A 115,343-nucleotide genomic window follows, 5' to 3' on the forward strand; every position below is an offset into this window, starting at 1 on the left:
AGGCCGATGAGAGTGTCAGGGTCTATCAAAACCTCAACACCCTCATCGGAGAGCTTGCCCTGGCTAAATCTGGTCAGTTATCTCCAGGAATCCCCTGCCTTTAGGCATGGGGAGGATGTCAATTTAGAAAGCATTTATCGTTTTTAGCTGCTCTTTCCAATGTGCAATCCTTTGCCTGACAGAACTTGGGTTAGGGGCCCCGATTGTTTTTTTTCTATCCAAAGATTTTTGTGGATCAAAAAACTCTTTCCAAACTTTAGGAAGATCCGGATGGATCCGAGATAAAACTGACTCTGGCGCCTCTGATAATAAAATAGAATTTTTTTCGCAATAACCAATGAGTTCACCAATTTTATGATGAGCTTCCCTAAAGGGAATTTGCCTTTGCACAAGCCAATCAGTAATGTCTGTGGCAAATAGGAGGGGATCTTTTGCTCGTTCCAAACAATTAGCCCTCTTAATTTTTAGTTCCGGTATCAGGGCTATAAGAATTTCAAGACTGCTTTCAATTGTATCAGCAGAATCAAATAAAGGTTCTTTATCCTCCTGTAGATCTCTGTTGTAAGTCAGGGGCAGCGATTTCAATAGGATGCATAATCTATTGAGATTAGCGATCAGCCGTGTTGATTTCCCACGGATTAGTTCAAAAGTGTCCGGATTTTTTTTATTAGGCATCAGACTAGAACCAGAGGAAAAGGAATCTGGTAATTCTAAAAAGCCAAATTCACTACTGGACCAAAGAACCATATCTTCAGCAAACCGCGAAAGATGGATTCCTAAGGATGCTCCTCCATAAAGAAAATCTAGAACAAAGTCGCGATCACTGACCCCATCCATTGAATTTTCTGATATCTTACTAAAGCCCAACAACTTAGCTATATATTCTCTGTCCAAGGGCAGGCTACTTCCTGCCAAGGCACCACTGCCTAAAATTAAAACATCCGCGCTTTTATAACAGGCTAAAAACTTTTCTTTATCTCTTTCGAGCATTTCGACATACGCAAGAATCTGATGAGCAATTGAAACGGGTTGAGCCCGCTGAAGATGGGTGTAGCCAGGAATAACTAGGTCTGCATGCTTTTCAGCCCATTGGACCAGTATGGCTTGGAGTCGACAGAGAAGAGTGAAAATTTTTTGGGCTTCTTCTTTGACCCACATACGCATGGTTGTAGCTATTTGGTCATTTCTGCTCCTTGCCGTATGTAGTTTTAAACCAGCTTTTGTTTTTTGAGTAAGGGCGTATTCAATGTTCATATGAACATCTTCATGCTCCATCGACCATTGAAACTGTCCCTGCTCTATCTGATGGGATATTTCCGATAGTGCACTTTGAATTTCTTCGCTTTCTTTTGAGTCAATAATTCCTATTTTTTCAAGCATTCGCGCATGAGCAATACTGCCTTGGATATCTTGATGGTATAATCGCCAATCAAAACTTATTGATTGGCTAAAACGAGTAAATAAAGAGGAGGGTTTTTCATGAAAGCGTCCTCCCCAAAGGGCTTTGTCAGTATTCATAATTTAAATACTATTGTGTTTTATTTGCTATAGAAGCAGTTTCAATGGCTGCATAAAGCAAATCTATTTCTTTCTTAGTTAATCGACGGTATTGACCAACATTAAGACCTTTGGGAGTTAAAGGCCCTAAGGATATTCTTTGTAGTCTGGTGACCTTATAGCCAAGTATTGATAGCATGTGTCGGATTTGCCTCTTTATCCCTTGGGTTAAGACTATTTTTAACCTGTTTTTCTCTTTGATTTGAACCTCTTGCACTTTTGCGATTTTACCCTCCATATACATCCCCCTCAGCAATTCTTTTTTACTGTTTTCGTCGAAAGGAGAAGCAAGACTAACTAGATAAGTTTTAGGAAAGTGAAATTTCGGATGCAGTATTTTATTGGCCAGAAGACCATCATTGGTCAAAAGAATAAGTCCTTCACTGTCCTTATCGAGTCTGCCCACATAGAAATATTTCTGAAAGGATGGAGGGAGGAGATGGTAAATGGTTCTTTCTCCAATGAGCCCTGTCTTACTGCATATGAATCCTCTAGGCTTGTAGAAGATAAAATACTCCTTTTTCAGGGGAGACAGAATTTGACCATTGAACTCAACTTTATCCTGCGGATTTATTTTGAATGATAGCGATCTAATTGTTTTGTCATTTACCTTGACAAGACCAGAACGGATAAAGGCTTCACAACTTCTTCTTGATCCTAGGCCACAAGATGCAAGATACCGGTTGATTCTTATGGGTTCTAAAACGGGAGGATTTTCCTTCATTGGTGCGTCAAAACAAATTCGTCGTTTTTAAAAATAACGGCTAAATTTCTACTTAAATTACATTTTTTCTTGTCCTTTTTCTCAATCATTTTCCTTATCGATTCAATGTCTTCAAAACTGATATCTGCTACTCCTCTTTTTTTAAGCCATAGTCCAATCGCTAACCTTTGTTTTCCAATCGGTGCTTTCTCTAGATCGGAAAAGCGAAGCGATGGACCACTGGCTATTTCTTGAGTGAGCTGGATAAGCCACTTTTTCTCTTCTCTTAATATTTCACAAAATTTCCAAAGAGACTTTTTTACTGACTTAGAAAATCTGTTTTCTAAAAACGGTATTAATTCTTTGCGAATTTTGTTCCTTAAAAAGAGCGCATTGTCGTTGGTTTCATCTTCTCTCCAACAATATTGGTTTTTTTTGGCAAAAGCTATAATGTCTGCTTTCCAGAAATCTAGAAAAGGCCTATATATGGTTAATTTTCCAAAAGAACTTATTTTATCCATTCCCCATCCTTTAGAGCCCGTGCCGCGTAGTAGTTGCATCAAAAATGTTTCTACTTGATCATCTGCATGATGCGCTAATACTAGATTATAACAGTTCTTTTTTTGAGCTGTATCAATAAAAAATCTAAAACGCTCTTCTCTGGCTACCGCTTCTGTTTTCGGAAAACTCTTTTCAGATTTTTTTTTTATAAACTCTATGTTTAGTTCTTTCGATAATTCCTCAACGAGTTTTGAATCTAATGCTTCGTCTTTTCTCCAGCCATGTTCGAAGTGAAGTACAATGGGTTTTTTCCCAGCCTCAACCAAGCTGTGTAAGAGAACTATAGAATCGACGCCACCAGAAATTCCACAAAGAACGACCTCTGGAATAGATTTCAAGGATTCCGCAAATGGATTGTTTTGCTTATGCTTCCTTGTTAGCAGCTTTTGCATGGCTTAGCTTTTTTACTCCTTTTCTTTGCCAAGTTCTAAAAGTAGAGAAAAAGGATAAATGCCACTTTGATGTCCATCGCCCCAAAAACATTGTAAAGCATAACTGCCAACCATCCGTATTTCTTTCAGTTCCATACTTTTGGGTCCAAAAGCAAGCTTTGGAGCTTTTGCCTTAGTCAAAAGGGTGCTTTCCCCTTGACATAAAGCGCAAGGACAGTTTTTTCTTAGTTTTTCAAAAGCAATTAAAGATTCTGAGAGGTCATTCCACTGGATGGCTAAATAATTTCCCACGATTTCAATGCGCTGAGGAATAATCATCTATAGATAAAAAAGATGAAAGAAGAAAAGCTTCAAGCAACTGAAAGTTGGTTTTTATCCCATGCCAACAATACTTAGCTAGGTGTTATCGGTGGGGCTCCGGTGCCATGCCTTCGTCTTTTGACTTTAAGTTGAGCCATTGACTTCAGTAGCATGGCCTGCGTAGCTGCTAGTTCCTCTTCTCCAAGTAGCTTTTGTTTTATAGCAGCCTGGGCACGAGCTATAGCTTCTTCGACTTTTTTCTCCTCAATTTCTTCTTCCCTTAATGCCATATCGACCAGAATCGAGACATCTTTTGCCGTTATCTTTACAAAACCCTCGCCAATTGCCAAGTAAAATTTCTTACCACCATTTTTCGTATACGATAATTCCCCAGGTACAATTTGGGTAATCAATGGCTCATGATTTGCGTATATACCCATTTCCCCATCGATACCAGGTAATGTAACTTGTTCGACTTCCTCTGATAATGTCACCCCTTCAGGAGTAACTAGTTGCAAAGTAAAGCTCATGGGACATCAAGATCTAATTTGATCAATAGTTCCTTTCATATAGAAATTGCCTTCAGGGACATCATCATGCTTACCTTCTAGAATTTCTTTGAATCCTCGGATTGTTTCGCTAATAGGTACATACTGTCCTTTAATACCTGTAAAAACTTCAGCCACATGAAATGGTTGGCTTAGAAAACGTTGAATCTTTCTAGCCCTATAGACCGTTAGTTTATCTTCAGCAGAAAGCTCATCCATTCCTAAAATAGCAATAATATCCTGTAAATCTTTGTATCTTTGAAGAACCCGTTGGACCCCTCTAGCCACTTCGTAATGCTCTTGCCCAACTATCTCTGGTGCCAGTGCCTTTGAAGTGGAAGCTAAAGGATCTACCGCTGGGTAAATGCCTTGTTCGGCTATCGATCTTTCAAGAACAATTGTCGAATCCAAATGCGCAAAGGTATTTGCTGGAGCAGGATCTGTGAGGTCATCAGCGGGAACATAAACGGCTTGAAACGAAGTAATAGATCCTTGCCGCGTCGAGGTAATTCTTTCCTGCAGAGCGCCCATCTCTGATGCCAATGTGGGTTGATAACCTACTGCACTGGGAGTTCGGCCAAGAAGGGCTGACACTTCAGAGCCTGCTTGAGAAAAGCGAAATATGTTATCGATGAATAACAAAACGTCCTGTTTCATCTCATCTCTAAAATATTCAGCCATAGTGAGACCAGAAAGCCCTACCCTTAATCTTGCTCCTGGTGGCTCATTCATCTGTCCATACACTAAGGCTACTTTTGATTTCGATAGATCCTCCAGATAAATCACTTTGGCTTCAGCCATTTCATTATAAAGATCGTTACCCTCGCGGGTACGTTCTCCAACCCCAGAAAACACAGAAAATCCTCCATGGGCTTTTGCAATATTGTTGATGAGCTCCATTATAACCACCGTCTTGCCCACGCCAGCTCCTCCAAAAGCCCCAACCTTTCCTCCTCTGAGGAACGGACAGATCAAATCAATAACTTTAATACCAGTTTCAAGAATAGTGGCTTTGATGTCTTGGTCCAATAAGGATGGAGCTGGCCTATGGATAGGAAGTCGTTTTTCTGCTCGCACCTCTCCTTTTTCGTCAATAGGTTCCCCAAGGACATTAAAGATTCTTCCTAAAACTTGAGGGCCTACTGGCACCGATATAAAATTTCCTGTATCCTCCACCTCCATTCCTCTTTTTAAGCCATCAGTGCTTGACATCGCAATGGTTCTCACCCAACCATCCCCAAGGTGTTGTTGCACCTCTAATATCAAGGTGGTTGGTTGTCCTTCCTTTTGATAATTGATCTTTAATGCATTATAGATGGGTGGAACCTCTGTATCTGAAAATTCCACATCTACTACTGGACCGATAATTTGAACGACCTTTCCTTTTTTCATCGCTTCTTGTTCTTAATGATTCTATTATCCAATCGCATAGTGTGCTGTTGAAATTTCTAAAATTTCTTTTGTAATCGATTCCTGTCTAGCTTTGTTATATTCTAAGGATAAATCTTGTAATAAGCTTTTAGCATTTTCTGTTGCACTTTTCATAGCAACCATTCTGGCGCTATGCTCCGAAGCCAAATTATCAAGTATAGATTGATAGATTTCCAAATGGATATAAAAGGGCAAAATATTATCCAGAAGTTCTTCTGGAGAGGGCTCAAAGTTAAAAGGGACAAAGTTTTCTGGAGCGGTCTCTTGGGTATTGTCTTTTTTCGTTAACTCTACTTGACTGATTGGGGCAATACGTCGGTAGATAGGATGTTGTACTAAAGGATTAACAAAATGGGAATAGGCAATCGAGATGGCATCGATTTCTTTATTTAGATATTTTTCTATCAGGAAATTGCCAATTCTCTTAGCTTCCCGAAAGGAAAGATTATCTTTAAGCTCAAAATCCGCTAAAAGAAGGTTTTCTCCTTGATTGCCCTTCAGCAAAGCCAGATAATTTCTTACCTTTTTGCCCATACTTACATAACGATGGTTTGGATTGTGGCGCTTCTGAATTTCACGCAACAAATTTGTATTCAATGGACCACATAACCCTTTATCGGTTCCTATGACAAAAACAGCTTCTTTTTGTATAGGCCGTGCTTGAAGCAAAGGATGCCTTAGTTGACCAGCCTGAGGAATAAGGCTTTGAACAATTTCTTGAAAAAGGTTTTGATAAGGCCTTCCTTCTATGGCTCTTTGCTGCGCTTTCCGCATTTTGGATGCCGCCACCATTTGCATTGCCTTGGTGATTTGTGCGGTATTTTTAATCGACCTGATTCGTCTACGTATTTCCCTAGTTGTAGCCATATAAAACTAGTCAAGTTGCTTATTCCACTAGACTTTGAAAGAAATTGTCAAGGGCCCTCCGAAGGGATTGGATTATATCGTCGTCCAGAGCCTTTTTAGCCTTTATTGATTCCAAAATGTTTGGCTCTCTGCTCTCCAGATAATCCACAAGGCTTGTCTGTGTCTGCTTGATTTTATCTAAGGGAATCTTATCAAAATATCCATTTTGAACTGCCCATAAAACAGCTACCTGCAATTCGACCGCAACGGGTGAATATTGAGACTGTTTAAAGACTTCTACGATGCGACTTCCCCGATCTAACTTAGCTTTCGTTGCAGGATCTAAATCCGTTGCAAATTGAGCGAAAGCGGCAAGTTCCCTAAATTGAGCCAGTTCGAGTTTTATTTTCCCAGCAACCTGCTTGACCGCCTTTATTTGTGCCGAAGAGCCAACACGTGATACGGATAGTCCGACATTAATAGCAGGCCGAATCCCTTGATAAAACAGATCAGTCTCCAAATAAATTTGTCCGTCTGTAATGGAAATGACATTTGTGGGGATATAGGCAGAGACGTCCCCAGCCTGCGTTTCAATAATTGGCAAAGCTGTTAGACTTCCCCCTCCGTTTGCTTCATTCAGTCTAGCGGATCTTTCTAGTAACCTTGAATGTAGATAGAATATATCGCCCGGATAGGCTTCTCTTCCTGAGGGGCGTTTTAAAACTAGCGAAATTTGCCTATATGCGGCCGCATGCTTCGATAAATCATCATATACAATTAAGGCATCCATGCCATTTTCCATAAACCATTCCCCAATAGCTGTCCCTGCAAATGGCGCGAGGTATTGTAAGGTCACAGGATCTGAAGCGGCAGCAACGACAACAATAGAATAGGCAAGCGCACCATATTTTTCTAATGTATCAATAACTCTAGATATATTTGAATTTTTCTGCCCTATAGCAACATAGATGCTATACAATGGCCTATAGTTTTTCTCCTTTTCATAGGCTTTGTTCAGACGTGCTTGATTAATAATAGTGTCAATGGCGATGGTCGTCTTTCCAGTAGACCGATCTCCAATGATAAGCTCTCTTTGGCCCCTACCAATGGGAATCATTGCATCGATAGCAATAATTCCCGTTTGTACTGGTTGATTGACACTCCTGCGCTTGATAATCCCAGGAGCTATTCTTTCCATAGGATAGGTTGTGTTTGCCAAGATTGGCCCTCTGCCATCTAGTGGTTGGCCAAGGGGATTGATCACTCTTCCTAAAAGTTCTTTTCCGACTGGAACCCGAAGTAGCTGGCCAGTGGTTCGTACTTCATCTCCCTCGCGAATTGCTAGGTAGTTTCCAAGAACGACACCACCAACTTCTGTTTCTTCTAAATTCAAACAAAGTGCTTTTATTGGCTGTCTAAATTCATCCAACCGTTGGGGAAATTCTATAACTTCATTCATCCCGGCATCACTAAGACCCTCAATTTTTACGACCCCATCGCCAATTTCCCTAACGATCCCAACATTTGTTTTCCCTATTTCAAATTTAAGTTCTGATATTTTTTCCTCTATTTCTTGGAGTAAGGGAATATCCATATGTAAATCTCCTTTTTAAAAATAGCTTCCAGATATTATTCCACAACACCAAATTATTTATTCAATAGCGTCTCGATATTTTTCAATTTATATGCAATAGATCCATCCCATACATCACAGCCTACTTGAATTCTAATACCACCAATTAATTCTGGACAAATCTCGTATTTTTTTTCTAAAGCAGGTCCAAAAGTTTTCTCTAACTTTTCAAAAATAGATTTCCCTTGATCTGGAAGTTCGGAGGAACTTTGAACCACATAGGTTTTTTTTGCTACTTCATTAGCAAGTAATTGTTTTAGCCATTCGAGAATCTCAAGATAGTGCCGAGGCTTTTCCTGCGCTAGTTTGTTTAGGATCTCTTTAAGTTTTTCCTCATCAATAGAACCATTGTTTTGACAAAACCTAAAAAGGGCTTTTGCTTGTCGTTTTGCTTCTCTACTGATTTTCATTTCATTTTTTCATAACAAAGCAACGCTTTAGCCATTAATTGCGAGAAAAAATATTCTCTTCCCCTCTCTGAGGGATTTTGCTGAGAACCTCATTTTTTAATCGTTCTTGATCTTCCGCTGTAAGGGTTTTACCAATAACTTTTGAACTAATGTCGATGACGAGGTTTAAAATTTCCCTTCGAATCTCTTCCTTAGCCTTTTCCCTTTCTAGTCGAGCGGTCTCTTCGGCTTTTTTAAGGATTCTCTTTGCTTCTTCAATTGCCTCTAGAATTTTTTTCTCTCCCTGATACGCTGCAGCTTTTTGTGCTTCAGCAACAATCATGGCTGCTTGCTCATTTGCTTTACGCAAGATTTCCTTTCTTGCTTCTTCTGCTGCGGCTAATTCTTGTTTGATTTTTTCTGCATTTTGCAGACTTTCAGCTATTTTTTCTCTCCTTTGTTCCAGTATTTTTAGTACGGGTCGAAAGGCAAACCGATTTAGTACCCACAGCACGATGACAAAATTAATAATCTGAGCAATGAGCTTATTCCACTCAATCCCAAGCTGATGTAAAGTGTTTTCCATACAATAGCCGGTTTACTTTCCAACCACGAAAAAGACCAATATGGCTAATCCTTCAGATAAGGCCATTCCAAGCAAAGCCGTAGTAAATACGAGACCAAAAGATCCCGGATTTCTACCTATGGCTCCTGCTGCTCCTAATGCAGCAAGACCTACTCCCACAGCACCACCTAAAGCAGCCAACCCTATGGCTACATTTCCAGTTACCATTTGAGCTAAGAACAACATTTTTAATCTCCCTTATGTTTAATTCATTATGTTGAAGTTTTCTGTAATGATTTTTATATCCTATGACAATCACATGAAAACAATTATCTGCTTCATGGGTTTGTCATTGTAAAGTTTTTAAGAGGGCTTCAATCAATAATACCATACCCTACGAAGCTTATTATCCCTGCCTTCCCTATCCTTCCTTTGACTCTACTTCTCCAAAATGAGAGCAAAGAGTTCCTGTAAAAACAATAGAAAGCAAAGTAAAGATTAATGCCTGAATGATAGCTACCATGAATTCAAAAAAATAAAAAGGAACCGCTGGCAGCCCCCATAATATTCCAGTCATCATATGCAGAACTGTCTCTCCCCCATAGATATTTCCATAGAGCCGCATGGCTAAGGCTACAGGACGTATGAGAATGGAGATAATTTCCATAAACCCAACGGCAGTAAACAGAACGGCCAATGGAATTACAATCCAGCCCTTAAACCCACCCTTTACACCAAATATATGATGGAGCACTCCTTTAATCCCATGATGGTAACGAAATGCCCAATAGGTGCTCATAACAAAGAATATTAAAGCCATAGCTGTCGTCATATTCGCGTCCGAGGTCGGAGGCCTGAATATGGGAACGGAGGTATGTTTTATAGCAAATGGAAGCTGTCTAGAAGGGTCTTTTTCTCCAAAACCGATGCTGCCCACTCCAGGGATTAAATCAGTTATATTAGAAAACACTATGAAGATAAAATATGTCGCAACCAGTGGGAAGGCCCAATCGGCTACTTTTGGCTCAAGCAACCCTCTTGTGAGCTTTTCCAAACCCTCTACAGCAGCTTCTATGGCGTTTTGAAGACCGCTTGGAATGAGGGATAATCTCAAAGTACCTAGACGAATAAGTAAAAATATCACCCCCATAACTATCCAAGTTTGGATCATAGAACTAGTAACAGGCAAAAAACCTATCCAAAATAAGGTTTCTGCCGCAGGCTGCACGAGAGGCTCCACTTTGCCCTCAGACAGTGATTCAGTAGCCCAAAAAATCATTGGTTGTTTTTTATATAAGTGCAATTTAAAGTCAAGCAAAAATTTTAATAATATCCGCTATGGTTCATTTACATGCCACGATTAAGAATAGTAGCAATTTTGCTTGCAGCATCCCTTGCTTCTAGATGAATGAGTCCAACATTCCCACCGGTTTTTGTAATCACACCAAGAACCGCTTTGCCGCCAGCGGAATAAATAAACATTTGTCCTTCTGATCCCGATACCGTGTTTTCCTTGAATTCCCCACCTCCATACGTTTCACAAATTCGTTTTCCTAAACCTAAGGCTGTTGCTGCCATTGCAGAGAGTCGATTAGGATCGCCTGAGCTTAGAGAATGAGCTACAGGAAGTCCATCAGTGGTTGCAATTAATGCTGCGGTAATTTCTGGGACAGCACTCCGCAGTCCCCCTAATACGATATTTAACTCCTCTGATATCGACATTGTTTCAGTCTCCTTTTTTATATGGTTAAAATTAAAATAAAATTAAAACTTTCATAATTGTCTTCTTGGCATAGATCAAGAAAAATAGATGAATATTTTTTAATCCAACTTCATGATTTCTCAACAAGATAAAAAGGAATTTAACGATAGGCCCCTTACTTTATCCTTCTATTTCTTTTTCGATGATCTCAAACAATCTGACAAGAACATCGGTGGCACTATTTTCATCTAAAGCATTAATTCCTACACAGAGAAAAGGATCAATTTCAAGGTAGTCTGCAACCTCGGCAGGTGTCCAGACTTCAGCAAGATCTTGATGGGTTACTCCTAAAATATAGGGAATGGTTAATTCCGTTAGGAATTTGTCATGCATTTTTTTCAATAAAGGCAGTTGTTCAGGATCATGCCCTCCTACAAGCATAATGACCCCTAAGGCACCCTGCCTGAGGATATCCCATGTAAAATCGAAACGATCTTGCCCTGGAGATCCAAATAGATGTATCGCATATCTATCCAGATTGAGGGATCCATAATCCATGGCCACTGTGGTTTCTTTTTTCCCTTTTGCGTTTGTACAAGGAACATCGGTTGTTAAAACTTCGGACTGGCTTATGGAACGAATAAAAGTAGTTTTTCCAGCTCCAGATGGACCCGTTACAAAAATTTTTATATTCTGATTTTTGTGGTTATTCATACATCTTTCTAAAGAAGTTTTTAAAACCATAAATCAGTCTCCGGAGCAACCCTTTTTTAATATCTTGTTGATCAGATTGATAAATTTGGATAGCAGTAGTCGAAGATTCGGAAGGGAGAGGTGGCGGTTTGGAGCCTATCGCAGCAGAATCAGAACCAAGATGTATATTAGTATGGTGGGATTCAATGCTGTTTAAATCAGATTGATCGGAAATAGGTAAATAAAAAGTCCTTTTTTTGCTTGCTGTCTTGATCATGTTCAACAGTCGTAAAGTATAGATATGAAATAAGATGTCTTCGAGCTCGATGGGAAGATTTTTGGCTAATTCCTTTGCACTAGTGCCTTTGGCAAAAAAGGGTTCCGCTTCTATCCAAAAAGAAAAAAATTCACTGCCTATCCAACTTGGGTCATTGCCTGTGGAAAGAAAAACAGTTTCTGGATCTGGAAAAAAAATAGGCAGATTCTTTTGATACATTGTCCGAAGAGAATGCAAAGAGGCGATGATAAGCTGCACGGCTGGCAGGGAAAAAGAAACATCATCTTCTTGTAGTTCTACTTCCTTAAAAATAAAAAAACTCTCTTCTTTTTGGGATAATTCCAGAAGCATCGATTTGAGTGCAAAGGTATCCCCAATTGGATTATCTTGTTTTTTGGCACCTAAAAATAGCCGTCTTGCAAAGCGAAAGCTATAGAGATTATTTTCTGGGGATTTTATTTCTAAAACACCGCTTTTTTCCCCTATTATTCTAACAATTTGAGGAAGCGGAATCGATTTTATTTTCCCAAAGAGCATATTTTGTTGTAAACTTAGCTTGTATTTGAATAAATTTTAACAAAAAGAAACAAAGAAAAAATTTTATTCTTGTCTTTTTTGCCTTTATCTTTTTGGCTGTGGCTATTTCAAAGCATTTTCAAGGATAGTAATTTCTTAGAATTAATAAATTAAAAAAAAATATTAATAATTACCATATTTTCCTAGACTACTAAAAGTCATTTCTATTTTGCCTTCCACTCTATAAATGAATAAATTAATCCTTTTAATAATTAATTAATAAGAAAATGGAAAACAAAAATTTTCCAATTTATTCTCTTCCAGATTTTCTTCTAAAAGAAGTCATCAAACGTTCTTTAGAAGAAGATATTGAAAATGGGGATTTAACTTCCTCTCTCTTAATACCTAGAAATGAAAAAGCAAAGGCGCATATCATTGTCCGAGAAGAGGCAGTGTTAAGTGGTCTTGAAGTGGCTTGTCAGGTATTTTCTTATATCGATTCTTCTCTTCATTGCGTTTCTTTTTTTATCGATGGTCAAAAAGTAGAAAAAAACACTCCCATTATTGAAATTAGTGGGAATGCTCAAGCAATTTTGATGGGAGAAAGAGTGGCTCTAAATTTTTTGTCTCATCTTTGCGGCATTGCCACATTGACATATCGTTTTGTTGAGGTTCTTCGAGAATCAAAGACAAAAATTCTTGATACACGAAAAACTCTTCCTGGCCTTCGGTTCTTACAGAAATACGCTGTCTTGTGTGGGGGAGGAGCAAATCATAGATATTCTCTTAGTGAGCACGTTCTTATTAAAGATAACCATTTAAGTCTTATAAGAAGAAAGATGGGAGAAAGCTGGCTTGAATGGTTGCAAAAAAAGATCACTACCATCCGGCAACACAAGCCATTAGTCAGAATAGAAATTGAAACTAAAACTTTAGAGGAACTCTGCTGTATTTGTACTTTATCCCCAGATATAATAATGCTTGACAATATGGAGCTTAATCAGATTTCAGAAGCGATAAAAATTATAAATCATAAGGCTCTAGTTGAAGTATCTGGAAGAGTCAATTTAGAAAAGTTACAAGCAGTGGCTCGATTAGGAGTTGATTTTGTCTCCCTTGGGCTTCTTACACATAGTGCTCCAGCTGTAGATATTTCCATGGATATTCTTTGATCAAATTGCTGAAACTACAAGAGATTCTATCTGAAAGCAGTTGATTTTTGCCTTTTTAACAGTCATCTTAGAAAAACCATTAATTTTGTTTGAAAGTCACAAATACAAAATGCGTTTTTTACCGAAACGAAAAATACAATGAAAAAAGATAAGATGGTTTTATTGAAAGACTTTTCTTCCAATGATTTTTTCAAGACGTTGCCTTGGTTGACTCAAGCTTTAGTCACCTTCCTTTTTATTGTTTATTTTATTCAGATCACCTTTTTGTTCATTTTTGGCTCCACTTGGTTTAGATCTTCTTTTGCTTTGACAACAGAAGGCGTCGCCCATGGCAAGATTTGGGAATTTTTCACCTATGCCTTTCTCCATGATGAACTCGAACCACTCCATCTTCTAACCAATGCCATAGCCATTTATTTTCTTGGAAACCAACTTGAGAAAGTTCTTGGGCATTTCAGGCTGGCGCTTCTTTTTGTTGGTGGAGCCATTGCTGGAGGATTGGGGTGGTATTTTTTTGGAGGGCCCATGCATGAGCCAGGTTTGATAGGAGCCAGTGGCGTGGTATTTTCCTTTTTGCTCGCTTTTGCTTTTTGTCTTCAAGAAATATGGATAAGATTTTTGACTTTCCATTATGATATTCAATCAAATCGGTTTATTTTTAACCCTACCTTTTTTCTTTCCATTCAAGTCGTTGTGCTTATATTCGTCATTTTTGAAGCTATTTGCCTTGTCTTTGACATTCCAACTGGCTCTTCCCATACTGCCCATTTGGCTGGGGCTATATTTGGATATCTTTATGTTAGGCTTTGGCCAATAAAGCCACTGGCTAACACGAAAAGTTCTTCTTAAGTCATTTTGACGGATGCTTTCAGTGAGAGCAACTAATCAAAAAAAACGATGGTTCGTCAAAGTCCCTGCGACCACCACAAATTTTGGTCCTGGTTTTGATACCTTCGGAGCAGCTCTTAGTCTCTATAATGAATTTATTATTGAAGCCATCGACGATTCTTTTTCTTCCCCTGACCCATACCATCCAATGGTTTTTGAAACAGTTAAGGCTTTTGAAAAGAAAATTCAATCTGCTGCCATCCCCTTTAAATGGTCTCTAAAATCACACATTCCTCAAGCTCGTGGGCTTGGAAGTAGTGCATCCATCCGTTTAGGTATCTTGGCTGGTTTGAATGCGCTCTCAAGCAATCCTTTAAACAGAGAAGAACTTCTTGAGATCGCTTCGCAACTCGAAGGGCATCCAGATAATGTTACCCCGGCTCTCTTTGGAGGTTTTACCATATGTGGCCCAGCCAAAATTTTACGATGTCGGATTGAAAGTAAGCTTTTTTTCGTTGCAATTGTGCCTCAAATCGAAATACCCACGGAGTTATCAAGAAGCATCCTGCCTACTAAAATTAAATTAAAGGAAGCCATCCAGAATCTGCAACGTGCCACTTTAATGGCAATTTGCTTTTTTCAAAAGAAATATGAAGCTCTTTCGGGATTGTTTGTCGATTATTTTCATGAGCCATATCGGCTTCCAGCTATTCCTTTTTGGGAAAAGCTCAGAGATACTTCTTTAAAAGCTGGTGCTTTGGGATTTTATTTGAGTGGATCAGGCTCAACGTTGATGTCCCTTGCTTATAAAAATCCAACCAATGTTGTGCAAGCCTTAAAAGAAGAATTATTAAAGTTGGCTATTCCTGGTGAAATCTTAGTTTTAAAACCTGATAACTTTGGTTTGCGTATTGCTCATTTGGATAAGTCCATATAGAAAAATGAATAAAAAACTCTTGTAGGAGACACAAGCGTCATAAATATTCAAAAAAAATAGCAAATAAATAGATTTGATCTCTGCTGCAAGAAACTAACTGCCACGAACATTAAAACCAACATAGTATAATTCCAATTGATTTATACTTGAGATAACAACACGACTTGCTACTTATAGGAAAATCAAGCAAATGGTTGAAACCAGTGAAGGAAATCGTTTTGGTTTGTTTGCTAAGCCTCTTTATACTTTGCCAATTAATGGGGGCGGAAGAAGAGCTCAATTTCGCTCCACTATCTAAAGAAGAGCTTTTTCAGTCTCAACCTCCTCCCCTGAAACAAACCTCTACTACAAAGACCGGAGAAATGATTCAACATGGAAAGTATTTGGTGGAAGCAGTGGCACTTTGTGCGGAGTGCCATACACCAAGAGATAGCAATGGACAGCTCATTATGGATAAATGGCTTCAAGGTTCCCCTTTACAATGGGTGGAGCAATCGGGCCAAAAAGAATGGGCTTCGTATGCTGGATCCCTAGTTGGTTTGCCTGAGGGATGGAAAGAGTCAGATATGGTACAGTACCTGGAAACAGGTATACTACCTAGAGGCGGCTATTCCAGACTTCCTATGCCTCCCTATCGAATGAGTCACAAAGATGCCCTGGCCATTACTCTTTATTTGGAAAGTTTAAGTGAGCAAAATACTAAAAGAGATGCTTTTATAAATAAACCAGAGAATGAGCTTCAATCTATTGAAAAATAATAATAAGTTATAGAACAAGTGTGACTATAAAATAGTATGTAGATATACAAGAGAGCTAAGGGCATGAAAGAGCTTTTAAATGACTCTTAATAGAGTTATAGAGACTTTCCGTATTATATCCTCCTTCCAAAACAGAAATTATTTTGCCTTCACAATGTTTTTGTGCAGCATTTTTTAGAAGTAGGGTCATTGTTTCATACCCCTGTTCAGTAAGATAGATTTCCCCTAATGGATCGTCTTTATGTGCGTCGAAACCAGCAGAAATAAAAATGATTTCCGGTTTGTATCTATCAATAGCTGGGAGGACTTTTGCATGAAAAGCTTCTTCATATTCTTTGTCCGTAGCTCCCCTATGCATGCATATATTCATTGTATAGCCCTCTCCTGCCCCTTTCCCAATATCGCTTGCTTTTCCAGTTCCAGGATAATATGGAAATTGGTGCAAGCTAATAAAATAAACTTGGGGATCTTCATAGAAAATCTCTTGCGTCCCATTCCCATGATGCACATCCCAGTCTAAGATTAAAATTCTCTTTATCCCATAATTTTTTATTGCGTAGCGAGCGGCAATTCCAACGGTATTAAATATGCAAAAACCCATGGCTGAGTTGGGAAGGGCATGGTGTCCGGGAGGTCTTACGAAGCAAAAGGCATTTTTTATTTGCTTAGTAATCACTTTATCTACTGCTTCTAAAGCTGCACCCACAGCTAATAGAGCAACCTCAAAGGAAGGACCATGGGCAAAAGTGTCTCCCCAATCTAATAAAACCATAGGACCGAACTGAGTTTTTTTTACTTTTTCCACATACTCTTGGGTATGAACGGTTAACACCCACTCTAAAGAGGCCGGCGAAGGTTCTATCCATAGCAGGGAATCACCAAATGCATCTTTGAGTTTAGGAAGAACAGAACTGATACGATTAGAAGCGTCTGGATGTCCAGAGGGGGGAGCATGCAGGGCAAATTTTTCGCTGGTTATTATAGCTGTTTTTAGATCCATATTTAAGAATTATTCTATATTTCTCTGTTGAAGCAAGCATGAACAATGTTAACATCACTTTCTCAAAAGGATTTAACATGAACTTAATGGAAATTACCTTAGGTCATTCGCCGGATGCTGACGATGCATTTATGTTTTATGCCATTTCAAAGAAAAAAATCTCCACTCAGAACTATGTGTTTAAGGAGCTAATAGTCGACATTGAAACACTGAATAATTTGGCTTTTTCTGAAAAGATCGACCTAACAGCCTTGTCCATCTATGCGTATTGTAAGGTAGCAAAAAACTATCTGCTTATGTCTTGTGGGGCAAGTATGGGCGAAGGCTATGGACCAAGACTCATAGCAAAACAATACTTTGATAAGAAAGAAATGGTGGACAAAAAGATAGCAGTACCAGGTTTGAATACTAGTGCCTGTTTGGTTCTCTCCCTATATTTTGAGAAAAAACCAACGGAATTAAATCTCTTCGTTTGTCCATTTGATAAAATATTTGATGTGGTCAAGAGTGGATCTGCTGATGTGGGCTTGATTATCCATGAAGGGCAGCTTTCTTATGTATTGGAAGGCTTGGTGTTATGTGAAGATTTGGGAAAGTGGTGGAAAAAGGATACTGGACTACCATTACCACTGGGGGGGAATGCTATACGGCGCTCCTTGGGAATGGATAGGTGCAGAGAGCTGCAATCGATTGTAAAAGAAAGTATCCGGTGGGCATTGGGAAACCGTGAGGAAGCTATCAGCTATGCAAGAAAGTTTAATAGGGGCAGTCAGGATTCAATGGTCGAGGAATTTGTAGGGATGTATGTTAATGAGAGGACGTTGGATTATGGTCCAGAAGGGAGGGCAGCGGTTTCTGAGTTTATTCAAAGAGGAAAATCTCTTGGGGTTGTGGATCAGAATTTGAAAATTGAATTTGTAGAATGAAAAAGTCTTCGGTTTTTACATCAGCTTTTGCAATAAAGCTCTTATGTTGCATATTAAACCATGGATTGTATAGCTACAAAGAGTGATTTTGTCATTGCCGGCAAGCATTTTCAATCGCGTCTTCTTATTGGGACTGGAAAGTTTGGTTCTCATTTACAAATGGCTCAAGCTTTGGAAGCTAGTGGGAGTCAAATTGTGACTGTTGCTCTGAGAAGAGTGGAAATAGGTTCCCATAAAAAAGAAGAGGACATCTTGTCTTTCATTGATTCAGAAAAATATCTGATAGTCATTAATACGAGTGGAGCAATGGATGCTGAAGAAGCGATACGAATAGCAAAAATCGCTGAAAAAGCGGGTTTGCCCAAATGGATAAAACTTGAAATTCACCCTGACCCTCGGTATTTGTTGCCCGATCCGATTGAGACTTTGAAGGCTACAGAGCGGTTAGTTAAAGATGGTTTTGTTGTCTTGCCTTATATTAATGCAGATCCAGTGCTTGCAAAAAGACTAGAAGAAGTTGGCTCCGCTGCCGTTATGCCTCTTGGCTCTCCGATTGGTTCGATGAGAGGATTGGAAACTCGATCACAGCTTGAAATTATTATAGAACAGGCAAGTGTGCCGGTGATTATTGATGCTGGAATCGGAAAGCCTTCACATGCGGCATTGGCCATGGAAATGGGTGCTGATGGAGTGCTTATTAATACGGCTATTGCTATTGCTGAGGATCCTCTTCAGATGGCTTTGGCTTTTAAAAATGCTGTGGTAGCCGGAAGAATTGCTTATGAGTATGGATCTGGACAAGTCTCTAAATTTGCAATGGCTACTAGCCCAATAGAATCTTTCCTTTGGAAATGACTTCAGTTGAGGCAGCTCACTGCCTATAGCTTTTATGGCTATCTTCTCCAAATCATAATTAGGTGGGGAAGCTTTTTCCTTTCTTTTAAGCATAGGAATGCTCTATTTCGTGTCGCAAGGGATCTTCGAAGCGTGTATAGGGAGCATTAAATAAAACTTCTATTTTATCTGTTGGTCCATTCCTTTGTTTGGCAACATGAATAAGGTAGGGAATTTTGGTCACATCCGTTACTGAATCGGATTCAAGTCTATGGAGAAGAATAACTACATCCGCATCTTGTTCAATCGCCCCAGATTCTCTTAAATGATGAAGGGCTGGTTCACTTCTTCCCTCTTCCATTCTTCTATTTAACTGAGCTAGAACAATGATAGGAATATTAAGTTCTTTGGCGAGAGCTTTAATGCCCCTAGATATTTCTGAAATCTCAACCTGTCTATTCTCTTTGGCTTGCTGTGAATCCGAATGTAAAAGCTGCAGGTAATCAATGATAATGAGATCTACGCCAAACTGATTTTTCATTCTTCTTGCTTTGGCTCGCAGCTGATGAATGGTTAAATCACTAGAATCATCAATGTAGAATGGCCACTCTTTAGCATCATCAGCAAGCATTTTTAATTTCTCGAGGCTAGCTGGCTCTAGTTCGCCTCGTCGGATTTTCTGCAGACTTTCACTGCCTATGGCGGCTAATAGTCTGAGCATGATCTGTACGGCCGTCATTTCCAAGCTAAAAAATCCTACTGAATAGCCAGGTTTAATCCAGAGATCTTTGGTTTGATCGTATCTTTCTTTTAAAGCGCGACAAGCAAAAGTAAGCCCCAGGGCTGTTTTCCCTACTCCAGGTCTGGCTGCTAAAACAATCATATCTCCATTTTGCCATCCTGTTGTAATTTGATCCAAATGATGAAATCCAGTAGGGATGCCAAACAATCTACCTTTTCTTTTATGAAAGCAATCGATGAGTTCTATCGCTTTTTGGATCTCAACAGATGCCTTGACAGTAGAACGACTCACTGCAAGGTCAGTTATTTCAAAAATCTGTTTTTCTGCTTGGTCAAGGACTTGGGAAACAGAATGAGAATTTTCATAAATGTTTTGTACGATAGTTAAGGCTGCAGAATGGAGACGACGCAAAATACTTTTTTCTTTGAGTATTTTGATGTAAGATTCGAGGTTAAGATGGGTGGCAAATGAAGCGACTAAATCAGCAAGAAGAGCGGCCCCCCCGATTTTTTCATCCAGATGGTGATCTACTAGATACTGGTGAACGGTTGTTAGATCAATAGCTATATTTTTTGTGTGTAATTCACTTAATGCTTCAAACAGAATCCGATGAGCCGGAATATAGAAATCTTCGACTGTTAATCGTTCCCTGACCTGATCGAAAACCAATTCAGGATTAGTCAGCATTAATCCTAGTAAAGCTTTTTCAGCTTCAGTACTAAAAAGAGCAGGAATCGCTTCTTTGATGGTATCGACCCCTTTTCTTTTCATGTTTTTAGTCATATTCATTATTTCATAGTGAAGGAGGGGGATAAAAGACAAGCATATTTTATTAGAGATAAATGAATATCTCTTTTATGATGAAGAAGATACTGCAGTGTAAACTCTTTCTTGAACCTTCACAAAAGATCATTAGAGTATCCTGAGTCATCTGGTAGTAGCCTATTTTCTTTGAAGGGGATAATAAGTAGATTGCTTTGGGTGAATGATTCATCAATAGGGGATCATAGAAAAAAAGATGAAATACGCAAAAACATACGATGTTATTGTTGTTGGAGCAGGGCATGCTGGAGTCGAAGCCGCCTTGGCTGCTTCACGCATGGGCTGTCGTACCATGCTCTTGACAATGAATCTTGATACTATTGGCCAGATGTCTTGTAATCCGTCGATTGGAGGAATAGGAAAGGGACATCTGGTCAGGGAAATTGATGCCCTTGGTGGAGAAATGGCGATCAATACAGATCTTACGGGAATACAGTTTAGAATGCTCAATATGAGAAAAGGATATAGTGTCCAATCCCCTCGAGCCCAATGTGATAAAAAAGCCTATCAGTTTCGGCTAAAAGCGGTATGTGAAAGAACCCCTTTATTAGATTTATTTCAAGCTTCGGTTGCTGATCTTCTTGTCAATGATGATAAAGTCAAGGGGGTTATCACAGAACTAGGAATAATCATCCATAGCTCAACAGTTATTATTACCACTGGTACTTTTTTGAAGGGCTTATTACATGTCGGCAGAAGCAAGAAGATGGGGGGCAGAATGGGTGAGTCCTCCAGCGGTCTTTCTGAAATGCTAAAAAAATATGGATTTGAAGTCGGTCGATTAAAAACAGGAACACCGCCAAGAATTAATGGAAAGACCATCGATTTTTCTAAATGTATCATGCAGCCTGGAGACTTTCCTCCCCCTCATTTTTCTTTTGCGTTACCAGATATTGATATGGCCTCCGAAGGGCTTTTTACACTCAATCAATGGAAGGATGGAATGTTCCACGTGGAACAATTATCTTGTGCCATAACCTATACCAATGCAAAAACCCATGAAATCATCAAGGAAAACCTAGATAAATCCCCTTTGTATTGTGGCGAAATTCAAGGCATTGGACCAAGATACTGCCCATCCATAGAAGATAAAATTGTTCGTTTTGCCGATAAAGAACGGCATCAAATTTTTTTAGAACCGGAAGGCAAACATACAGAAGAATACTATGTGAATGGCTGTTCGACTAGTTTACCATATGAAGTGCAAGACCAATTCATCCATACCATTGCAGGTTTAGAAAAATGCCAGATCATTAGACCTGGATATGCCGTTGAATACGATTATTGTCCCGCTACTCAGATCTATCCAACATTGGAAACAAAGAACATTTCAGGACTCTTTCTTGCTGGTCAGATTAATGGAACAACAGGCTATGAAGAAGCAGCCGCTCAAGGATTACTTGCAGGGATCAATGCAGCAAGAAAGATCCAAAATCGGCCCCCATTAGTCTTGGGAAGGGATCAAGCCTACATAGGGGTATTAATTGATGATTTAACAACCAAGCCCATCAGAGAACCCTATAGGATCTTTACTTCAAGAGCTGAGCATCGGCTGTTGCTTCGCCAGGATAATGCCGATTTGCGTCTTACTGAAATAGGTTATGAAATTGGATTGGTATCTAAGACCAGAGCAATACGTTTAGAGGAAAAAAAGAGGCTTATTGATGAGACTTTTCAGAAAATAAGAAAATATCGATATAATGGGATGAGTTGTGAAGATTTGCTGAAGCGGCCGGAATTCTCATGGAAGGACCTTCCAGAGGAGTTTCAAAAAGTTCCCAAAGAAGTGGCTTTGCATATTGAATGTGAAATTAAATATGCGGGGTATATCGCTCGGGAAAAAGAATCGATTTTGAAGAGTCATAAACTAGAAGAAACCTTGATTCCTGCAAATATCGATTATGAAAAAATTCCAGGGTTAAAACAAGAGGCAAGGGAAAAACTTCTAAAGATAAGACCGTTGACTTTTGGGCAAGCTTCAAGAATTCCAGGAGTCAATCCAACGGATGTCTCCATTTTAATCGTATGGTCTAAGAAAAAAGCAGCCTTGAGTTGATTGTTTTTTTGAGCCTTAAACCCAGTGGATCTAATTGTTTTTAGGTTCTTAGTTTGTTTTGGGTAAATGCTAAGGATAAAAGAATGAATAATGAAAGGATGGCAAACAAGAACAATTCATTGCTCCATTCTCGGTTCAATGCCTATTTAGAAAAAATTAAAAGAAGGCTAAAAAGCATTACTCTAAAGGATACTTTTTCAGATTTACAAAATAAAAGTGGCCTGGTGATCGATGTGCGGAAAAAGGAAGATTGGTTCATGGGGCATATTCCGGGGGCTATTTGGATTGAGAGAGCTAAGCTAGAAAAAGAAGTGGAAGATATTGTACCACAATCAGAAAGCAAGATCATTTGTTATGGCGAAGATGGGGCGCAATCCATTCTGGCTGCCTATACTTTGCATGAAATGGGATACATAAATACTTACTGGATGGAAAAAGGATGGGAAGGGTGGAAAGAAAAGAAATATCCTATCAGTGCTGCTGAGGGGATAGAAATGAGAGATCCCTTGGAAAAATTAGGGGGTATTTGTTATTTGCCCAGGCTCTTTGATAAAATAAAAGGGCTATATTCTTCGAAGTTGCCTCCTACAGAATATCTCCAGGACGATTGGGACAAGGCCATTCTTGAACTACTCTGTATCGATGCCACGCTTTTGGAACAGGTATGCATTAGCTCGGAAAATGAGCAAAAGTTTTTGATGGAGTTAAAAAAAATTCTTGGTCCCTCATGGCCAAGCCAGCATATGATTGATCAATTTAACGAAAGATGTCAATTAAGAAAAACGTCGGGATTTCAGAAGCCACAATTCTGGTTTTGGAGAGCAGATAAAAAAATAAAAAAATAATTTCAAATTTTCCTCATCACCTCCATTCCTTTCATCTTACGGAATTAATAAAAAGCAAGGAAATGGGATTCGAAGCACAAAAGAAAGGAATGGATAGAAAAGAGCAGCAAAAGGTTCCCCTTTTTTTCCCTGCCATACTCTTTGCTACAGGATGCTATCTTGGTGCTCAAGGTACGTTCAATTTAGGACTTCTTTTAGGCAGCCTGATTTTTTCCCTCTCTTTATGGAGTAAAGCTAGTCGCTATCGACTCTTTAGCGAAGCGTTTTGTCTTTGTAGTCTTTTTCTTCTTGGACTACTCAATTGTAGAATCCATAGGGATTTGGCAGAAAAAGAAATGACCATGCTTCAGGAAAAGTTGGCAGCCTTCCAAAATCTCCATTGCTTAGGCTATGTGGCCAGTTTTCCTCAACAAAAAGAGAGAGCTATCTATTTTCTTTTGAATCTCAAGGCAATCAAATCTAGGGAAAAGTGGCTCCCAATGAAGGGGAAAGCCTTATGTAGAGTGGAAGATTGGCAGGGTACAATCCATCGTGGAGAGCTGATTACGGTAAGTGGAAAAATAATTTTGCCTCATAAAAAGAGTAATGCTGGAGAAGGCGACTTTTATAAGTATATGGTGGAAAAAGGAATAAGTTTTGAATTGTTAAGTAAGGATAGGTTTTTTTTTACAGTGATGATACCGATAAGAGCTATGGGTGTTGGATCGAGAAGATAAGAAAAAAGATAAAAAAGAATCTTTCTCTTGGCATTGAAGATCCTAAAGCCCATTCGTTGCTCTGTGGAATGGTTTATGGGGATGTTTCCGGACTTGACCAAGAGGATGCTCTGGCTTTCAAACGAGCCGGGACTTATCATTTGTTTGCCGTTAGCGGACAAAATGTAGGAATAATGCTGGGGTTTTGGATCCTTTTGCTACAATATACAGGAACCAATCGATGGAAATATTCACTCGGTTTTATTCCAGTTCTTTTTGTTTTCAGTATGGTATCTGGAAACAGTGCCAGCGTACTCCGTGCTTTTTCTGCTGCTGTTTATTGTACTATCGGTTGGTTTCTCAAAAGAAAGGTTAGTGGACTTAATTGCTGGGCTTTTACTCTTCTTCTTTTCTTGCTTATTGATCCTCTTTCAATAATGGATGCAAGTTTAGAACTCTCTTATTCAGTTGTTTTGGCATTATTGCTTCTTTCAAAGCCACTTTTTGAGTTATTTTATAGTTTTTTTAAACTGGATCCGTATTTGCCATCAGAACTGGCACCAATAGGCAAGCAATTCATTAATCGGATTGGAAAATCCTTTTGCCTTCTTTTATCAACTTCACTCTCCGCTTGGCTAGGAGCCTGGCCATGGGAGTTTTGCATCTTTCACTCCATCTGCTGGTTAGGGATTTTCTATAACATCATCGCGGTTCCTATTGCTGAAATGATCGTACTGCTAGGTTCTCTAGCGGCAGTCAGTGGTTTTGTTTCAGGTTTGTTAGCCTCTATTTTAAACAAAATTACGCATCTGTTCCTACTGCTATTACTAGCTATTGTGCATTCGTCTACCAAAATTCCAGGGGCTATAATTTCCGTACCAGATATGAAAATCTTATCCCATCCTTTTGACTCATGGCTTTATGTTGCGCAGGCACAATCCGGTTATTTTTTGGCTATAAAAAATAAGAAAAATTATTTCATAGTTAACTCCTTACAGCCATGGGAAGAAGAGCGTCTCATGCCAATTCTACAAAAAGCATTATTTTTTCCATACAATTCTCCCTCTTTAACATTTCGAAATGGTGAATGGTTCTATAAAGAGAAGTCGATAGGTAACCAATGGTGCAATGGGCTAGGAGATTCCGAAGGCTTGCGGTTGCTCTTTCGAGGGAGAAGTCGAGGGGAGATACAATGTTTAATAGGAATAAAAAATAAAAATATTTTTTTTCGATCTCTTTCTACTCACAACTTTTCATCCATCAACGACTTACAAATAGACTTATTGATTGAGCAATCGCTAGGATCTCACCAAAACCATCAATTACCATTTTCCTCTTTTATTAGAACCACTTATGGAAGGCGTCAGTTATCAGCCCCCCTTGTTCCTTTTTCTGTAGATTCTTCAAAAACATATTATGGAGAAGGAATATGGGTATTTGTAGGCAAAGAAAAACTGCAGATAATAGCTGAAAAATAAGCCTAATTAGTTGGCATTTTGTGTTGTAAAAGCCACACCCCTTCTTCTTTATTGTGGAGTATCCACCGACCAAGCACCTTGTAATGCCATTTTGAAAAAAACTCCTCCAGTCTTTCCACTGTAAACCGATAGCTATAAAATAGGCGTAATGGCTTGCCTTTGCTTATCGGCACTTCCTTGCCCCTACCTACAGGGATAGACCCATTTTCCTTCCAATATACCGTTGCTTCAATTCGAAAAAAATTGTTTTCCATTCCGATCGAAATGTTAAACAACTCCGTTTTATCCTCTATTCCCCAATCCCGAAGGATTTCTGTTAGCCATAAACGAGTTTCGGCATTGTCGTATTGATCAAGAACAGATTCAATGCCTTCAAGATAATCTTCTGTAGATTCGGTTTTGACTGGTGCCAAATGGGCGCTTAAAACTAAATAATCATTTGATGAAAGGACTGATTCGAGGCTTCTGAAAAGCAAGAAAGGATCGATATTGGGTAGGATCCCAAAAAGAGTAAAAATTCTTCGTTTCATATGATCTGTTTGTAAAGCTTCGAGTGTGTCTTTCCAAAGAATGTCGGATAAAATGGGGGTTATTTTCTCTTTGTTGATTGGACAATGGATACAGGCTTCAAGAAGAAGTTGTAAGCTTGTATCGATGCAAATCCAGTTCAGCTCGCTGGCGATTGTTAGCAGTTCATTGAGAAAAATATGATCTTTTTCTCCTGTTCCACATCCCAAACTAATAAGTTCATAGGGAAGAGATGCCTGTAGATAGGGAATAACGTTCTTCAGTGTATCTTTATAAAACTGATAACCTTGCGCATCTTTAAAAGGCGAATAACGTTCGAAGACTCTTTTCCATAGAAAAGATTGCCATGCAGTCGAATAATGAAAAATAGGGTCTATTTCACCATGTACAAGACAGTTATATTTTCTTTCTTCCCAAGCTGATAAGGAATGGGAAAGAAAAACTTGAATAGGAAAATATGAAATAGACTTCATCGAAATAAAATGAATAAATTGTTTTTTCTTTACAATGAGTAAAAGAAAAATTTCTTCATAACCACATAGCCATGATAGGAAAAGAGAAAGTCGTTTTGGTCACTGGGGGGGCTAAAGGATTAGGAGCCTATTTGTGCCGAAAGCTTAGCTCGGAAGATTGGAGTGTCGTCATCCACTACTACAAAAGTGAAGAACAAGCCTTTGCTTTGGAAAAGGAATTTGAAAAGGAAGGAAAAAAGGCGCTCACGGTTCAAGCAGACCTTTCTAAACAGAACGAAGCAAGGGGAATTATTGATAAAATTAGGGCAGTTTTTGGACGACTAGATGCGGTCATCAATAATTCTGGTGTCTATGATGCCGTTCCTCTAGAATTAACAGAAGAAAAGGATTGGTTTCGGGGAATTAATTCTACAGCTAGCGCGGTCTTATTTACCACTCTTGCCTCATTGCCTCTTTTAAGGCTTTCAGGCAGAGGAAGGATTGTCAATATAGGCGATTCGAGTTGTGACCGAATCGGAAGTAGGGAAATGGCACTTGGATATCATTTAGGCAAAATAGGAGTGTATCTTTTAACCAAATCCTTTGCTAGGGAAAATGCCCGTTATGGCATCACCGTTAATGTCGTTTCTCCAGGTTATCTTGAAAACAGCCAAGGACTTCCCCCACTTAGTAAAATTCCAGCTGGCCGATATGGTACCTTTGAAGATATATGGCGTGGAGTAAAATTTTTTTTGGATGAAAAACAGAGTTATATTACTGGCTCTCATCTCATTGTAAGCGGAGGATGGAATCTTCGATGAGGGATTGGATAGACTTTTAAAGATTAAAGAAAAAGAAACGATTAAGGTTTAAGATGTTCACAGGGATTATCGAATCGATGGGAATCGTTGAGCGGCTACCTGATTCAAAAAACAAAACCCTCAGCATAAAAGTAGGATGTCTTGCTGCTGAATTAAAGCCAGGAATGAGCCTTGCAGTCAATGGCTGCTGTCTAACAGTTACGCAGATAATGGAAGAGGAGGTGCAGTTTTTCATTCTTGAAGAAACTCTACGTGCTACCACCTTGGGAGAATTGAAAATGGGCGAAGAAGTAAATTTGGAACTTCCTCTAAGGATGAGCGATCGGTTCGGGGGCCATTTTGTTACAGGCCATGTGGATTGCAAGCAAACCATATGTGCGGTCGAAAAATTAGGAGAGGAAAAAGAGATATGGATACATTATCCTTCCTTTGCTAAATGCTATATGGTTCCTAAAGGCTCAATTGCCGTTGAAGGGATTAGTCTGACTATAGGGAAGATAACTAATGAAAGTTTTTGTGTTTGGATCACTCCCTTTACTTTAAACCATACAAATTTACGGACCAAAAGACCGGGAGACAAAGTCAACCTGGAGTTTGATCTTTTGGCAAAATATGCTCAAAAAATCATAAACGAACGGTTGGGCACTAATGACTGAATTGTTATGGAATGGTGGGGAGGGGGCCCGCTCTCAATGGAGAGGGGAGAGAAGGTTAGCTGGAAGAATTGCTATTTTTCATCTCATGAGAGCTGAACGCAGCGGACTGCCCATTTGTTGTTTCTGATGAGACAGCCTATTAAGTTTTGGAAAGCATTCTTTCCCTTTAAGCGAACTCTATCCTCGAGAAGTTTTAACAGGAATTCCACTGCTCATAATGGTAGAGCTGATATACAACGCCCTTGTTTCTCTCCACGGCCAATAAGTGGAAGTCGAATAGATTGCTGTATTCAAAGATCAATGGCTTGCGAGTACTTTCTATTTCAGTTCTTCGCAGTGGTACTTTACGATCCATAGGCAATAATTGGCAATTTGATAGGTGCCTATAGGTGTTCGTTTTAGCAAGCCAAGAACAACTTCCGGATATCATATTATTTTGATATAAAAAAAGGCAAAAGGCCTTTCTTAGCCAATGATATAATGTTGAGCTCTTAGCTGTTTAAAAAGTGAATTTTCTGGAAAAAGGCTAAGGGATGCTTTTCTTGAAAGTCTCAAATGAATGCTTTACAACTATCTCTCACATGGTATATAAGTTGGGGTTCTCGCTCTGAAGCCTTATTGCAACTAAAAATACAACATAAGGAATCTTTGTAATGAAAATTCTTGTTACTGGTGGGGCGGGTTTTATTGGATCCAATTTTTGTGATTATTGTTTTTCAAATGAGCCTTTAAGCATGATAGAAAAAATAATCGTTATCGATAAGCTTGGCTATTCTGGATCGATTGAAAATATAAAAGAACTTCAAAAAAGAGATAATTTTGTATTTATACAAGCTGATATTTGTGATCAAAAAATAGTCTCTAACATTTTATTCGAGGAGAAGATTAACGCGATTGTTCATTTTGCAGCTGAATCGCATGTGGATCGATCGATCGATAATCCAGAAATTTTTGTGCAATCCAATGTTCTTGGGACTTTTAAACTTTTGGAGAGTTCCTTCCATTATGTCTCTTCTCTTTCTAGAAAAGAGAGGGAGAAATTTCGGTTTGTGCACATTTCAACAGATGAAGTCTATGGCTCCATTCCATTGGAGGCTCCCCCTGTAAAAGAGGGCGGAGTATATGATCCTTCCAGTCCCTATTCAGCCTCAAAAGCAGCTTCAGATCATTTTGTCCTTGCCTATCATAAGACCTATGGATTTCCAGCGATAATTACCCATAGTTCCAATAACTACGGACCTCGACAACATCCAGAAAAAATGATTCCACATATGATTTGTAATGCGTTGGAGGAAAAGGAACTCCCTGTGTATGGAAAAGGGTTGAATGTTAGAGATTGGATCTATGTCGAAGATCATTGTGCAGGCATATGGAGAGTTCTAAATCGGGGAAGGCTTGGAGGGGTATATCATATTGCTAAAGGAAAGGGAATGACCAATTTCGAGCTTGTTCAAAAAATATGTTCCCAATTAGATGAACTCTTTCCAAGATCTTCTGGAAGAAAGTATGCTGAGCTCATTCGTTTTGTAATTGATCGACCAGGTCATGATTTAAGATATGCGATCGATGTCGCCAAGATGAAAAATGAATTGGGATGGGAGGCTCAGGTAGAATTGGAGGATGGGTTGCGGAAAACGATTTTATGGTATGTCCAACATAAAGAGTGGATTCAGTCAGTATTGGATAGAGGGTATCTATTAAAAAGACAAGGACTCTATCGATCGGTAGGGAATAATGCATAAAGTTGAATTTTCTTGAGTCAACCTAAAGGAATAAAGAATGGGGAAGTTATGGAAAGATGTGGTATTGTCCTTGCTGGAGGAACTGGAAGCAGGCTTTATCCAGTAACTGTATCTCTTAGCAAACAACTGCTTCCAATTCACGACAAACCGATGATCTACTATCCCATTTCCATATTGATGTTGGCAAACATCAGAGACATACTGTTGATTTCAACCCCTCGTGACATAGGGTTGTTTGAAAGGCTCTTAGGAGATGGTTCACAATTCGGACTCCATTTTAGCTATGCGGTACAACCTTATCCTAATGGACTTGCCGAAGCCTACCTTATCGGTGAGAAATTTCTCAATGGAAGGCCTTCTTGTTTGGTACTTGGTGACAATTTGTTATATGGACACAGCTTAAGTGCAACTTTAAACAAAGCAGCGCAAAAAAAACATGGGGCGACAATATTTGGCTATCATGTTTCGAACCCTTCTGCTTATGGTGTTGTGGAATTCGACCAATCTATGAAAGTTGTATCGATAGAAGAAAAACCTGCCAAACCAAAATCTTCCTTTGCAGTGCCTGGGATCTATTTTTATGACGGTAGGGCTTCTTTTTTTGCTAGCCAACTGAAGCCATCGGCTAGAGGCGAGTTGGAGATAACTGATCTCAATAAGAAATACTTAGAAGAGGGCAGTCTTGAGGTTGAGCTGCTGGGAAGAGGGATAGCTTGGTTGGATACAGGTACGCATGATCTGCTCTATGATGCTTCACTGTTTGTGAAAACCATAGAGCAAAGGCAAGGATTAAAAATTGGCTGTCTAGAAGAGATAGCCTACCACAAAGGATGGATTGGGCCTCAGGAACTTCATTCTCAGATAGAAAAGATGGGGAATTCCACGTATTCAGCTTACCTTCGTCATCTGCTAGAAGTTCCAAGATCAGCTGTTTAAATCTAGCCTTTTCATAGAAACCGCCAACTAAAACTAGCCAAACCATACCACAATTTTTGAACTGAAATCAAAAAGTAATAGGTTCGATTCTGGCTCCAAAAAGCTACGAGGTGACTTTTCTTGGCTGAAAGGACAAGAGGGAGGATAGCACTCCCGCTAGCTGCCTATGGGCGCGGCCCCCATTCTGCATGAAGCTATAAAATGATAGTAGGTGCTGAGCATTCTAAAAATGGCGCATATGAATTAAGAATCTGGAAAATTGAGGATCTTTTAACCATTTCCCTACCAATGTAATGCAACAATCTTAGGATTTGTTAGCTCAATTGTTTCTTTTGGGAAATTGCTCTTCAACGGCTATATTTTATCGGTACTGTTAAAGTGTTCTCAGAGGGAATGGATTCAATGGGGATAGAATGCTTTGGCATAATGAAAAAGAAGAAACTTTTGGATTTTTGGTTAAAAAGGAACCCCCTGAGGTTTTTCCCAAGGGTATGAGAAACCATGAGCCGGGCAGAACTTATCAATTCTTTGGTAGATCTATACAACGAAATTCTTCAAGCTGAAAAGGCTCATCAAAATCTTATTTACTCTGTCCATGAAGACAACAGATTAAGTGCAGCAAACCTTATTCATTATTTAGCGTTACGTCGCTTTGACCTTCGCCTGATCCAAGACGAACTCACTGATATAGGTATATCTTCTTTGGGACGTTCTGAATCTTGCGTCTTATGGAGTCTTGAAAATGTTCTCAATGCATTGGGGAAAAAAGTACATTCTCCGACCAAGCATATCAGTCGGAAAGAGGGCGCTGAATTGCTTCTACGAAACACGAGAAGACTTTTAGGAGAACCTCATCCAGGCTGTCAATCCAGTATTATGGTTACCCTGCCAACAGAAGCTGCTGAGAATCAGAAGCTTCTTGTGGATCTTCTAAATGCGGGCATGAATGTAATTCGAATCAACTGTGCCCATGATTCTCCCGATGTATGGATTCGGATGATTGAAAATAGCCGCAGACTCTCTCAAGAATTAGGATATTCCTGTAAAATAGTGATGGATTTACCTGGGCCGAAGTTGCGGATCGTAGCAATAGATCCATCTGTTAAAGCGTGTTTTTTTAGACCATTAAGAGATCCCTTTGGAAGAATAATAGAACCCGCTAAAGTTTGGATTGGTAAGGATGAATCCATGGCTGATCCAATCTTAGAAGCAGATTTGTTTTTGAAATTCGATAAAGAATGGATTGATGGGCTAAAAGCGGGAGATATTGTCAGGTTTTTTGATGCTAGAGGAAAAGCAAGAACTCTTAGAGTCGATCATGTAGTCGGAAGGGGATGGCTTTCTTATTCCACTCAAACAGGTTATCTGAAAGAAGGTATTGTTTTCGTTCATCTTCCTGATAGCCCAGAATTATCCCAAAGGGCTACGACTCTAAAAAGTCTTTCTCCGCAACAACCTTTTCTATTAGTCAAGAAAAATGATAGACTATGGATTCAGGGTGGCCAATCCCCTACAAAAGGAATAAAGCAAGAAGGTATAGTTGGTACGCTGTGGATTTCACAGCCACAAATTCTCCTTGATGTGAAGGTGGATGAACCAATCTGGTTCGATGATGGGAAAATTGGAGGAAGAATACTCCAATGCGATGGCGATGGAGCTGTCGTAGAGATCACACATGCTCCCTCTAAAGGCTTAAAACTTCGTGTTGATAGAGGCATAAACCTTCCTGTATCAGATCTCAAAATTTCTGCAATAACTGATCAAGATCTTAAGATTCTACCCTTTATTGGTCAGCATGCTGATGCTGTTGGAATTTCATTTTTAAGGATACCATCCGACATAGATGATCTTGAAAAGGCTTTGAACAACGAAAGAATACAGAATTTAGGTATAATCCTCAAAATCGAGACTAGAAAAGCTTTTGAAAACCTACCTTTAATTTTACTCAAAGCAATGAAAAATCGCAGTGTTGGAGTCATGATTGCTAGAGGAGATCTTGCCGTCGAATGTGGCTATGAAAGACTGGCTGAGGTTCAAGAAGAAATCCTTTGGATATCTGAAGCAGCGCACATTCCAGTCATTTGGGCTACTCAAGTTTTGGAGTCTTTAGCAAAAACTGGGATTCCTTCTAGAGCTGAAGTGACTGATGCAGCCATGGCTCAACGATCGGAATGTGTCATGCTCAATAAAGGGCCTTATATTGTTGAAGCGGTAAAATCACTGGTAGACATTTTGAAAAGAATGGAAACTCATCAGAGAAAAAAACGTTCCATGCTGCGCAAATTGCATATTGCTGGCCTTTTAAATCAACCTTTATAGAATAATTCCAAAAGGAGGGCAGCAAACAATGCCTTCAAACTTTTCTGTTAAATTGGGAAAACTTGCAGCCCTACCAAATGTGGAGTTTTAGAAAATGAGTAGCACAGGAGATGCAAGGATCGTAATTTCGAACGATTTGCTCGCAATCAAGCGTCATTCTTTCAATGGAATCTTCAGAATGGGTTTCGATCCACTTTTTTAAGTCATCTTCTGCAGATGCGAGATTAAAACAGGTAGGAGGAACAATTTTTGCTTTTCTAATGCAACCTTTATCATCAAGTTCATATTTGTGGTATAGAAGGCCACGTGGAGCCTCGCTAATTCCATACCCAGTTTGTGGATTCGGATCAAAGGGAATAAAAGAAGGAGAGAAAGGTTCATAATCTTCTATAAGCCTTATAGCTTCGTAAAAGGCATATGTAATTTCAGCTAATCTGACTAGCATAGATTGGAACGGATTATGGCAGGGATATTCCAAGCCAATTTCTTTCAGCTTTTCTTGTAAAAAGGCAGGTAACAAAGAATAGTTTAAATGGTATCGAGCCAGTGGACCAGCAAGACAGGATCGAGAATCGGTAGCCTTCCACCTAAGAGCATTCGAATAGGTTGTTTGTTCTTCTATAAAATTCTTTTCAAATTCCTTGGCATTGAATTGAGACTCACCACAACTGATTATCCCTCTTTCGATTGGATATTGTTTAGGATGTTTTAATCCTACATAGGTATAATTCCTCTTGAAATCAGGAAAATTAAATTTCAAACCAATCCATTGTAAGGCTAATAGGCTATAGTCCAAGCCTCTTTTTAGAATATCTAGAAGGGATCGAAGATCTAATTTTTTGGGAGAACTATAGAATCCCCCAATGCGAACATTTACAGGATGAATTTCTCTGCCACCAATCTTCTGGATGAGCGTATTGCCTGCCTTTTTCATTTGAAGTGCCCATGCAGCCTCTTTAGGAAAATCCTTCGCCATTTCCATAAGACTTGGGTACCCCAAAAACCCCGGGGCATGAAGAAAGAAAACATGTAGGCTGTGGCTTTCAATCCATTCTCCACAGTAGAGCAGTCGGCGAAGATTCCAGATATATTCGGGAATTTGAACCTGACAGGCATCTTCAATCGCTGCTATGGAACTTATGAGATAAGCAACAGGACAGATTCCACAGATTCTTGAAGTAATGTCAGGAGGTTCATGAAAATTCCTTCCAATCAATAACGACTCGAAAAATCGAGGAGCTTCGAAGATTTTCAATTCGCAGCTTGTAACTTTCCCCTTGTCCATTTTAATGAAAAGCCCACCTTCTCCCTCAACTCGCGCCAAGGCAGAAACAGATAGGATCTTTTGTGGCTCAGTCTTCTTCATCAAATCTTTTGAATCCATCGGCTATACAATTAAAGGTATGAAAAGCCTGTTTTAAAACTGTTGACTCAATAGATAATTTTTCTTTTGCCCATCGAGAAAGAGAGGGACTATTCGGCGTTTCTTTTGGTCCGTAACAGCCATAACAACCTCTTCCAAAGCTTGGACAAATTGCTCCACATCCAGCATGAGTTACTGGGCCAAGACATAGTGTCTTGGAAGACACCATAACACAGGGAGTCCCTCTCATTTTGCATTCCATACAAACACTTCCAGAATTTAAAGATGGACGAAATCCAAACAGGAAGGAATATAAAACAGAAAGGAGTTGTTGTTTGTTGATAGGACAGCCTTGAAGCTCATAATCTACCTGTACATACTGGGAGATAGGTAAAGAGGTAGGAAGAACATTGATGAGTTCGGGCTGAGGATAAACTCTTTCTTTTGCTGTTTGGAGAGAAGCAAAATTTCTTAGTGCTTGAATGCCTCCAGCTGTTGCGCAGGCTCCTATTGTTATCAAAATGGAAGAATGGTTTCGTATTTCAATGATTTTTCTTTTCGCCTCTTCAGTAGTTATTGAGCCTTCGACAAGAGATATATCGAATGGTGGATCAGGGGACCGACTACTGGCTTCTAAAAAATAGGAGATAACAAAATTTTTATCTATTTCTAAAAGCTCATCTTCAAGATCTAATAGGGAAAGCTGACACCCATCACAGGATGTAAATTTCCAAACAGCTAGCTTCTTCATCACCATAGTCTCATTGTCTCGATAAATAGGGAGCGAGTGATTAATAAAATATTATGGACATATGAGGGATAAGCAAGCAACGAATATATTCTTAGGATGTCTAGAAAGCAGCAAAAGCAAGAAGTAGAGGCGCCTTTGGACTTAGCTAAAAGGGTATATTATTCATTATAACTCTTCAACGGTCAATAAGTGCTCAATTTTTTCATATGGGAAAACCGGGCCATCCTTGCATATAAAAAAGGGTGAAAGCTGGCAATGCCCACAAATTCCTATAGCACATTTCATATTCCTTTCCATAGAAAAAAAGATATGTTCTTTAGGGAGGTTTTTTTGAATGAACGCTCTGGCCATAAACCGCATCATAATTTCAGGGCCACAACTGAACACAAAAGTCTCTTTATTATCAAAACTAATGGAAGGAATAAGGGCTGTCACTGTGCCAAACTGACCTTTCCAATCCCGGCTAGGACGGTCCACTGAAACATGTAGGGTGATTATTTGCTCTGCTTTCAGTTTATAAAGTAAAGGCATGAAAAGAAGATCGTCCTTTGTCCTAGCCCCATAGAGAAGTATCAGATTTTTAAAATACCCCTTGTTTTTTTGAGCGATATAAAGGAGTGGCAGAAGGGGAGGCAGTCCAATTCCGCCAGCAACAAGGATTAATGTTTTCCTTTTGACTAAATCTATTGGCCAACCTCTACCATAAGGCCCTCGAACTAGTACAAAATCATTTTTGTCAAGTTTGCTTAATGCCTTCGTCACGTTCCCTACGATGCGAAGCGTATGAATAAGAATATGAGGATTGGTTGGATCACTGGCGATTGAAATAGCCGCTTCTCCCCCTCCAATAGCTGAAAGCATGTTGAATTGTCCAGGAAGAAAATAAAAGGGCAATTGGTCTATCGGCCTGAGATAAAGACTAAAAACAGAGGGGGATTCTCTCTTTTTTTCTTCGATAACAAAAGGTTTAGGAATGAATGGATTTTCTGGAAAATCAGGAAGGTGGTCCATAAATATCAAGAAATTGGAGTCTGGTTGCTTGTAACCTTTCGAGCATCAAAGGAATGATCCTTTTGATTATCTCATAACCAAAGGAAGGATCTTCTTCCATCATTTGCCTAAGACAAGTTGCATCAAAAACAAAAGCATCCACAGGATCGATTACGCGAGCGGAAAAGTGCCAAAGAAAAGGAGGACATATCCATGACCATCCTACGACATGTCCTATCCCGACAGTTTGTATGACCAAGATGCCCCTTTCAGGAAAATAAGTTTCGAGAGCAACAAGCCCCTTTTGTAAAAGGAAAAATTTATCTGCCTTCTGGCCTTCTACAAAGAGATAGCTCTGTGCTTTAAAGGACAAATGAGTGGCTATTGCAGATAATTTGTGGATAAAGGGTTCTGACATTCCCTTTAGAAAAGGGTGTTCACAAAGCAGCGAGGGTGATGGATTCATATCCTTGTTTTCCTTCTTTAAGAGGGCGTCTTAACGGGGCTTGTTTTTCTAATAATTTCAGCTTCCTCCGTGATGTCTATACCAACAGGACACCAGGTAATGCAACGGCCACAGCCTACGCAACCGGATATCCCAAATTGATCTATCCATGAAGCTAGTTTATGAGTCATCCATTGTCGGTAACGAGATAAAACGCTTTTTCTCACACTTCCAGCTGGAGTATGCGTGAAATTCAAAGTAAAGCAGGAATCCCATACCATCCATCTTTCTATCTCTTGTGCCTTTTTTGGAATATCAATAAGAGTGGAGCAAAAGCAGGTTGGACAAACAAAAGTGCAGTTGGCACAGGAAAGACATCTTTGGGCTATTTCTTCCCATCGAGGATGTTGCAAATTATTATAAAACAGTTCCTTAATTCCTTGGGTTTCAATGCGACGGTGGATCTGTTTTTCTGCATTTTGAATAACATCTTTCTCTTTTTTTAAGTCTTCTTCCGTAGCATCGGTCTTTTCGATTTGCGCAATGATTTCTTCTCCCTGAGAACTACCAGCTTCGATTAAATAGAAAGGTTCTTTTTGACCGTTTAAAATTTCTGTTACAAGAAGATCAAAACCACTTTTAGCTCTTGGTCCTGTCCCCATTGAAGAGCAGAAACAAGTGGCAGAAGGATATGCACAATTAACAGCAAGAATAAATAGACCTTTGGCTTTGGATTTATAACCGGCATGAGAATAGGGACCTTCCAAAAAAACACGGTTCTGTATAGCAATAGCCTGTAGATCACAAGACCTGACCCCAATGAAAGCAAGTGGAGGATCTTGCCTAACTGATGGATCAATCAGAGGAGGAGAGGTTTTTTCGGTGGGTTGATGGATGGAAAATATTTTCTCTTGGGCAGGGAACAAAAACTGTTTCCAGCTATGGGGAGAAGATGCAAAACCAAAAAGGGTCGCATCTGTTCTTTTTTTAAGCCGATAACTTCCTGCTTCTTGTTCATCTCCTATGCCTATGGGAAGATCGTTCAAAGAGTCAATCTCTTCATAGACAATAGCATCTTTTGAAACCGTTGGACCGATGGTTTTAAATCCTTTTCTTTTGAGAGCATCGAGGATGGACTGAAGTTCTCTTTTAGTGATTTTAAACTTATTTGAACCAAATCTAGCCATTGACCATACTATAATCTATGATTTTAGCCAAAAACATAAAAAAGCTCTCATTTCATTAGTTCTTTCAATTAGGGTTAAATCCTATGCTTCTTTAAAGTTTAACTATTCCTGCAGCTAAGCTACATTAAAGACCATGGCTGGGGTTTCATGCAGAACAGTCGACGCCAATGAGGCAGTTGCAAGAATTGCTTATCTTCTAAGCGAAGTGATAGCCATCTATCCCATAACTCCATCTTCGCCTATGGGAGAATGGGTAGACAAATGGAGAGCTGAAAGAAAAACAAACTTATGGGGACTTCTTCCTCAGGTTGTTGAAATGCAAAGTGAGAGTGGAGTTGCTGGGGCATTACATGGTGCACTCCTAACTGGAAGCCTTGCTTCAACTTTTACTGCTTCCCAAGGACTTTTATTAATGTTGCCCAATATGTACAAGATGGCAGGGGAACTGCTTCCTGCAGTCTTTCATGTTGCTTCTAGAACCGTTGCTACCCATGCGTTATCCATTTTTGGTGATCATAGTGATGTCATGGCTGCTCGAACTACAGGATTTGCTCTCTTATGCTCCCATTCTGTGCAAGAGGCTGGAGATTTGGCACTTGTTGCCCATCTCTCCTCTTTAGAAGCCTCTTTACCATTTCTTCATTTTTTTGATGGTTTTCGAACCAGTCATGAAATCAACACAATTAAGCAAATAGAAGAGGGGCAAATCAAAGAGTTAATTTCTGTTGAGGCAATTTTGAAGTTTAGAGAGCGTGGGCTCAATCCCGAAAGGCCTCTGCTTTATGGAAGCTCTCAAAATCCCGATGTATTTTTTCAGGCTAGGGAAAGAGCTAATCCATTTTACTTGGCATGCCCTGGGATAGTGCAAAGCGTAATGGATAGAGTGGGGGCTCTCACGGGGCGTCACTATAAATTATTTCAATATCATGGGGATCCTCAGGCAACAATGGTTGTGGTTGTGATGGGATCGGCTTCAGAAACCCTTTGTCGAGTTGTAGATAGCTTAAATTCTCTAGGCTATAAGACTGGAGTCGTTAAGGTTAGATTGTTTAGTCCTTTTGACCAAGAAAGTTTTTTAAAGTGCTGCCCTCCAACCACGAAGATTATTGGGGTGCTGGATAGGTGCAAGGAACCAGGGTCTGTGGGCGAGCCACTTTTTGTGCAGGTTGCTTCGGCCATATTAAATAACGTAGCCAAAAGTTGGTTTCCATTCTTAGATCTGCCTCGAGTTATAGGAGGCAGATATGGGCTATCATCCAAAGAGTTTACCCCAGCGATGGCAAAAGCGGTCTTTGATCACCTTTCGAAAGAGGATCCTAAGGGATCATTTACGGTGGGGATTGAAGATGACCTTACTCAGAGCAGTATTGCTGTCGATGAGTCCTTTACTCTAGAAAACAAAACTCTCTATGAAGCAGTGTTTTATGGATTAGGTTCAGATGGGACGGTAAGCGCTAATAAAAATACGATCAAAATTATTGGTGAAAATGTAGGTCTTTTTGCTCAAGGATATTTTGTCTATGATTCTAAAAAGTCTGGTTCCTTGACGATTTCACACCTGCGATTTGGAACCAGCCCCATTGCTGCACCCTATTTAATTGAAAAACCCGATTTTGTAGGCTGTCATCAGTTCGAATTTCTTTTTAAATATGATATCCTTAAGGGCATTAAAAATGGGGGCATTTTGTTAGTGAATAGCCCTTTTAGTCCAGATGAAACCTGGGATAAGATTCCGCGGGAAGTCCAGCAGAAAATATTATCAGAGCGAATCCAATTTTTTGTTATAGACGCCTACAAGCTCGCTAAAGACTGCGGCTTGGGGAGCAGGATAAACACGATCATGCAAGTAGCTTTTTTTGAGCTTACCGCTCTCATTCCAATTGATGAGGCCTTGGATTATCTCAGAGAACATATTCGTAGCAGTTATGGATATCGGGGAGAGGAAGTGGTTAGGAAAAATTTCGAGGCTTTAGAAAAGGCATTAAAAGCTCTCTGTAGAGTTAAACCAGATGGGAAAAGCCTTGGTTCTGTTCCCCTGCTACCTCCGGTTTCTGAAGAGGCGCCTGAATATGTGAAAAGTGTCATTGGAGAAATGATCGCATTGCGTGGCGATAGACTTCCTGTAAGTGCTTTTTCTCCTTTTGGTGCTTTTCCCACGGCAACCTCTCAGTGGGAAAAACGGAAGATTTCCCTTGACGTGCCTCTTTGGGAACCATCCCTTTGTATTCAATGCGGTAAGTGTGTCATTGCATGTCCTCATGCGGTGCTGCGGGCTAAAGTTTATGATCCAACATTTGTTGAAAAAGCTCCAGAAGGTTTTTTAAAAGCGGATGGAAGATACCCTGAATGGGATGGTTTATTCTACACCATTGCTATTTCAGAAGCTGATTGTACGGGCTGTGGAATATGTGTAGATGTGTGTCCGGCATTTGATAAGTACTCCCCAGGCAAAAAGGCAATACAGATGATAAGCCGCAGGGAGCTTTTTACTAAAACTAAAGAGAGTCTTTTTGAATATTTCCAAAGAATTCCAGATGTTGAGAAAGAAAAAATTGACTTCGGATCTGTAAGACAAGTGGCTCTTTTACCTCCGTTATTCGAGTTTCCGGGAGCCTGTGCTGGATGTGGAGAAACACCTTACTTGAAATTATTAAGCCAACTCTTTGGTGATAGGTTGCTTATTGCCAATGCAACTGGTTGCTCCTCGATATATGGGGGTAACTTACCTACTACTCCTTGGGCAAAAGACAAGGATGGCAGAGGACCTGCTTGGGCAAATTCACTATTTGAAGATAACGCAGAATTTGGTCTTGGCTTTCGTCTAGGATTGGATGCGATCGGACAGTGGGCTCGCAAGCTTTTAGTCCAGTTTGGAGAAAGTGGTTGGGTAGATAAAAATCTAGTTCAAGAATTGATTAATGTCGAAGAGAAGACGACAAAGGAATATTCAGATCAAAGAAAGCGGATTAACTTTCTCAAGGAAAGATTAGAGGCATTGAAATTTCCCGAATCAAAAATATTGTTGACGGCGGCTGATTATCTTACAAAAAAAAGTGTCTGGATTGTAGGAGGAGATGGGTGGGCTTATGATATTGGACTAGGAGGACTAATCCATGTCCTAGCCTTAAATTTCGATGTTAATATATTGGTATTGGATACAGAAGTTTATTCTAATACTGGGGGACAGGCTTCGAAAGCAACCCCAAGGGGAGCAGTTGCAAAATTTGCGACTTCTGGCAAATCAACTCCCAAAATGGATCTTGCCCTTATGGCAATATCCTTGGGTAATGTGTATGTAGCTTCGGTCTCAATAGGCGCTGATGAAGAGCATACACTGAGTGCTTTTACAGAAGCCGATGCTTTTGAAGGTCCAAGCCTTATCTTGGCTTATTCACATTGTATTGCTCATGGGATTGACATGGCCAAGGCAATGCACCATCAAAAATCGGTTGTTGGTGCAGGACGTTGGCCAATTTTTCGTTATAATCCAAAAGGCTATCCAGATGGGAAACGCCTTAAATTAGATTGGGACAAACAAACAAGCGATTTTGAAAAATCTGAACTTATGGAAAATAGGTTTAGAATGCTTTTTTTAAGCGATCCAGAGAGGGCCGAAGAACTGCTAGCGCTGGCTATTTCTGATTGTCGGAATCATCTCGATTCTTACAAAAGGATCGGTTAAAATAAAAGGAAGAAAAGAATGAGTGTGAGTTTGGAAACAACCTATTTGGGATTGAAGTTGTCATCTCCTCTTATTCCTTCAGCCTCTCCACTGAGCAAATCATTGGATACAGTCAAGGCTTTAGAGGAAATCGGAGCAGGAGCCATAGTGCTCTATTCCCTTTTTGAAGAAGATATTGAAAAAGAAGCCCTCCATTTAGAAAGGTCATTAACAATAGGGAGCGAATCTTTTGCTGAAGCCTTAAGCTATGTTCCTGAAATCCCTGGATTAAGAATAGGACCTGAATACTATCTTGATCATTTAAGGCGGATCAAAGAAACGGTTGCTATTCCTGTAATTGCTAGTTTAAATGCTCAAAGTCCAGGGCAATGGATTAAGTTTTCTAAGCTCCTTGAGCAAGCAGGAGCTGATGCTCTGGAACTCAACATTTATTCTATCCCTTGTGATCCCGCTATGAGTTCTTCAGATTTGGAACAAAAATATTTAGAGATCGTTAAAGCCTGTCGCCAATCTACAAAGATACCGATTGCAGTCAAATTAAGTCCTTATTTTACTAATTTTTTATCCTTTTCTACAGAGCTTGCAAAGACAGGAATCAATGGACTAGTTCTTTTTAACCGTTTTTTCCAGCCAGACATTGATTTAGAAAACCTGAAGGTGGAACCTAGAATTACTCTCAGTACTGAAAATGAGCTTCTTTTGAGGATTACTTGGATAGGAATCTTATACGATAGAATTAAGCTAGATTTTTCGGCAACAGGTGGGGTATTGTCTGCCAATGACGCTTTGAAAGCCATACTTTCAGGTGCAACAACTGTTCAACTTTGCTCAGCCCTTCTTTTTCATGGCATAGATTATTTGAAAACAATTAAAAATGGGATCATTGAATGGATGGAAAAAAAAGGATACCACTCAGTCGAGTCAATCAGGGGAATTTTGAGTCAGAAAAATTGCACGGATCCTTCTAGCTATGAAAGAGCCCAATACGTTTATGCTCTATCTGTTTATCCAAGCCCTTCTATATCTGGTTTAGAAAAAAAGAAGACAACTTAGACTAAACTAAAATGCCTGAGCCTATGTTTTTAGAGAAAAAGAAGATACTGCAAAGGCAAGATTTTGGTAAGCTTATCGATGCATTGCACCAAGAAGGATATACCATCATTGGACCTGTGTTGAGTGAGACTGCGATTAGTTACGGAGAAATTCAGTCCGAAACTGACCTTCCCATTGGATGGACAGATATTCAAGAGGCGGGGAAATACCAACTCAAAAGACGACCAGATGAAGCTCTTTTTGGTTATAATGTCGGCTTTCAGAGCATGAAAAAATATTTGTTTCCTCCAAGACAACGCCTCTTTACTGTTGATAAAAAAGCAGGCCGTCTTACTTTTGTTGAGGAAAATCCGCAAATACAAAAATATGCCTTCTTAGGAGTAAGGTCGTGTGATCTTCATGCTGCGTTGATTCAAGACAAGATATTCTCCGAAGGAAGTTCTCGAGACAAGGCTTATGTGAGAAGAAGAGAAGAGGCTTTTGTCATTGTAGTTCAGTGTGGGCAGTCTTCAAGTTGTTGCTTTTGTCTGTCTATGGGAACAGGGCCTAAAGCAGAAGGAGGATTTGATTTGGCTTTGACAGAGTGTATCGATCGACAACAGCACTTTTTTCTTATTGAAATTGGAAGCTTAAGAGGCGAAAAGCTTATCAGCTCTTTACCTTTAAAAGACGTAAAAGAAGAAGATCTTCTCTTTGCTGCTCGTGTTATTGACAATGCCAAGGCTCAAATGACAAAGGTAATGGATACGAAGGGAATAAAAGAACTATTTTATAGCAATTGGGAACATCCCCGCTGGGATGATGTTGCCAGTAGATGCATTGCTTGCTCTACCTGTACATTAGTTTGTCCTACATGTTTTTGTTGGACAATAGAAGATTCAATATCTTTAACCGATCAAAAAGCGGAAAGATGGAAAAGATGGGATTTTTGTTATAGCATGGAGTTTAGCCATCTGCCTTCAGGTAGTGTTCGATCATCGATAAAATCAAGATATAGGCAATGGTTAAGTCATAAGCTGGCAAGTTGGATTGATCAGTTTGGAATGTCTGGATGCGTAGGCTGCGGCCGTTGTATCACCTGGTGTCCTGTTGGAATTGATATTACTGAAGAGGTTGCGGCTTTAAGAGTGCAATCTAAAGAAGACGTTTCCTAATGAAAGCAAAGGAATGCCAATTTGTTGCCGAACCGCCTGATTCTATTCTTCTTCCTAAGGCGTTTATAATCGAAAAGAAGGTTATTGAATGTTCTCGAGTTGTTAGTCTTTGGATTGCACCATTAGAGAAAAATGAATGTGCTTTTAAGCCTGGACAATTTTTAATGGTCTATGTTTTTGGGGTAGGCGAGGCGGCTATTTCGTTAGCAGGTAATGGAGGGGACCAAGGAAAATATTTTTTGACGGTTCGTGCTGTTGGCAGTGTGACTCGAGCAATTGAGCAGGCAAAAGAAAAGGATATTTTAGGCATTCGTGGCCCTTTTGGCAATGGCTGGCCAATCCAAGAAGCCTCGACCAAGGATATCCTTCTTATTGCTGGAGGAATTGGTCTTCCTCCTCTTTGGTCAACAATTCCTTTTTTTTTACAAAATCGGTCTAGATATGGAAGGATTTCTCTTTTGTATGGAGTAAGGACCCCACAGGACATCCTTTATAAGGATAAACTAGAGAGCCTTTCTAAGGGAAAAGATATTTCGGTAAAAATTGCAGTGGAACTGGCAACAGCTAGAACCTGGAATGGTCATATTGGCAATGTACTTAATCTTATTTCTCATGCACAATTCAGCCCTCCTTCCACCATAGTTTTTGTGTGCGGTCCTGAGCCAATGATGCGTTTTTGTGCTTATACCCTTTTAAAATATGGAATAGCTAAGGAGCACATTTATTTTTCAATGGAAAGAAATATGCGGTGTGCTATTGGGTCTTGTGGACATTGTCAATTTGGTCCTCTGTTTTTATGCAAAAATGGACCGGTTTTTTCTTATCAAACTATTGAACCGTTTTTGAATATAGCCGAAATTTAAACTAATCACTATGGAAGAATCGGAAAAGAAATCCAAAAGCATAAGTGGCAGCTCTTCGATCACCCCCACTAGCTCTCCTCTCTATACCACTAAAGTACAAACTTCTTGCTGTAAGAAGAGTTATGCAACGGCTACAAAAAGTGAGCAGTAGGCATAAAAGACTGTGAATAAAAAAAGCTCTTACAGTTTTTCCCTCTGCTCTAGCTAAAGTGCTGCTGTTTATTTTTGATATAATATTTAAATCGATAATGGATTTGAAAGAAATGTTGAATTAAAATCTATATCCATATCAGAAGCAAGCCTTTGATAAAGGACTATAACAGCAAGGTATTTTGTCAATGAGTTGGAATAAGCGGCTCATAAGGTATGCTAACGTGGTTAAAACCTTTGAAAATTGGCCAGTTTACTTTCAGTATAGAAAAGAGCGGAAAGGTTCCAATCCAATTCAAAAGCTTACAGATCCTATTGTTTTTAAATGTAGGCATCATCGAATCCTAATTGCTGTTCCTAAGTCAAAAATGGATAATCTCTTTGAAGAAATATTCGCTTTGAGAATCTATTGGCCTAATTTTTGGAGTTGGGCTAATAGAGAAAAATTGACTGTATTAGACATCGGCTCAAATATTGGACTTTTTTCGTATTTTGTCTTTAGCCAGTTTCCAAATTCAAAAATAATTGCAGTGGAACCAATTGAAGAAAACCTTCGTTGGATGGAATCCCTTCATCAGATGAATCCAACAACGCAGTTCTTCGTTAAAAAAGGAGTTATATATTCGGAGAGAAATGAAGTTGACCTTTTTCTGGCTGCAGAAGGTCCGTTTCCAGTTCTAAGCTCTGTTCTATCCACATTTAGTCAGAATATATCGAAAAAAATTCGGATTCCATCCTATCTTCTAGAAGATCTTTTTAACGAATATCAGATTGAAAAATGTGATTTGTGCAAACTGGATTGTGAAGGAGCTGAATATGAAATTCTCTTTCATTGTCCATCCAATATCTATGATCGGATCAATCGTATTGTTCTTGAGGCTCATCATATCCCACATCCCCAATATTCTCCCCTTTTGCTCCATAATTTTCTGAAAGACAGAGGATATTCTGTTTATAGTGAGCCGATGACAGAACAGACCACCATGATTTATGCATGGAAATAACATGCTAAAGTAAACAGGGACTATAACCAAAGAAGCCTTTTAGGAGCCGATTAAAGGAAAACTATAGAAAAGATTTTTTGTAATTTTTTTTCTATTCTTTTTGCTACAAAGCAGTATCTTCTCAACCAACTTCTCATTGGGAAGCCAAATATTCTGCCAATCCAGCTTTTTGAGAAATTTCTATTCCATTGCTTCATTGGGAGAACATTTTGTTGGAGAAGTCGAGAATATGTAGCCAAAGCTTCATCATAGCGAAAGAGGGCTAGATCTTCCAAGATTCTGAAATAGGCTCTACAGGCTGCTGATTTTCGTTGTTCCGAAAGCATATTTTTTTGTTGGAGCCATTCGACCATTTGATCAAAGAGCTTAATTTCTGTTCTTAAGACCTCAACAGGATAACTTTTAGATAAACTTTTTGTTGTCCAATTTTCTCTATACACCGCTCTTTTTGAACAAGTCCAAAAATATCGAAGAGTAGATTGGAAAATGCGCATGTAGAGTTCATTGTCTTCACTTCCAAACCTAAGCGATTCATTCCACCCTCCAATTTTCAATAACGCTTCTCTTAAAAATAGGCAACCAGCAACATTGGGATTATGCCTATTGAACCATTGAATGAAGGGATCCAAATAAGTGTGCGTAATATATTGAGGTTGAAAACAATTCTTTTGTCTTTTACCTCTTTCCCATTCTTCGACGAGCAATCCCCCTAGCAAGACATCATATTTTTGAATATTTGGGCATTCCTTAATCTGGGTTTCTATTTTATCTTCCAATAGATAATCATCGGCGTCTAGATATTGAATCCAAAGGCCTTTGCTTTCTTTAAGAATCAGATTGCGTGCTGTAGAGACTCCTTGGTGTTCAATGCGAAATGACCGGATATTTCCTTCAAAAGATCTGATAATGGACTGCGTCGAATCTGTCGAACCATCATCGACTACCAAAATTTCTTTTTCACTCCAGCTCTGCGACAATGCACTTTTGATAGATTCCCTTAAGAATCTTTCCCCATTATAAACTGGAATACCAATGCTAATGAGAAATTGTTCCATCGTTATTTATTAAGGACCAAAAGACCAAATAGATATTCTATAAAAATCTATGAACTATAAAAGAAAAAGGAAGAAAGGAGGAAAGGTTTTACATTAAATCAACCGTTGAGCCACAAGAACAAAAGCTCTCCTTGCCTAGGGAAAGAGCTTGCCGCCTCTAGAGCAGCTCCCTCCAAAAGCTAAAGGAAACCCCAACTCCTCCCACAAAGCCCTGGCTAATAGTCGCGGTCCCTAAACCGCCACCGATTCTGGCTTAGAGCTCTCCATCGTCTTCTGCGGCTTTCCCGTCAAAAGCTCCACAAGCCTGTCCACACGAGGACCCAAGAGCTCCTTGCGCTAGAAGATTCGCTATCCTTCAGCTCTCTTGATCTTCCCTCGATCGTAGTAGCTCTCCACCTCAAATGAAAGCTCTCTTCCGAGACCCGGAATCCGGAGGATATTGGACGAGCGGGGAGCGGTTAAGCGTGCTGTCTTTTCGGATGTGGGAAGAGTATGATGGAGTAAAGCTCAGACCGATCTTCCTTGCTGCGGCTAACCTGATCCGCCTTTCCGCGCTTTTGCCGGAAGAGCGGTGACCGGAACGTGTTGATGCGCTCTTTCAGGCCGAAGCAGCATTACTCGCCCATCAGGCAAGCTCGAGGAAAAAATCCTTCTCCAGAAAAAATATTTTATTGGTAATCAGGTAATTGCGAAAAAAAAATGAAAAAAAACAAAAATTTTTTTTTGATATTTTTTTTAAATTTTTCGTATTAAAGACAAAAAAATCTCAACCAAAGAAGAAAAAATAAAAAATGCTTAAAAAATATCTTGGCTTGCAGACGGAGCAAAACGGAATTTACAAAAAGAACGATACACAACTGTAGGAGACTTCATCGAAAGCTAATGTTCTTTTTTTTAAATTGTGTTTCATTGAATGCCATTTAGAAAAAAGGTTGAGGGGACACTCTCTTAAGATTAGGACAAATGAAGAACGTGGATACGATATGCCCTGACATTTATTTAAAAATCATTGTATCGGTTTGGCTTTTTTAAAGAGCTAGAGAAGCTAAATGAGGGAAAAAAGTAATAAGGGAAGCCATTATGGAATTTGTTCTTTTTTTATGCAAAAAGAGACTAGTTTTTTCTTATCGCACTACCTCGAGATCATTTTGAATATAGCTGAAAAATTAAGGCTTTCTAACCACTAGGAAGGAAGTCGGAAAAGAAGTCCAAGAGAATAAGTGACAACTGCTTCGATCACACCCACTACTGTCATTTCTAGACCACTAAAGAACCAATTTCTTGCTGTAACAAGAGTTTTTGCAGCGCCTACAAGAAAGTGGGCTACTAGGCTTATAAAAAAAGAAAAGGAAATGGCGAACATTCCTGATAGAAAGAAAAAAGGAACCAAAGGGATAAAAGCGCCAAGAGCCGTTGAAATAGCAGCCGATAGGCAGGCATTCCAGGGCTTTGGAAAGGTAGCTTGCGAAAGACCAAGCTCAGAGCTAACCATTGCCGAAAGAAAGTGTTCTGGCTTTTGATACAGCTTTTCTGCGATCCATTTTGACTCTTCTTCGTTAAAGCCTTGTAGTTGATAAAAAAGCGCCATTTCTTCTATTTCTTCTTGCGGATTTTCTTCAATTTCTCTTTTTTCCCTTGCAATCTCCGCTTCGTATACTTCCTTCTGGCTTTTGGCAGCTAGATAAGCTCCAGCCCCCATAGACAAAGAGGAGGCAATCATTCCGGCAAGCCCAGATATGAGTATGTATTGGGTTTGGTTTTCTGTAGCTCCAGCTACTCCAGAAACTATTCCGAAAACAGCTCCTAATCCGTCATTGATGCCATAAATGGAGTCGGTTATCCAGTTCCCCCCTCTACCATGCCATTTTTCTCTAGTCAAAATGGAGTTTATATTGTTTTCTGGTGCCGGACTTTTTTTGATCAGATTATGTAAAATGGAGACATGATCCTTTTCATCTTTTGCTAATTCTTCAACTGTCTGTTCTAGCTTAGCCGATCCTTTAAACAATTCTTTTTGTTTCAAATACCTCAGTTCATCTTTTGCTTCGGCAGTTTCCATTCTTCTCACAACATTCCAGATACCCAGATTTTGATTTAACCACTTTTCAATAATTCTTTTGAATTTTGAATCTGATTCTTTGCAACTTTGGCCCAACGCTTTGAGTTCTTGCTCCCATTTAAGAGCATGTTTTTCTTCAGTTTCAGCTAGTTTTAAGAGAATTTCTTTTTTGTGGGGATTTTTTTCAATTTCTGCAATATCTCTATAGGCTCTTGCCGTTTTCTTTTCATTTAGCCAGTTCTGATGCAAAATCTTGAGAAGTTCATTATGCTTCAAATTCATAAGGAAAATAAATTAAGGATAAAAAGAAGAAGGGGAAAAACTACCTATTCTCTTCCTAAAAACATTCAATCATTTTTTAGTCCTGTATCAACCCCAACTTTTTGTAGGCTGCTTTTTGAATGTCGGTCATTGCTGAAGGAGGGTCGAACCACATTCTTCCCCAATTCCTATCCACAAAAATTGCTTTTTCATGCTCAGCGAAAATCAGAGCAATAGTAAGCTGCTCTGCTTGCGATAAGTTAGGGAGAGGAATCTTATAGGGCAGGTCATTAAGAAATAAAAAACGGCTGCCCGATTGAGTCACTTCAAAAACTAGGACTCCATGGCCTGCTTCGGTGGCCTCATCAATTTCAATAATCCGTTTAGAAGGCTCGGCTTCAACTTTTTTATCGCCTATGAGGTCATAAGAAAGGGTTTCTTTGAATGAAGTTGTGATTTCATTTTGAGCATTTAGAGGAAGACTTTCAAGGAATTTTGCAAGCCTTGGTGTAATATTGGGCAGAAGTAGGGGTGTTTCTTTCCCTGAAAGGGAGTTATGCACAAGAAAGAAAAGAAAAAGAAGAAAAATGACGTTTTTCATGGCCCATTGGAAGTAGATTGAGGAAGTGGTTTGAGAAGACGGAAATAATAAACATTTAACTTGAGATCTTTTTCAAAGTATTCTCTCCATCTTGAAAGAGTCCAATTCTTCAAAAACAAGCAGCTATCGAGAGAATTCGAATAGATAGCAAAATCAGGTCTCTCTGAAATCCTCTCTCCTATAATTCCCACATGACCTTGAACATCTTTGGAAGAGGGAGAAATAATGATGTCTCCAGAAATCAGTTCGGATGGTTTTTTTATCAATATTGCATGAGCTTTAAGCCAATCATATAAGTCAGCTAAATAAGGGATTTTTAGGGGAATTTCCAATGCTTGGCTTAAAATTTTACTAACAGCAGCAGCACTAGAATATATCCCTCCACCTGGGAAACTTCCCGTATCCATTCCGACAGAATTCAAGGTTATTAAATAGATTCTGGAACTCAACGTTTCATTTTTTTTGTTTCCTCTACTAATTTTTAAAGACAAGTCATCGAAGGATGGGGGAAGAGCCTCTCCTTGTAGAGCTGAGATATTGGGATAGCTCCCTCCATTCATAGAAATATAAAAAAGAAACAAAAGGATACTATAAAAGCTTTTCTTTCCCATAGCCACAGGTTTGTAAAACACAATTAAAAAATAAGAAATACAAAAGTTTTTCTTTTTTTCCTAGTTATTTATATTGGAGCCTTAGTGAAAAAGAAGAGTTTTCTTCCTGCCTCCTATGAACGCTTGACTACTTTGCTAGAGTATGATAGCAAAGGTTTTAGGGAGTGAAGTGGCCTTAGGCTTCAGATGGAAGGAAGCCATTGATCTACTCCTAGATAATTTTCTAGAAAATCTCAACATTATGGACCAAGAAATGTTTCTCAAAACAGAGCTAAAATGGCCTTACATTTCTATAAATAGCTTTCCAATAGGTTAATTAACTCGTAATGATTGCTTCAAGAACTGCATTAATTCAAAGGAAAACAAAGGAAACGGACATTTCCATAAAAATGACCCTAGATGGGAAAGGGACAAGCGAAATAAAAACGGGCATTGGGTTTTTTGATCACATGCTTGAACTCTTTGCCTATCATGCTTCCTTTGATTTAATCCTTGAATGTAAAGGGGATCTTGGAGTTGATTTTCATCATACAGTAGAAGATTGTGGCATTGTTCTTGGAGAGGCTCTTAATAAATCTCTGGGTGATAAAAAAGGGATTGCTCGTTATGGATATTGTCTTTTACCTATGGATGAAACTCTAGTCCACTCAGCAATTGATATCAGCGGAAGGCCGTATCTTTGTTTTCGATCCCCTGACCATTTGCCCCTAGTTTTTCTTTCTGCTGGTAATTTTCAAGCACAACTTTTGGAAGAATTTTTAAGGGGCTTTGTTACACATGCTAGACTTTGCCTTCATATCCATATATTGGAAAGTAAAGAGACGCATCATTTAATTGAAGGCACCTTTAAGGCCTTGGCCAGAGCTTTAAAGATGGCTGTTTGTTTAGACCCAGCATGTATTGAGCGTATTCCAAGCACGAAAGGAACTATCGGATAGGGATTAACACGGCTTCAGGGAAAATTTCATGCTGACGTTATCTTATCTCTCAGAATTATATTTATTGTATTCCAACGAGTATTCTAAAGAAGTTCATCGTTTTGAGCTTCGCGGAAGATCTTTTCCTGATCCTCATAAGCCGAATCTTATGGGAGTCATTAATCTGTCCTCAGATTCTTGGTACCGCGAAAGTGTGGCTTTAGATTCAAGTTCGGCAATACGAAAGGCGAACATTCTCCAAGCCTCTGGGGCGGATATAGTCGATATTGGTGCTGAGTCTTCTTTGTCGTATGCTCAAAGGATTGATGATATCCAACAACTTGAACTGCTCCTTCCTATTATTAAAGAGTTATCGACTACTGGCACACTCATTTCTGTAGAGACCTATCATCTTAATGTAGCTAAAGGCTGTTTTAAGGCAGGGGCTGCTATTTTAAATCTTACAAAGGGGGATAATTTAAAAGAATTTTTTAAGGTTGTGGCTGACTACGATGGTGGGGTGATTATTAACTTTGTTCGAGGTGATAATGTTCGCGAGGTACAACCGATTGAGCTTCCCAAAGATCCACTGAGTTTACTTTTCCCTTATTTTGAAAAACGGGTCGAAGAAGCTTTTTCTTGTGGAGTGAGAAAGATATGGTTAGATCCTGGTCTTGGATTTTATTATCCTAATCTCCTCGATGGTCCTACCCGAATCCAAAGGCAAATGGAAATATTTCTTCATACTTTTCGGCTTCGAAAGTTTGGTTGGCCAATTTGCCATGCCTTGCCTCATGCCTTTGAGTGTTTTCAAGATGAAGTAAGGACTGCGGAAGCTTTTTTCGCCATGCTCGCCATTTTAGGCAAAACGGATCTTTTAAGAACCCATGAAATAAGCAAGGTTCTTGGGGTTGTAAAGACGATGCAACTTTTTTCAAGCGAAAATCCATAAGAATCTGTCTTAGATCAGCTGCCTAAGTCTTTTCGAAGTCATTATGTGTGATAGAAAAATAGAAGCCGGTTAAGAGGAATAGGTAGTTGCAGAAAAAGTAAAACTATAATCTTTATCCAATGTTTCACAAACAATAAAGAAAGTTTGGAATGGCATCATAAGTTTCAGGGTACTGGATTTTTTGTCATAGCTTCGAAAGCTTCCTTAGCTATTCACATACCCATTGAAATAGCCTATTAACGAAGCTCGTTCACTATGCCTTACCTTTTAATCGGCTTTGTACAAACTCTATTTCCCTTTGATGGATGGCTATAGGGTTTAAACAATGCTTCCAGGGTTCCTTTTTACATATGAAATTGTTAGACCATGGAGTGTAAAGATAAATATGATAGCCAAAGGTTAAAAGAAACTCTTTAAGATCGTAGGCTGAATATCCATAGTCTTTGGTCAAGTTTGTTATTTCAATTTGAATAGCTGGAGGATTTGCATTTTGAAGCATTTTTGTCAACCCCTGAAGAACAAAAAGCTCAGCTCCTTCGACATCTATTTTCCCGAAAACATAATGAATTCTGTCGTCAAGAAGATCTTCAAGGCGTCTTACTTCGACTGGCATTGAGTCATTTCCCTTGTTTTTTGGATCTAGATGACTATAGGGACCATTTTCAACAAAGAATGTTTTTCCTTCCTTGTTAGCAGCAGCAACTGGATGGACTTCAATGCAATAAAATTTATTTTCTTTTTTATTTCTATTAAGAGATTGAATAAATCGTTCGCAAGGTTCGATGGCAACAACCTTACCTTTTTCTCCAACAAGTTTTGCCATGTATATGCTATAAAGACCTTGATTGGCACCGCAATCGAAAACATAATCTCCTTCTCTTAAATACCGCCTTAGAAACTTCATCTCCCTGTAATCTGTTATTCCAGAAAAAGAAAAGGATAGGGGTATAAAACCCTTTTCAGAGCGGTAAATAAATTTCGATCCGTTATCAAGAAAAAGACTCCATTCTCCTTTAAAAATCTTTTTATAAAAGCTCCAAAGGATAATTTGACAAATTTTAGATCTTAAAAAACAGGAAGATTCTCTGGTATAAGATCCGAGATCTTTTTTGTAAAGAGCTAATTTCCTTTTCCAATAATACCAACGAGTATATCCATCCATCCCACAGCCCATATTTTTCCCGAATAACAGCAAAAATGATATTATTCTTTCTTTGGAAGACTTCTAACTAATTTTTTAATCTAATAAATAACAAATCTCCCCTGATAAAAGATAACACTAAGGCTGTAGTCGCACTTGGTTATTAGTTTTCAATGTATGGGCTATGGACTGATTAGTGACAACAGTTATACTTCCGCTATGAGGTTTTAGGTATGAATGGATTCTCAAACTAGAATCCCAGCACCCAACTCTGAAGGTATCATCCCCTCTCATAGGGGAATTCTCAACTCTTTTGGCATGCGAGCATGGATGAGGGAATGAGGAAGTCTATCAAAATCTTTACCCTGTGCCAAAACAGGTATCATGCGGCAAGATAGGAAAACTAATATTATCCTGGCAAAAGCAAGTTTAATGACCTACCATCTCAAATGCATCCCCTCATTCAAGCGGGTTCAATATAGGTTTTGGGTATTTGAGACTGTGGTATCGGCTCAACTCTATCAGCTTGTATAGCGCACCGATCAGATAATCAGAGGTCCAAATCAATCTTTTGGTCAAAGACTTAGAGTGTTTTTAGAACATAGCAATCTCCAATAGATTCTATCCTGGAGTTAATCCAAATTTCTGATTTGATTGCAGAGTTTTAAACCTTGGTAGTCTCTATGAAATTTTTTTAAAGAAATTGTAAAAAAAACATATTTTTCTACTTTGAAAAAAAGGGCTCTAAGATATCATAAAAGTATGCCACTTTTTTTCATTATCTTTGTTTTGTTTATTTCGGTTGCGCAAGCTACAGAGCTTTCTGATTCCAAAACAAAATCTGTTGACAGTTCTACTAAAAAACCTACCGAAGTGAAGTATGTTGTAAAAAAAGGAGACAGTCTTTGGAAAATTTCGAGAAAGTATAAGGTCACAGTTGAAGCACTGATGGCAATCAACGAATTAAAAGACGATCGCTTAAAACCTGGTCAAGAATTAATCATTCCTCCGAAGGGATATAGGCCACCACCCCCTAAGTATATCAATCCTACCCCATCCCAAGAAGAGAAAAGAGATTCAACAAAAATTCAAACTGTTCCACCTTCTCAAAGTCAATAATTATTTTTTGATCTAGACCAAAAGGAGCATATTTTCTTTTAAACGAACTTTTTGATTAGCTGAATCAGTAACCAGCTGAAGCCCATTGCCTGAATTGGAGGGGATAAATCGGCTTTTAGCTTATCCTCAGGAGAAAAATGGAACCCCTTCCTCGCAATCCTCAAGCACTTAGGCGACTTTTCAGCAGGAGCAATACGAGGTTATGCCCTCGAAATTCTCAAATTTTTGATTCCTGTAATAGGCTCCTTTGAGGTTTTTCCACAGTCTTTGGTTTTCCCATATGAGGTGGTTCCAAGGGAACGACTTTCCAAAATAAAGCTTTTGCTTTTCTCCAGTTCTCAAGAATGTGCTTGGCCTTGGTACTACCAGTTTTTTCGAAATGAAAATAAATAATCTGTTGGAGGTCTTTGGCTTCATCCTCTTCTGAAAATCTTTCCAGTCTTACCATCTGCAGGTTACAATTGTCCGGGAAATTGCCATCTTCGTCGTATACATACGCAATACCACCGGACATTCCTGCTGCAAAATTTTTACCGGTCTTTCCAAGCACGACGACTTTCCCCCTAGTCATATATTCACATCCGTGATCACCTATGCCTTCTATGACTGCAGTTGCTCCACTGTTCCTAACGGCGAATCTTTCGCCAGCTTTTCCGCAACCATAAAATCTTCCGCCTGTTGCCCCGTATAACACTGTATTGCCACAGATTACATTTTCTTCAGGCTTGAACAAGGCGTAATCAGGGGCTTTAAGAACAATTTCCCCACCACTCATTCCTTTGCCAACGTAGTCATTGGCTTCTCCTTCAAGGCAAATGTTAACTCCATTGACCAGGAAGGCGCCAAGACTTTGGCCAGCACATCCTGATAGATTAAGTTGGATAGTGCCTTCGGGAAGACCGTTATCACCGTAAAGATAAGCAATAGTCCCCGAGAGTTGGGTTCCAATGCTTCTATTAACATTTTTAACCTTATGGGTTATAAGAACGGGTTTTCTGCTCCGTATTGCAGATTTAGCTTGTTGAAGAAGCAGTTCATCCAGCGGCCGATCGCCTTGGGGATCATTTCTTTCCCACGTATGATACCGCGGTTCTGTTTCCATTCCCTCGGGTTTCCAGAGCAAAGAACGAAGATCCAAAAGTTGGGATTTGGGGTGATTAGGAAATGATTTTTGTTCAAGAAGCTCTGTTTTTCCTATCACTTCGTTTAATGACCGAGCTCCAAGACTAGCTAATATTTCTCTGACTTCTTGAGCAACCGCATTAAGATAGGCAATAATGCCTTCAGGAGTTCCCTTAAAGCGTGCTCTTAGTTTTGGGTCTTGCGTAGCAATGCCTGTGGGACAAGTATTGAGATGACAATGACGGACATAAACACAACCCATAGCAATAAGGGCCATAGTTCCAAAGTTAAATTCTTCGGCACCCAGGATCGCTGCAATGACAATGTCTCTTCCCGTTCTCAAGCCTCCATCTGTTCTCAAGGTAACTCTACTCCTCAGTCCATTGAGCATGAGAACTTGCTGGGTTTCGGCTACCCCTAATTCCCAAGGGGTTCCAGCATATTTTATAGAAGAAATCGGGGAGGCTCCCGTTCCCCCTTCATTGCCACTGATCAGAATGATGTCAGCATGGGCTTTAGCAACCCCAGCAGCAATTGTTCCAACGCCAGCTTCGGAGACAAGCTTGACACAAATTTTTGCCCGTGGATTTGCTTGTTTTAAGTCATAAATTAACTGAGAGAGGTCTTCGATACTATAAATGTCATGATGAGGAGGAGGGGAGATAAGAGGAACTCCAGGAGTGCTCCTTCTGAGTCTGGCAATTACTTCATCGATTTTGAATCCAGGAATTTGACCTCCTTCCCCGGGCTTTGATCCTTGAGCCATTTTGATTTCTATTTCAGCGGCATTCGATAAATATTCAGCTGTTACTCCAAATCTTCCGGAGGCAACTTGTTTAATCAGACTATTTTTCGAGTCCCCGTTAGGTAAAGGACTATACCTTTCTGGATCTTCACCTCCCTCTCCTGTATTGGATTTGCCTCCAATCCTATTCATAGCAATGGATAGAGTTTCATGAGCTTCAGGGGATAAGGCACCATAAGACATGGCAGCGGTGGTGAATCTTTTCCTGATTTCTTCAATTTGTTCGACCTCTTCCAGTGGAATGGGGGTTTGTTGACGAAAGGTTAAACAGTCTCTTATTGAAATAGGACCGTTTGAGAGGATGATGTTGGAAAACTTTCTATACTCTTCTATTTGTCCTGCTTTTTCTTTTCCTTTTAAGCCAACATAAACATGTAAAGGGTGAATAGCTTGAGGAATCAAAGCATGTTTTTCACCTTCTCTTTTATAACGGTAATACCCCCAATCCATCAGTTTTGGGGCTTGGTCCCTACTAAATCCCAGCTCATGCCTTTGGATAGCTTCTTTGGCTATTTGCCTGTACGTCAGACCGCCTATGCGAGAAGGGGTATTTTCAAAACAATCATTGATGACTTCTTCCCCAATTCCAAGGGCTTCAAAAAGTTGACTCCCGTGATAACTAGAGATCGTTGAAATCCCCATTTTTGACATAATTTTTAGGAGGCCTTTTTCTATGGCCGATTTGTAGTTTTTAGCTATTTCCTCTCTTGTCAAATTGCCAAATGCACCATTTTGATGCAGACTAGAAAAAAGCTCCAGACAAAGGTATGGATTTACTGCTGTTGCCCCATAGCCGATTAGACAAGCAAAATGATGAACATCGCGGCATTCCCCCGTTTCGCATATTATAGAGAGTTTGGTCCGCTTCCCAACCCTAATCAGGTGATGATGAACAGCCCCTACCACAAGCAGCATAGGGAGAGGAGCAAGCTCTTTGGATGGTACTTTGTCTGACAAGATGAGAATGGCTATGCCTTCCTCGGCAGCTTCTTCAGCCTCCATTTTAATTTCCCAAAGCCTAGATAGAAAGGCTTCTTCTGAACCATTGACAGGGAAAAGACATTGGATAGTCCTTGCTTGCAAGGATGGCTCTGGTCTAGACCTTAAGTCTTCAAGCTCTTCATTGAAAAGAAAAGGCGAGCTTAGGCGAATGACTTCATGATCTATAGGGCCTCTAAAAAGCCATTGCGGTAGTCGACCACACCAATTTTCTAAAGACATCACGAGTTTTTCTCGTATAGGATCAATTGGCGGATTGGTTACTTGTGCGAAAAGTTGTCTAAAATACCAATAAAGAATTTTCGGTTTGTCCGAAAGAATTGCTATTGGGGCATCATCTCCCATGGAGCCAACCGCTTCTTCAGCTTTTTGAGCCATCGGTTTTAGAACATATTGAATTTCCTCTTCGTCATATCCAAAACACAAAAGCTTTTTGTTAAGTTCTTCAGGGTCATTGTGGAAAGGATCTGCAAAGAAAATTCTTTTTCCTATTTTGCGTTGAGAGTTTCTTAAGAACAGACTGTAAGGGTATTTAGAGCTAACCTGTTCTTTAATTTCTTTATTCCTAAGAACTTTTTTAGCTTCGAGATCAATGGCGATGATTTCTCCTGGACCAAGTCTTCCTTTTTCAATGACAGTTTTCTCATCGATCTTTCCGATCCCTGCTTCAGATCCAAGGATAAACAAACCATCGGAAGTAATCCTAAAACGGGAGGGACGAAGCCCGTTGCGATCCAGACAAGCACCGACAATTTTTCCATCGCTAAATACCAGAGCTGCGGGGCCATCCCAGGGCTCTGAAAAAAGTTCATGATAAAGATAAAAATTTTTTAACTCTTCTGGAATGTGCTTTTCAGCCTGCCATGCAGCAGGGACAAGCATGAGGATAGCCTCTAAAGTATCCCTTCCGGAAAGAGTGAGGAACTCAAAAACATGATCAAGACTTGCTGAATCACTTGTTCCAGGTGGAATGATTGGTAGCAGGTTTTCAATCTCATTTCCCCAAGGTTCACACATTTCAAGCGTTTTTTCTCTTGCCTTGGTCCATAATCGGTTCCCCTGAATCGTGTTGATTTCCCCATTGTGGGCAAGCATTCGAAACGGCTGGGAAAGAAACCACGAGGGGAAAGTGTTCGTGCTATACCTTTGATGGTAAATAGCGAAGGGAGTTTTGAAAAGAGGATCGTGGAGATCAGTATAGAATTTTTGGAGTTGAGGAGAGACAAAAAGCCCTTTGTATACGATTGTTTTAGAAGAAAAGGAAGGAATATAAAAATCTTTAATATTTTGTTGAGCGATTTTATTTTCAATTTTTTTTCGACATAGAAAAAGGAGCTGTTCAAAAGCCAACGAATCTAGAGAGCGATCTAGAGGTTTTGCCAAGAGAATCTGTTCGATGTGAGGACAGGTTCTTTGTGCTTTGTCGCCAAGAGCATCCATATGGATGGGAACAAGACGCCATCCCAAAATATATAAGCCCTGTTCAAGAACAGTCTCCTCTATAATCTTTTTACAATGGACTTGCGCATATAGATCTTTGGAGGGAAGAAAACAGAAACCAACAGCCAAATCTTCGTTTTTAAAAAGATGGTGCCCTGATTTCTCTATTTCCGGACGCAAAAGATCATAGGGGATCTTGGTCATGACCCCAGCCCCATCTCCTGTTTTCATGTCAGCATCAATAGCTCCTCTGTGAGAAAGGGCACAGACGCATTGAAGAGCGGCATCTAAGATTTGGTAAGTCGAATTCCCATGGATATCCGCTACAAAACCTACTCCACAACTTGACCGCTCCATCTGTTCAATCCAAAGTGGTGGAATCGATTTATTATCTAAAAATTTTGCAAAATGCATGTTGTGTTAATTCTAGGTATCTTTTCGAAAGTGGCAAGATACAGGTTTGTTTTTTTTCTTATATAATTTGATGAATAAAAAATATTCATTAAAAAAGTCCTATCGCCTCCCCATTGAGGCTGACTGAAAGTTGCATTGCGGTTGGCTAAGTAGGTCTGACTCAATGCAGGAAGAAGCAGGAGGGATTTGTGATTGTTTTATAGCAAATAAAAAAAAATCGGTCATTTGCTTTTAAAAAAGGGGATGAGTGGATGAGAAAAATTCTAAGCATTAACGAAGAGTCTACTCACCAAACGGCTATCAACTTTTTGGAAGGGATCCTTTAGCCATGCTTCCACTTGGCATTGCTTTTTTATTCAGGAAAAAACGGGCTTATCAAGCCAAAGGTAAAGCTTTTGAGTTCCAAAGGAGCTGAGTAGTGTAAAGTGCAACGTGGTGGAGGGGGATCAGGCAAGAACTTCTAAGAGAATTGCTTAGAAGGAAAGAGAAAAGCAGCGACTGCTTGGATGCCAGATTTTTTGCTGAATAGATAGCAAGAGCCACCCTATATGTTTGTCTTTTTTTAAGCTAGATTACTGATAAATTTTACTTATAAGGAAAATTCAATATGATAGGCAGAATTGAAAAGACTTTTTTAGAATTACAGAAGGATAGAATCAAAGCTTTTATTCCATTTGTAATGGCTGGAGATCCAACTCCTGAAGTATTCCTTAATATAGTGGAAATTCTTGAGGAAGCTGGGGCAGATATCTTAGAAGTAGGTATCCCCTTTTCAGATCCTTTAGCGGATGGCCCCATAATCCAACAGTCGGCTTTCCGAGCTCTAAAGGGGGGAATGCATATCGATCGGGTTTTTTCTCTTTTGAATATCATCCGAAAGAAATCGAATATTCCAATTGTTCTTTTTTCCTATTTAAACCCAATTTTTCGTTATGGCATAGAACGGTTTGCTGCTCAAGCCTATGATAATGGTGCAGATGGGGTATTGATCGTCGATCTACCCCCGGAAGAATCTCTTGAGGGAATCAATTTTTTGGAAAAAAAATTAGATCGAATTTTGCTTGTTACCCCTGCAACCTCTCCGCTTAGAAAAAAGAGGATAGCGGAAAGAACCAGGGGATTTCTTTATTGCGTTTCGCGTAACGGCATCACTGGCTTACAAAAAGAACTTTCTAAGGAAGCTTATGAATTGGTAAAATCCATGGAAACTTTAAGCAAAGTGCCACTTTGTGTTGGTTTTGGAGTCTCGACTCCGCATCAGGCAAAAACAGTAGCATCCTATGCCGATGGAGTGGTCGTGGGTAGCGCGTTAGTTGATGAATTAGCTCGGATCGTGGAAGGCAAAAGTACCTTAGAGAAATTTAAGGAGTTTGCTTTTTCGCTTGCAAAAAGTATTCATCAAGAGCAAAAAGATAATTAATCATTGTGAAAGGAAAAAGTAGAAACAATGTCTATTTTGTCCTTAGATTATGGAACGAAGCATATTGGATTAGCCATCAGTGATGAGACATTGTCCATTGCTGTTCCTCTGGATCCATTGCAGGCTGAACCATTTGGAAAGTTTATTGGAAAGCTTAAAGAAACGATAAGGCAGTTTGAAGTTAGCCTTATTATTGTCGGTTTACCAAGAAACATGGATGGTTCCTATGGGATTGCGGCAGAAAAGGTCAAACAGTTTGTCTTTAAACTTAGGCAATGGATTCAAATCCCTGTGGAATTTCAAGACGAGAGACTGAGCACGAAGCTTGCAGATAGACTATTGACTGAAAGAGGCTGCCACGGAAAAGAAAAGAAAAGAAGGATTGACAGTTGTGCGGCTGCAGTTGTACTACAATCCTACTTGGATGGGCTGCTTTTAAAAGAAAAAAAAGCAAGAAGTGTTGTTTAACATTTTGATAAGAGAAAACAGATGCGCTTTTTATGTTCTTTTCTACTAGGCTTGGCTATTTTATTGCCTATGCTTTTGAAGGCTAATCCTGGAGGAGCTAACTATTCAGAAGGAAGTGGGCAGAAAGTAGAAAATGTTTCTTTGAAGACAGAAGAAATTCCAGAAGTGGCTCTTTTCAAAGAAGGTGCTAACGAAATTATGTTTATGGCTGGAGGCCTTTTTTCTACAGGTTCTGGTAATGGAAGATATACTTTTAATGAAATTCCCACCTTAACCTATTGGGGGTGGATGTTGACTACTCCGGACAAAGGGGGCATTTTGCGCGGGAATCTCGAATTGCTTGTTGGCCTTTATGCTAGCGCCATAGAAAAAGGCTTTGGCAGTACTGTTATAGGTCCTCAAATTATGGTTAGGTACAATTTTGTACAGCCTGATAGTCGTTTTATCCCTTTTATTGAAGGAGGCTTAGGATTCGTTTATAACGATGCCTATACGGTCAAGACTCAATCAATGGTTGGACAGGTAATAGAATTTACCCCACAATTGGGTGCTGGTTGCAGATACATGCTTGATACGCATTGGTCTTTTAATTTTGAGCTTCTTTTTCATCATATGTCTAATGCGGACATGGCAAGCAGAAATATTGGGGTTAATGAGTTGGGCGGAATGATCGGATTTTCTTATCTCTTGGGTCGGCCACATTGAATCTTCCTTTAGTCGGTTATAAGTTAATTCTTTCTTATTGCGGTACTGGCTTTCGGGGCTGGCAAAAGCAAGGCCAATTACCTACAGTCCAGCGCTTTCTTGAAGAAGCTGTAGCTAAAATATGGGAAACAAACATTCATGTTGAGGGAGCTAGCAGGACGGATGCTGGCGTTCATGCCAAGGGGCAGGTCGCTTCTTTTATCGCTCCCAGAAAACATGAGGCAGAGGTAGTACAACGAGCATTGAATTATTATTTACCTGATACAATTAGGGTTTTACATGTTCGAGTTGTCTCTAAAGAGTTTCATGCCCGTTTTCATGCCATTTCCAAAACATATCAATATTGGATATGGAATGATCCAGTGATGGATCCTTTTTATCTCTGGCGAGCCTGGCATATTCCAAGGCAGCTGGACATAAAAGGGATGAATGAAGCTACAAGGCTTTTTGTAGGCAAAAAAGATTTTGCTTCTTTTGTTAGCTACCCTGGTTTTGTCTTGAAAGATACAACAAAGACTGTTTTCGACTGTGGCTTTACCGTCCAAGGGCAATTGTGCCTTTTTACGATCAAAGCCGATGGGTTTCTTTATAGAATGGTCAGAAATATTGTAGGAGCGTTAGTGAAAATAGGATTAGGTCGATTGGATCTTGAAAAGTTAAAAGTGATTTTTGAAAGCAAAAATAGGAAGCTTTCTCCTGCCTCTGCCCCTCCATGGGGCTTGTATCTCATGAAAGTCGATTATCCTCCGGATATGGAGATAAATCATTAAAATAATTTATTAGTCTATTAGTTTATTTAGAATAATTATAATAATTTTAATGTATAATAATATCTAAATATATTTTTATTTGACATAATATAAGATAATATCAATATTCAATGTATTAAAATAATAAATGAAAGGAGGATTTATATGCCTGAACCTTTAATAGTTCAGAATAGGGAGCATACTTTAAAAAAAGGAGGGATTGATATTGTTCCTCTACTCCGTCTTTTTGCTTTAGTGTATTGCTGGATAGCTGTACCTGCGCTTTTGGCTTATTTTTATGAAATGACAGCTAGAGCCGGGGCAGATCATCTTTTCATATTCCAGAGAATTGTGCAGAGGAACTTCTATTTGTTGATAGCTGATGGCAGTTTGATTGCCCTCGCTCTGCTTTTGCTTATGAGGACGAAAGAATCTGATCAGACCACTTCAAGCCAAAGCCTCCTTCCCTTTTGGGGTACCCTTTGGATTGGGTATATTGTTGCAAGGCTATCCACTCCGGGGCATATCCCAATGAACCTGTGGATGGGAATATATGCACTCTTTTTAGCCCTAATTGTAGTTGCTTTCAATGAACTTTTCTGTAAAGGAATAAAGAAAAAAATATAATGAGTTTGTATTCCCCGCACCATTTGCTAGGTGCGGGGAATCGTTAGCTTTTTATTTCAGTATGGAAGGTGATGGATTTGGTTTTGGAATAGTGCTTGTTGCTCCTCAAATTCCTCAAAATACGGGCAACATTGCAAGAATATGTGCTGCCACAAATTCTGAACTGCATCTTATCGAGCCTCTCGGTTTTTCTTTGGACAATGTGGCAATGAAAAGGGCAGGGTTAGATTATTGGAAAGCGGTTAAAATATTTCTATGGAAGGGGTGGGATTTCTTTTTAGAAAAACAAAGGGAACGGAGATTGTTTTTTTTTGAAACGGGTACTTATCCTCCTTATTTTACAGCTTCTTTTCAACCTCATGACATTTTTGTCTTCGGACGAGAAACAAGGGGCCTTTCCCGAAGGATTCTTTCTTTGAGTCCTCAGTCCATTTTTTCGATACCTATTCTTAACCCTTCAGTGCGTAGCCTCAATTTAGCTAATTGCGTCTCAATCATCCTTTACGAAGCCATAAGGCAAAACTTGCTTCGAAAGAAAATCTCTGCTTTGTGCAAGGAATAGATAGACAAAAGGCTTTGTTTTCAACATTATTTTCCCTGTATGCTTGCAAAAAGAATTATTCCCTGTCTGGATGTTCATGCGGGGAGAGTCACGCGTGGGAAAAAATTTGGAAGAGCCGAATTGGGAGAACTGACCGATGTAGGAGACCCGACCCTTTTGGCTTTGAAATATAACGAAGAGGGGGCTGATGAGATCGTCTTTTATGATATAACCGCTAGTCATGAAGGCAGAGGGGTGTTACTGAACGTTCTAGAATCAGTAGCCCGTCGCTGCTTCATCCCCATCACTGCTGGCGGTGGGATTCGAACCCTAGAAGATATAAGGCAAGTTTTACTTTCTGGAGCCGACAAGGTCAGTTTGAATACCGCAGCCTTGGAAAATCCCTCACTCATTGCAGATGGAGCGAAGAAATTTGGTTCTCAATGTATTGTTTTATCTATCGATGCCAAACGGAAACAAACTAATATATGGAAAGTATTTAGTCATGGCGGCAGAAAAGAAACGCCTTGGGAAGTTGGCTCATGGGCTATGAAGGGGGTGGAAATGGGGGCTGGAGAAATAGTTATAAATAGCATTGATGCTGATGGAATGAAGGAGGGCTACGATCTAGATTTAATTAGGAGCTTATCACATACAGTTTCGGTTCCAGTAGTAGCCAGCGGAGGGGCAGGGAAAATGGAGGATTTTGCACTAGCCCTGGAAATTGGCCAAGCAGATGCTGTCCTAGCTGCAGGCGTATTCCATCGTGGTGAAATCCATATAGCCGAGTTAAAAAAATACTTAAAGGAGAGAGGATTGGCTATTCGGATTTGATTCGAGGGTAGGTTTTGATTGTTCTTTATCTTTAAAGAGTTGCCAGCTTAAAAGGATCTGAGAAAAAAGACAAATCAGCGGTTTAAGCCAGAGTCCAATCTCTACCCATCTTTTCCCAAAAGCTTCTATGCCTAGGAAAGGTTGCAAAGCTAGCAAGAAGAGTCCAATTGTTTTTTGTTTTTCAACAAATAAAAAGTAGAGGCAGAAGAAACTCAGTGCGAGTCCAAGAAAGACATAGGAATTCAGTTCTGTGCGAGGATTGCAGAGGAGTAAATAAGCGGTAGAAAAAGAATAAAGAAGCATAGAAAAAAACAACGGACTTTTACTCCATCTTTTAAGCCTAAAAGCTAAAAGAATTATCCCTATGGCTGCTAAGCTGCGGATCAGCAGAGAAAGGACAAAAGGAAGTTCCCCATGTACGAGATGGAAGAGTCCTTGAATATCTGCAAAGTTTGCTACGTTTGGTTGGGAAACCGTTGTCATCCGCTTCATAAAAAGCAGGTACTGTTCTATAATGTAAAGTGGATGATCTAAGCAAAAGAAAAAGGGGAAGAGAACAAAGAGCAGGAAGAGCCAAAAAGCAGTTTTTTTGAAAGAAGGATAAAAAATGGTCGCATAAACAAAAGGAAACAGCGCGATGGGTTTGAGGATCAAGCTTAGGAAGAAAAAAAAGGCTGCTTTTAGCCAATTTTTTTCCCCACAGGCCAAAAATGAAAGCACTAAGGAGCCACTAAGAGCTAGATTAGTTTGTCCATTTCGGATTGATGCTAGTGCACTGAACAAGATAAGTAGGGAAAAATAGAAAAAGATCTTATCCTGATGGAGCGGGAAAAAAGAGGTTGTGAGTTTTCGGACTGCCCCAACAAATATCAAAAGGGAGAATATTCTCCATAATATTTCTCTTGGAATTGGGGGCAGAAGGGCAAAGGGAGTAAAAAAAAGGGCAAAATGAGGAAAATAGAGAAACCCATGAATTCCACTAGATTCGTAAAGAGGGACTTTTTGTAAAAACCTTGTAGAGGCTTGAACATAAGCCAGAGTAACGGTTCGACTTTGTGGATTATGGAATATAAGAAGGCTGAGGGAAAGAAGTAAGACTGACCAAAGGATAATGTTGGCAAAGGCCAAATAAGAACTTTTCATAACTGTTCTACAGGCCTTTCTTTCTGAAGAACATCATTTAGAGTACAAAACTTTACCTCTAAAGATTGCAGCCAAGAAATGTATGCCTCGAGTCTTTGTAAAAGAACCAGGCCATCGATCGCTTTTGCTATTCTAGGAATGGGATATTGCTGGATATTGGCAAATTCCCATGGGTGAAAAAAAATATTGAGATAGCCTTTTTCCTGTAATGTCCAGAGGGAAAAGGTTTTGAATAAGGATAAAGGGATATTTTTAAAGGAGAGCCAACAAAGAGGAATACGAAACAAGGGAGTAGTCGAAATTGGTATTTGAACAAGGCCCTGCTCGCAAAAAATTTTTCTTGGGAATGATAAATAATTGTATCTACCAGGTAGCCAGGTAGGATTGATCGATGAGTTGTATTTATACCCAGAACAAATAAGTGATTGGTAATTTACAGCTCTGAATCTAGGACTTCGATATCCAAGAATTTGAACTGAGCAGATATCTTCTAGGATTTTCTTTGAAAGGTGAAGTTCTTCATCTTTCCCGATAGGATTGTGGCTTAATCCATGCGATGCGATTTCGTGTCCAAACGCTAGAATAGTTTTAATAAGTTCGGTTTTTTTTAAAGCAAAAGATGCCGTTGTAAAAAAAGTGACTTTTATCCCTTTTTTTTGGAGTAACTCCAAGAGAGTCTCTGCGCCTTCATTGGACACCTGAATCTGTTCTTTTTCTTTTAAGTAATGCCCGTACTCGCAAGGAATATCAAATTCTTCGAGATCAAAGTTCAAATAGATTTTGCCGATCATATTCCCCTTTGTTTGCAAAATATTTGATTTGCACCAACTCCTTTAACATCCGAAGGGAATCACCAAAAAGTTTGATTTTCGAATGCTTATAAGAGTGTGTGGCAGAGACTTTAACAGGAATTTCTTCAACTTTATATCCTAATTTTCTTGCAAGAAAAATCAGTTCCACATCAAAAGAAAAACCTTCAATTCTTTGCAATTTAAATAACTTTTCAGCTACAGTTCTCCGAAAGGCTTTCAGACCGGCTTGTGTATCCGAATAAGGCAGGTCAAGTATGAAACCAACCAGTTTGTTAAAACAGTAGCCAAGAAATTTTCTTCTTAAACTCCGTTCCAAACAAAAACCCTTTTTTTCCGATACTCTGCTGCCAATGGCAATATCACAACTTTGTAGTTTTTCTTCAAACAAAGGCAGGTAATCTAAAGGATAAGCTAAATCCCCATCTAGAAAACAGAAATTGTCTCCATGGGTGTGCCGGAAGCCTTCTTTTATAGCATAGCCTTTGCCTTTGTTGGTCTTGTAATCGATAAGTTGCACATGAGCAGAGGCAAATTCTTTTAAAACGGCTTTCAACAAATTTCCAGTGTTATCTGTAGAGCCATCATTAACAAAAATAAATTCGTATCGAGGATGTTGCATAGAAAACTGGCAGATAGATCGAGAGACTTCTTGAATGATTTTTTCTTCGTTATAGACCGGAAGAACAACACTGAATATGGTCATGGAAATCTAATTGCAATTAAAAAAAAGAAAATGGAAGTTCTTTGTTTCGATAATTTTTTGCTTTGCTAGTTCTCATACCATTTCGCCCCCCTTTCCTTTGAATCTTCACTAGGATATTATAAATTGTGGATTTTAATGCTTTTATCTCTGAAAAAAAAGACAAACAAATTATCTTTTTTGATGGAATATGTGTTTTATGCAATTCTTTTGTATCCTTTGTGTTAAGAAAAGATAAAAAACATTCTTTTTTGTTTGCCCCAAGACAAGGAAAATTGTTTGAAAAATTCCAATGGCTCATGAGTCCTGAGGCGAAAATAGCCGATTCTATAGTTCTCTGTCGTTATAACGCGAAGAAACATACATGGGAATTTTTCATTGAATCGCAAGCTGTTGTGGAGATTCTAAAAAGCCTTACTGGGTTTTATTTGTTAGGACTTCTGCTTTCTTTTTTCCCCACTTCGTTTTTAAATAAACTCTATAGACTAATTGCTAAAAATCGATACAAGCTCTTTGGGAAAGAAAAAAATTGCCGTTTTCTGAATCAAGAAGAAAGGAAATACTTTTTTGATTGATCCTTTCCTACTCACTTTGCCACAATAATAACAAAAATGCAAAGTCTAGACAAATTAGACCAAATATTTGAACTACAAAAAAAACTGAATCTAAAAATAGGGGTTGATCCTACGACTATGGATCAGGAAACTCGAATACAGTGGCTTTTGAATTATACTCGAGCCATTGGGCAGGAGCTGGCCGAACTGGTCGACAGTATTCCATGGAAATGGTGGGCGAAATATCAAAAATTTGACCTACAGAATGCCCGCGTTGAGGTCATCGATCTGTTGCACTTTCTTGTTTCCACAGCCCAACTTTTAGGGATGAGTCCAGAAGATCTTTTCGAAGCCTATCACAAAAAACATATGGTCAATATAAAAAGGATCGACGAAGGGTATCATGTTAAAGATGAAAACGATTGCAAGCATATTTGATTTTTCATCTTTAATATGAGTCAGCATGTTTTATAACCTTTTTAATTTTTCTTTTGTAGGGTTAATTTCTTAAGAAAAGAAGGAAAAGAATGGGAGAGGGGGGTTGCGACAGTCTGGAGAGGATGGACAGCATCCCTCCATTAGATTATTGGATTTTTTCTACGCCCCATGCTGAGGGGGCAATGGACCTTTCCAGTATCTTTGGTGCCAACGGCTCTTTGATGCTGGATTTAGGGGCTGGAGAAGGGTCTTTTATTATTGATTATGCAATGAAAAATCCCCAAGCCTGTCTTTTTGCCATAGAAAAAAAAATTAGCAGGGTACGAAAAATAGCTTCAAAAGCTAGACGTTTAAATTTAAAAAACCTTAGGGTTGTTCATTGTTGCTGGGAACAATTTTTATTAAGGCATTGTATGCCTTCTTCAGTCGACGAAATACATATTCTTTTCCCTGATCCTTGGCCAAAGAGAAGGCACCATAAACGAAGATCCATCAAAGCTCCCGTTGTTCAAGCAATAGCCGATGTGCTTAAACCCAATGGGATATGCCGACTACTAACTGATAACAGAGAATATTTTCTTTGGAGTGAAAAACTTTTTCTTCTTTCAGGATATTTTGAAGAAAAACCACTATCATTGCCTTCCGAATATCCTGAAAGCCTATTCCAAAAAAGGTTTAAAGAAAGGGGCATTATTTGTTATCAGGCGGTGTGGAGAAAAAAGACAACATTGTAGATGCCCCTTTCAGCTTCAGTTAATTATTCTTTCTGTAATCAGAAAGCATAGCCAATGGCTAAGAGTCCTAATGGAATCATTGCATGGCCAATAGTAACCTGAGTGGCTCCAAGATTATATCCTGAAAGGGTATCCGTCCAAATCCATTCAAATTGAGCGGCTGCCAACCAGTGTGCAGTGATGAAATAGCGCACACCGGCTAGGGGTTGAAAGGCAAAAGCCCAATTTGTCCCAATATTGGCATTGGCTACTTCAGCGTTGACAACAACAGCTCCCACTCCAAAACCAATATAAGGTTCAAAATTGCCAATATGATAACCCACAGTGCCATTAACCATTAGGGCACCAATGTTTAGGGCAGTATTCATATTAGGCAGGCTCAGATAATGTCCAGTGCCTATGAAAGCGCCTTCAGCATCCACTGTCCATGCAAGATGGGTTTCAGTATCAAGCCAATGATAACCACCAAGTACTCCAAGAACAGTGCTAAAGTTGGTGTTGACAGTAATGGGTCCGCCGGGATTGGTAAAGCCATCATTAGCGCCTACAAAAGCAGTTCCGGCTCCTCCGGCAATATACCAGGCTCCAACGATTCGCTTCGATTCAGCACCAGCTTTTTCCATTGCCTTTTTATTTTCCAAGTATTTTGAACTATGATCTTTATCTACCGCTATTTCATCTCCTTCCGCTAGGGTCGATGCATTGTCTTCGGCTTTCAGATGCAAAGCAGAAAAACCAAATCCAATGCTTAAGCAAAGGAGCGCACATCGTAAGATTTTCAAAGCCCAAAGCTTTATATTTTTTTTCATTTTCCCTCCTCTTAGGATTCTATTAATTATTTTAATTATTTTTTAAAATAAATTATAAATAAACTTGTAGGTTTTATCTCTTAATCTTAAAAAAAAATCAAAACAAAATTATCGAAATTTTAATCTAGGCATTCTGACTAATTTTTCTTTAGTTTAATGCATGGCTTTAAACAAAACGAACGCCAATAGCCAGTAATGCTTTTAGTAAATCTGTAATCAAGTAGATCAAGTAGAAAATGGGGAAAGGATTTAGAGGGAAAAAAATTGGTATAGGTTTTAGGATAATAGAACAATGAAAATATCTCTTAATTGGCTTAAAGATTATATTGAATTGGAAAAGCCTTTGGCTCTGATAGTCGAAAAATTGACATTAGGGGGAGTGGAAGTTGAGGAAGTTAATGAGATAGGAATTGAAGATGAAAAGATAGTAGTAGGCGAAATAGTGAGCTGGAGGCCGCATCCCAACGCCGATAAACTAAGGGTGTGTGAGGTCTTTACTGGCTTAGATAAGCTCAGTATTGTATGTGGCGCTAAAAATTTTGATGTAGGAGATCGAGTCGTCTTAGCTTTACCTGGGGCTGTTTTGCCTAGAGGTCTGCAGATTGGAGTAAAAAAAATACGTGGCGAAACTTCTTACGGGATGCTCTGCTCTGAAAAGGAACTAGGATTATCGGGGGAATCTGAAGGGATAATGATTTTATCAAAAGAAGTTCCATTAGGTAGTAGCCTTAGCTCTTTCTTTCCAAAAGACACGATTCTTGATTTGGAGATCACTCCGAATCGGTCCGATCTGCTCTGTTATATTGGGATTGCCAGAGAGCTTGCAGCTCTTGGTGTGGGGAAACTAAAATCTTCAAGGGCTTTTCAGCTAGCATCCATTGGAGAAGGGTTAATGAGTCGTTATGGAAAAGTGACGATAGAGAATAAGAAGAAATGTCTTTTGTATTCAGGATGCTGGATTGAGAACATAAGGGTTGGACCTTCTCCTACTTGGCTTGCTTCTAGGCTTAAAGCGAGTGGTTTTAAGCCAATCAATGCGGTTGTTGATATTACGAATTATGTTCTTCTTGAAACTGGACAGCCTCTTCATGCTTTCGATGCCGAACGGTTTGGTTCCCAGAACATTATTGTAAGAGATGGCCAGAAAGGTGAGCTTTTTGTTGGATTAGATGGGAAAGAATATGTTTTGGATGAAAGAGATTTGGTTATTGCAAGCCCCCATCAGGTAGAAGCTCTTGCAGGAGTAATCGGAGGAAAGGCTTCGGCAGTCAGCAGCTCTACTACATCGATTCTCCTAGAATCGGCTTGGTTTGAGCCCTTTACAATTCAACAGACATCCAATAGGCTGGGGATAGTGACCGAAGCCTCTTATCGATTTGCAAGAAGGGTAGATCCGCAAGGGGTAATTCCTGGGAGAATCAGGGCTGTGGAGCTATTGGAAAAAGTCCTTGGGGCGAAATTGGTTGGAGGTGTCATAGAGGGAAAAATTGAGGCAAGCAAAAATAGCATCAGGCTTAGAAAACAAAAGCTTGAGGAGTTTACTGCTTTGTCTTGGTCACAAACAGAAATAGAAGAAAAACTCAAGTCTTTGGGATTACTCTTAAAGCATCAAACAGAGAAGGAATCTTATTGGGAAGCTCCTTCTTTCAGATCCGATTTGGAAATAGAAGAGGATCTTATTGAAGAGCTGGTACGGTTGCGTGGTCTTTCTGATATTCCCTCGCGGATTTCTTTTGGGTTGGCTTCACCATCAGCTACAGAAAAGGAATGGGATAAGGTCTTTGAGCTTAAACAAGTGCTGGCATCGAAAGGATATCAGGAATGCATGACCATCCCCTTGGTGGTGGATGAAAAGAAGGAGGAGGAGGATAGAATTTCCCTATCCAATCCGGCAAGCAATTATCATGTAGTCCTCAGAAAATCTTTTTTGAGGTCTTTGGTTGAGGTAGCCAATACGAATTGGAGGCGAGGCAATAAGGAAATAAGGATATTTGAAATCGGCACTCTTTTTTTTAACAATAAGGGGAAGGTGTGTGAAGAGCAAAGGTTAGGCATTCTTGTCGGAGGAGAAACCAATCAACTGGAAACTCGTATGCTACAGTGGTCAATGAAACAACGAAAAATAGATTTTTATGATTTGAAGCAGCTGATGGATTTTCTAGAACAAAAAAAGGGTTTTTTGGAGGAAGATCGTAAAGAGTTGTTTTTAGTTCGTTCAGAGGACTTAGAAGGATTAGCAGTCGATTTTCCCTGTTATTATGTTGAATATAGCATCGAACGATGGAAAAGGGAAAGTGAGCAACTCCCCACCTATAAACCGCTTCCAACTCAACCATCCATTCGAAGGGACATAGCATTGATTGTGGACAAGGAATTAAAGCATAAAGAAATCTTAACAGAGATTCGAAACCAAGAAGTTCCTTTTCTTGAATCAGTAGAGCTTTTTGATCTTTTTGAAGATCTAGAGGGGATTCGAATTCCTAAAGAGAAAAAGTCCTTGGCTTATGCTTTAACTTTTCGAGCCAAAGATCGCACTTTGACAGATGAAGAAGTCAACGCTATTGTAATAAAACTAAAGGAAGGGTTACGGAAAAAACTTTCTTGTAGTTTTAGAGAATAAGGGAGGATATTTTTTAAAGATTTCCCTTCGCTGTGCGTGATTGGAATGTTAGCCTTTCCTCCGATGTTTGAAATATTAGGGACCTAACGCTTTGCTGATTGAACGCCAGGCCTTAACTGGAAGGCGGGATTTCAGAGCGCTCCCTTTTCTGTACATAAAGGGACGAAAGGTCTCATTCACACGGCAGCGAGGGGATTTTTTTTCTAAGCAACCTCGATTGAAAAAAGATTTAGGCAAGGATAGTCCGAACGAAAGCTTCTATATTTCTTAGACTTCTTTGACTTAAAAAGAGGTTTCTAGCAGTTTTGTCTTTAGGTAGATTCTTTTCGGTCAGATCGAACAATCCGAAATTGGCTTTCATCGGTTGAAAATGCAGCGGATCAGCATGGCAGATATACCAGAGGAGTTCGCCGATCATTGTTTGTCTTGGGAAAATCACAGGCTCTTTCCCTTGAAGAAGCCTCGAGGCATTTATTCCTGCCACTAATCCACTAGCAATGTTACCTGCATACCCTTCGAAGCCAGCGAGTTGGCCTGCAAAAAATAAAAGCAGATTGTCCTTGAACTGAAGAGTTGGGAGGAGCAGCCTGGGGGCATTAATAAAGGTGTTACGGTGTAATTGGCCATAACGAATAAATTCGGCATTTTTTAATGCAGGGATAATCCTAAAAATTCTATCTTGTTCTTTGTAAGTAAGATTGGTTTGGAAACCAACCATGTTGTAAAGCGAAGCTGCCAAATTATCTTGTCGTAGCTGGACGACGGCATAGGGCCTTTTGTTTGTCTTTGGATCGATCAGACCCGTAGGCCGAAGAGGGCCAAATCTCAGGGTATCTTCTCCTCTTTTAGCCATGATCTCGATCGGCAGACAGCCTTCAAAATAGAGTTCTTTTTCAAAATCATGCAGTTTGATTCTTTCTGCATTGGCTAGTTGTCGGCTTAACTCTAAATACTGCTCTTTTGTAAGGGGACAGTTAACATAATCACCAGAATTGGCAGGGTCCATGTACCGAGAAGCTTTAAAAGCAGAGCTGAAATCAATGGAGCGAGCATCGACTATAGGACATAAGGCATCATAAAAATAAAGGGAATTGGATTGGGTCAACGCTTCCAGTCTTGCTGCAAGACGAGGGCTTGTCAAAGGGCCTGTTGCTAGGATACAAATCGAGTCGAATGTTAAATCTACTACCTCTTCTCTTATTAAAGTAATGTTGGGCTGTTTTAAAATGTGTTGCGTAACCGCTTGAGAAAATCTTTCTCTGTCTACGGCAAGAGATTTTCCTGCTGAAACCGAGCAACTATCAGCAATGGAAATGAGCAAAGAGTCTAGAATTCTCAATTCCTGAAGCAATAGACCAGAAGCATGGCTCAGTAGATTGGAACCAAAAGAATTACTGCAGACAATTTCAGCAAGATTGCTTCCAGAATGGGCTCCTGTTGGTATAAAAGGCCGCATTTCATAAAGAAAAACAGGAATCCCCCTTTTAGCAATCTGCCATGCTGCTTCAGATCCTGCAAGCCCTCCTCCAATGACCACAATGCCTTTAGCCGAGCAATATTTCATTCTAAAAGAAAAATACACTCGACTAGAAAAAAGTTAATGATTTTCCTCTCCCTTAGACTATTTTCGTTAGTTTTACCATCAAAGAAGCTTTGTAGGGAGAATAGACTCAAAGAGCCTACAATTAGAAATACGGCAAAAGGGCTTTTAGAGTTCATATTGTGGGAGTAATTAGCTTCAGGCTCCCCAGCAAAAGAGCAGTTCATCCAATGGACTACAACAAATCGGTAACAGCGCCTAAATTGGCCTGGCTTACTGTTTTGGCAAACTTATATAAGACTCCGCGGCACTGTAAGGGGAGAGGCTCCCATTTGGATTGTCTCTTTTGAAGGACTTCTGGAGTAACATGCAGTATAATTTCTTTTTTTTCTGCATCGATAGTAATTTGATCTCCTTCTTCCACAAGAGCAATAGGTCCCCCAATAGCTGCTTCAGGACAAATATGCCCAACCACAAAGCCGTGGGTGCCTCCAGAAAATCTTCCATCCGTAATTAATGCCACCTCCTTCCCCAGCCCTCTGCCCATAATAGCGGAAGTAGGGGCAAGCATTTCTCGCATTCCTGGCCCTCCCTTGGGACCTTCATAACGAATGACAACAACATCTCCTTTTTTAATCGTCCCATCGAGGATTTTTTCCAAAGCCTGTTCTTCAGAATCAAAAGGTCGGGCAATGCCCGTAAAGGTCTTTCCTTCCATTCCCGTTATTTTTGCCACAGCTCCCTCTGGGGCCAGATTGCCCCGTAGAATAACTAGATGACTATCCTTTTTAATCGGGTTTGAAAAGTCATGAATGATAGTTTGAAAAGGTGGATAGTCCGCAACATTTTCAAGGTTTTGAGCAAGACTCTTTCCAGTCACAGTTAAACAGTCGCCATGCAGCAGTCCTTTGTCCAGTAACCTCTTCAATAATGGAGTTAATCCTCCAATCTGAGAGAGATCAGCAACGCAGTGTTTTCCTGAAGGCTTCAGATCGGCTAGGACAGGGACTTTCTGTCCAATACGGTCAAAGTCTTCAAGGCTCAGTTCAACCTCAGCGGCATGGGCAATAGCCAGGAGGTGCAGGACGGCATTCGTTGATCCGCCTAGAGCAATAACCACAGTGATGGCATTTTCAAAAGCTTTTTTGGTTAATATATCTCTGGGTCTTATCCCCTGATTGATCATCTGTAATACTGCTTTGCCTGCAAGCCTGGCATCCTCGATTTTCTCAAGCGAAACAGCTGGGTGTGTTGAACTATTTGGAAGAGACATCCCCATTGCTTCGATAGCGCAAGCCATAGTGTTTGCCGTGTACATCCCCCCGCAGGAACCAGGACCTGGAATGGCATGTTGCTCAATTGCAAGCAGCTCTTCTTTGGAAAGCTTTCCTTGAGAAAAAGAACCTACGGCTTCAAAAACCGAAATAATGTCGAGGTTCTCTCCTTTATAACATCCTGGGAGTATTGTGCCCCCATAAACGAAGACAGCGGGCCTGTTTAATCGGGCAATAGCGATCAAGCATCCTGGCATATTCTTATCGCAACCTCCAATGGTGACGATGCCATCCATCCCCTCACAACAAACGACCGTTTCTATGGAATCAGCGATTACTTCCCTAGAAACAAGGGAATATTTCATGCCAGCGGTCCCCATGGAAATCCCATCAGAGATAGTAATCGTATTGAATATCAGAGTTTTCCCTCCAGCTTCAGTGGCTCCTGAAGCTGCTTCTCTAGCAAGTTTATCAATATGCATGTTGCATGGGGTTAGTTGACTCCAGGTGGAGGCTATGCCAATGAGATCTTTTTGAGCCATGTCTGAGGAAGAAAATCCCAGCGGATAGAACATAGAACGATTGGGAGAGCGAACAACACCATCAAAAATTGCGGACGAATAGGCTCTGTGGAGGGATTTTTTAACGTTTTGCGACGACCCTTGGCTCTCTTCTGTTCTCGAGGCGGTTGAAGATAAAGGGGAATAGTTCGAAGCATTCATAGGCATTACAATTTATTTTAATAACCTTCAGTTTCTTTTAGAGTTTTGAAAAGAAAAAAATTCACTTGCCCTACGGGTGGTCTGGAAAGCTACTTCTTCGAGGGATATTTTTTTAATTTTAGCGATTTCATCAGCAATGATCCGTACATGAGAGGGCTCAGACCGCTTGCCCCTATAAGGCACAGGAGCAAGAAATGGACAGTCTGTTTCCAGCATCATATTTTCAAGTGGTATTTCTAAGACCGTTTGCCTAAGGGCCTGAGCATTTGGGAAAGTTATAATTCCTGTAAAAGAAACAAGGTGGCCTTGACTAAAAAGAAGGCTTGCTTCTTTGGAAGTCCCAACAAAACAGTGGAATACTCCTCTTAAGACACCTTGATATGGAGATAACAAAGAGAGGGTTTCATGGAACGCTGCTCTTTGGTGAATGATGACATTAAGTTTGGCTTCTTTAGCCAGTTCTAATTGACTTAAAAAAACCTCTTGTTGTATCTTTTTTTGCTCTTCGATTTCTGCTGGAGACAAGGATGGGTCAAACTTGTGAAAATCTAGTCCAATTTCACCTATAGCTACGATTTTGGGATGTTCCAAAAGACCAGAAAGGTCCTTTTCAAAAGGCTGAGCTCTTTTGTGGGCTTCCAGCGGATGGATTCCAACGGCAGCCCAAACTGCTGGAATTCTCTCAGCTATGCTTAAAGCCTTTCTGGAACTTTGAAGATTGGTTCCAACGGTAATGATTTTTTCAATGCCACTGTCAATTGCCCGCTGAATGACGGCTTCCAAATCTTTAGAAAATTGTGGAAAATCAAGATGAGCATGCGTTTCAATAAACATAAAATTAGAGGGTTTTGTTGGTTGTTCTCTCAAAAACTATTTCCTAATGATTAAATGCGTTTTAAAGATCAATTTCAAGTCCATCATAAGCTACGTAAATATTTGGAGGCAAGCAGGCTTGCCTCTCTTTATGGGATTTATGGTGCGTTAGGTGGGTAAAATAAGTTTTTTTGGCGCCAATGCGTTGAGCCATTTTTATGGCTTCTGAAGTACATAGATGGGTGGGATGAGGTTCGTCTCTTAAAGCATCGATAATAAGAACTTCGACATCCAAAAGCCCTTCGATAATTGTTTGAGGTATAGTTTTGCAATCGACAAGATAAGCCAGTATTTTTTTCTTCTCCTGTTCAAAGAGAAAGCCCAAGGTGGTTATTTTGCCGTGTGGTAAGGGAAATGGATGGATGGTGAAGCTACCAATTTGGAAAGTTCCCTCAATAATATGGGGAATGACTCGGAGATAGCCGTTTTTTTCCAGCGAAGGATCAAAAGCATAGGGAAAGATTCTTTTTAATGTAGCTATGACCTCTTCAGAAGCATAAATAGGAAGTCTAGTGCCAATGATATCACAAAATCTTCTCAAATCATCAAATCCCATAATATGATCGGCATGCTGATGGGTAAAAAGAATACCATGGACATTTTGGATATTCTCTCTGAGACATTGGAGACGGAGTTCGGGAGTAGTGTCGATGAGAATCGAACTGATACCATCGGTGAGATAAAGAGAGGAGCGTGTGCGTTTATCTCTTGGATCTGTCGATAGGCAGGTGGCACATCTGCATCCGATCATTGGAACCCCTTGAGAAGTCCCTGAGCCAAGAACAATAGCTTTTGATCTTAACAATGTTGAAGACATAGCAAAAAAAAATGTATCAACTGTTCTCTTTGAACAAGAGATAGACCCGTCGTAACGTAAAAACTATCAACCATTTTAGTAGCAATATAGGAAGAGAAAAAAAGAATTTAAAAGGAGATTGCATTGGGGAGATAGGAATGGTAATGAATTTTATTTATGTTAAATTAAAATATAAGAAAATTTTATTTTTGGAAAGATGTACTAGATATGATTCCTCATGTAGGTAATGGCTCGCTCTATTATGCTTTAACAAAAGATTGCGGCTATCTGAAGGTGGTTGGGTGGGGCTCTTTTGATAAATGCAACTCTTTAAGATTGTTTTACAATCAATTGTTAAAAAGTGGCATTCGGCGGCTCATTGTTGATCTTCAAGAATGTACCTACATGGACAGTACCTTTTTAGGGACATTGGCGGGGATTCATATCAAGTTTAACCAAATCATGGGTGAGTTGAAAATTGTCAATGTTAGCAAAAAGAATTTGGATTCGATTGCAACTCTTGGATTGGATAAGATATTTAAAATTTTGATGCAATGGGATAATGCTCCTTTTGCTGATCACATTGCTCCTTTTGATAGACATTCTCTCCGGAAAGAAGATACGCCACTGACAATGTTGGAAGCTCATGAGCTTTTGATCCATTTGGATCCACGGAACAAAACGAAATTTCAAGATCTTGTTGATTACTTGAAAGAAGAGGTAGGAAAGTCGGCATCTAAAGAAGATGTTCAGTAGTATTATTCTTATTTCCATTCTTGCCCTTGTGATGGGCTTATGGATATATGAAAAACTGCTGGGAAAATCATTGCAACTCAATTTGACAAAAAGCGAAGCATACAATCAGAGTCTTATTCAGTATATAAAGAGTCTTTCCTCTCAAAAAGCACTATCAGAAAATATCCAGAGCCTATTGGAACTAGTTATGAAATTGATCTCAGCCAAAGGCTTAGTGTTGCGGCTGGAAAACCTGCCTGAAAGAGCTCTGTTGGAATCTTGTTATCAATTAGGGGATATTTCCCTAGAAAAATTGAAGGCAAATTTAAAAGGGAAAACAAAAAAAGATGAAAAGGACAAGCTTTTTTCCAACATAGAAAAAAATGGAATATCCATTGGATACTTTTACGCCGAGCTGAAGGAAGAAGGCAATGAAGAGTGGTTAAAAAAAATCATAGCTATGATGATAAACCAAATCTTTTTTTTCCTAGAAAACCATAGTCTACAGCGTGAATTAAAAGAGGATACGATCAGATTCTTTGGGGAAATTCAAAAAGGATGGGTTCCCAACATAGAAAACTTCTTGAAGGGTTTTAAAGTTTCTGCTAGATCCATACCTTCTTCCCAGTTTAATGGAGATTTTTATGATTCAATCAGGATAGATGATCATCACTGTGCCCTTGTGTTAAGCGATGTGGCTACTAAAGGTTTGTCTTCCCTTTTAATAAGTGGCATGTGTCGAGCAGCAATTCGTTCTCTTGTGGATCATATCAGATCGCCCTTGGTGATTCTCTGTAGACTTAATGAAGTTCTTTATCCAGAAATTTGTGGGAAAACCATTATTTCCTTAATTTATCTTTTTATAGATGAAAAACTTAATACAGTAACCATGGCCAGGGCCGGTCATGAAATGCCCATTTTTTGTCGCAAGGGCAAAATAGAAAAAATCGATCTGCCTGGTATTTGTTTAGGGATTGACGAAGGTAAAATATTCAACAAAATGGTTAAGGAGCATGAGCTAAAATTGCAAAGCGGTGATTTTTTGCTTTTATTTACAGATGGACTTGTCGAAGCGGTCAATAAAGAAGGAGCCTTTTTTGGTCGAGAAAGGGCTGAAAAAATTGTTCAAGAGATGTCTGAAAAAGATCCTGATATTGTGTTAAGTGCGATTGTTGAGCAACTGAAACTTTTTTGTAAAGAAACGGCTCCCTTTGATGATGTGACCCTCTTGGCCCTTTCAAAAAATTAGTGAAAGAAGGAAGACATGCAATTATGAACGCTATGGCAGAGACAAATATTAAAGAAGGACAGCAAAGGGTTGAACCAGCTGTTGAATCAATGGACAATGCCGCATTTGTTGTAGTTAGCTCTCGGCTGCTCTCAGAGTGGAAGCAAAAAGCTCAACAGACTGATGAAATGCATGAAAAATTACTGAGGACTCTAGCTGATTGGGATAATGCTAGGAAAAGAATTTCAAAAGAAAAGGAAGAGGCCATAAAGCATGCCAATACACAAATCCTTCAGTCCCTTTTACCTGTCATAGACAATTTTGAAATTGGCATTCAATCTTCCCAAAAGGCATCGGATATTAATTCAGTTCTCACGGGAATCAAAATGGTTTTATCTCAGTTTTTACAGATATTAAAAGAAGAAGGAGTCGAACCGATCGAAGCTTTAGGTAAACCATTCGATCCGCATTTTCATGAGTCCCTAGGATTTGTTGAAACGGATGAGGTAGAAGAAGGACATGTTGCAAGTCAGCTTAGAAAAGGCTATATGTATAAAGATAGGCTTTTAAGAGCCGCTGCTGTCTATGTTGCTAAAAAACCGATGGCTCCTTCTAAGGAGGCAGTTTCTTCCGAATCTAAGGAAGAAGTTCCTGCCCAAGAAGAAAAAAAGGCTAGCGATTAGTTTTGCTGAGTCTCTCAGCATCCCTAGGATTTTAGGGCATTTTGTATAATATTTTTATTAAAAAAAATCAGTAATAGAGAAGAGTGAGGATGGCGAAGATTAAAAAAGATTATTACGAACTTCTTGGTGTGGAAAGAGGGGCATCGACTGAAGAAATTAAGAAGGCTTACAGAAAATTAGCCCTTAAGTATCATCCGGATAAAAACCCTGGGAATAAGCAGGCGGAAGAACTTTTTAAAGATATAAGTGAAGCCTATGAGGTGTTAAGCGATCCAGAAAAAAGGGCTGCTTATGATCAATTTGGTCATGCAGCTTTTGATCAAAGGGCTGCTGGACCTACCGGGTTCCACGATCCTTTCGAGATTTTCAAAGAAGTCTTTGGCTCAGGAACATTTTTTGGAGATAGTCTGTTTGGAAGCCTTTTTGAAGAGGCCTTTGGCGTAGGCGTAGGAGGAAAGCGAGGTAAGCAGCAAAGAGGGGCAGATCTTCGATGTGATTTAAAAATCAGTTTTGAAGAAGCTGCGTTAGGTTGTGAAAAGGAAATAACCTTTACAAAACTGGATACTTGTCCGGGTTGTGAGGGGAGGGGTTATGCTCCAGGTTCGGGAATGATTAGCTGTCCGGTCTGTTCGGGAAGCGGTCAAATAAGATCTTCTAAAGGGTTTTTTACCATTGCACAAACTTGTCCCCGTTGTCATGGGGCTGGAGCTATCATCGAGAAACCCTGTCTGCGTTGTCATGGCGAAGGAAGGATCAAACAAACTGCTCAGCTCAAGGTCAAAATTCCCCCTGGGATAGACGAAGGGTATCGGTTAAGGCTCTCTGGTCATGGAGAATCTGGCATTGCAGGGGGACCTCCAGGGGACCTTTATGTGGTAATTCATGTTATGCCTCATGAACTCTTTAGTCGCCAAGGCAACGATTTGTTGTGTGAGATGCCGATAAGCTTTGCTCAAGCAGCCTTAGGAGGAGAAATAAGTGTACCAACTTTGACTGGACACGAAGTTCTTAGAATTCCACCTGGAACACAAAGCGGTAAGATTTTCAGGCTTCGTCACAAAGGCATTGCGGATATTCATGGGCATGGGATTGGCGATCTGTTAGTAAAAGTTCATGTAGAGGTGCCAACACATCTAACACCGACACAGCGATCTTTATTGGAGGCTTTCGCAGCCGCATGTGACCAGAAAACACATCCTCAACAGGAAAGTTTTTTTGAGAAAGCCAAGAGATTCTTTAGGTCTTCATAATCCTTTAGAATAAGCGATCGCTTGGGGCTGTTCTTTTCTTGGTGACCATTGTCTCTTCTCCTCTGCGGTCAGAACAGAAAGCTAAAAGAGCATATGGATTATGGTAGTCGTTCCAACTTGGAATGAGGATCGAGGCTTTTATTATGGGGAGAAACCTCTTTTTACTCTTAGTGGTGATCAGAAAGATTGGGGTAAAGTTAAGTCCGTTCTTAAAGAATTAACTAAAATAAAAAAAGAACAGCAAGGATTAGTTGGTTATGTGGGCTTCGAAGGGAATTTCTGGTTTGGCTTTTACCCATGCCTTTCTTTGTTTAAGGATCGTTTCAAACTCACTGCTTTTTTGAAAAGCAAAAGAAAATCAAAAGTAGCTGCCTTTATCCGACCAGCTTTCGTTTCTAATACTGGACCTCAGGGATATGCTTCGATGGTTGCAAAAGCAAAAGAGTATATTGCCGCCGGTGATATCTACGTCATAAATTTAGCAAGGCAAATTTCTTGTCAGTGGGAGGCAGACCCTTTGTCGGTGTTTGCTTTTTTTCTTCACGAAGGCAAAGGACTGGGAGGAATTTGTTATTTGGACGATGCTCCACAAACACTAATCTGTGCAAGTCCAGAGCTATTTTTACATATCAATGATAAAAGGATGACAAGCAAACCTATCAAAGGGACAAGGCCTAGAAACGGCGATAGGGTATCGAACAGAAAAAATCTTTTGGACCTTATTCAAAGCGAGAAAGAAAAAGCTGAGTTGTTGATGATAACGGATCTGGTGAGAAATGATTTCGGAAAAGTTTGTCATTATGGAACGGTGAAGGTTAGCCAGCTGTGGCGTATTACTGCTCATCCGCATCTCTATCACATGCATTGTACAATTGAGGGGATCCTTTCCTCAGCTTACGATATGATCGATGCTTTCTTATCTAACTTTCCTGGAGGTTCGGTGACGGGTACCCCTAAAAAACGAGCGATAGAAATTATCAAAGAATTGGAACCCAATCCTCGAGGTCAGTATTCCGGAGCCATTGGTTATTTTATGCCCCAACGGGCTGCTTTTACTATGGCTATAAGGCTTGTGGTGATTGAAAAGGGAGTAGCAACTTTTCATGTCGGCAGTGGCATTACCTATGATTCCGATCCTTATGCCGAATATGAAGAAACGGAACAAAAAGCAATTTTTATAAAAAGTGCTCTTGAGAATTGTTTGAAATAATGATTTTTTAAAATAATTTTGATGCTTATAAGAAGCCTTTCCTGTTTTTTTTATGAAAGTGCAAAAAAACAATTTTTCAGCCAAATGCATTCCAAAAATAACTATTGGGGAATTCTACAAGCAGCATGGCGAGTTGCTTCATTTATCTCTGGTGGCAGGCAAAAAAGGTTTTAATCGGTTAATTAGAGAAGGATCAATTAATCGACCGGGTTTACAACTTTCCGGTTATTTAAGATATTTTCCTAAGCAAAGGGTCCAGATTATTGGATGGGGAGAGATGTCTTATCTGAAAAGTCTTCCCAGCGCAGAATCTGAAGAACGGATAAGACAGCTTTTTCTAAAAAAGATTCCTTGTTTAATTCTTTCCCGTGGAATGACTCCTCCAGCCTTCATTGTTAAACAAGCCGAAGAGTTAGGGGTTCCTCTTTTTGTATCACAACTCCATACGATGCGCTTAATTAACACCGTAACCATCTGTTTGGAAATGGATTTTGCTCCTCGTACTAATGAACAAGGCAGCATGGTAGATATTCAGGGCATTGGAGTACTTATAAAAGGTCCAAGTGGTATAGGGAAAAGCGAATGCGTCCTTTCATTAGTAGAAAGAGGCTATTCTTTGGTTGCCGATGATGTTACAACAATTTATTGTTTGGAGGGTAGAGAATTAGTGGCTAAGGCTCCAGATATTAGTCGTTTTCATATGGAGGTAAGGGGGATAGGAATCATCGATGTGACCACTCTTTTTGGTTTGCGAGCTATTCGGCCTGAAAAAAAATTGGATATGGTAGCAACTCTTAAAGAATGGGAGAAAGGAGAGGAAATTGAAAGAGTAAACTTAGATCAAGATTATTATGAGATATTCAATATTCGTGTTCCGCATGTCACTATTCCCATAAGACCGGGAAGAGATTTGGCGACCTTAGTAGAGGTGGCTGCACTGGATCAGAAATTAAGATCGATGGGATACAATGCGGCAGCTGAATTCAACGAAAAATTAATGAAAATCACTGGAAGGAATCATAGGAAGTTCTAAATGGAACCTGAAGCAAAACAATCGGATTCTGGAAAAACGAGCTTTTCTCCTGTAGTGCGTGAAGTGCTTGTACAAAATAAGTTAGGCATTCATGCAAGACCTGCGGCCATGTTTGTAAAGATAGCTAACCGCTATGAGTCAGACATCAAAGTGGAGAAGGATGGTGAAGAAGTCAATGGGAAAAGTATCATGGGGGTTATGTTGTTGGCAGCTAGTATGGGTTCTAAGCTTAAAATTACAGCTGTTGGCCCTGACGCACAACAGGCTGTTGAGGCACTGGTCAATCTTGTGGTTAACAAGTTTGGAGAAAATCAATAAGAGCTGAGCGAGCAAACGTTTTAAAATATAACTGCAGCTCTAATATGGAGGAATTTAAAGAAATATTATTAGAAGGGTGCCCTGCTTCTCCTGGATTATCCTTTGGATCTGCTTTAATCCTTCAAGAAGAGCATGAAATTATTAGAGAAAGAAAAATAGAACCTCACGAAATTCGTAACGAGCTTGAGAAGTTTGAAAAAGCGATTCTGCAGACAAAAGAAGATCTGTTAAAGGCGAAGGCCTCGCTGTGTGGCTTGGGATTAACTGTAGAAGAAAGTCTTTTTGATGTTCAGATTTTAGCTCTTGAAGATGAAATGATTTTGCAGGCTGTCAAGGAAAAACTCGAGCGTGAGTTTGTTTGTGTGGAGGCAGTCTATCAAAACATCATTAGGTCATTTATTGCTGGGCTCAATAAGGTTGGAGAAGATGAATATTTAAGGGAAAGAGCGATTGAAATTCGGGATGTAGCAAAAAGAGTTTTAAAAAAACTAAAAGGAGATGAAGGTTCCTTACAAATCCTTGATTCTCCAAGGATTTTGATTGCTGATTTTCTTATGCTTTCTGATCTAGTTTCTTTAGATCTCCGACACGTCTCTGGAATTGTTACCGAAGATAGAAGCAGAACTTCCCATGCGGTCATTCTAGCTAGGTCTCAAGGAATTCCTGCTATTGTCGGCATTCAGGGTATTTTAAATAAAGTGATCAATGGACAAACTGTACTGATTGATGGTTTCAAAGGAATCCTTTTAGTTAACCCTTCTCCAGAAAGAATAGAGATGATCAAAGAGAAAACATTGCCTTCGTCTTATTTAGAATTATCCGATCAAAAAATCCTGCACCAACTTGCTGAATCTATAGATGGAAAGAAAGTTTATGTTTCAGCTAACATCGAATTTCCTGAGGACATCCCTGTGATGACGAAAAGTGGTGCTGATGGCATTGGGCTTTATCGGACAGAGTTCCTTTTTCTAAAGGCCAATCATCCCCCATCAGAAGAAGAGCAATATGAAGCCTACCGAAATGCTGCCGTCCATGCTAAACCCCATCTGGTCGTCATTAGAACTCTGGATTTGGGTGCAGATAAAATTGTTTCTTATTTGCCTTGGCGATGGATGGAAGAAAATCCCGTTCTTGGTTCAAGGGGGATTCGTGTGTCTTTGAAAGAAAAAGAAATGTTTAAAACGCAATTGCGTTCGATCTTACGAGCAGCTGTCGAAGGAAATGTCGCAGTAATGTTCCCCATGATAACCGATCTTACTGAAATTATTGCCGCTAAGGAAATGATTGAACAAACAAAACAAGAACTTTTTCATCAAGGGATACCCTTTGGAGAGATCAAGTGCGGGGTGATGATTGAGACCCCTTCTTCCTGTTTAATTGCAGAGCATCTTGCACAAACGGTTGATTTTTTCAGTATTGGAAGCAACGATCTCATTCAATATACCCTAGCGGTTGATAGGATGAATAATAATGTTGAATATTTATACCAACCTTTTCATCCATCCGTGCTACTTTTGATTCGCATGGCCGCAGAAGCGGCTCATCGAAGAAATATTCCGGTTGGAATTTGTGGGGAAATATCAAGTGATCTCTACCTCTTACCATTTTTTCTTGCAGTCGGGATCTATCGGCTTAGTATGGGTTCAGTTTTTATTCCAAGAACGAAAAGAGCGATTCGTTATTTAGATGTCGATAAAATAAAAAATAGTCTATCTCCACTATGGGAAGCAAAAACCTCCAAAGAGACTTTTGAAATTTTAAAAATGATTACTCAGTCCTATTTGCCCTCCTGTTTTTTTGAACAGTAGCGCAGAAGATCTTTGAATCAAAAATATCAACGGAGAAAAAAACATGCGTGCTTTAGTTCTATCTGCTGGATATGCCACAAGATTATACCCTTTGACTCTGAACCAGCCTAAAGCCCTCTTGTCCGTTGCTGGAAAACCAATCCTCGATTACATAATGGATAAGCTTTTTGAACTTTCTTCATTGGATGAAATCTATGTAGTTACTAACCACAAGTTTTATGCGCATTTTGTCCAGTGGAAGCATCGATATAGAGAGAAAGCAACAGTAAAGCTTCCGATCCTAGTGTTGGATGATGGTTCAACCACAGAAGAGAATCGACTAGGTGCTATCGGAGATATCCAGTTTGCTATCGAAAAAATGCAACTCCAGGATGATCTTATTGTTCTTGCAAGCGATAATCTTTTTTGTGCCTCCCTTATATCTTTTGTTTCTGAAGCCAAGCGGAAAAATAGCCCGTTGCTAGGTGTCTACAACTTAAAAGACAAGCAACTTGCTTCTAAATATGGGGTGGTGAGTTTCGATGCCAATGGCAAACTATGTTATTTTGAAGAAAAACCCCAAAATCCACCGACAAGTTGGGTAGCAATGGCCCTTTATTTTTTCCCAAAATCGATTTTATCTTTGGTTAAAACGTATCTGAGGGAGCAAAAAAATACTGATCAACCAGGTCGATTTATTCAGTGGCTTTATCCTCAAATGGATGTCTATGTTTGGGAATTGACAGGCCCCTGGTTTGATATTGGTAGCAAGGAGACTTTAGAAGCGGCAAACCTTGCTTTTCAATAAATAAAGTTGCATTAGGAATAAAATGCTTGGCATGGAATATGTTCCGACAAAATCAGCAGAGAGGAATTTCCTCCAGTTAAGAAAATTGTTTCCTCGGTTTGTCTTTAGCCGTTTTTCTTCCGAAATAAGACAAAAGACTCTGTATGTGGAATATGAGTTTTGGACCGGGAAAGACAAGACGGAGGCCATTTTTTTTCGACCATACTTAAAAGTTTATGGACTGCCACTTGAGCCGAAGAACAACCTTGGCAAATATCTGGATGCTTTTCTTTTTCATATCGGGATGATCGAACTCATTAGCTATTGGAAGGCAACCTGTTCTCCACATATTCTCATTGAGACAGCTTTGCTTTCTCCAGAGCAATTGCACTGGTGGTCTAAGCTTTATTGGAAGGGATTAGGAGAATTTTTTTTTCAAAATGGCATTGAAAAAGCTGCTGATGAGCTGATGCAGATTGAATGTAGATCGCAGAGGCAATTCTCAACTGTGGAATTCCCTTTTCTAGAAGGCAATGTGCTCCCTATCGGAGGAGGAAAAGATTCCTTTTTAACTTTGGAATGGCTGAAAGAGCAAAAAGAAAAGAATCTCTGTTTTTTATTGAATCCTGTTCAATCCCAATGGGACACCTTGGAGTATTTCGGCTATCCTCAAAATCAGATCGTTGTGGTGGAACGGAAAATCGATGATCAACTCTTAGAGCTTAACAAAAAAGGCTTTCTCAATGGTCACACTCCTTTTTCGGCGCTCTTAGCCTTTATAGGAGTCTTATTGATGGCTTTACACAAAAGAAAGTATTTCATCACTAGTCATGAATCCAGTGCCAGTCAGCCTACGATCCCTTCCAAAGGTATTAATCATCAATATTCGAAGTCCTTCGAGTTTGAAAAGGATTTTCAAAAGTACATGACTAATTTTTTATGTCCTTCTTTTTGCTACTTTAGTTTTTTGCGGCCACTCAATGAAATTCAAATTGCTAGCCATGTTAGTGCTATCCCAAAGTCAATACGCATCTTTCAAAGTTGCAATCGTAATCGGAATTCTGGAGGATGGTGTGGACACTGTCCCAAATGTCTCTTTGTCTTTTTAATCTTTAGGCCATTTGCTCCCAAAAAGGAGCTTGAAGCAATTTTTGGATCCGATCTTCTGGAGAACGAATCATTGTTTGGCCTCTTATTGTCCCTTTGTGGTGAAGGAACCCATAGGCCTTTTGAATGCGTTGGATCTGAGGAGGAAACTAAAGCGGCGGCAAGCCTTCTTTGGTATCAAGCTAGGAAATCCAAGGAAAATCCGCCTCTTTTAATCAGAAAACTTATCGAGTCGTATCCCGAATTTTTGTTGACAATGGAAACCCTCCAAGCTTTGTATGATCAAACGGATCGGGAACATCGTCTACCACAAAAATTTTTGTTGATCCTAAATGAAAAATGTAAGAGAAAAGTCCTTTTTGATGACTGAGGCTATTCGTAGTTATTTTTTAGGGAAAAAGATCCTCATTTGGGGGCTTGGATTGGAGGGAATGGCCACTCTTGAATTTCTTTTAACCAATCTTCCTGGAACTTTTTTTTTTGTTAGCGATAGCAATCCCGCTACTCTAAAAGCTATTCATAGTCCTTGGATACGACAAATTGAGGAAAACGACCTTTTTAGCTGCATGGAAAATTTCGATGTGATTGTTAAGAGCCCTGGGATTCGCACCAGCCATCTAGCCATAGAGCCTTCTATAAAAGAAAAAATAGTGTTACAGACCGATCTGTTTCTCCATTTTTGGCCTGGGATAACTATTGGGATAACTGGTTCAAAGGGCAAAAGTACGACGACTTCGTTGATCCATCATCTGCTAAAAAAAAACGGGCTTGAAGCCTATATTGGAGGCAATATCGGAGTTCCTCCTTTTCATCTGATTCCATTTGCCTCAGAAAAGGCGATCGCTGTGCTTGAGCTTTCTTCTTACCAGTTGGAATATTGTCAACATTCTCCTTCTATTGCCATTTGGCTCAATCTCTATCAAGAGCATCTCAACTATCATGGCTCTTTTGAAGCCTATAGTCGAGCCAAAAGCAACATCGCAAGATTCCAGTCTTCCGAAAATTTTTTTCTCTATAATGCTGACAATCCATCTTTATCGGAATTTTTAGCTTCTTTTGATCCCCTGCCAGGAAAATTGATTGCTATTGATGAAAAATGGAAAGAAACATTCGATTGTTCTAGGCTTAAGCTTCCTGGAGAACATAATAAGAGAAATGCTCTATTTGCTGCCTTAACAGCTTCTCTATTTGGGATATCTGCTGAAAAGATAGCCGAAGCCTTTGCTAGCTTTTGTGGACTGCCGCATAGACTCGAATATGTGGCAACCATTGAGGGAATCTCTTATTATAACGACTCCATTGCTACTGTTCCCGAAGCCACCCTTGCTGGGATAGAAGCCATTGCAAATGTTCAGTCACTCATTATTGGTGGACAGGATCGAGGCCTTCCTTTAGAAGATTTTGCTTCGAAGCTTTGTCAAACAATAAACTTACGGAATATCATTCTTCTTCCTGAGACCGGTTGGCGCATCGGCACCTTTTTCGAACGTAAAAACCACAAAAAAAATCTTTTTTTTGCTAAAGATCTCGAAGAAGCCGTTATCATTGCTAGTAAATTTACCGCGAAAGGCTCTAGCTGCCTTTTTTCCCCAGCTGCACCAAGTTACCACCGCTATCTTAATTTTGAAAAACGGGGAGAACATTTTAAAAGGCTTGTTTTGCAACTTCAAAATGTTTAATCGACTTTCCCGTTGATAATACTAGGTTGTTTTCCTATTTTCCCTGGATCCAAATGCAGTAAAATATTTTTTTAAAATTCTTGGGAATATCTTCCCATCTTTTTTTTACCTAATCTAATAGAAAGGGAATGTATTTTCCTATAAGAGCTTTCTTGGTTGTTTTTGAGAGCTTTTGTTAATGTTTGATCGGAAAAGATTTTCTTTTGAAAAGGATCTATGATAAAAAAATTTTTTACTTTCCATATTAATCTATGGGTTTTTGTAGCTTTTGTTTTTTTATTTTCTCCTTTTTCTTTGGCTCAGCAGTCATCAAACAATTGGTCAGAAGGAAGTGGAACAAGCCAGGGTTCTGTTCTCCAAAATGGGGGTATGGTCGAAGATGTCCCTATTGTAAAAGCATCCCAATCAAAAATATCGAGCACCCAATCGGATCCAGCCCCGACGACTACGATCTCTGAGATTAATGTATATGCCAAGCCAGAATTGACCATGCAACCAACCTCATCTGATATTGATTCGGTCTATGGAATACCTATGAATGTCATGGATACCCCAAGAACGGTCACTCCTGTGAATAAGACATTAATGTATGCCAGTGGTGTCAATGCATTAGGTGGAATGATGAATCCAATGGCGCTATTGACGGTCAACCCAACGACGTTTGGATCAGTTATGGATTTTATGACCGATGCACCATATGTACTTGGAACTCAAGCTGTCCCTTATGTTAATGGGATCGAGCTTTCGCTCACAAACATTATGATGGGCAATGCAGGGCTGCCTTGGAATTGGAACATGATCGAGTCTTTTGATATCCTGGAAGGACCCGCCAATGCGGTCTATGGACAAACACAGGGCTCCAACGGCATAGTCAATTATGTTACTAAACAGCCTTATTTCGATAAATTCAGAGGCTACGTTTATGACACAACGGGTATGTATGAAAATTATTTTTGGGGATTGGATGTGGGGGGGCCTATTAATGACAAACTAGCGTATCGGTTTAGCTACATGGGAACAGAAAGTGGGAGTTGGTGGCAGTATGTGCATAATGACGAGCAGGATTTTTATGTAGCCTTAAGCGCCAAACCCATAGAGAATTATACGGCAGATTGGTATTTTAACATGGAATTTGCCGATGCCTCTCCTCTTGGCTATAGCGGGATGAACAGACCTTCTAATGAACTTTTCTGGAATGGCCTTTATTATAAGGGATTTTTGCCAGTGTCTCAGATAAATAGTTTTCCTCCGACTTTTCCTAATGGACAGCCTATTCCATTTAATCAATTTCCTGGAGTTGGACTTGAACCGATCAATCGCAGAGCAATGCTTATTCCTCCCGATGCGGCACAAACAGGCTACCAAGGGATGACGCAGTTGATACAAAAAGCTCATATTGCTGAGGGGTTTGATATCGTAAACAATACCCTAGTCTGGTATACCCGTCATCGAGCGATCCAGCCTGCCTATTTTTATGATGAAGCGGTAATGGGTGATTATGAGGTAGATAATCGAACGGAAATCCGACTACAGTTTGATACTCCTGTTGGAGGAAAACCTGGAAGAAAAACTCATTGGGGAAAAAAAGAGGGAACAGATCAACAAGAAGGGCTTGATTTTTCTCATTATGTGGACACAGGCTTTGAATGGCATTACCAAAGGAATGTTGATTACGTTTCAACCAATTTTTTGAATATTCCTAACGAATTTGATATTATGAACGAAAATCCTTTGCTTTGGGATGCAAGACTTACGCCTGCTTGGCAAGCTTTAGTGGCTCAACAAATCGAAGTCCCTATACCTGGTATGCCAGGTTATTATTTTGAACCAGGCAATGGAATAACAGGGACAACCGATTGTCAATATTGGGCGTTTGCTCCCTTTCTGCAATGGAATATTCAATTTCATCCAAAGGTGAGTCTCCTAGCAGGCGCACGGGCAACGACCTATATAGTCGATGCAGTAACTCCACCAGGTACTCCTCCCGATCAATTCGCACAATTTAGAACAACCTCTCTGGCGCCGCTTTTTAATATCAGTCCAGTCTATAAGCCGTTTCCTTGGATGACCATGTATTTTAATTTTAACTGGCTTTATTCTACCGCTGCGGCAGATATGGGTGGCTTTGCTCCTGTTTTTACTGAGAATAATATGCGGCTTTTAGAACAATACATTGAAGGAGGATTAAAGTTTAATCTTTTCCATAATAAATTGTATCTGACCGCAGCTGGAATTCGAAGCCATTTAGAGGAAGGCTACGTCGCCTTACCGCCTGTAGTAACGCATTTGACCGCTTTTCAGTTTAATCTAAATTATCAACCTGATCGACATTTTTGGGCTAGAGCAGGATTTGCTTACATGCGAGGAATCTCCAACTTTAGCGACTTGCCTTTTGGTCCCCCTGAAACGCAATCTTATTCTACAGGCTATGCCTTTAGACATCATCTTCCTTTGGATGATGCGGGAATGTTTGGGTTTGGATATGGACCTGGAATTTGGCCTTGGATAGATTTTCCAGATATAGTCGCCAATGCCATGGTCAGTTATAAATTTGACAATGGTTTTGGAGTGACGCTCAGCGGTACGTGGATGGCCGCTACCCCTAGTTTTTGGAATTACACGGCCTGGATCCCTGCTCAAGACTATGCCAATATCCAGGTTTTTTATTCGAGTAAAAGATGGGAAGTCTCGCTTTATTTCTGGAATTTTTTCAACAGTCATTATTGGATTCCTTATGCAGCAGCTGCTGGAGCTTCTCCGGATAGTGCATCGAATTCAGATTGGGTAGTCCCAGGTCAGGTTTTCTGGATACAAGGAACGGTTGCTTATAAGTTTTAGCATGCCCTTCTATAGAGGGATCTGTTTTCTGAAGAAGATTGAAGAGGAAAAGATTGGCAAGAAATGGGGCTTTGTGAAGAAATTTATTGCTAGCAAATTGGGCTTTTCTTTTTTCTTAACACTCTCTGTTTTTGGCTAAATGTGCTAAATAGTCGCTTTCTTCTAAGAGTAAGTCGAAAACATTTTCCATACGGATCAATTCGAGCAGCCTCTTTAAAACTTTTTAAAGACTACTTTCTTTTGTCGATACTGGCATTTTGAAAACACCTGGCATATTCTTATTAGGAATAAAATGATGAATTTTTTTTCAAAACAACACTGAAAACTGCATGGAGTACCAAAATCAACAAGTAGACTTTAAAAACCGTTCTATAAAAAACGAGAAGAAGACGAAGGGAGAAAGAGGCTTCCATCGTTTAAGAAGAGGAGGGAACTACTCCTTCTCTCATCGTAGATGGTAAAGTATACAAGGGTTACAAAACCCTATTCCAGAGCATAAGGTAGGACTACAATGGGCACTGGATTGACAAAATATGAGAAAGAAATTCTCGAGAAACTGAGGAATATTTTTCTTTCTCAAGAGAAGTATACGCAGCCTTATTGGAAGTCTGAAGCAGAGCTAAGCGTTTATGATAAAGTTTTTGGAGAAAGGATTCGGTGGAAATGGCAGAGTGTTTTAAGAGAGCTTTCTTTGCTTGAGTGGATTCCAACTAAGTCCCATGTGATTGACTGGGGGTGTGGATCAGGTATTGCCGCAAGAACCTTCTATGGTTGGGCTCTAAAAAATAATTTTCAGCTATTATCCTGTTTTTTCTGGGATTATTCTTCCTTGGCTATGCGATATGCACAAGCCGCTTTCTGTAGGGAGTTTTCGAATATTCCCACAAAGGAGCTTACTCTGTCGCAGATCCCTAAGCCGTTTATTCTTCTACTCAGTCATGTTATTGGGGAGCTAACAGAAAAATATATGGATGAAATGCTTACTATTGCCAAAAAGGCTGAAGCCATCCTATGGGTTGAACCTGCAAAAAAAGAATATTCAAAGAAGATTATAGAACTAAGAGAAGTGTTGAAAGAAAAGTTTTGGATGGTTGCTCCCTGTCTCCATCAACAAAAGTGCCAAATGCTTGATCAAGAAAAAAATTGGTGTCATTTCTTTGCTTCTGTCCCCCGCTATGTTTTTCATAGTAGTTTCTGGAGTCAAATCCAAAACCTTTTAGGGATCGACCTTCGTTCAGTGGCTTATTCTTATCTAGTAATGGATTCTAGGAAAACCAAAATGGAATATGGCAATCTTTTTAGAATTATTGGGACAGTGCGTAACTATAAGGCCTACAGTGAGTTACTTTGTTGTTCTGCTGCAGGCGAGCTTCAGCCAAAGAGATATTTGCACCGCTATAATCCCTGGCTTTCCAAAAGCATCAAAAAGGGAGCGGAAATTTCTACTTTAGCAAAGAGCAATGGTGAAAATCCTCCGATGTGTGCCCCTTTTGAAAAATCTCAAAATAAATCAGAACTTATAGGATAAAGTGCCTTCAACTCAGAACGGCCAGCCTGGAAAAATGGTATCAAGGTTAAGGGTTCGGACTTGGGTAAATCCAAAACCATTTGGAGGCCAATAATGTTCATTGGTAAAATTGTAAAAGGCAGTTCTAAGTTCCCAGTTTTTATCGGAATAAAACAACTGGGCATTGGGGATAAATTGGGTGGGGATTCTTACTTGATGCTCATATCCTAGATACATATCACTCATCAATACAGTTCCAAGACTAATCCCCAGACCATTCTCAAATTGGTAAGTTGTCATCCCTGAAACTATCTGCTCAGGCCATGCGATTAATGCATAGTTGCTAGGTGGGAAAGATCCAGAATTATCCAGAGGTAGCCCTAAGAGAGCAGCTACCGTTGTTGAGTAGGTTTGTGCTAGTGGGGGACCAATGGGTAACCCATTCCAGTTTTCCACTCCGTTCATGAATAAATAGTTGGCTTTTAACCAAAAATGAGCGGATGGTTGATATTGTAAACTGGTTTCAAATCCTTTAATATTAATTGGAGTAGGAGGTAACCCAAAGTTAAAAAGGTAGGTATTTTCCATAAACAGATCTGTGGAGAGGAAAAGTTGGTTTTCTATAAGATTAAGTTTTACACCCAATTCTTCCAGCTCATTTAGAAGATGAAAAGCCGAAGGGCCAAATAATGGAGAATAGCCCCCTCCGCCTGCAACAACGGTGGTTAGTTGCCAATCGAAATTAAAGTAAAAATTTAGCCATGGATAGGGTTTCCAGTAAGGGCTTATATTGATTTGAGGGGCTAATTGGGAAGTAGTAAGACTTTCAAACAAAAAAGCAGGGGTTCCAGGAGGGGTTTCAGAAGAAACTTCATAAAGGTTTATCCTTGCTCCGAAGATGATCGAAAGGGTTTTAGTTAAACGGATATTATCTTGCCAGAATGGAGATATTCTCCAGTACCGGGTGAGATTGCTCCCGGTAGCTCCATTCAAAGGTTCAAAATACAGGGGATAAGGGCCAGTCGGAACAAGCTATTCTCCCCCTCCAGGACCAGCAGGGTTGCCGATTAAAGCTTGAAAATTTCCTGAAAAAATAGCATTTCTTTGGTAGGGGTTTTCAACAACACTCCAGCCGTTAGTAACCACAAAACTAAAAGAGTCATAGGCTAGAGCATATCGATATCGCCATTCCAAGCCTGTATCTACAAAGTGTCCGATTGGATCTTTGAAGCCAGCCGTATCAAAAATCCAACGTAGCTCAGTGCGGTTATCGATTTCATAATTTCCAAGCCAAGCTTCATTAAAGAAAAATTCCTCTTCACTACAAACATGGGTCTGGTACCAAAAGAAGGTGTTGTTAACTATCTGGAGATTATCCTGAAGTTGAAATCTCTGAATCCATTGAGCCATTGCCGTTTGTGCCCTTCCTAGATCACCAGGATATTTGACATTTGACCTTCTGCTGATAGGTAAAGGCGTTTGTAGGTAGTTCGAAGCTGGAGGATTATTTTCAGTACCCGTATTGACTTTGGAGGGAGGAAGGAATCCTGGATAGTAAAGACCGTTTTCAATTAAAGAAGTTGTGGGTCGATTTAAGAGAACATCTTCTAGCATCTAGCTATAGGCTCCAAAATCGAGATACAAATCGGATTGATAATTTTCAGTAGGTCTATAGCCCAAGGCCACGTAAAAATTTTGCTGTCGATCATTAATTAGATCATAATAACTGCCACTATCGATTCCCATATAGCTGAAGCGGTAGCCGGGCTTCAAGAAACTGCCCGCCAATATCAGCTCCCCACATGTATTGGCGATACATACCGGTGGTATCCCATAAGTTAGCCCTGAACCTATCGAAATAGGGCTGCTTTGTTATATAATTGAGATAGCCATTAGAAGGCTGAGTGGAACTAAATACGGCACCAGGTGGGCCTTCGACTAAATCGATCGATTCTACCATGTTCAGGTTCCATGGAAGATCTTGAAGTGGCATATTAACGGTTTGTTCCATACCGTTAATGAATGTGAGGCCGGTGGTTCCCTGAATATCTGGAGCAGAAGCACAACCCGTTTGTGAAAGCTCGACCATGGCTGCTGGGTTGATGTAGGTAAAACTGAGAGGATCGAGTTTTCCCCAAGAACCGATTCCTGCCGTCTTCATTAAAGTCTGTGAAACGGGGCACACTGCTCTAGGGGTATCGAGAACTGGTAGCGGAGTGGCATAGGAAGAGGTGGATATTGGAAGAAAACCTCATAAAGTTTGCTAGCGCTCACTGTCACTTCAGGAAGGGAAGTAAAGAGTTGATCAAAAGTTTCTTGCTGAGTGGATGCAGCCACACCGGCTGTATGGGGAGCTAGGAAGAGCAAAGAAACAAAGCCCAAATAATAGGGAAGAGGGCCACGGCCAGAAAACATAATCGATAATGGATTATCATTATCATATTTTATGTCAACTAGAAAAACGCATAAAGATCTTTGGGAGCTGCAAAAATTGTAATTGAAGGAAGATGTCAGGGGCTCAAAATTATTTTGAAAACCTTGGATATTAAAGTAGAATCAAATAAATTGGAAGGGTCTGTAGCTCAACGGCAGAGCAGGGGACTCATAATCCCTTGGTTACAGGTTCGAATCCTGTCAGACCCACAGACAACTCAATTTTTCTTATTGACCTTTATCCTCCTATACCATTAAACTTTGATCCACTTCCTGGAGGATCCCGCCTATAGCAAATATGCCTACCTATCGGATTCTTTTCCTTGGAATTAACTACTGGCCTGAAAAAACAGGCATAAGCCTTTTCAATACGGGACGTTGTGAATTTTTTGCAGCCAGAGGTTACGAAGTTTCCATTCTTACTGCTTTCCCTTATTATCCTTTATGGAAAATATCTGCCGAATATCGGAGAAAGTTTTATCAATCGGAAAGTCGTAATGGGGTGACTATTTTTCGTTCTTTTATTTATGTCCCAAGAAAAGTAACAACGTTGAGGAGAATTGTCCATGAAGGCTCTTTTATTATCTCTTCGTTCCTAAGAGCCCTTTTCCTAAGAAAACCAGATCTACTTTTTGTTGTTTCTCCACCTCTTGGTTTAGGAGGCATCGCTTTTCTTTTAAGTCGATTGTGGAAAATCCCTTATATCTTTCATGTGCCAGATTTACAGCCGGATGCTGCTAGAGATCTTAGAATGATCAAATCCAGTGTTTTTTTCGATATTCTCTATAAATTGGAAAAATTTTCGTATGACAAAGCAGCGAAAATTTCGACTTTAACTAGAACCATGCGGGCGAAGATCCTTTCTAAGGGTATACCAGCTGAGAAGGTCGTTCTTCTCCCTGATTGGGCCGATCCAGATCTATTTTTATTGCCTGACAAAAAAAAGGCTCTGGATTTTAAGAAAAAATACGGGTTGGAAAATAAAATAATCGTAGCCCATACAGGGAATATGGGTGTAAAGCAGGGATTGGATGTCGTCATTGAAGCCGCAGCGGATTTAAAAAAAAAAGAGATCGTTTTCCTTTTAGTTGGTGATGGAGCTGATAGGTCCCGGCTTGAGAAGAAGGCCACCGCATTGGGTATTCCTAATTTGCGCTTCATTGCTTTGCTTCCAAAAGGAGAATATTGCTCATTACTTTCTGCTGTAGATCTCTGTCTGGTCACCCAAAAGAAAGAAGTAGGAGATATTGTTTTTCCTTCCAAGGTTATAACGTATCTGGCTGCATCCAAACCAGTTGTCTGCTCGGTCAATAAGAATAGTGAGGTGGCAAAGGTAATTGAAGAGGCTCAAGCAGGAGTTGTTGTACCTGCTGAAGATCCTAAGGAGATGGCGAAAGCTCTTGAAACCCTTGCTATGGATCAGGATACTCGGAATCGACTAGGAGAAAATGGCAGAGAATATGCTTTTAACACCTGGGACAAAGAAAAGGTGCTCGAAGCTATGGAAAAGGTTGTGTGGGAGGTTTTGACAAAACAACATGAACAACAAGGAGTTTTGGAATGAAAAGAGCGCTAGTTGCAGGGGCTGGTGGATTCATTGGACATCATCTTGTGAATTTTTTAAAACAGAAAGGCTATTGGGTCAGAGGGGTGGATATCAAAGAACCAGAATACGAAAGAAGTAGAAGTGATGAGTTTTATCTTCTGGATTTGAGATATTGGGACAATTGTCTAGAAGCAACCAAAGGGATGGATGAGGTCTATCAGCTTGCAGCCGATATGGGTGGAATAGGTTATATTTCTAGCAACCATGCGGAAATTGCTAAAAATAATATCCTCATCAATACCCATATGTTGGAGGCTTCCTATCAAAATGGAGTGAAACGGTATTTCTATTCCTCTTCTGCCTGCATTTATCCTTCCTATAGACAGCAATCAGTCGATGTGATCCCCTTAAAAGAAGAGGATGCCATGCCTGCAGACCCTGAAGAAGGCTATGGGTGGGAAAAACTTTTTGCTGAGAAACTCTGTCAGTATTATCAAGAAGATAAAGGGATTGAAACCAGAATAGCACGCTTTCATAATGTTTATGGACCTCTTGGAACCTATAAAGGGGGAAGGGAAAAGGCTCCGGCTGCAATATGTAGAAAAATAGCACTGGCTGAGGATTCTTCAGAAATAGAAGTCTGGGGTGATGGCAAACAAACCAGGTCCTTTCTATATATTCAAGACTGCGTCGAAGGAATATACTTGATCACTCAGTCTGATTATCCTAAGCCCATAAACTTAGGATCGGAAGAGCTTGTAACGATTGACCAACTTGTGGAGATGACAGCAAAAGTGGCGAATAAAAATATTCGGATTAGACACAATTTATCAAAACCCCAAGGGGTAAGGGGTAGGAACAGCGACAATAGCAAACTTTTCAAGATAACAGGTTGGATGCCTAAATTTTCCCTTCTAGAAGGACTCAAGCTGACCTATCCTTGGATTGCTGAATGTGTCGCTAGGGAAAGAAAAAATATGCAGGAATGTCAATAGCCGTTTGTTGTCAAATAGTTGCCTCCATCTAGTCGCTGAGCTCCCTTCGCCATCCCCTCAGAAGGTTGCCTTAGTGGGCAAAAGATGCCATGAAGGATACTAAATTTAAGGTTCAACGACTAGAGTGGTTGAGGAGGTAATTTCAGGATAGTTAGCTAAAATCGAATCTATCCAATAAGTGCCCGGTTGCAGTGGTTGGTCTAGTTCTTCTATGGTGACAACTTCACTGTAAGTAAGGGTGTCATTTGGATTTAAAGTGGTTGTTCCGACCATAGGAAGGAATTCTTTATCTTCGGACCATACATAAATGATCTCGTTGCTGGCATTTCTGATTCTAAAATCAAATCTCTGAGAATCTGGAAACTTAAAAGTATAGGTTCTTCGCCCGCTATTGAAAATGGTAAGAACGACCCGAAGGGAAGGTGTCGTCAAACTGTCTTTGAGCGAAGAAAGAGAGAGCCGGTTAGGCTCAACTTTGAGTGTGGACTGAATTTTATGGAAATTTATCTGATTGGCCTTGTCAATTCTTTTGGGATCAGCAAAGGGGATAATAGACCAATGTTTTCTTGGGGTTTGAAGAATGTCTGGATGGGTATTTTTACTAGGGCTGATGTCAATACCATAGGAGACCGAACTGAATAGGAAGAAGATCACGATCCACTGAGGCTTCATGGTATGCTTTTTCTTCATTGTTTTGCTATTGTGTATTTATGAAAATTAAGAAAAAAAAATCTCTTTACTGGAATTTGTTTTGATGAGTAAAGAGAAGTTGCATTAGCCAATAATTAATAAATATCTCTTGGAAATAGTGAAAAGATTTTTTTCTCTCTTTTGCTTATTGTTGAATCTCCTCTTTTTGGCATCTCTCTTTTTGGCTTATGCTTTAATCCGCAAAGGATTCACAGCAAGAAGTACTCCCCCTGCCCTAGAAAAGATCATTGCTACAACCGCTCTTAGCCTTTCTATCCCTCAATCTGTCAAAGAGATGAAAAATCCCATCCCGTATTCTCAAGCCGTCTTGGATGAAGCTAGAGATCACTTCGCTGATCATTGTGCCTTATGTCATGGAAATGACGGGAGTGGAAAGACCCCAGTAGGTGAAAATCTTTATCCTAAGCCTACCGATCTGAGGTCGAAAGAGGCACAGAAAAAGTCCGATGGTGAAATTTACTACATCATTCATAATGGAATTAGATGGACTGGAATGCCTGCTTGGGGAGAGGCAAAAGAACCGGATGAAGATAGTTGGAAGCTTGTTCATTTTATTCGACATTTGCCATATTTAACAAAAGAAGAAGAAGAGAAGATGAAGAAAATGAATCCTATTAGTCCTCATGAAATTCAGGAAGAAAAAGAAGAAGAAAAATTTCTTGAAGAAGATAATTCTTTGGGGAATGCTTCTAAAGAGCAGCAAGAACAATAACATAGAAAACGGAGAAGAAAAGATGAAACAATTTCAATGGATTCCCATTTTTTCATTTTTCGTCATGATTTTTATGATGCCTACTGTCTATGCCCATGGAAACTTGGAACATATTCTGGGCACCGTTACGAGTATTTCAGAGAACTCACTTGTCATCGAAACCAAAAAAGGGGAAACGAAGACGGTAGAAATAAATTCTTCGACTCAATATGTTTTTAAAGGAAATCCTTCTTCTTTGGATAGTTTAAAAAAAGGAATGCGAGTTGTAGTGCATGCGAAGAAAAGCGGGGATAAACTTGAAGCCAAGGAAGTGAAATTTGGTACACCGGCAAAAAAACATTCTTCTTCCACTCAACAGTGATTTTCTATTCTCAAATAAGCAGACCTTTTGGAATAAAGTCTCAGCGATTCTCTACAAAGGAACAATCGAAAACAAATGTGTCGCAGCAAACCCTTAGGCTTAATTTACCAAATCAGCTCTCTTTAGCCCGCATAGGAATGTGTGGGCTTTTCGTGGCTGATCTTAGCATCGATTGGCCCTTTCAGGCCACCACAGCTCTAATCATATTTCTTCTGGCAAGCCTTACGGATCTTTTGGATGGATGGATTGCTAGAAACTACAACTTGGTTAGTGAACTAGGCAAATTATTGGATCCTTTGGCTGATAAGATATTGATCAGTGCAGCTCTTCTATCTCTACTGCAGTTTAATTACGCCCCTTTATGGGCTGTAATCACGATGATTGCAAGAGAATTTTTAATCACAGGGCTGCGCACCTTAGTTGCAATTCATGGAAAAGTCATGGGGGCGGATATGGGAGGGAAACAAAAGACAATATCCCAGATGGTTTTTATCATTGCTTGTTTTGTTTCACTTAGCTTAAAAGAGACGAAAATAAAAACTGGAATTTTCGATTATATTTTAGAAAATACGCTCTATCCAATGATGTTGTTGACAGTGGCCATTACGATTATTTCTGGAACGAATTACTTTTACCGTCATTGGGAACTAATCCACAAGGAGCCTAGAAGTAAGTGTGAATGAATCCTTCTTAAAAAAGCCACCTTTTACTATTGCAGAAGAATCTTCCCCAAGCTATGCCTTTAAAGATTGGAGAATTGTCGTTGAAGCTTTGGGGCAAGGTAAACAATGCCTCCTCTTTAGAAAAGGAGGTATCCAAGAAAAAGAGTTTCAACTGAAAGCTCCTACCTTTTGGCTGCTGCCTACCTCCTATCATGAAGATCTGCTCCAGATTAAGCCACAATACAGGACTTTTCTCGCTGGAGAAGTAGGGGGGCAGGATCGAGTCGTTCTTAAATATATCGCAACCGTCTATCACTCTTTGTTTATAACCGATTGGGAAAAAGTACGTTGCCTCTCTGCCTTTCATGTTTGGGAAGAAGAAATTCTGAAAAAACGATTTGAATATGGCAAAAAGCGGGGGCTTTCCTTGCTCATCGTAAGAGTGTATAAAACTCGTAGCCCTTTTACGATTGCGTGGGATGAGAAAGCGATGGGGGGGTGTCGATCCTGGATTAAAATGACTATCCCTTCTGAAAATATAGAAAAGGAAGCGGTAATGGATGAGGAAAAATTTTGTGAAATGCAAAAAAGCATTTTATTTAGAATTAATGGGGTATGATGAAAAGAGCTTTGGTGATTCTTGCTCCAGGCTTTGAAGAAATAGAGGCGGTTGTGCCCATTGATTTGTTGAGAAGAGCTAAAATTGAAGTGGTCGTAGCGGGTATCTTGCCTGGAGTCATTACGGGTTCTAGAAAAATCAGAATAGTACCTGATTATGATCTGGAAGATGTTTTAGAAGAACATTTTGATTGCATTATTTTGCCTGGAGGAGCGGAAGGAGCCGAAAATTTAAAAAAAGATATCCGAATAAAGGAACTCCTCGAAAGGCAGATTTTAAAAGGAGGATGGGTTGCAGCAATTTGTGCGGCTCCAGGTTGTCTTATCAACTTCGGTCTTTTCCCTTCAAACAAATTTACCTGCCATCCGTCAATTAAAGCAGAAATACCTCTTTCCAGACTAGAAGAGAACAGGTCTGTTGTAGTTGACGGTAATTTGATCACGGGGCAAGCGGCAGGCAGTGCCATAGAGTTTGCCTTTGAAATCATTCGTCAGTTAATTGGAGAAGAAGCGGTTAAGGAGGTTAATCGTTCTTTTCTTTCGAACCTACCGATTCTTGGTTCGGTACGAAAAGAATAAAAAGGAAAGAAAAAGAAGCGCTGTTGAATAGAAGACAATCAGTGGCATTGGGAGAAAAGTTATGTTTACTGATCATTATTGTATCCTAGCTAGTATGTCCGATTTTTTGGGGATTCATTGGAGTCCAATGAAAGTAATCGGTTGGATAGGGAATATCCTTTTTTTTTCCCGTTTTGTGATTCAATGGATCGCTACAGAAAAGAAAAAAGCTGTAGTTGTTCCCCTTGCCTTTTGGTATTGCAGCCTTTTAGGCTCTTTATTGCTCTTAATTTATGCATTTTATAGGTGGGACTCGGTGTTTATTTTTGCTTATCTTTTTAGTTGGATTCCTTACTCAAGAAACCTTTATTTTGCTCATAAAGAAAGGGCAAACGCAAAGAATGAGTTTACAACTTGCCTGAAGCGCTGAATTACAATTCGAGATCCTTCCCCACAGAAATACTTGAAATCTCGCAAGGGTTAATAGTCTCTGGCTTGATGCCACTTTAGGGTTCCATGGAAGGGTCTCATGCTACTTAATATAATCGGATCCTTGCATTCTCTACGATTTTATTGGCTGGCAGCATAAAGCTGTTCTAATGTCATCGTTCCCTTGTAAGCTTCAGCTTCTTCTTCCACTCCAAAGTTCGAGGCAATTAACAAATCAATCTTATCAAGTTCTTCTTTGGTTAATGGAGGACAGTCAGGAGCCTGAGCAAATTCTTTGAGTTGCGTGCTATTGTAAATATTAGGCAAACAGCTCAGCACCTTTTTTTCATTAAGGATCCATTGCAAGGCAGCTTGTCCCAAAGAACGATTCGGTAGGACGAGAAACTGTAGAGTAGCTATTTTTTTTAAACCATTTTCAAGCCAGTGTTTTGGTCGAAAACGTCTATGATCGGTCTGAGAAAATTTTGTTTGAGGGGTATAGTGGCCTTCGAGCATGCCACTGGCATGGGGAACACGGATAAGATAACGAGTTTGATCCCATGCAGCTTTGCCCATAAGCTCTTTCCCTGGGTAAGATTCAAGGATATTGTAAATGTGTTGGACGATATGTGGCTTCCTTAAGCGAATGGATTCCAGTCCTTCATAGAGCCAACCAATGGCTGGTCCAAGAGCCACACCATAAGAGCGTATTGTGCCTTCCTTAAGCTGATCTTCCAGGAACTGCCAGATAGCATCATCTTTGACATGAGCTAAACGGATATTATGTAGTTGAAGATTGTCAATGTAATCACGCTTGAGTCGTTTGAGTGATCGGTGAAGAGCTTCTTTTAAGAAAGGAACGGAAAAATCTTGAGGTAGTTCCTGTTGAGCCGAACGATCGACATTGTTATAGAAATTGTAGCCTATCTTCGTAGCAATAACTACATCCTTGGAGTTGGGGAAGGCTTTAGCTAGAATTTCTTCTCCATATCCATGACCATATACATCGGCCGTATCAAAAAAGTTAATTCCTAAATCGTATGCTTCTTTAAGAAGCCGGATAGCTTCTGCTTCGGTGTAGGTTCCCCACCACCCGGTAGTCAAAGTCCATAATCCAAAACCGATTACAGATGCCTCGATCTCTGTTCCTGGAATATGTCTATATTGCATAAAAAGAATTTATCAAAATTAGATAAAGAATGAAGAAAATTTCATTTAGGAATTTTCAATATGCTTTTATAAGGAAAAAAATAGTGGAAGGGAAAAGATGATGTTAACTACTCCATCCTAAAGGACGAAGCTTGCATCAAGGCTCCACCGCAGCTTGCGTGTATCTCGAAAGACGCGCGGCTTTGGCTTCATCACCTGATGCTTAAGGGGCGGCTGACAATCACCCTGTCCTCACCAGTCATGCCAGATGAGGAGCGTTCGCATGCTGATGTTTCTGGCAGCCACTAAATCGGCATGGAGCCTATACCCACAATGGGCGCATACAAACAGCAGTCCCTTATTGGACCGGTTCTCCCGCCCAACATGCCTGCAAACCGGCCGTCTCTGGCTGGTGTAATCCGCAGCCCCCCAGACCGGCACTCCGCCCCTCCGCAAAACCCCAAGTGCTCCCCTTACGGTTGGCCTTGCAGCGTTTGACGGAAACCTTCTCCGACTGTCTGCACTCGGTTCGATAACGGATAGCCTTCAGCTCCTCCATACCTACCATCGCGTGTGGCTCCACGAGTACCCTTCTCTTGCAGCGCACTTCGTCTACTGGCGGCACGCGCTTGGCCAGGTGCCTTCGGTGTCCACCAGGATAAAAACGACATTTGCCTTGGGTATTGGATTCCACCGCGATGTTCCGGCGGTTCATGTCCACCCCCTTGACCATGGTGATGGAGGCTTGCGGGTTCCGGTCCAAAGCCTTTTCGACGGACACCAGCAGCTACCATGCCCTGGATGCAGGGTCCTGCCAGAGCAGGGCCCCACCCAGTGTGATGCCATGCTCCCTTGGCCGCACCATCCACTTCAGATGCCGGTTCCATCCTTCGTATCGGCACCGGATGCCTCCGCCCAAAGTCCCCATGCTGACCGTTTGTTCCTTGCCCAAGGACCAGTCCTGGCGATGGTTCAAAGTCATGGTCATGGCAGTGAATCTGGGTGCCTTGTCGAGACCCTTATAGCGCCGGGCTGGTCCAGCCTTTCGCTTTATGGGTCGCGCCCGCTTTGGCGCGTTCCCAGAGGGTTTTGTAAGCCGCAGCCACTTGCCTGGGCACCATGTATGCTATTTTAGCTGGTAGCCAGAACCTCTTGCGCAAATCCTTGGACACCAGCCTTTGCAATTTCATGCCTTGCGATATCTTCCCGCCCACAAAAGCGACAGTGGATGCGAGATTCAGGGCGTTATGGTAAGCCAACGCCGTGCGCTGCACCTTCTCCTCCTGCTCTTTAGTGAGCAGGAGCTTCAGTTTGCACCACAGCGATTGGGTGGCTGGCAATTCATTCATGTTCACGATTATTATGTTTCAGTTGTAAAGCATCGCCGCTGCGCGGCGGCGCTATCCCTCTGCCGCCTTGAAAGGCGGGGACTCCCACGCAAATTTGCTCTTGTCAAGAGACAAGAAATGTGAAATAGCAGTTCTAAATCTAGAACGCCTTCGTGAAAGCTTTTCCTCTAGGCTGGCTGAGATGAGAAACTACCGAAAGAGGCACTGTGAGAAAGCAGGTTTTTTGATGTGGTTGAAAAATTACCTCTGCGGTCATGAAGGGAACCGGGAAAGAACTGTGCGCTCATTTATAGGAGAATAAGCTTTATAAGAAAATTAATTATTGAATATTTTAATTAATTATGATAAATCGATAAAAATTATATTTTTTAGAAAAAATAATGCAATATATATACTGAGGGATTAGAAAAAGATCTTTTTTTTTATTTATTCTTTATGATTGTTAAAAGACCGACGCTTAATTTTTTTGAAAAAACCTATTTACCTGGCATTCTTCAAGGTTTGGGAATTACTTTAAAACATTTTTGGGATAGAGTCAGGGGAAAGACAAAAATCACTCTTGAATATCCTGAAGAAAAACCGCAGCTTCCAGAGGGATTAAGGGGAGCTCCGCTGTTAGTAAAGGATGAAGAAGGGCGGGAAAAATGCGTCAGCTGTCAGCTTTGTGAATTTATTTGTCCTCCAAGAGCCATTCGAATCATTCCAGGAGAAATCCCCCTAGAAGATAAATATGCAAAGGTAGAAAAAGCACCTAAAGAATTTTTTATAGACATGACTAGATGTATTTATTGCGGACTGTGTGAAGAGGTCTGTCCAGAAGAAGCTATTTTTCTGCTTCCTAAAATCTATTCTTTATCTGGTTATAGCAGAAAAGAGCTTATCCACGACAAAAAGACATTGTATGAGCTAGGAGGCATTTACGCTCGGCCCATTAAAAAATGGGAGAAAAAATGAAAAAAAATATTATGGGGCTTTTCTTTTGGAATCAGCCGAAGTGTTTTCTTGTTGATTTTTATTTTTTAGTTTTTAGGATTTTCAATCCTTTTTATTATCGAAGTTGATCATGGAAAATTTCTTTTTTTGGACCTTTGTTCTCACAATGATTGGCAGTGGGATTGGAGTCATTGCCAATAAAAATCCTGTGGCATCCGCCATGAACCTTGTCTTAATGATTATCTCTATTGCCGGGCTTTTTGTACTGCTGGGTGCTTATTTTTTGGCAGCTGTACAAGTGTTGGTTTATGCGGGAGCTGTCATGGTGCTCTTTTTGTTTATTATTATGCTTTTAGATTTAAAAGCTGAACAGCAAGCTAACTTTAGGATGCTGGGTATTATTGGAGGGCTTTTGACTGTCTTATTGCTTGGGATTGGGTTCTTTCTGGCTGGAAAGAATATAACTTCTTTAGTAGGTAAAATGGGCATCGTGATTCAAAACAACAGTATAAAGGCCTTGGGAGAACTACTTTTTGGCAACTATGCTCTGGCCTTTGAAGCTGTTGGAGTACTACTTTTGATTTCAATGATTGGAGTGATCATTTTGAGCAAAAAAGACTTGGATTAGAATGAGGAAAGTCAATCGACTGCAAAAGGTATTGAAAGAAAGCTAATGATAGAAGAAAACATTTAAGAAGGTCGTTTGTTTGTTTTTTTATTACGATTAGCTCATTACCATAGTGGGAAAAAAAGAAGATGCAAATAGGCTTAACTCATTATTTGACAGCTAGCGGGATTCTTTTTGCGATTGGCCTTGCAGGGATAATCTTAAGGAGGGATATGATCATTATCTATATGTGTTTGGAGATCATGCTAAATGCTGCAAATCTTGCCCTTGTTGCTTTTAGTCGATATAATTCTAATCTTTCAGGACAAGTGCTGGTTTTTTTTGTGATTACGGTAGCCGCTGCTGAAGTTGCTGTAGGCCTTGCCTTAATTGTTGCACTCTTTCGTGTCAAGCATTCTACAAAAGCCGAAGATATCACTTTGTTGAAGTTTTAGAAGTCCTATAGGAAAAAATGAATACTTCCTCGTTATTAGCTTGGGTCTTATTACTTGCTCCATTGCTATCAGCTTTTATGATATGGGCATTTTTAAAGCCTTTCCCTTTTTTAAGTCAGATAGTTTCTGTGGGGGCTTGTGCAATTAGCTTTCTTATTGCCATAGGAGTTGCTCTGGGTTCGATTCATGAACCGGTAACCATAAATTGGATAGACATTGGTGGACTTACTGTTCAGCTAGGGATGGTTTTCGATTCGCTTTCGAAAGTCATGCTACTTGTCGTAACAGGAGTTGGGCTCATGATTCATATTTATTCGATGGGCTACATGGGAGAAGACCCCGGCAGAAGTCGATTTTTTGCTGAACTTTCTCTTTTTATGCTCTCGATGCTTGGTATCGTTGTGGCAACCAACTTTATCATGATGTATTTATTTTGGGAGCTTGTTGGAGTCAGTTCCTATCTTTTAATTGGTTTTTGGTTTGAAAAACCTTCTGCAGCCAATGCGGCTACTAAGGCTTTTTTAGCTAACCGAATAGGGGATTTTGGCTTTCTGTTAGGCATTATCATGTTTTGGACCTTTACAGGTAGCTTGATGTTTGATCCTTCCCTTTCTTCCTATTTCAAGGGACATCCCTTAGTAACGATAATGGCACTTTTGCTTTTTTGTGGTTGCGTCGGCAAATCAGCTCAGATTCCTCTTCATGTTTGGCTGCCAGATGCTATGGAAGGCCCTACTCCTGTTTCAGCCTTAATCCATGCGGCAACTATGGTTGCTGCAGGTGTCTATATGCTTTGTAGAATTTTCTTTGTATTAGAACAATCGGAACAGGCGCTCGAAGTTATTGCATGGACAGGAGGGATTACTGCTCTAGTGGCTGCGCTAACTGCTACGCAGCAAGATGACATAAAGAGAATTTTAGCTTATTCAACCATGTCACAGCTAGGTTATATGGTCATGGCCGTAGGTTCCTCTGCGACTATAGCTGCTATGTTCCATCTTTGTACCCATGCTTTTTTTAAGGCCCTTTTATTCCTTGGTGCAGGATCCATTTTGCATGTTTTGCATCATGAGCAGGACATTTGGAAGATGGGGGGATTATGGAAAAAAATGCCTCTGACCTTTCTGACCTTTTTTATTGGGACCTGTGCGCTTGCAGGCGTTCCTGGATTTTCGGGCTTTTATAGCAAGGATACGATCCTTGAGATGGTTGGTGAAAAAAACAAAATGCTCTTTTGGCTAGGTTTGTTTACGGCTGGGCTTACCGCTTTTTATATGACAAGGTTATTTGTTCTCACTTTTATGGGAGCTCCTAAGTCGGAAGTTGCTGAACATGCCCATGAGTCACCATTTGTTATGGGATTGCCGATGGTCGTTCTTTCTTTCTTTGCTTTGGTTGGGGGATATTCAGTGGTAGGGATTGAAAAAGCCCTTGGGACTACTCATGAAGCTATGTCTCAGGCAGCGAAACTCAATGTGATGATTTTGTCAGTACTTGTGGGGCTGACTGGTGTGGGGATAGGGGCTTTTGCTTATTGGAACAAACAAAAAGAAATCGTCATCTTCCCATTGTTTAAAAATAAGTTTTATTTCGATGAACTCTATGAGTTGACCCTACTGAAACTCCAGCAACTTCTAGCGGGAGTTTTTGCATGGCTGGATGAATGGATCATTGGCTTTGGGATTGTCAGAGGCTCGGCTTTTCTGGTAAGTGTTGGGGGAGAACTTTTAAGGGTTTTTCAAACCGGCAATATCCGCAGTTATGCTTTTATTTTTGGCGCTGGGGCTGCAGCCATATTAGTCTTTTTTCTAATCAGCAGTTAAGCCTGTGTAGGTAATTTGTGGGATGAGCAAGGGAGAAAAAAGAAAGTTGGTGGTTTTGAAATGGGAATTTTTGAAATGGGAATAATAGGAACCACACAGATATGGAAAGTATTTTTGTTTTGTAAACGAGATGATGGAAAGAGGTTAGCATGTCATTTGTAAGTGTTCTTCTTTTTGTACCCTTATTGGCATTTATTGCTATAATTTTTAAAGTACCAGCCCGTCAAGCTGCATTAGGAGCTAGTTTGCTCAATTTGTTTGTCAGTTTTTGGATTTATTTCCAGTATGATCCCAAGATTCAAGGCTTTCAATTCGTTCAAGATATCCGTTGGATCCAGCTCCCAGGGCTTCCTGAAATCCACTACCATGTAGGGGTAGATGGCATGAATCTGCCTCTTATTCTTTTAACAACTATTGTGACACTGGCTGCCATTATTGTTGCTCCTGAAGGGATCAAAAGGGAGTCGGAATTTTATAGCTATCTTCTTGCTATTTCTCTTGGGGCAATTGGCGCCTTCGTTTCTTTAGATCTATTCTTTTTTTATATCTTTCATGAGTTTGCCCTTATTCCAACATTTCTTTTGATTGGAATTTGGGGATCTGAAAACAGGCAGTTTGTGAGTCTTCAAATTACTCTTTATTTAATGGTGGGTAGTTTGGTTCTCCTTGTTGGCATTCTTGCTTTGCTTGTATTGCTTCCACAAGAAGCCAGGACTTTTGATATCCCTAGGCTCATTGACTATGCAAAAGCCCATCCCTTGCCTATAAGCAAAGAGGCTGTCCCTTTTGCTTTTTTACTTGTTGGTTTTGGCACATTGGTTTCACTATTCCCTTTCTATACTTGGGCGCCAGCCGGTTATGCCGTAGCCCCAACTCCCGCGGCAATGCTCCATGCTGGAGTATTAAAAAAATTTGGGCTTTATGGGTTGTTAAGAGTGGCTATTCCACTGCTTCCTGGAGGATTGGAACATTGGAAAAGCTGGTTGTATATTCTTTTGCTGGGTAACATTCTCTACATAGGGTATGTGACGATTGTTCAAAAAGAGCTAACAACGATGTTGGGCTATTCTAGTGTTATGCATATGGGGTATATCTTTTTGGGGCTTGCAAGCTGGAATAAAATTGGAATCAGTGGGGTAGTGGTGCTTATGGTAGCTCATGGTCTTTCGATCGCCTTGCTTTTTGCTTTGGCTGGAGAAATTAAGGATAGAACAGGGGAAATAAAGTTTAGTGAACTTGGCGGACTAGGCCAAAGAATGCCATTTATTTCTGTAGCCTTTGTATTAGCTTCTTTTGCTTCCATTGGAGTCCCTGGATTGGCGAATTTTACTGGGGAGCTACTGATCTTTTTTGGGTCATGGCAGGCCCAGCCGTGGATTACTGCTTTGGCAATTTGGGGAATTGTCATATCGGCAGTCTATCAACTGCGAGCCGTTCAATCAGTTTTTTTTGGCAAACTCCCTGCGCATCTGAAAGACGTGGAAGACCTTCAGGGACTAGCCAAGAAGTTCCCTTATCTTTTGCTTATGGCTTCTCTTCTCATTATTGGAATGATGCCAAGTTCTCTTCTTTCAGTTATTAAGCCGACCGTAGAACACTATTTCTCTACAAATTGATTGCGATAGAACACAATGAAATTTTTGGTAAATACAGAAAATAAGTCCTTTTTTCTAAAGGAATTAACAAGTTATTAGTCTGAATTAATTAGTCTGAATTATCTACGATGAATGCGTTATTTGTTCTTTGTAGTCCTGAATGTTTCCTTACTCTGTCAGCTTTGTTTCTGCTTTTGTGGCAAGCCATAGCAAAACCAAATTATAAGAGTGTGGGCATTCTTGTCTTGGCTTCTTATCTGATCTCAGGAGTTCTGCTGCTTCCATTTGTTGATAATCAGGGCATCTATTGGAATGGACTGTATGTCTGGGATAAAATGGCAGTTCTGTGGAAAGTGTTTTTTTTGATAACTGGATTCCTTGTTACCTACCTAAGTTTGGAAAGCAACAGTCTTATTACGAAAGGGAGAGCGGAATTTTATACTTTACCGTTATTGACTACTGCTGGCATGGCTTTGTTAGCCTCGGTTAGGGATTTTATTCTTCTGTTTGTTGGGCTTGAAATTGTCACCGTTTCTTTCTATATATTGGTAGCTTTTCAAAAAGAATTTCCTTCGGCTTTGGAAGCAGGGGTAAAGTATTTAGTCATAGGAGCTTTGGCTTCTTCTTTTCTTGTTATGGGTATAGCCTTTGTTTTTGGAATCACTGGTTCGACTCAATTTGATGAAGTAGCACGCTTTGCTCAAAACAACCCAGTGAGTACTCCTTTAGTCCTTGGTCTTATATTTGTTCTGGTTGGTCTTGGGTTTAAAGCTTCAGCTGTGCCCTTTCATGTTTGGACCCCTGATGTCTATCAAGGAGCCTCTACACCGATCACTTCTTATTTGGCGGTTGGATCCAAAGCTGCTGGATTTGTTGTTCTGCTAAGAGTATTAAACCTTCCTTTTTATGACCAAAGTTTTCAGAAGCATTGGATTCCCTTAATTGTTCTTATGGCCCTCCTCTCCGTTATTTTAGGCAATTTGGCAGCTATTCCACAAAGAAATATAAAAAGGATGCTTGGCTATTCGAGTATTAGCCATGGGGGTTTTTTGCTTATGGGGCTATCTGCTCATAATACAATTGGATGCGCAGCTGTCATTTATTATTTTTTTGCTTACCTTGTCGCTATTTTTGCTGCATTTCTTGTTGTTATTCTTCTTGAAAAGAATCAACCCAGTGGAATTTCCATTAAGGATTTCAATGGCCTTTATCAAAAGAACGGGCTTTTAGCCTGGTCTATGGCCTTTGCTATGATTTCCTTAGCAGGGCTGCCCCCATTAATGGGTTTTTTTGGCAAACTAATGGTGTTTCTTGCGGCTTGGGAAAGTGGGCAGCATCTGCTAGTGATTGTTGGTGCGCTCTGCGCCGCCGCTGGCTTATATTATTACATAGGGGTGGTGCGAGCTATGTTTTGGGCTGAACCCGAAACGGTTCAAAGGATTGTTTTAAGCCCAGCCACCAAAGTGTTGCTTTGGATATTAAGCATTGGATCCATTTTGCTTGGATTTTATGCCGAACCAGTTATCAAATTAGTCGGAGCCGTTTTGTCCTAAGTTTTGGGGCAGTTAGCTCAGGCGGTAGAGCATCTCGTTTACACCGAGAGGGTCGGGGGTTCGATTCCCTCACTGCCCAAGAAGATTATGAACTGAATTTTTATAGTAGAAACTAAAATGAGCACACATCGATAGGCTTGTTCAGCTACAGTTGGTAAAACATGTTGTTGAACTTGATTCCTGATCAGCATTAACTACAATTTCCCTCCAAATTATGCAAACATTTTTAATCAATTCATCCATCGGATTTTCTATCGGTTTTAGCTTGCTTGGCATATTAGTGGCTATCATTCTTGCTTTTCGAATTCGATCCCTAGACAGTGGAAATGACAGGATGAGGATGATTGCCGGAGCTATCGAAGAGGGAGCAAAGGCTTATCTTAACAGACAGCTTGTTACCATCCTTGGGATTGCGGCCGTGCTTTTTCTGCTGATCGGGCTTTTTAAAAATTGGTGGACGGCTTCGGGGTTTTTGTTGGGTTCGTTTTGTTCATATCTTGCAGGACTTATAGGGATGCGTGTAGCTGTTCAGGCTAATGTTAGAACAGCTCAAGCCGCTACTCAGAGCAAAGATAAAGCCTTGCATGTGTCTTTTCTTGGTGGCTCGGTGACCGGATTGCTTGTTGTTGGACTAGCTCTTTTTTCTGTCGGTCTTTTCTATGCTCTCTCCTTACATTATCAGGGAGTCACAGAAACTTCTTCTTCCCTCGTTGGTCTTGCCCTTGGAGCAAGCCTAATCAGTGTTTTCGCTCGGTTGGGAGGAGGGATTTATACCAAAGCCGCCGACGTTGGAGCGGATTTGACGGGGAAAATAGAACAAAACCTTAACGAAGATGATCCTCGGAATCCTGCAACCATTGCTGATAATGTCGGCGATAATGTCGGAGATTGTGCAGGAATGGCCGCGGATGTTTTTGAAACCTATGTGGTGAGTCTTATCGGAGCAGTACTTGTTGCCGTCGTTGTCTTAGGCGGAGATCCTGCTGCGACTGCCTATCCATTCTTAGTTGGGATGGTTACCATTTTGGGGGCTCTTTCTGGGATTTTTTATGTAAGCGTATCGAAGGCTCCTCCAGCAAAAGCGCTCCTTAACGGTGTTATGGTCAATGGCGTGGTCTCTTCCGCCCTTTTCTTACCCCTCTCCTATTTCCTTTTTCCTTCTAATTGGCTGAATATTTTTGCTTGTTCAGTTGTTGGTGTGTTGATGACTGCTGCCATATTCCTCATAACCGATTACTATACGGCAACAACACGAAAGCCTGTACAGATCATCGCTCATGCCTCACAAACAGGACATGCCACAAATATCATTGCAGGGTTGGCTACGGGAATGGAAGCGACAGCTTTGCCCGTGCTTTTTATTGGAGCTGCAGTCATGTTAACCTATTGGCTTGGGGGGTTGTATGGGGTTGCTATTGCCGTTCGCTGCATGCTCAGCATGGCTGGTATTGTAATATCATTAGATGCTTTCGGTCCGATTACAGATAATGCTGGAGGCATTGTAGAAATGAGCCAGTTACCGAAATCGGTGAGGCAGATAACCGATGAATTAGATGCTGTTGGAAATACGATGAAAGCAGTAACCAAAGGCTATGCTATTGGTTCAGCAGGCTTAGCTGCCTTAGTCCTTTTTGGCTCTTACGTTGAAGAACTCAAGCATTTCAGCTCTGCAACAATTGCGCAAGAACTCCAGTTTAAGCTACAAGATCCCAAAGTGATTATAGGCCTTTTTATCGGAGGGCTGCTTCCTTATCTTTTTGCTGCTAGAAGCATGTCTGCGGTAGGGAGGGCTGCAGGGAGCGTCGTTCAAGAAGTTCGACGTCAGATTAGAGAAATCCCTGGTATACTCAAAGGAGTCGATAGACCTCAATATGGGCGGTGTGTTGATATTGTGACAAAAGCGGCATTAAGAGAAATGATTTTCCCTGCAATCTTGCCTTTATTGGCTGTATTGGGAATAGCAATTATTCCTGGGCTTGGTCCAGTAGTATTAGGTGGGGCACTTATAGGAACTATTGTCACTGGTTTGTTTGTTGCTATTTCAATGACCTCGGGAGGAGCAGCTTGGGACAATGCGAAAAAATGGATAGAAGAAGGAAACTTCGGAGGAAAAGGCTCAGAAGCGCATGCTGCGGCAGTAACTGGAGATACGGTAGGTGATCCTTATAAGGACACTGCCGGTCCAGCCATCAATCCGATGATCAAAGTAGTGAATGTTTTAGCCATTCTTATTATTCCCATTTTTGCAAAGTACTGGCATCTTTAGCAACCGCTAAGCCCTTAGGAGAAGATGCAATAAGCAGAACGTTCACTTACAGCCTATTCTGATGGGTGAAATAGAGTAGTAGATTGATGCCACCAAGATATTCTTATAGAGGATACTAGCATGGCTTATGAAAGATGAAGTTATGCTAGAAGGGGTATTTCTCACTCAGCTTTCCATCTTATACCAGAAATACCCAAGACTACTTCTAGTTGGCTGGATAGAAGAGTGACTATAAGAAGCAATTCTATGAAAAGTCTGCTAGATTCAAGCCGATGTATACTTTAGCCCTGAGCTAGAAACAACTAGAAAAAGATCTAAATTATCAAAGCTTCTCTATGCGATATGGTCCAGCCTCCCTAAATAAGGGATCAGTGGGACTAATTACAGCCTATCTTAGTAACTAAGAGATGGAAATTAGAAGCAGAAAGTGACCAAGACTATCCCATGTTTGGTGGAACTTTTGTAAGGTGCTGATTATCAATGAGCTTTTTTTCAATGTGTCATTATGTGGGGATTTTGGGAGCTAATTTTGGGTTTCCAAGGCACTAAGCGGTCAACTCGAAGGGCGGAAAGAATCCGGCGCGCGTGTTGGTTTCCCGCTGTGATTCTGCCGTGTTTGGTGCCGGCGATGTCTTTTTCTAGCATCATTAGACGGTGCGTAGTTGGGTAAGGCCTTTTACGGTGGAAAAGGAAGCTTACCCTCCTTCAAGCTTTTCTCTAATAGCCGGTCAAGCGAGAAGGCTAAGGCGGTGACAAAGCCATGGGCCTGGACGAGATCTCGAATCATGGGGATGGATTGGAAGCATCTCTAGGACATCTATTAACTTCCTAAAGGCCAGCTCAACATGGGTAAACTTCATGTAGGCGCAGAGGGCCTCTACCACGGAGAGATTTTTTTTGCCTCTAGGATCAGGTACTTGCCTTCGAGAAGCTTTTGCTCTTACAAAGGCTTTTTCGCCAGAACTGGAACTGACCGGAACGGAGGCTCCAGCGGAAATAGCGATGCCCGTGATGGGTTTTAGTCAATGCGCTCAGCAGTAGGCCCAATCTGTTCTGGATGACGAAGCTCTTGCGTTTTCTACCCGCTTAGCGAGCTTCTTGAGAGCTCTTCCCGAATCTTGGCTATAGCTGCCTTCTCGCATCTCTTGCTCGTAGGCCAGCCGCTAGAGCACTCTCGACTACAAAGATCCGATGCCCCAGAAGTTCCCCCGGAACCTCGTGCATGCCTCAGTCTTTACTTTCCGAAAGAGAGGGGCTGCCAGGAGAAGA

108 protein-coding genes, 2 tRNA genes and 1 other RNA gene are annotated in these 115,343 nt (G+C 40.1%); 65 read left to right on the forward strand and 46 right to left on the reverse strand.

Going from position 1 to position 115,343, the window contains the following annotated elements; all coding sequences use genetic code 11:
- Window positions 1-123 precede the first annotated feature (123 nt).
- The 15 genes from argH to A7Q09_RS01200 form a co-directional block, all read right to left on the reverse strand.
- Window positions 124-1,518, reverse strand: coding sequence for an argininosuccinate lyase (gene argH, locus A7Q09_RS01130; protein ID WP_134389492.1), 1,395 nt, complete (start codon window positions 1,516-1,518; stop codon window positions 124-126).
- Between the two features lie 10 nt (window positions 1,519-1,528).
- Window positions 1,529-2,281 carry a pseudouridine synthase gene (locus A7Q09_RS01135; RefSeq protein ID WP_134389493.1) on the reverse strand — a complete coding sequence of 251 codons (753 nt, stop codon included), beginning with the start codon at window positions 2,279-2,281 and terminating at the stop codon, window positions 1,529-1,531.
- Entirely contained in the window at window positions 2,278-3,213 is a 936-nt protein-coding gene (gene tilS / locus A7Q09_RS01140) for a tRNA lysidine(34) synthetase TilS (protein ID WP_134389494.1), read from the reverse strand. The genes A7Q09_RS01135 and tilS overlap by 4 nt, the downstream gene beginning before the upstream one ends.
- 12 nt (window positions 3,214-3,225) lie before the next feature.
- Window positions 3,226-3,531: a DUF971 domain-containing protein gene (locus tag A7Q09_RS01145; RefSeq protein WP_134389495.1), complete on the reverse strand. Its 306-nt coding sequence runs from the start codon at window positions 3,529-3,531 to the stop codon at window positions 3,226-3,228.
- A 74-nt stretch (window positions 3,532-3,605) separates the two neighbouring features.
- Entirely contained in the window at window positions 3,606-4,043 is a 438-nt protein-coding gene (gene atpC, locus A7Q09_RS01150) for an ATP synthase F1 subunit epsilon (RefSeq protein WP_134389496.1), read from the reverse strand.
- Window positions 4,044-4,049: 6 nt separating this feature from the next.
- On the reverse strand, window positions 4,050-5,453 hold the full coding sequence (gene atpD / locus A7Q09_RS01155) for a F0F1 ATP synthase subunit beta (protein ID WP_134389497.1): 1,404 nt from the start codon (window positions 5,451-5,453) through the stop codon (window positions 4,050-4,052).
- Between the two features lie 24 nt (window positions 5,454-5,477).
- Window positions 5,478-6,359, reverse strand: a complete 882-nt coding sequence (gene atpG / locus A7Q09_RS01160; RefSeq protein WP_134389498.1) for an ATP synthase F1 subunit gamma — start codon at window positions 6,357-6,359, stop codon at window positions 5,478-5,480.
- A gap of 19 nt (window positions 6,360-6,378) precedes the next feature.
- Window positions 6,379-7,932 carry a F0F1 ATP synthase subunit alpha gene (gene atpA, locus A7Q09_RS01165; protein WP_134389499.1) on the reverse strand — a complete coding sequence of 518 codons (1,554 nt, stop codon included), beginning with the start codon at window positions 7,930-7,932 and terminating at the stop codon, window positions 6,379-6,381.
- 53 nt (window positions 7,933-7,985) lie between these two features.
- Window positions 7,986-8,381, reverse strand: coding sequence for a F0F1 ATP synthase subunit delta (locus tag A7Q09_RS01170; RefSeq protein ID WP_134389500.1), 396 nt, complete (start codon window positions 8,379-8,381; stop codon window positions 7,986-7,988).
- Between the two features lie 34 nt (window positions 8,382-8,415).
- Window positions 8,416-8,946, reverse strand: coding sequence for a F0F1 ATP synthase subunit B (gene atpF, locus A7Q09_RS01175; RefSeq protein WP_134389501.1), 531 nt, complete (start codon window positions 8,944-8,946; stop codon window positions 8,416-8,418).
- A 12-nt stretch (window positions 8,947-8,958) separates the two neighbouring features.
- On the reverse strand, window positions 8,959-9,171 hold the full coding sequence (locus A7Q09_RS01180) for an ATPase (protein ID WP_009061820.1): 213 nt from the start codon (window positions 9,169-9,171) through the stop codon (window positions 8,959-8,961).
- A gap of 175 nt (window positions 9,172-9,346) precedes the next feature.
- A complete protein-coding gene (gene atpB / locus A7Q09_RS01185) occupies window positions 9,347-10,204 on the reverse strand; it encodes a F0F1 ATP synthase subunit A (protein ID WP_134389502.1) in 858 nt (285 codons plus the stop codon).
- A gap of 68 nt (window positions 10,205-10,272) precedes the next feature.
- Window positions 10,273-10,647, reverse strand: a complete 375-nt coding sequence (locus A7Q09_RS01190; RefSeq protein WP_134389503.1) for a roadblock/LC7 domain-containing protein — start codon at window positions 10,645-10,647, stop codon at window positions 10,273-10,275.
- A 160-nt stretch (window positions 10,648-10,807) separates the two neighbouring features.
- Window positions 10,808-11,341, reverse strand: coding sequence for an ATP/GTP-binding protein (locus tag A7Q09_RS01195; protein WP_244228440.1), 534 nt, complete (start codon window positions 11,339-11,341; stop codon window positions 10,808-10,810).
- Window positions 11,334-12,134 carry a Fis family transcriptional regulator gene (locus tag A7Q09_RS01200; RefSeq protein ID WP_134389505.1) on the reverse strand — a complete coding sequence of 267 codons (801 nt, stop codon included), beginning with the start codon at window positions 12,132-12,134 and terminating at the stop codon, window positions 11,334-11,336. The genes A7Q09_RS01195 and A7Q09_RS01200 overlap by 8 nt, the downstream gene beginning before the upstream one ends.
- Window positions 12,135-12,400: 266 nt before the next feature.
- Here A7Q09_RS01200 and nadC point away from each other — a divergent pair, with 266 nt between their 5' ends.
- The 4 genes from nadC (at window position 12,401) to A7Q09_RS01220 (ending at window position 15,808) form a co-directional block, all read left to right on the forward strand.
- Window positions 12,401-13,285 (forward strand): carboxylating nicotinate-nucleotide diphosphorylase, encoded by an 885-nt coding sequence (gene nadC, locus A7Q09_RS01205; protein ID WP_134389506.1) that lies wholly within the window; start codon window positions 12,401-12,403, stop codon window positions 13,283-13,285.
- 138 nt (window positions 13,286-13,423) lie between these two features.
- Entirely contained in the window at window positions 13,424-14,134 is a 711-nt protein-coding gene (locus tag A7Q09_RS01210) for a rhomboid family intramembrane serine protease (RefSeq protein ID WP_134389507.1), read from the forward strand.
- Window positions 14,135-14,147: 13 nt separating this feature from the next.
- The gene (gene thrB, locus A7Q09_RS01215; RefSeq protein ID WP_134389508.1) at window positions 14,148-15,050 is read left to right on the forward strand and encodes a homoserine kinase; all 903 of its coding nucleotides are present in this window, start codon (window positions 14,148-14,150) and stop codon (window positions 15,048-15,050) included.
- 203 nt (window positions 15,051-15,253) lie between these two features.
- Window positions 15,254-15,808 carry a cytochrome C gene (locus A7Q09_RS01220; protein WP_134389509.1) on the forward strand — a complete coding sequence of 185 codons (555 nt, stop codon included), beginning with the start codon at window positions 15,254-15,256 and terminating at the stop codon, window positions 15,806-15,808.
- Between the two features lie 55 nt (window positions 15,809-15,863).
- Here the strand turns inward: A7Q09_RS01220 and A7Q09_RS01225 are convergent, their stop codons facing one another.
- Window positions 15,864-16,808, reverse strand: a complete 945-nt coding sequence (locus A7Q09_RS01225; protein ID WP_134389510.1) for a histone deacetylase — start codon at window positions 16,806-16,808, stop codon at window positions 15,864-15,866.
- Between the two features lie 77 nt (window positions 16,809-16,885).
- Between A7Q09_RS01225 and A7Q09_RS01230 the strand changes: the two genes are divergently transcribed.
- Complete coding sequence (locus A7Q09_RS01230) at window positions 16,886-17,734, forward strand: MqnA/MqnD/SBP family protein (RefSeq protein WP_208526656.1); 849 nt, start codon at window positions 16,886-16,888, stop codon at window positions 17,732-17,734.
- 60 nt (window positions 17,735-17,794) lie between these two features.
- Window positions 17,795-18,589 (forward strand): thiazole synthase, encoded by a 795-nt coding sequence (locus A7Q09_RS01235; RefSeq protein WP_134389511.1) that lies wholly within the window; start codon window positions 17,795-17,797, stop codon window positions 18,587-18,589.
- 85 nt (window positions 18,590-18,674) lie between these two features.
- Here A7Q09_RS01235 and dnaB read toward each other — a convergent pair whose 3' ends face one another.
- Window positions 18,675-20,081 (reverse strand): replicative DNA helicase, encoded by a 1,407-nt coding sequence (dnaB, locus tag A7Q09_RS01240; RefSeq protein ID WP_244228441.1) that lies wholly within the window; start codon window positions 20,079-20,081, stop codon window positions 18,675-18,677.
- Window positions 20,082-20,328: 247 nt separating this feature from the next.
- Between dnaB and mnmG the strand changes: the two genes are divergently transcribed.
- The 4 genes from mnmG to A7Q09_RS01260 all read left to right on the forward strand — a co-directional run bounded on the left by mnmG (window position 20,329) and on the right by A7Q09_RS01260 (window position 25,206).
- The gene (gene mnmG / locus A7Q09_RS01245; RefSeq protein ID WP_134389512.1) at window positions 20,329-22,188 is read left to right on the forward strand and encodes a tRNA uridine-5-carboxymethylaminomethyl(34) synthesis enzyme MnmG; all 1,860 of its coding nucleotides are present in this window, start codon (window positions 20,329-20,331) and stop codon (window positions 22,186-22,188) included.
- 83 nt (window positions 22,189-22,271) lie between these two features.
- The gene (locus A7Q09_RS01250) at window positions 22,272-23,033 is read left to right on the forward strand and encodes a rhodanese-like domain-containing protein (RefSeq protein ID WP_134389513.1); all 762 of its coding nucleotides are present in this window, start codon (window positions 22,272-22,274) and stop codon (window positions 23,031-23,033) included.
- Window positions 23,034-23,095: 62 nt separating this feature from the next.
- Window positions 23,096-23,749: a ComEC/Rec2 family competence protein gene (locus A7Q09_RS01255; protein WP_134389514.1), complete on the forward strand. Its 654-nt coding sequence runs from the start codon at window positions 23,096-23,098 to the stop codon at window positions 23,747-23,749.
- A gap of 68 nt (window positions 23,750-23,817) precedes the next feature.
- Entirely contained in the window at window positions 23,818-25,206 is a 1,389-nt protein-coding gene (locus A7Q09_RS01260; RefSeq protein WP_134389515.1) for a ComEC/Rec2 family competence protein, read from the forward strand.
- A gap of 2 nt (window positions 25,207-25,208) precedes the next feature.
- On the opposite strand, the gene A7Q09_RS01265 is transcribed toward A7Q09_RS01260, so the two are convergent.
- The gene (locus A7Q09_RS01265; RefSeq protein ID WP_134389516.1) at window positions 25,209-26,207 is read right to left on the reverse strand and encodes an L-histidine N(alpha)-methyltransferase; all 999 of its coding nucleotides are present in this window, start codon (window positions 26,205-26,207) and stop codon (window positions 25,209-25,211) included.
- Between the two features lie 71 nt (window positions 26,208-26,278).
- Between A7Q09_RS01265 and A7Q09_RS01270 the strand changes: the two genes are divergently transcribed.
- The 5 genes from A7Q09_RS01270 to A7Q09_RS01290 all read left to right on the forward strand — a co-directional run bounded on the left by A7Q09_RS01270 (window position 26,279) and on the right by A7Q09_RS01290 (window position 32,660).
- Complete coding sequence (locus A7Q09_RS01270) at window positions 26,279-27,007, forward strand: SDR family NAD(P)-dependent oxidoreductase (protein WP_134389517.1); 729 nt, start codon at window positions 26,279-26,281, stop codon at window positions 27,005-27,007.
- A 53-nt stretch (window positions 27,008-27,060) separates the two neighbouring features.
- Complete coding sequence (locus tag A7Q09_RS01275) at window positions 27,061-27,663, forward strand: riboflavin synthase (protein ID WP_134389518.1); 603 nt, start codon at window positions 27,061-27,063, stop codon at window positions 27,661-27,663.
- Window positions 27,664-28,316: 653 nt separating this feature from the next.
- Entirely contained in the window at window positions 28,317-29,405 is a 1,089-nt protein-coding gene (rfbB, locus tag A7Q09_RS01280; RefSeq protein WP_134389519.1) for a dTDP-glucose 4,6-dehydratase, read from the forward strand.
- 48 nt (window positions 29,406-29,453) lie between these two features.
- The gene (rfbA, locus tag A7Q09_RS01285; protein WP_134389520.1) at window positions 29,454-30,341 is read left to right on the forward strand and encodes a glucose-1-phosphate thymidylyltransferase RfbA; all 888 of its coding nucleotides are present in this window, start codon (window positions 29,454-29,456) and stop codon (window positions 30,339-30,341) included.
- A 501-nt stretch (window positions 30,342-30,842) separates the two neighbouring features.
- The gene (locus A7Q09_RS01290) at window positions 30,843-32,660 is read left to right on the forward strand and encodes a pyruvate kinase (protein ID WP_134389521.1); all 1,818 of its coding nucleotides are present in this window, start codon (window positions 30,843-30,845) and stop codon (window positions 32,658-32,660) included.
- A gap of 70 nt (window positions 32,661-32,730) precedes the next feature.
- Here A7Q09_RS01290 and A7Q09_RS01295 read toward each other — a convergent pair whose 3' ends face one another.
- The 5 genes from A7Q09_RS01295 to A7Q09_RS01315 form a co-directional block, all read right to left on the reverse strand.
- Window positions 32,731-34,026 carry a Ni/Fe hydrogenase subunit alpha gene (locus A7Q09_RS01295; RefSeq protein WP_244228442.1) on the reverse strand — a complete coding sequence of 432 codons (1,296 nt, stop codon included), beginning with the start codon at window positions 34,024-34,026 and terminating at the stop codon, window positions 32,731-32,733.
- Window positions 34,013-34,774, reverse strand: coding sequence for an oxidoreductase (locus A7Q09_RS01300; RefSeq protein WP_134389523.1), 762 nt, complete (start codon window positions 34,772-34,774; stop codon window positions 34,013-34,015). Before A7Q09_RS01300 ends, A7Q09_RS01295 begins: the two co-directional genes overlap by 14 nt.
- A gap of 165 nt (window positions 34,775-34,939) precedes the next feature.
- The gene (locus A7Q09_RS01305) at window positions 34,940-35,785 is read right to left on the reverse strand and encodes an FAD/NAD(P)-binding protein (protein WP_134389524.1); all 846 of its coding nucleotides are present in this window, start codon (window positions 35,783-35,785) and stop codon (window positions 34,940-34,942) included.
- On the reverse strand, window positions 35,769-36,230 hold the full coding sequence (locus A7Q09_RS01310) for a cyclic nucleotide-binding domain-containing protein (protein ID WP_134389525.1): 462 nt from the start codon (window positions 36,228-36,230) through the stop codon (window positions 35,769-35,771). The genes A7Q09_RS01305 and A7Q09_RS01310 overlap by 17 nt, the downstream gene beginning before the upstream one ends.
- A gap of 17 nt (window positions 36,231-36,247) precedes the next feature.
- Window positions 36,248-37,396 (reverse strand): 4Fe-4S dicluster domain-containing protein, encoded by a 1,149-nt coding sequence (locus A7Q09_RS01315; RefSeq protein ID WP_134389526.1) that lies wholly within the window; start codon window positions 37,394-37,396, stop codon window positions 36,248-36,250.
- 133 nt (window positions 37,397-37,529) lie between these two features.
- Between A7Q09_RS01315 and nifJ the strand changes: the two genes are divergently transcribed.
- The 5 genes from nifJ (at window position 37,530) to A7Q09_RS01340 (ending at window position 45,302) form a co-directional block, all read left to right on the forward strand.
- On the forward strand, window positions 37,530-41,078 hold the full coding sequence (nifJ, locus tag A7Q09_RS01320) for a pyruvate:ferredoxin (flavodoxin) oxidoreductase (RefSeq protein WP_134389527.1): 3,549 nt from the start codon (window positions 37,530-37,532) through the stop codon (window positions 41,076-41,078).
- Window positions 41,079-41,096: 18 nt separating this feature from the next.
- The gene (locus A7Q09_RS01325) at window positions 41,097-42,131 is read left to right on the forward strand and encodes a dihydroorotate dehydrogenase-like protein (protein WP_134389528.1); all 1,035 of its coding nucleotides are present in this window, start codon (window positions 41,097-41,099) and stop codon (window positions 42,129-42,131) included.
- A 23-nt stretch (window positions 42,132-42,154) separates the two neighbouring features.
- Window positions 42,155-43,285, forward strand: a complete 1,131-nt coding sequence (locus A7Q09_RS01330; RefSeq protein ID WP_244228443.1) for a 4Fe-4S dicluster domain-containing protein — start codon at window positions 42,155-42,157, stop codon at window positions 43,283-43,285.
- Window positions 43,285-44,148, forward strand: coding sequence for an FAD/NAD(P)-binding protein (locus A7Q09_RS01335; protein WP_134389530.1), 864 nt, complete (start codon window positions 43,285-43,287; stop codon window positions 44,146-44,148). The genes A7Q09_RS01330 and A7Q09_RS01335 overlap by 1 nt, the downstream gene beginning before the upstream one ends.
- Window positions 44,149-44,486: 338 nt before the next feature.
- Window positions 44,487-45,302: an FkbM family methyltransferase gene (locus tag A7Q09_RS01340; RefSeq protein ID WP_134389531.1), complete on the forward strand. Its 816-nt coding sequence runs from the start codon at window positions 44,487-44,489 to the stop codon at window positions 45,300-45,302.
- A 50-nt stretch (window positions 45,303-45,352) separates the two neighbouring features.
- On the opposite strand, the gene A7Q09_RS01345 is transcribed toward A7Q09_RS01340, so the two are convergent.
- From A7Q09_RS01345 to A7Q09_RS01360, 4 genes are all read right to left on the reverse strand, one after another.
- Window positions 45,353-46,357, reverse strand: a complete 1,005-nt coding sequence (locus A7Q09_RS01345) for a glycosyltransferase family A protein (protein WP_134389532.1) — start codon at window positions 46,355-46,357, stop codon at window positions 45,353-45,355.
- Window positions 46,358-47,540: 1,183 nt separating this feature from the next.
- Entirely contained in the window at window positions 47,541-48,698 is a 1,158-nt protein-coding gene (locus A7Q09_RS01350) for a VIT1/CCC1 transporter family protein (protein ID WP_134389533.1), read from the reverse strand.
- A gap of 76 nt (window positions 48,699-48,774) precedes the next feature.
- Window positions 48,775-49,278, reverse strand: a complete 504-nt coding sequence (locus A7Q09_RS01355; protein WP_134389534.1) for a hypothetical protein — start codon at window positions 49,276-49,278, stop codon at window positions 48,775-48,777.
- The gene (locus tag A7Q09_RS01360) at window positions 49,275-49,910 is read right to left on the reverse strand and encodes a hypothetical protein (RefSeq protein ID WP_244228444.1); all 636 of its coding nucleotides are present in this window, start codon (window positions 49,908-49,910) and stop codon (window positions 49,275-49,277) included. The genes A7Q09_RS01355 and A7Q09_RS01360 overlap by 4 nt, the downstream gene beginning before the upstream one ends.
- Before the next feature lie 305 nt (window positions 49,911-50,215).
- On the opposite strand from A7Q09_RS01360, the gene hisB reads away from it, so the two are divergent.
- Window positions 50,216-50,827: an imidazoleglycerol-phosphate dehydratase HisB gene (hisB, locus tag A7Q09_RS01365; protein ID WP_134389535.1), complete on the forward strand. Its 612-nt coding sequence runs from the start codon at window positions 50,216-50,218 to the stop codon at window positions 50,825-50,827.
- Window positions 50,828-50,855: 28 nt separating this feature from the next.
- Window positions 50,856-51,758: a dihydropteroate synthase gene (locus tag A7Q09_RS01370; protein ID WP_134389536.1), complete on the forward strand. Its 903-nt coding sequence runs from the start codon at window positions 50,856-50,858 to the stop codon at window positions 51,756-51,758.
- A gap of 253 nt (window positions 51,759-52,011) precedes the next feature.
- Here the strand turns inward: A7Q09_RS01370 and A7Q09_RS01375 are convergent, their stop codons facing one another.
- Window positions 52,012-52,920 carry an FkbM family methyltransferase gene (locus tag A7Q09_RS01375; RefSeq protein WP_244228445.1) on the reverse strand — a complete coding sequence of 303 codons (909 nt, stop codon included), beginning with the start codon at window positions 52,918-52,920 and terminating at the stop codon, window positions 52,012-52,014.
- Window positions 52,921-53,661: 741 nt separating this feature from the next.
- Here A7Q09_RS01375 and A7Q09_RS01380 point away from each other — a divergent pair.
- The gene (locus tag A7Q09_RS01380) at window positions 53,662-54,018 is read left to right on the forward strand and encodes a LysM peptidoglycan-binding domain-containing protein (protein WP_134389538.1); all 357 of its coding nucleotides are present in this window, start codon (window positions 53,662-53,664) and stop codon (window positions 54,016-54,018) included.
- 217 nt (window positions 54,019-54,235) lie between these two features.
- Here A7Q09_RS01380 and gltB read toward each other — a convergent pair whose 3' ends face one another.
- Window positions 54,236-58,798 (reverse strand): glutamate synthase large subunit, encoded by a 4,563-nt coding sequence (gltB, locus tag A7Q09_RS01385; RefSeq protein WP_134389539.1) that lies wholly within the window; start codon window positions 58,796-58,798, stop codon window positions 54,236-54,238.
- 607 nt (window positions 58,799-59,405) lie between these two features.
- Between gltB and trpA the strand changes: the two genes are divergently transcribed.
- The 7 genes from trpA (at window position 59,406) to hisF (ending at window position 64,142) form a co-directional block, all read left to right on the forward strand.
- Entirely contained in the window at window positions 59,406-60,218 is an 813-nt protein-coding gene (trpA, locus tag A7Q09_RS01390; protein WP_134389540.1) for a tryptophan synthase subunit alpha, read from the forward strand.
- Window positions 60,219-60,245: 27 nt separating this feature from the next.
- Window positions 60,246-60,686: a Holliday junction resolvase RuvX gene (gene ruvX / locus A7Q09_RS01395; RefSeq protein ID WP_134389541.1), complete on the forward strand. Its 441-nt coding sequence runs from the start codon at window positions 60,246-60,248 to the stop codon at window positions 60,684-60,686.
- Window positions 60,687-60,707: 21 nt separating this feature from the next.
- Complete coding sequence (locus tag A7Q09_RS01400; RefSeq protein ID WP_134389542.1) at window positions 60,708-61,391, forward strand: acyloxyacyl hydrolase; 684 nt, start codon at window positions 60,708-60,710, stop codon at window positions 61,389-61,391.
- Window positions 61,388-62,161: a tRNA pseudouridine(38-40) synthase TruA gene (gene truA / locus A7Q09_RS01405; protein WP_134389543.1), complete on the forward strand. Its 774-nt coding sequence runs from the start codon at window positions 61,388-61,390 to the stop codon at window positions 62,159-62,161. The genes A7Q09_RS01400 and truA overlap by 4 nt, the downstream gene beginning before the upstream one ends.
- Before the next feature lie 144 nt (window positions 62,162-62,305).
- Window positions 62,306-62,767 carry a hypothetical protein gene (locus tag A7Q09_RS01410; protein ID WP_134389544.1) on the forward strand — a complete coding sequence of 154 codons (462 nt, stop codon included), beginning with the start codon at window positions 62,306-62,308 and terminating at the stop codon, window positions 62,765-62,767.
- 61 nt (window positions 62,768-62,828) lie between these two features.
- The gene (locus A7Q09_RS01415) at window positions 62,829-63,329 is read left to right on the forward strand and encodes a tRNA (cytidine(34)-2'-O)-methyltransferase (RefSeq protein ID WP_134389545.1); all 501 of its coding nucleotides are present in this window, start codon (window positions 62,829-62,831) and stop codon (window positions 63,327-63,329) included.
- A 39-nt stretch (window positions 63,330-63,368) separates the two neighbouring features.
- Entirely contained in the window at window positions 63,369-64,142 is a 774-nt protein-coding gene (gene hisF / locus A7Q09_RS01420; protein WP_134389546.1) for an imidazole glycerol phosphate synthase subunit HisF, read from the forward strand.
- On the opposite strand, the gene A7Q09_RS01425 is transcribed toward hisF, so the two are convergent.
- Genes A7Q09_RS01425 through A7Q09_RS01435 form a run of 3 tightly spaced genes read right to left on the reverse strand, consistent with a single transcriptional unit; the run spans window position 64,110 to window position 66,800 of the window.
- Window positions 64,110-65,285, reverse strand: coding sequence for a glycosyltransferase family 87 protein (locus A7Q09_RS01425; RefSeq protein WP_134389547.1), 1,176 nt, complete (start codon window positions 65,283-65,285; stop codon window positions 64,110-64,112). The two genes, hisF and A7Q09_RS01425, sit on opposite strands and share 33 nt — an antisense overlap.
- Window positions 65,282-66,076 carry a polysaccharide deacetylase family protein gene (locus A7Q09_RS01430; RefSeq protein WP_134389548.1) on the reverse strand — a complete coding sequence of 265 codons (795 nt, stop codon included), beginning with the start codon at window positions 66,074-66,076 and terminating at the stop codon, window positions 65,282-65,284. Before A7Q09_RS01430 ends, A7Q09_RS01425 begins: the two co-directional genes overlap by 4 nt.
- A complete protein-coding gene (locus A7Q09_RS01435) occupies window positions 66,048-66,800 on the reverse strand; it encodes a glycosyltransferase (RefSeq protein WP_134389549.1) in 753 nt (250 codons plus the stop codon). The genes A7Q09_RS01430 and A7Q09_RS01435 overlap by 29 nt, the downstream gene beginning before the upstream one ends.
- 125 nt (window positions 66,801-66,925) lie before the next feature.
- Here A7Q09_RS01435 and A7Q09_RS01440 point away from each other — a divergent pair, with 125 nt between their 5' ends.
- From A7Q09_RS01440 to A7Q09_RS01450, 3 genes are all read left to right on the forward strand, one after another.
- The gene (locus tag A7Q09_RS01440) at window positions 66,926-67,372 is read left to right on the forward strand and encodes a thiol-disulfide oxidoreductase DCC family protein (RefSeq protein WP_134389550.1); all 447 of its coding nucleotides are present in this window, start codon (window positions 66,926-66,928) and stop codon (window positions 67,370-67,372) included.
- A gap of 36 nt (window positions 67,373-67,408) precedes the next feature.
- Window positions 67,409-67,789 carry a dUTPase gene (locus tag A7Q09_RS01445; RefSeq protein WP_134389551.1) on the forward strand — a complete coding sequence of 127 codons (381 nt, stop codon included), beginning with the start codon at window positions 67,409-67,411 and terminating at the stop codon, window positions 67,787-67,789.
- 89 nt (window positions 67,790-67,878) lie between these two features.
- Entirely contained in the window at window positions 67,879-68,523 is a 645-nt protein-coding gene (locus tag A7Q09_RS01450; protein WP_134389552.1) for a tRNA (guanosine(46)-N(7))-methyltransferase TrmB, read from the forward strand.
- A gap of 38 nt (window positions 68,524-68,561) precedes the next feature.
- Here the strand turns inward: A7Q09_RS01450 and A7Q09_RS01455 are convergent, their stop codons facing one another.
- Complete coding sequence (locus A7Q09_RS01455; RefSeq protein WP_134389553.1) at window positions 68,562-69,332, reverse strand: outer membrane beta-barrel protein; 771 nt, start codon at window positions 69,330-69,332, stop codon at window positions 68,562-68,564.
- 292 nt (window positions 69,333-69,624) lie between these two features.
- Here A7Q09_RS01455 and pheT point away from each other — a divergent pair, with 292 nt between their 5' ends.
- The gene (gene pheT / locus A7Q09_RS01460; RefSeq protein ID WP_134389554.1) at window positions 69,625-71,952 is read left to right on the forward strand and encodes a phenylalanine--tRNA ligase subunit beta; all 2,328 of its coding nucleotides are present in this window, start codon (window positions 69,625-69,627) and stop codon (window positions 71,950-71,952) included.
- Window positions 71,953-71,971: 19 nt separating this feature from the next.
- Window positions 71,972-72,151: non-coding RNA, 6S RNA (gene ssrS, locus A7Q09_RS01465), on the forward strand.
- 30 nt (window positions 72,152-72,181) lie between these two features.
- Here ssrS and trmFO read toward each other — a convergent pair.
- The 4 genes from trmFO to A7Q09_RS01485 form a co-directional block, all read right to left on the reverse strand.
- A complete protein-coding gene (trmFO, locus tag A7Q09_RS01470) occupies window positions 72,182-73,516 on the reverse strand; it encodes a methylenetetrahydrofolate--tRNA-(uracil(54)-C(5))-methyltransferase (FADH(2)-oxidizing) TrmFO (RefSeq protein WP_134389555.1) in 1,335 nt (444 codons plus the stop codon).
- A gap of 211 nt (window positions 73,517-73,727) precedes the next feature.
- On the reverse strand, window positions 73,728-75,494 hold the full coding sequence (gene ilvD / locus A7Q09_RS01475; protein WP_134389556.1) for a dihydroxy-acid dehydratase: 1,767 nt from the start codon (window positions 75,492-75,494) through the stop codon (window positions 73,728-73,730).
- A 21-nt stretch (window positions 75,495-75,515) separates the two neighbouring features.
- Window positions 75,516-76,322: a TatD family hydrolase gene (locus A7Q09_RS01480; protein WP_134389557.1), complete on the reverse strand. Its 807-nt coding sequence runs from the start codon at window positions 76,320-76,322 to the stop codon at window positions 75,516-75,518.
- 61 nt (window positions 76,323-76,383) lie between these two features.
- Window positions 76,384-77,178 carry an MBL fold metallo-hydrolase gene (locus A7Q09_RS01485; RefSeq protein ID WP_134389558.1) on the reverse strand — a complete coding sequence of 265 codons (795 nt, stop codon included), beginning with the start codon at window positions 77,176-77,178 and terminating at the stop codon, window positions 76,384-76,386.
- A 207-nt stretch (window positions 77,179-77,385) separates the two neighbouring features.
- Between A7Q09_RS01485 and A7Q09_RS01490 the strand changes: the two genes are divergently transcribed.
- The 13 genes from A7Q09_RS01490 (at window position 77,386) to A7Q09_RS01550 (ending at window position 93,340) form a co-directional block, all read left to right on the forward strand.
- On the forward strand, window positions 77,386-77,913 hold the full coding sequence (locus tag A7Q09_RS01490; protein ID WP_134389559.1) for an STAS domain-containing protein: 528 nt from the start codon (window positions 77,386-77,388) through the stop codon (window positions 77,911-77,913).
- On the forward strand, window positions 77,903-79,141 hold the full coding sequence (locus A7Q09_RS01495) for a PP2C family protein-serine/threonine phosphatase (protein ID WP_134389560.1): 1,239 nt from the start codon (window positions 77,903-77,905) through the stop codon (window positions 79,139-79,141). Before A7Q09_RS01490 ends, A7Q09_RS01495 begins: the two co-directional genes overlap by 11 nt.
- Before the next feature lie 23 nt (window positions 79,142-79,164).
- Window positions 79,165-79,803, forward strand: coding sequence for a nucleotide exchange factor GrpE (gene grpE, locus A7Q09_RS01500; RefSeq protein ID WP_134389561.1), 639 nt, complete (start codon window positions 79,165-79,167; stop codon window positions 79,801-79,803).
- Between the two features lie 89 nt (window positions 79,804-79,892).
- On the forward strand, window positions 79,893-81,053 hold the full coding sequence (gene dnaJ / locus A7Q09_RS01505) for a molecular chaperone DnaJ (RefSeq protein WP_134389562.1): 1,161 nt from the start codon (window positions 79,893-79,895) through the stop codon (window positions 81,051-81,053).
- Between the two features lie 100 nt (window positions 81,054-81,153).
- Window positions 81,154-82,263 (forward strand): anthranilate synthase component I family protein, encoded by a 1,110-nt coding sequence (locus A7Q09_RS01510; RefSeq protein ID WP_134389563.1) that lies wholly within the window; start codon window positions 81,154-81,156, stop codon window positions 82,261-82,263.
- 52 nt (window positions 82,264-82,315) lie between these two features.
- Entirely contained in the window at window positions 82,316-83,296 is a 981-nt protein-coding gene (hprK, locus tag A7Q09_RS01515; RefSeq protein ID WP_134389564.1) for an HPr(Ser) kinase/phosphatase, read from the forward strand.
- Window positions 83,297-83,614: an HPr family phosphocarrier protein gene (locus A7Q09_RS01520; protein WP_134389565.1), complete on the forward strand. Its 318-nt coding sequence runs from the start codon at window positions 83,297-83,299 to the stop codon at window positions 83,612-83,614.
- A gap of 44 nt (window positions 83,615-83,658) precedes the next feature.
- Window positions 83,659-85,422 (forward strand): phosphoenolpyruvate--protein phosphotransferase, encoded by a 1,764-nt coding sequence (gene ptsP / locus A7Q09_RS01525; protein ID WP_134389566.1) that lies wholly within the window; start codon window positions 83,659-83,661, stop codon window positions 85,420-85,422.
- A gap of 43 nt (window positions 85,423-85,465) precedes the next feature.
- Window positions 85,466-86,209, forward strand: a complete 744-nt coding sequence (locus A7Q09_RS01530) for a nucleotidyltransferase family protein (protein ID WP_134389567.1) — start codon at window positions 85,466-85,468, stop codon at window positions 86,207-86,209.
- Window positions 86,210-86,231: 22 nt separating this feature from the next.
- Window positions 86,232-87,665: a hypothetical protein gene (locus tag A7Q09_RS01535; protein ID WP_134389568.1), complete on the forward strand. Its 1,434-nt coding sequence runs from the start codon at window positions 86,232-86,234 to the stop codon at window positions 87,663-87,665.
- A complete protein-coding gene (gene murD / locus A7Q09_RS01540) occupies window positions 87,628-88,974 on the forward strand; it encodes a UDP-N-acetylmuramoyl-L-alanine--D-glutamate ligase (protein ID WP_244228446.1) in 1,347 nt (448 codons plus the stop codon). The genes A7Q09_RS01535 and murD overlap by 38 nt, the downstream gene beginning before the upstream one ends.
- Window positions 88,975-89,190: 216 nt before the next feature.
- On the forward strand, window positions 89,191-91,812 hold the full coding sequence (locus A7Q09_RS01545) for a TonB-dependent receptor (RefSeq protein ID WP_134389569.1): 2,622 nt from the start codon (window positions 89,191-89,193) through the stop codon (window positions 91,810-91,812).
- 511 nt (window positions 91,813-92,323) lie between these two features.
- Window positions 92,324-93,340 carry a small ribosomal subunit Rsm22 family protein gene (locus A7Q09_RS01550; RefSeq protein WP_134389570.1) on the forward strand — a complete coding sequence of 339 codons (1,017 nt, stop codon included), beginning with the start codon at window positions 92,324-92,326 and terminating at the stop codon, window positions 93,338-93,340.
- 12 nt (window positions 93,341-93,352) lie between these two features.
- Here A7Q09_RS01550 and A7Q09_RS10835 read toward each other — a convergent pair whose 3' ends face one another.
- The 4 genes from A7Q09_RS10835 to A7Q09_RS10850 all read right to left on the reverse strand — a co-directional run bounded on the left by A7Q09_RS10835 (window position 93,353) and on the right by A7Q09_RS10850 (window position 95,734).
- On the reverse strand, window positions 93,353-94,312 hold the full coding sequence (locus A7Q09_RS10835) for a hypothetical protein (RefSeq protein WP_244228447.1): 960 nt from the start codon (window positions 94,310-94,312) through the stop codon (window positions 93,353-93,355).
- A gap of 39 nt (window positions 94,313-94,351) precedes the next feature.
- The gene (locus A7Q09_RS10840) at window positions 94,352-94,933 is read right to left on the reverse strand and encodes a hypothetical protein (RefSeq protein WP_244228448.1); all 582 of its coding nucleotides are present in this window, start codon (window positions 94,931-94,933) and stop codon (window positions 94,352-94,354) included.
- Window positions 94,934-95,051: 118 nt separating this feature from the next.
- The gene (locus A7Q09_RS10845; protein WP_244228449.1) at window positions 95,052-95,480 is read right to left on the reverse strand and encodes a hypothetical protein; all 429 of its coding nucleotides are present in this window, start codon (window positions 95,478-95,480) and stop codon (window positions 95,052-95,054) included.
- Window positions 95,480-95,734, reverse strand: a complete 255-nt coding sequence (locus A7Q09_RS10850) for a hypothetical protein (RefSeq protein ID WP_244228450.1) — start codon at window positions 95,732-95,734, stop codon at window positions 95,480-95,482. The genes A7Q09_RS10845 and A7Q09_RS10850 overlap by 1 nt, the downstream gene beginning before the upstream one ends.
- 156 nt (window positions 95,735-95,890) lie before the next feature.
- Between A7Q09_RS10850 and A7Q09_RS01560 the strand changes: the two genes are divergently transcribed.
- The 3 genes from A7Q09_RS01560 to A7Q09_RS01570 all read left to right on the forward strand — a co-directional run bounded on the left by A7Q09_RS01560 (window position 95,891) and on the right by A7Q09_RS01570 (window position 98,293).
- A tRNA-Ile gene (locus A7Q09_RS01560) sits at window positions 95,891-95,962 on the forward strand.
- Window positions 95,963-96,050: 88 nt separating this feature from the next.
- Entirely contained in the window at window positions 96,051-97,316 is a 1,266-nt protein-coding gene (locus tag A7Q09_RS01565; RefSeq protein ID WP_134389571.1) for a WcaI family glycosyltransferase, read from the forward strand.
- Entirely contained in the window at window positions 97,313-98,293 is a 981-nt protein-coding gene (locus A7Q09_RS01570) for an NAD-dependent epimerase/dehydratase family protein (RefSeq protein ID WP_134389572.1), read from the forward strand. Before A7Q09_RS01565 ends, A7Q09_RS01570 begins: the two co-directional genes overlap by 4 nt.
- A 105-nt stretch (window positions 98,294-98,398) precedes the next feature.
- Here A7Q09_RS01570 and A7Q09_RS01575 read toward each other — a convergent pair whose 3' ends face one another.
- Complete coding sequence (locus A7Q09_RS01575; protein WP_134389573.1) at window positions 98,399-98,983, reverse strand: BsuPI-related putative proteinase inhibitor; 585 nt, start codon at window positions 98,981-98,983, stop codon at window positions 98,399-98,401.
- Between the two features lie 118 nt (window positions 98,984-99,101).
- Between A7Q09_RS01575 and A7Q09_RS01580 the strand changes: the two genes are divergently transcribed.
- From A7Q09_RS01580 to A7Q09_RS01605, 6 genes are all read left to right on the forward strand, one after another.
- A complete protein-coding gene (locus A7Q09_RS01580; protein ID WP_134389574.1) occupies window positions 99,102-99,716 on the forward strand; it encodes a c-type cytochrome in 615 nt (204 codons plus the stop codon).
- A 22-nt stretch (window positions 99,717-99,738) separates the two neighbouring features.
- A complete protein-coding gene (locus A7Q09_RS01585; RefSeq protein WP_134389575.1) occupies window positions 99,739-100,077 on the forward strand; it encodes a DUF5666 domain-containing protein in 339 nt (112 codons plus the stop codon).
- A gap of 77 nt (window positions 100,078-100,154) precedes the next feature.
- The gene (gene pgsA / locus A7Q09_RS01590; protein ID WP_279636280.1) at window positions 100,155-100,760 is read left to right on the forward strand and encodes a CDP-diacylglycerol--glycerol-3-phosphate 3-phosphatidyltransferase; all 606 of its coding nucleotides are present in this window, start codon (window positions 100,155-100,157) and stop codon (window positions 100,758-100,760) included.
- A complete protein-coding gene (locus A7Q09_RS01595) occupies window positions 100,753-101,358 on the forward strand; it encodes a DUF1802 family protein (protein ID WP_134389577.1) in 606 nt (201 codons plus the stop codon). The genes pgsA and A7Q09_RS01595 overlap by 8 nt, the downstream gene beginning before the upstream one ends.
- Window positions 101,355-101,936, forward strand: coding sequence for a DJ-1 family glyoxalase III (locus A7Q09_RS01600; RefSeq protein ID WP_134389578.1), 582 nt, complete (start codon window positions 101,355-101,357; stop codon window positions 101,934-101,936). The genes A7Q09_RS01595 and A7Q09_RS01600 overlap by 4 nt, the downstream gene beginning before the upstream one ends.
- A gap of 61 nt (window positions 101,937-101,997) precedes the next feature.
- A complete protein-coding gene (locus A7Q09_RS01605) occupies window positions 101,998-102,345 on the forward strand; it encodes a lipid-A-disaccharide synthase N-terminal domain-containing protein (protein ID WP_244228452.1) in 348 nt (115 codons plus the stop codon).
- A gap of 140 nt (window positions 102,346-102,485) precedes the next feature.
- On the opposite strand, the gene A7Q09_RS01610 is transcribed toward A7Q09_RS01605, so the two are convergent.
- The 4 genes from A7Q09_RS01610 to A7Q09_RS01625 all read right to left on the reverse strand — a co-directional run bounded on the left by A7Q09_RS01610 (window position 102,486) and on the right by A7Q09_RS01625 (window position 104,842).
- On the reverse strand, window positions 102,486-103,514 hold the full coding sequence (locus A7Q09_RS01610) for an aldo/keto reductase (protein WP_134389579.1): 1,029 nt from the start codon (window positions 103,512-103,514) through the stop codon (window positions 102,486-102,488).
- A 231-nt stretch (window positions 103,515-103,745) separates the two neighbouring features.
- Window positions 103,746-103,934 carry a zinc ribbon domain-containing protein gene (locus tag A7Q09_RS11395; protein WP_394346604.1) on the reverse strand — a complete coding sequence of 63 codons (189 nt, stop codon included), beginning with the start codon at window positions 103,932-103,934 and terminating at the stop codon, window positions 103,746-103,748.
- 32 nt (window positions 103,935-103,966) lie between these two features.
- On the reverse strand, window positions 103,967-104,380 hold the full coding sequence (locus A7Q09_RS01620; RefSeq protein ID WP_134389580.1) for a hypothetical protein: 414 nt from the start codon (window positions 104,378-104,380) through the stop codon (window positions 103,967-103,969).
- Window positions 104,381-104,512: 132 nt separating this feature from the next.
- Entirely contained in the window at window positions 104,513-104,842 is a 330-nt protein-coding gene (locus A7Q09_RS01625) for a hypothetical protein (RefSeq protein WP_134389581.1), read from the reverse strand.
- 435 nt (window positions 104,843-105,277) lie between these two features.
- Here A7Q09_RS01625 and A7Q09_RS01630 point away from each other — a divergent pair, with 435 nt between their 5' ends.
- The 8 genes from A7Q09_RS01630 (at window position 105,278) to A7Q09_RS01665 (ending at window position 114,074) form a co-directional block, all read left to right on the forward strand.
- On the forward strand, window positions 105,278-105,796 hold the full coding sequence (locus tag A7Q09_RS01630) for an NADH-quinone oxidoreductase subunit I (protein WP_134389582.1): 519 nt from the start codon (window positions 105,278-105,280) through the stop codon (window positions 105,794-105,796).
- 109 nt (window positions 105,797-105,905) lie between these two features.
- Window positions 105,906-106,403, forward strand: a complete 498-nt coding sequence (locus tag A7Q09_RS01635; RefSeq protein ID WP_134389583.1) for an NADH-quinone oxidoreductase subunit J — start codon at window positions 105,906-105,908, stop codon at window positions 106,401-106,403.
- Window positions 106,404-106,531: 128 nt separating this feature from the next.
- Window positions 106,532-106,837, forward strand: a complete 306-nt coding sequence (gene nuoK, locus A7Q09_RS01640; protein ID WP_039721404.1) for an NADH-quinone oxidoreductase subunit NuoK — start codon at window positions 106,532-106,534, stop codon at window positions 106,835-106,837.
- Window positions 106,838-106,854: 17 nt separating this feature from the next.
- Window positions 106,855-108,660 (forward strand): NADH-quinone oxidoreductase subunit L, encoded by a 1,806-nt coding sequence (nuoL, locus tag A7Q09_RS01645; RefSeq protein ID WP_134389584.1) that lies wholly within the window; start codon window positions 106,855-106,857, stop codon window positions 108,658-108,660.
- Between the two features lie 149 nt (window positions 108,661-108,809).
- On the forward strand, window positions 108,810-110,276 hold the full coding sequence (locus A7Q09_RS01650; protein ID WP_134389585.1) for a NuoM family protein: 1,467 nt from the start codon (window positions 108,810-108,812) through the stop codon (window positions 110,274-110,276).
- 107 nt (window positions 110,277-110,383) lie between these two features.
- Entirely contained in the window at window positions 110,384-111,808 is a 1,425-nt protein-coding gene (locus tag A7Q09_RS01655) for an NADH-quinone oxidoreductase subunit N (protein WP_134389586.1), read from the forward strand.
- 6 nt (window positions 111,809-111,814) lie between these two features.
- A tRNA-Val gene (locus A7Q09_RS01660) sits at window positions 111,815-111,887 on the forward strand.
- A 135-nt stretch (window positions 111,888-112,022) separates the two neighbouring features.
- The gene (locus tag A7Q09_RS01665) at window positions 112,023-114,074 is read left to right on the forward strand and encodes a sodium-translocating pyrophosphatase (protein WP_134389587.1); all 2,052 of its coding nucleotides are present in this window, start codon (window positions 112,023-112,025) and stop codon (window positions 114,072-114,074) included.
- Window positions 114,075-115,343: the final 1,269 nt, after the last annotated feature.

It is taken from the genome of Methylacidiphilum sp. Yel, assembly GCF_004421185.1.
Taxonomy (GTDB): Bacteria; Verrucomicrobiota; Verrucomicrobiia; order Methylacidiphilales; family Methylacidiphilaceae; genus Methylacidiphilum.

Bases quoted from the DNA above. Each gene is read 5' to 3' on its own strand.
- A7Q09_RS01265 (WP_134389516.1), bottom strand. From the start codon at position 26,207: ATGAAGTCTATTTCATATTTTCCTATTCAAGTTTTTCTTTCCCATTCC.
- A7Q09_RS01435 (WP_134389549.1), bottom strand. From the start codon at position 66,800: ATGACCATATTCAGTGTTGTTCTTCCGGTCTATAACGAAGAAAAAATC.
- A7Q09_RS01345 (WP_134389532.1), bottom strand. From the start codon at position 46,357: ATGGAACAATTTCTCATTAGCATTGGTATTCCAGTTTATAATGGGGAA.
- A7Q09_RS01650 (WP_134389585.1), top strand. From the start codon at position 108,810: ATGTCATTTGTAAGTGTTCTTCTTTTTGTACCCTTATTGGCATTTATT.
- A7Q09_RS01490 (WP_134389559.1), top strand. From the start codon at position 77,386: ATGATTCCTCATGTAGGTAATGGCTCGCTCTATTATGCTTTAACAAAA.
- rfbA (WP_134389520.1), top strand. From the start codon at position 29,454: ATGGAAAGATGTGGTATTGTCCTTGCTGGAGGAACTGGAAGCAGGCTT.
- dnaB (WP_244228441.1), bottom strand. From the start codon at position 20,081: ATGAAAAGAAAAGGGGTCGATACCATCAAAGAAGCGATTCCTGCTCTT.
- A7Q09_RS01290 (WP_134389521.1), top strand. From the start codon at position 30,843: ATGAGCCGGGCAGAACTTATCAATTCTTTGGTAGATCTATACAACGAA.
- nifJ (WP_134389527.1), top strand. From the start codon at position 37,530: ATGGCTGGGGTTTCATGCAGAACAGTCGACGCCAATGAGGCAGTTGCA.
- A7Q09_RS01145 (WP_134389495.1), bottom strand. From the start codon at position 3,531: ATGATTATTCCTCAGCGCATTGAAATCGTGGGAAATTATTTAGCCATC.
- A7Q09_RS01430 (WP_134389548.1), bottom strand. From the start codon at position 66,076: ATGATCGGCAAAATCTATTTGAACTTTGATCTCGAAGAATTTGATATT.
- A7Q09_RS01295 (WP_244228442.1), bottom strand. From the start codon at position 34,026: ATGAAGAAGACTGAGCCACAAAAGATCCTATCTGTTTCTGCCTTGGCG.
- A7Q09_RS01380 (WP_134389538.1), top strand. From the start codon at position 53,662: ATGCCACTTTTTTTCATTATCTTTGTTTTGTTTATTTCGGTTGCGCAA.
- dnaJ (WP_134389562.1), top strand. From the start codon at position 79,893: ATGGCGAAGATTAAAAAAGATTATTACGAACTTCTTGGTGTGGAAAGA.
- A7Q09_RS01170 (WP_134389500.1), bottom strand. From the start codon at position 8,381: ATGAAAATCAGTAGAGAAGCAAAACGACAAGCAAAAGCCCTTTTTAGG.
- A7Q09_RS01425 (WP_134389547.1), bottom strand. From the start codon at position 65,285: ATGAAAAGTTCTTATTTGGCCTTTGCCAACATTATCCTTTGGTCAGTC.
- A7Q09_RS01665 (WP_134389587.1), top strand. From the start codon at position 112,023: ATGCAAACATTTTTAATCAATTCATCCATCGGATTTTCTATCGGTTTT.
- atpB (WP_134389502.1), bottom strand. From the start codon at position 10,204: ATGATTTTTTGGGCTACTGAATCACTGTCTGAGGGCAAAGTGGAGCCT.
- atpG (WP_134389498.1), bottom strand. From the start codon at position 6,359: ATGGCTACAACTAGGGAAATACGTAGACGAATCAGGTCGATTAAAAAT.
- A7Q09_RS01510 (WP_134389563.1), top strand. From the start codon at position 81,154: ATGGTAGTCGTTCCAACTTGGAATGAGGATCGAGGCTTTTATTATGGG.
- A7Q09_RS01275 (WP_134389518.1), top strand. From the start codon at position 27,061: ATGTTCACAGGGATTATCGAATCGATGGGAATCGTTGAGCGGCTACCT.
- A7Q09_RS01530 (WP_134389567.1), top strand. From the start codon at position 85,466: ATGCGTGCTTTAGTTCTATCTGCTGGATATGCCACAAGATTATACCCT.
- A7Q09_RS01450 (WP_134389552.1), top strand. From the start codon at position 67,879: ATGGGAGAGGGGGGTTGCGACAGTCTGGAGAGGATGGACAGCATCCCT.
- A7Q09_RS01415 (WP_134389545.1), top strand. From the start codon at position 62,829: ATGGAAGGTGATGGATTTGGTTTTGGAATAGTGCTTGTTGCTCCTCAA.
- A7Q09_RS01600 (WP_134389578.1), top strand. From the start codon at position 101,355: ATGATGAAAAGAGCTTTGGTGATTCTTGCTCCAGGCTTTGAAGAAATA.
- A7Q09_RS01480 (WP_134389557.1), bottom strand. From the start codon at position 76,322: ATGTTTATTGAAACGCATGCTCATCTTGATTTTCCACAATTTTCTAAA.
- A7Q09_RS01305 (WP_134389524.1), bottom strand. From the start codon at position 35,785: ATGGACCACCTTCCTGATTTTCCAGAAAATCCATTCATTCCTAAACCT.
- A7Q09_RS01630 (WP_134389582.1), top strand. From the start codon at position 105,278: ATGATTGTTAAAAGACCGACGCTTAATTTTTTTGAAAAAACCTATTTA.
- A7Q09_RS01370 (WP_134389536.1), top strand. From the start codon at position 50,856: ATGCTGACGTTATCTTATCTCTCAGAATTATATTTATTGTATTCCAAC.
- A7Q09_RS01625 (WP_134389581.1), bottom strand. From the start codon at position 104,842: ATGAATGAATTGCCAGCCACCCAATCGCTGTGGTGCAAACTGAAGCTC.
- A7Q09_RS01575 (WP_134389573.1), bottom strand. From the start codon at position 98,983: ATGAAGAAAAAGCATACCATGAAGCCTCAGTGGATCGTGATCTTCTTC.
- hisB (WP_134389535.1), top strand. From the start codon at position 50,216: ATGATTGCTTCAAGAACTGCATTAATTCAAAGGAAAACAAAGGAAACG.
- A7Q09_RS01400 (WP_134389542.1), top strand. From the start codon at position 60,708: ATGCGCTTTTTATGTTCTTTTCTACTAGGCTTGGCTATTTTATTGCCT.
- atpA (WP_134389499.1), bottom strand. From the start codon at position 7,932: ATGGATATTCCCTTACTCCAAGAAATAGAGGAAAAAATATCAGAACTT.
- A7Q09_RS01375 (WP_244228445.1), bottom strand. From the start codon at position 52,920: ATGGATGGATATACTCGTTGGTATTATTGGAAAAGGAAATTAGCTCTT.
- ptsP (WP_134389566.1), top strand. From the start codon at position 83,659: ATGGAGGAATTTAAAGAAATATTATTAGAAGGGTGCCCTGCTTCTCCT.
- A7Q09_RS01270 (WP_134389517.1), top strand. From the start codon at position 26,279: ATGATAGGAAAAGAGAAAGTCGTTTTGGTCACTGGGGGGGCTAAAGGA.
- tilS (WP_134389494.1), bottom strand. From the start codon at position 3,213: ATGCAAAAGCTGCTAACAAGGAAGCATAAGCAAAACAATCCATTTGCG.
- argH (WP_134389492.1), bottom strand. From the start codon at position 1,518: ATGAATACTGACAAAGCCCTTTGGGGAGGACGCTTTCATGAAAAACCC.
- mnmG (WP_134389512.1), top strand. From the start codon at position 20,329: ATGAAATACGCAAAAACATACGATGTTATTGTTGTTGGAGCAGGGCAT.
- A7Q09_RS01250 (WP_134389513.1), top strand. From the start codon at position 22,272: ATGAATAATGAAAGGATGGCAAACAAGAACAATTCATTGCTCCATTCT.
- A7Q09_RS01210 (WP_134389507.1), top strand. From the start codon at position 13,424: ATGAAAAAAGATAAGATGGTTTTATTGAAAGACTTTTCTTCCAATGAT.
- A7Q09_RS01235 (WP_134389511.1), top strand. From the start codon at position 17,795: ATGGATTGTATAGCTACAAAGAGTGATTTTGTCATTGCCGGCAAGCAT.
- ruvX (WP_134389541.1), top strand. From the start codon at position 60,246: ATGTCTATTTTGTCCTTAGATTATGGAACGAAGCATATTGGATTAGCC.
- A7Q09_RS01545 (WP_134389569.1), top strand. From the start codon at position 89,191: ATGATAAAAAAATTTTTTACTTTCCATATTAATCTATGGGTTTTTGTA.
- rfbB (WP_134389519.1), top strand. From the start codon at position 28,317: ATGAAAATTCTTGTTACTGGTGGGGCGGGTTTTATTGGATCCAATTTT.
- trpA (WP_134389540.1), top strand. From the start codon at position 59,406: ATGATAGGCAGAATTGAAAAGACTTTTTTAGAATTACAGAAGGATAGA.
- A7Q09_RS01455 (WP_134389553.1), bottom strand. From the start codon at position 69,332: ATGAAAAAAAATATAAAGCTTTGGGCTTTGAAAATCTTACGATGTGCG.
- A7Q09_RS01200 (WP_134389505.1), bottom strand. From the start codon at position 12,134: ATGCTCTTTGGGAAAATAAAATCGATTCCGCTTCCTCAAATTGTTAGA.
- A7Q09_RS01410 (WP_134389544.1), top strand. From the start codon at position 62,306: ATGCCTGAACCTTTAATAGTTCAGAATAGGGAGCATACTTTAAAAAAA.
- A7Q09_RS01340 (WP_134389531.1), top strand. From the start codon at position 44,487: ATGAGTTGGAATAAGCGGCTCATAAGGTATGCTAACGTGGTTAAAACC.
- A7Q09_RS01225 (WP_134389510.1), bottom strand. From the start codon at position 16,808: ATGGATCTAAAAACAGCTATAATAACCAGCGAAAAATTTGCCCTGCAT.
- gltB (WP_134389539.1), bottom strand. From the start codon at position 58,798: ATGCATTTTGCAAAATTTTTAGATAATAAATCGATTCCACCACTTTGG.
- A7Q09_RS01255 (WP_134389514.1), top strand. From the start codon at position 23,096: ATGGGATTCGAAGCACAAAAGAAAGGAATGGATAGAAAAGAGCAGCAA.
- A7Q09_RS01445 (WP_134389551.1), top strand. From the start codon at position 67,409: ATGCAAAGTCTAGACAAATTAGACCAAATATTTGAACTACAAAAAAAA.
- A7Q09_RS01230 (WP_208526656.1), top strand. From the start codon at position 16,886: ATGAACTTAATGGAAATTACCTTAGGTCATTCGCCGGATGCTGACGAT.
- A7Q09_RS01495 (WP_134389560.1), top strand. From the start codon at position 77,903: ATGTTCAGTAGTATTATTCTTATTTCCATTCTTGCCCTTGTGATGGGC.
- hisF (WP_134389546.1), top strand. From the start codon at position 63,369: ATGCTTGCAAAAAGAATTATTCCCTGTCTGGATGTTCATGCGGGGAGA.
- A7Q09_RS01335 (WP_134389530.1), top strand. From the start codon at position 43,285: ATGAAAGCAAAGGAATGCCAATTTGTTGCCGAACCGCCTGATTCTATT.
- A7Q09_RS01355 (WP_134389534.1), bottom strand. From the start codon at position 49,278: ATGAAAAACGTCATTTTTCTTCTTTTTCTTTTCTTTCTTGTGCATAAC.
- A7Q09_RS01565 (WP_134389571.1), top strand. From the start codon at position 96,051: ATGCCTACCTATCGGATTCTTTTCCTTGGAATTAACTACTGGCCTGAA.
- grpE (WP_134389561.1), top strand. From the start codon at position 79,165: ATGAACGCTATGGCAGAGACAAATATTAAAGAAGGACAGCAAAGGGTT.
- ilvD (WP_134389556.1), bottom strand. From the start codon at position 75,494: ATGCCTATGAATGCTTCGAACTATTCCCCTTTATCTTCAACCGCCTCG.
- A7Q09_RS10845 (WP_244228449.1), bottom strand. From the start codon at position 95,480: ATGAAGACGGCAGGAATCGGTTCTTGGGGAAAACTCGATCCTCTCAGT.
- hprK (WP_134389564.1), top strand. From the start codon at position 82,316: ATGAAAGTGCAAAAAAACAATTTTTCAGCCAAATGCATTCCAAAAATA.
- A7Q09_RS10850 (WP_244228450.1), bottom strand. From the start codon at position 95,734: ATGTTTTCTGGCCGTGGCCCTCTTCCCTATTATTTGGGCTTTGTTTCT.
- A7Q09_RS01535 (WP_134389568.1), top strand. From the start codon at position 86,232: ATGCTTGGCATGGAATATGTTCCGACAAAATCAGCAGAGAGGAATTTC.
- nuoL (WP_134389584.1), top strand. From the start codon at position 106,855: ATGAATACTTCCTCGTTATTAGCTTGGGTCTTATTACTTGCTCCATTG.
- A7Q09_RS01485 (WP_134389558.1), bottom strand. From the start codon at position 77,178: ATGTCTTCAACATTGTTAAGATCAAAAGCTATTGTTCTTGGCTCAGGG.
- A7Q09_RS01550 (WP_134389570.1), top strand. From the start codon at position 92,324: ATGGGCACTGGATTGACAAAATATGAGAAAGAAATTCTCGAGAAACTG.
- atpF (WP_134389501.1), bottom strand. From the start codon at position 8,946: ATGGAAAACACTTTACATCAGCTTGGGATTGAGTGGAATAAGCTCATT.
- A7Q09_RS01570 (WP_134389572.1), top strand. From the start codon at position 97,313: ATGAAAAGAGCGCTAGTTGCAGGGGCTGGTGGATTCATTGGACATCAT.
- A7Q09_RS01605 (WP_244228452.1), top strand. From the start codon at position 101,998: ATGTTTACTGATCATTATTGTATCCTAGCTAGTATGTCCGATTTTTTG.
- nuoK (WP_039721404.1), top strand. From the start codon at position 106,532: ATGCAAATAGGCTTAACTCATTATTTGACAGCTAGCGGGATTCTTTTT.
- A7Q09_RS01520 (WP_134389565.1), top strand. From the start codon at position 83,297: ATGGAACCTGAAGCAAAACAATCGGATTCTGGAAAAACGAGCTTTTCT.
- A7Q09_RS10840 (WP_244228448.1), bottom strand. From the start codon at position 94,933: ATGCTAGAAGATGTTCTCTTAAATCGACCCACAACTTCTTTAATTGAA.
- A7Q09_RS01300 (WP_134389523.1), bottom strand. From the start codon at position 34,774: ATGAAGAAGCTAGCTGTTTGGAAATTTACATCCTGTGATGGGTGTCAG.
- A7Q09_RS01195 (WP_244228440.1), bottom strand. From the start codon at position 11,341: ATGAATAACCACAAAAATCAGAATATAAAAATTTTTGTAACGGGTCCA.
- atpD (WP_134389497.1), bottom strand. From the start codon at position 5,453: ATGAAAAAAGGAAAGGTCGTTCAAATTATCGGTCCAGTAGTAGATGTG.
- A7Q09_RS01655 (WP_134389586.1), top strand. From the start codon at position 110,384: ATGAATGCGTTATTTGTTCTTTGTAGTCCTGAATGTTTCCTTACTCTG.
- atpC (WP_134389496.1), bottom strand. From the start codon at position 4,043: ATGAGCTTTACTTTGCAACTAGTTACTCCTGAAGGGGTGACATTATCA.
- A7Q09_RS01350 (WP_134389533.1), bottom strand. From the start codon at position 48,698: ATGAATTTGAAGCATAATGAACTTCTCAAGATTTTGCATCAGAACTGG.
- nadC (WP_134389506.1), top strand. From the start codon at position 12,401: ATGGAAAACAAAAATTTTCCAATTTATTCTCTTCCAGATTTTCTTCTA.
- A7Q09_RS01330 (WP_244228443.1), top strand. From the start codon at position 42,155: ATGTTTTTAGAGAAAAAGAAGATACTGCAAAGGCAAGATTTTGGTAAG.
- A7Q09_RS01190 (WP_134389503.1), bottom strand. From the start codon at position 10,647: ATGTCGATATCAGAGGAGTTAAATATCGTATTAGGGGGACTGCGGAGT.
- A7Q09_RS01260 (WP_134389515.1), top strand. From the start codon at position 23,818: ATGGTTTATGGGGATGTTTCCGGACTTGACCAAGAGGATGCTCTGGCT.
- A7Q09_RS01325 (WP_134389528.1), top strand. From the start codon at position 41,097: ATGAGTGTGAGTTTGGAAACAACCTATTTGGGATTGAAGTTGTCATCT.
- trmFO (WP_134389555.1), bottom strand. From the start codon at position 73,516: ATGAAATATTGCTCGGCTAAAGGCATTGTGGTCATTGGAGGAGGGCTT.
- A7Q09_RS01635 (WP_134389583.1), top strand. From the start codon at position 105,906: ATGGAAAATTTCTTTTTTTGGACCTTTGTTCTCACAATGATTGGCAGT.
- A7Q09_RS01135 (WP_134389493.1), bottom strand. From the start codon at position 2,281: ATGAAGGAAAATCCTCCCGTTTTAGAACCCATAAGAATCAACCGGTAT.
- A7Q09_RS01310 (WP_134389525.1), bottom strand. From the start codon at position 36,230: ATGAATCCATCACCCTCGCTGCTTTGTGAACACCCTTTTCTAAAGGGA.
- A7Q09_RS01315 (WP_134389526.1), bottom strand. From the start codon at position 37,396: ATGGCTAGATTTGGTTCAAATAAGTTTAAAATCACTAAAAGAGAACTT.
- A7Q09_RS01610 (WP_134389579.1), bottom strand. From the start codon at position 103,514: ATGCAATATAGACATATTCCAGGAACAGAGATCGAGGCATCTGTAATC.
- pheT (WP_134389554.1), top strand. From the start codon at position 69,625: ATGAAAATATCTCTTAATTGGCTTAAAGATTATATTGAATTGGAAAAG.
- A7Q09_RS01620 (WP_134389580.1), bottom strand. From the start codon at position 104,380: ATGGAACCGGCATCTGAAGTGGATGGTGCGGCCAAGGGAGCATGGCAT.
- A7Q09_RS01585 (WP_134389575.1), top strand. From the start codon at position 99,739: ATGAAACAATTTCAATGGATTCCCATTTTTTCATTTTTCGTCATGATT.
- thrB (WP_134389508.1), top strand. From the start codon at position 14,148: ATGCTTTCAGTGAGAGCAACTAATCAAAAAAAACGATGGTTCGTCAAA.
- A7Q09_RS01180 (WP_009061820.1), bottom strand. From the start codon at position 9,171: ATGTTGTTCTTAGCTCAAATGGTAACTGGAAATGTAGCCATAGGGTTG.
- murD (WP_244228446.1), top strand. From the start codon at position 87,628: ATGAAAAATGTAAGAGAAAAGTCCTTTTTGATGACTGAGGCTATTCGT.